Annotated in this window: 103 protein-coding genes (1 of these 103 only partly in view); 55 read left to right on the top strand and 48 right to left on the bottom strand. The window is 61.0% G+C overall.

Annotated features, from left to right (window positions below):
- Positions 1-461 precede the first annotated feature (461 nt).
- Together AC1MEK_RS26295 and nhaA are read left to right on the top strand one after the other, a co-directional pair.
- Positions 462-725 (top strand): DUF1652 domain-containing protein, encoded by a 264-nt coding sequence (locus AC1MEK_RS26295; protein ID WP_480399173.1) that lies wholly within the window; start codon positions 462-464, stop codon positions 723-725.
- Between the two features lie 670 nt (positions 726-1,395).
- Positions 1,396-2,751, top strand: coding sequence for a Na+/H+ antiporter NhaA (gene nhaA / locus AC1MEK_RS26300; RefSeq protein ID WP_480399174.1), 1,356 nt, complete (start codon positions 1,396-1,398; stop codon positions 2,749-2,751).
- Between the two features lie 959 nt (positions 2,752-3,710).
- Here the strand turns inward: nhaA and AC1MEK_RS26305 are convergent.
- Positions 3,711-4,217: a hypothetical protein gene (locus AC1MEK_RS26305; RefSeq protein ID WP_480399175.1), complete on the bottom strand. Its 507-nt coding sequence runs from the start codon at positions 4,215-4,217 to the stop codon at positions 3,711-3,713.
- Between the two features lie 2,111 nt (positions 4,218-6,328).
- On the opposite strand from AC1MEK_RS26305, the gene AC1MEK_RS26310 reads away from it, so the two are divergent.
- The 5 genes from AC1MEK_RS26310 to AC1MEK_RS26330 all read left to right on the top strand — a co-directional run bounded on the left by AC1MEK_RS26310 (position 6,329) and on the right by AC1MEK_RS26330 (position 13,755).
- Positions 6,329-8,557, top strand: coding sequence for a GumC family protein (locus AC1MEK_RS26310; RefSeq protein WP_480399176.1), 2,229 nt, complete (start codon positions 6,329-6,331; stop codon positions 8,555-8,557).
- A gap of 89 nt (positions 8,558-8,646) precedes the next feature.
- Positions 8,647-10,041 carry an undecaprenyl-phosphate glucose phosphotransferase gene (locus AC1MEK_RS26315; RefSeq protein WP_480399177.1) on the top strand — a complete coding sequence of 465 codons (1,395 nt, stop codon included), beginning with the start codon at positions 8,647-8,649 and terminating at the stop codon, positions 10,039-10,041.
- Positions 10,042-10,065: 24 nt separating this feature from the next.
- Positions 10,066-11,445: a lipopolysaccharide biosynthesis protein gene (locus tag AC1MEK_RS26320; protein WP_480399178.1), complete on the top strand. Its 1,380-nt coding sequence runs from the start codon at positions 10,066-10,068 to the stop codon at positions 11,443-11,445.
- Between the two features lie 47 nt (positions 11,446-11,492).
- Positions 11,493-12,434, top strand: a complete 942-nt coding sequence (locus AC1MEK_RS26325; RefSeq protein ID WP_480399179.1) for a glycosyltransferase family 2 protein — start codon at positions 11,493-11,495, stop codon at positions 12,432-12,434.
- A 40-nt stretch (positions 12,435-12,474) separates the two neighbouring features.
- Entirely contained in the window at positions 12,475-13,755 is a 1,281-nt protein-coding gene (locus AC1MEK_RS26330; RefSeq protein ID WP_480399180.1) for a hypothetical protein, read from the top strand.
- 1 nt (position 13,756) lies between these two features.
- Here AC1MEK_RS26330 and AC1MEK_RS26335 read toward each other — a convergent pair whose 3' ends face one another.
- Complete coding sequence (locus AC1MEK_RS26335) at positions 13,757-14,815, bottom strand: glycoside hydrolase family 5 protein (protein WP_480399181.1); 1,059 nt, start codon at positions 14,813-14,815, stop codon at positions 13,757-13,759.
- Positions 14,816-15,024: 209 nt separating this feature from the next.
- On the opposite strand from AC1MEK_RS26335, the gene AC1MEK_RS26340 reads away from it, so the two are divergent.
- Complete coding sequence (locus tag AC1MEK_RS26340) at positions 15,025-15,747, top strand: WecB/TagA/CpsF family glycosyltransferase (RefSeq protein WP_480399182.1); 723 nt, start codon at positions 15,025-15,027, stop codon at positions 15,745-15,747.
- 55 nt (positions 15,748-15,802) lie between these two features.
- On the opposite strand, the gene AC1MEK_RS26345 is transcribed toward AC1MEK_RS26340, so the two are convergent.
- Complete coding sequence (locus AC1MEK_RS26345; protein WP_480399183.1) at positions 15,803-16,930, bottom strand: acyltransferase family protein; 1,128 nt, start codon at positions 16,928-16,930, stop codon at positions 15,803-15,805.
- A gap of 247 nt (positions 16,931-17,177) precedes the next feature.
- Between AC1MEK_RS26345 and AC1MEK_RS26350 the strand changes: the two genes are divergently transcribed.
- On the top strand, positions 17,178-19,826 hold the full coding sequence (locus tag AC1MEK_RS26350; protein ID WP_480399184.1) for an MGH1-like glycoside hydrolase domain-containing protein: 2,649 nt from the start codon (positions 17,178-17,180) through the stop codon (positions 19,824-19,826).
- 62 nt (positions 19,827-19,888) lie between these two features.
- Positions 19,889-21,076 (top strand): MFS transporter, encoded by a 1,188-nt coding sequence (locus AC1MEK_RS26355; RefSeq protein ID WP_480399185.1) that lies wholly within the window; start codon positions 19,889-19,891, stop codon positions 21,074-21,076.
- A gap of 185 nt (positions 21,077-21,261) precedes the next feature.
- Here the strand turns inward: AC1MEK_RS26355 and AC1MEK_RS26360 are convergent, their stop codons facing one another.
- Genes AC1MEK_RS26360 through glyQ form a run of 4 tightly spaced genes read right to left on the bottom strand, consistent with a single transcriptional unit; the run spans position 21,262 to position 25,665 of the window.
- The gene (locus AC1MEK_RS26360; protein ID WP_480399186.1) at positions 21,262-22,032 is read right to left on the bottom strand and encodes a lysophospholipid acyltransferase family protein; all 771 of its coding nucleotides are present in this window, start codon (positions 22,030-22,032) and stop codon (positions 21,262-21,264) included.
- A 56-nt stretch (positions 22,033-22,088) separates the two neighbouring features.
- Positions 22,089-22,640, bottom strand: coding sequence for a D-glycero-beta-D-manno-heptose 1,7-bisphosphate 7-phosphatase (gene gmhB, locus AC1MEK_RS26365; protein ID WP_480399187.1), 552 nt, complete (start codon positions 22,638-22,640; stop codon positions 22,089-22,091).
- A 26-nt stretch (positions 22,641-22,666) separates the two neighbouring features.
- On the bottom strand, positions 22,667-24,721 hold the full coding sequence (gene glyS / locus AC1MEK_RS26370; RefSeq protein WP_480399188.1) for a glycine--tRNA ligase subunit beta: 2,055 nt from the start codon (positions 24,719-24,721) through the stop codon (positions 22,667-22,669).
- Complete coding sequence (glyQ, locus tag AC1MEK_RS26375; protein WP_166593916.1) at positions 24,718-25,665, bottom strand: glycine--tRNA ligase subunit alpha; 948 nt, start codon at positions 25,663-25,665, stop codon at positions 24,718-24,720. Before glyQ ends, glyS begins: the two co-directional genes overlap by 4 nt.
- A gap of 82 nt (positions 25,666-25,747) precedes the next feature.
- Between glyQ and AC1MEK_RS26380 the strand changes: the two genes are divergently transcribed.
- Both AC1MEK_RS26380 and AC1MEK_RS26385 read left to right on the top strand, forming a co-directional pair.
- A complete protein-coding gene (locus AC1MEK_RS26380) occupies positions 25,748-26,299 on the top strand; it encodes a DNA-3-methyladenine glycosylase I (protein ID WP_480399189.1) in 552 nt (183 codons plus the stop codon).
- A gap of 161 nt (positions 26,300-26,460) precedes the next feature.
- Positions 26,461-27,348: a lysophospholipid acyltransferase gene (locus AC1MEK_RS26385; protein WP_480399190.1), complete on the top strand. Its 888-nt coding sequence runs from the start codon at positions 26,461-26,463 to the stop codon at positions 27,346-27,348.
- 146 nt (positions 27,349-27,494) lie between these two features.
- On the opposite strand, the gene AC1MEK_RS26390 is transcribed toward AC1MEK_RS26385, so the two are convergent.
- From AC1MEK_RS26390 to def, 5 genes are all read right to left on the bottom strand, one after another.
- Positions 27,495-27,806, bottom strand: a complete 312-nt coding sequence (locus tag AC1MEK_RS26390) for a tetratricopeptide repeat protein (protein ID WP_480399191.1) — start codon at positions 27,804-27,806, stop codon at positions 27,495-27,497.
- A gap of 12 nt (positions 27,807-27,818) precedes the next feature.
- The gene (trkA, locus tag AC1MEK_RS26395) at positions 27,819-29,192 is read right to left on the bottom strand and encodes a Trk system potassium transporter TrkA (protein ID WP_480399192.1); all 1,374 of its coding nucleotides are present in this window, start codon (positions 29,190-29,192) and stop codon (positions 27,819-27,821) included.
- A 164-nt stretch (positions 29,193-29,356) separates the two neighbouring features.
- Positions 29,357-30,679: a 16S rRNA (cytosine(967)-C(5))-methyltransferase RsmB gene (gene rsmB / locus AC1MEK_RS26400; RefSeq protein ID WP_480399193.1), complete on the bottom strand. Its 1,323-nt coding sequence runs from the start codon at positions 30,677-30,679 to the stop codon at positions 29,357-29,359.
- Positions 30,676-31,650, bottom strand: coding sequence for a methionyl-tRNA formyltransferase (fmt, locus tag AC1MEK_RS26405; RefSeq protein ID WP_480399194.1), 975 nt, complete (start codon positions 31,648-31,650; stop codon positions 30,676-30,678). The genes rsmB and fmt overlap by 4 nt, the downstream gene beginning before the upstream one ends.
- 58 nt (positions 31,651-31,708) lie before the next feature.
- Positions 31,709-32,215, bottom strand: coding sequence for a peptide deformylase (gene def / locus AC1MEK_RS26410; RefSeq protein WP_480399195.1), 507 nt, complete (start codon positions 32,213-32,215; stop codon positions 31,709-31,711).
- A gap of 134 nt (positions 32,216-32,349) precedes the next feature.
- Here def and AC1MEK_RS26415 point away from each other — a divergent pair, with 134 nt between their 5' ends.
- From AC1MEK_RS26415 to tsaC, 3 genes are all read left to right on the top strand, one after another.
- The gene (locus tag AC1MEK_RS26415) at positions 32,350-33,375 is read left to right on the top strand and encodes a LysM peptidoglycan-binding domain-containing protein (RefSeq protein ID WP_480399196.1); all 1,026 of its coding nucleotides are present in this window, start codon (positions 32,350-32,352) and stop codon (positions 33,373-33,375) included.
- A gap of 124 nt (positions 33,376-33,499) precedes the next feature.
- The gene (dprA, locus tag AC1MEK_RS26420) at positions 33,500-34,615 is read left to right on the top strand and encodes a DNA-processing protein DprA (protein ID WP_480399197.1); all 1,116 of its coding nucleotides are present in this window, start codon (positions 33,500-33,502) and stop codon (positions 34,613-34,615) included.
- A gap of 39 nt (positions 34,616-34,654) precedes the next feature.
- Positions 34,655-35,212, top strand: a complete 558-nt coding sequence (tsaC, locus tag AC1MEK_RS26425; RefSeq protein ID WP_480399198.1) for an L-threonylcarbamoyladenylate synthase type 1 TsaC — start codon at positions 34,655-34,657, stop codon at positions 35,210-35,212.
- 108 nt (positions 35,213-35,320) lie between these two features.
- Here tsaC and AC1MEK_RS26430 read toward each other — a convergent pair whose 3' ends face one another.
- Positions 35,321-36,298, bottom strand: a complete 978-nt coding sequence (locus tag AC1MEK_RS26430; RefSeq protein WP_480399199.1) for an NADPH:quinone reductase — start codon at positions 36,296-36,298, stop codon at positions 35,321-35,323.
- Positions 36,299-36,509: 211 nt separating this feature from the next.
- Between AC1MEK_RS26430 and hemF the strand changes: the two genes are divergently transcribed.
- The gene (hemF, locus tag AC1MEK_RS26435; protein WP_480399200.1) at positions 36,510-37,430 is read left to right on the top strand and encodes an oxygen-dependent coproporphyrinogen oxidase; all 921 of its coding nucleotides are present in this window, start codon (positions 36,510-36,512) and stop codon (positions 37,428-37,430) included.
- Positions 37,430-38,257 (top strand): shikimate dehydrogenase, encoded by an 828-nt coding sequence (aroE, locus tag AC1MEK_RS26440; protein ID WP_480399201.1) that lies wholly within the window; start codon positions 37,430-37,432, stop codon positions 38,255-38,257. Before hemF ends, aroE begins: the two co-directional genes overlap by 1 nt.
- A gap of 195 nt (positions 38,258-38,452) precedes the next feature.
- Here aroE and choX read toward each other — a convergent pair whose 3' ends face one another.
- Positions 38,453-39,379: a choline ABC transporter substrate-binding protein gene (choX, locus tag AC1MEK_RS26445; protein ID WP_480399202.1), complete on the bottom strand. Its 927-nt coding sequence runs from the start codon at positions 39,377-39,379 to the stop codon at positions 38,453-38,455.
- A gap of 38 nt (positions 39,380-39,417) precedes the next feature.
- Positions 39,418-40,923, bottom strand: coding sequence for a choline-sulfatase (gene betC, locus AC1MEK_RS26450; RefSeq protein ID WP_480399203.1), 1,506 nt, complete (start codon positions 40,921-40,923; stop codon positions 39,418-39,420).
- A 114-nt stretch (positions 40,924-41,037) separates the two neighbouring features.
- Between betC and AC1MEK_RS26455 the strand changes: the two genes are divergently transcribed.
- Both AC1MEK_RS26455 and AC1MEK_RS26460 read left to right on the top strand, forming a co-directional pair.
- The gene (locus tag AC1MEK_RS26455; RefSeq protein ID WP_480399204.1) at positions 41,038-41,988 is read left to right on the top strand and encodes a choline sulfate utilization transcriptional regulator; all 951 of its coding nucleotides are present in this window, start codon (positions 41,038-41,040) and stop codon (positions 41,986-41,988) included.
- A 154-nt stretch (positions 41,989-42,142) separates the two neighbouring features.
- Complete coding sequence (locus AC1MEK_RS26460) at positions 42,143-42,475, top strand: DOPA 4,5-dioxygenase family protein (protein ID WP_480399205.1); 333 nt, start codon at positions 42,143-42,145, stop codon at positions 42,473-42,475.
- 132 nt (positions 42,476-42,607) lie between these two features.
- On the opposite strand, the gene AC1MEK_RS26465 is transcribed toward AC1MEK_RS26460, so the two are convergent.
- The 3 genes from AC1MEK_RS26465 to trpB all read right to left on the bottom strand — a co-directional run bounded on the left by AC1MEK_RS26465 (position 42,608) and on the right by trpB (position 45,239).
- Positions 42,608-43,075, bottom strand: a complete 468-nt coding sequence (locus AC1MEK_RS26465) for an anti-virulence regulator CigR family protein (protein WP_480399206.1) — start codon at positions 43,073-43,075, stop codon at positions 42,608-42,610.
- Between the two features lie 125 nt (positions 43,076-43,200).
- A complete protein-coding gene (gene trpA / locus AC1MEK_RS26470) occupies positions 43,201-44,013 on the bottom strand; it encodes a tryptophan synthase subunit alpha (RefSeq protein WP_480399207.1) in 813 nt (270 codons plus the stop codon).
- Positions 44,013-45,239, bottom strand: coding sequence for a tryptophan synthase subunit beta (gene trpB / locus AC1MEK_RS26475; RefSeq protein WP_480399208.1), 1,227 nt, complete (start codon positions 45,237-45,239; stop codon positions 44,013-44,015). Before trpB ends, trpA begins: the two co-directional genes overlap by 1 nt.
- Positions 45,240-45,371: 132 nt before the next feature.
- Between trpB and AC1MEK_RS26480 the strand changes: the two genes are divergently transcribed.
- Positions 45,372-46,271 carry a LysR family transcriptional regulator gene (locus tag AC1MEK_RS26480; RefSeq protein ID WP_480399209.1) on the top strand — a complete coding sequence of 300 codons (900 nt, stop codon included), beginning with the start codon at positions 45,372-45,374 and terminating at the stop codon, positions 46,269-46,271.
- Positions 46,272-46,284: 13 nt separating this feature from the next.
- Here AC1MEK_RS26480 and AC1MEK_RS26485 read toward each other — a convergent pair whose 3' ends face one another.
- Positions 46,285-46,611 carry an ElaB/YgaM/YqjD family protein gene (locus tag AC1MEK_RS26485; RefSeq protein WP_120128247.1) on the bottom strand — a complete coding sequence of 109 codons (327 nt, stop codon included), beginning with the start codon at positions 46,609-46,611 and terminating at the stop codon, positions 46,285-46,287.
- 190 nt (positions 46,612-46,801) lie between these two features.
- Between AC1MEK_RS26485 and AC1MEK_RS26490 the strand changes: the two genes are divergently transcribed.
- A complete protein-coding gene (locus AC1MEK_RS26490) occupies positions 46,802-47,017 on the top strand; it encodes a dodecin (RefSeq protein ID WP_480399210.1) in 216 nt (71 codons plus the stop codon).
- Between the two features lie 144 nt (positions 47,018-47,161).
- Entirely contained in the window at positions 47,162-47,386 is a 225-nt protein-coding gene (locus AC1MEK_RS26495) for a DUF1161 domain-containing protein (RefSeq protein WP_480399211.1), read from the top strand.
- 202 nt (positions 47,387-47,588) lie between these two features.
- On the opposite strand, the gene AC1MEK_RS26500 is transcribed toward AC1MEK_RS26495, so the two are convergent.
- Positions 47,589-48,590 (bottom strand): LLM class flavin-dependent oxidoreductase, encoded by a 1,002-nt coding sequence (locus AC1MEK_RS26500; protein ID WP_480399212.1) that lies wholly within the window; start codon positions 48,588-48,590, stop codon positions 47,589-47,591.
- Positions 48,591-48,865: 275 nt separating this feature from the next.
- Between AC1MEK_RS26500 and AC1MEK_RS26505 the strand changes: the two genes are divergently transcribed.
- Entirely contained in the window at positions 48,866-49,297 is a 432-nt protein-coding gene (locus AC1MEK_RS26505) for an OsmC family protein (protein WP_480399213.1), read from the top strand.
- A gap of 129 nt (positions 49,298-49,426) precedes the next feature.
- Positions 49,427-49,660: a DUF1161 domain-containing protein gene (locus AC1MEK_RS26510; RefSeq protein WP_480399214.1), complete on the top strand. Its 234-nt coding sequence runs from the start codon at positions 49,427-49,429 to the stop codon at positions 49,658-49,660.
- A 214-nt stretch (positions 49,661-49,874) separates the two neighbouring features.
- Here the strand turns inward: AC1MEK_RS26510 and AC1MEK_RS26515 are convergent, their stop codons facing one another.
- The gene (locus AC1MEK_RS26515; RefSeq protein WP_480399215.1) at positions 49,875-50,291 is read right to left on the bottom strand and encodes a PA0061/PA0062 family lipoprotein; all 417 of its coding nucleotides are present in this window, start codon (positions 50,289-50,291) and stop codon (positions 49,875-49,877) included.
- A gap of 110 nt (positions 50,292-50,401) precedes the next feature.
- On the opposite strand from AC1MEK_RS26515, the gene AC1MEK_RS26520 reads away from it, so the two are divergent.
- A complete protein-coding gene (locus AC1MEK_RS26520) occupies positions 50,402-51,466 on the top strand; it encodes an aminopeptidase (RefSeq protein ID WP_480399216.1) in 1,065 nt (354 codons plus the stop codon).
- Between the two features lie 99 nt (positions 51,467-51,565).
- Here AC1MEK_RS26520 and AC1MEK_RS26525 read toward each other — a convergent pair whose 3' ends face one another.
- Positions 51,566-52,216, bottom strand: coding sequence for an HAD family hydrolase (locus AC1MEK_RS26525; RefSeq protein WP_480399217.1), 651 nt, complete (start codon positions 52,214-52,216; stop codon positions 51,566-51,568).
- A gap of 12 nt (positions 52,217-52,228) precedes the next feature.
- Positions 52,229-52,783, bottom strand: coding sequence for a gamma carbonic anhydrase family protein (locus AC1MEK_RS26530; RefSeq protein WP_480399218.1), 555 nt, complete (start codon positions 52,781-52,783; stop codon positions 52,229-52,231).
- A gap of 54 nt (positions 52,784-52,837) precedes the next feature.
- Here AC1MEK_RS26530 and prlC point away from each other — a divergent pair, with 54 nt between their 5' ends.
- Complete coding sequence (gene prlC, locus AC1MEK_RS26535; protein WP_480399219.1) at positions 52,838-54,925, top strand: oligopeptidase A; 2,088 nt, start codon at positions 52,838-52,840, stop codon at positions 54,923-54,925.
- Positions 54,922-55,209 (top strand): YheV family putative zinc ribbon protein, encoded by a 288-nt coding sequence (locus AC1MEK_RS26540; protein WP_480399220.1) that lies wholly within the window; start codon positions 54,922-54,924, stop codon positions 55,207-55,209. The genes prlC and AC1MEK_RS26540 overlap by 4 nt, the downstream gene beginning before the upstream one ends.
- A gap of 154 nt (positions 55,210-55,363) precedes the next feature.
- Here AC1MEK_RS26540 and AC1MEK_RS26545 read toward each other — a convergent pair whose 3' ends face one another.
- Both AC1MEK_RS26545 and AC1MEK_RS26550 read right to left on the bottom strand, forming a co-directional pair.
- The gene (locus AC1MEK_RS26545; RefSeq protein WP_480399221.1) at positions 55,364-55,963 is read right to left on the bottom strand and encodes a dual specificity protein phosphatase family protein; all 600 of its coding nucleotides are present in this window, start codon (positions 55,961-55,963) and stop codon (positions 55,364-55,366) included.
- Positions 55,964-56,171: 208 nt separating this feature from the next.
- Positions 56,172-57,806, bottom strand: coding sequence for a phosphoinositide-specific phospholipase C-related protein (locus tag AC1MEK_RS26550; RefSeq protein ID WP_480399222.1), 1,635 nt, complete (start codon positions 57,804-57,806; stop codon positions 56,172-56,174).
- Between the two features lie 288 nt (positions 57,807-58,094).
- Between AC1MEK_RS26550 and AC1MEK_RS26555 the strand changes: the two genes are divergently transcribed.
- Positions 58,095-59,153, top strand: a complete 1,059-nt coding sequence (locus AC1MEK_RS26555) for a PA0069 family radical SAM protein (RefSeq protein WP_480399223.1) — start codon at positions 58,095-58,097, stop codon at positions 59,151-59,153.
- Between the two features lie 11 nt (positions 59,154-59,164).
- Here AC1MEK_RS26555 and AC1MEK_RS26560 read toward each other — a convergent pair whose 3' ends face one another.
- Positions 59,165-59,455, bottom strand: a complete 291-nt coding sequence (locus AC1MEK_RS26560) for a hypothetical protein (protein ID WP_480399224.1) — start codon at positions 59,453-59,455, stop codon at positions 59,165-59,167.
- Positions 59,456-59,758: 303 nt separating this feature from the next.
- Here AC1MEK_RS26560 and AC1MEK_RS26565 point away from each other — a divergent pair, with 303 nt between their 5' ends.
- Positions 59,759-60,487, top strand: a complete 729-nt coding sequence (locus AC1MEK_RS26565; RefSeq protein WP_480399225.1) for a carbonic anhydrase — start codon at positions 59,759-59,761, stop codon at positions 60,485-60,487.
- A 139-nt stretch (positions 60,488-60,626) separates the two neighbouring features.
- A complete protein-coding gene (locus AC1MEK_RS26570) occupies positions 60,627-62,156 on the top strand; it encodes a SulP family inorganic anion transporter (RefSeq protein ID WP_480399226.1) in 1,530 nt (509 codons plus the stop codon).
- Between the two features lie 144 nt (positions 62,157-62,300).
- On the opposite strand, the gene AC1MEK_RS26575 is transcribed toward AC1MEK_RS26570, so the two are convergent.
- Complete coding sequence (locus AC1MEK_RS26575) at positions 62,301-62,951, bottom strand: hypothetical protein (RefSeq protein WP_480399227.1); 651 nt, start codon at positions 62,949-62,951, stop codon at positions 62,301-62,303.
- A 368-nt stretch (positions 62,952-63,319) separates the two neighbouring features.
- On the opposite strand from AC1MEK_RS26575, the gene coxB reads away from it, so the two are divergent.
- The 4 genes from coxB to AC1MEK_RS26595 all read left to right on the top strand — a co-directional run bounded on the left by coxB (position 63,320) and on the right by AC1MEK_RS26595 (position 67,710).
- Positions 63,320-64,447 carry a cytochrome c oxidase subunit II gene (gene coxB / locus AC1MEK_RS26580; protein WP_480399228.1) on the top strand — a complete coding sequence of 376 codons (1,128 nt, stop codon included), beginning with the start codon at positions 63,320-63,322 and terminating at the stop codon, positions 64,445-64,447.
- A 187-nt stretch (positions 64,448-64,634) separates the two neighbouring features.
- Positions 64,635-66,233: a cytochrome c oxidase subunit I gene (ctaD, locus tag AC1MEK_RS26585; RefSeq protein WP_480399229.1), complete on the top strand. Its 1,599-nt coding sequence runs from the start codon at positions 64,635-64,637 to the stop codon at positions 66,231-66,233.
- Position 66,234: 1 nt separating this feature from the next.
- Positions 66,235-66,798: a cytochrome c oxidase assembly protein gene (locus AC1MEK_RS26590; protein ID WP_480399230.1), complete on the top strand. Its 564-nt coding sequence runs from the start codon at positions 66,235-66,237 to the stop codon at positions 66,796-66,798.
- Positions 66,799-66,825: 27 nt separating this feature from the next.
- Positions 66,826-67,710, top strand: a complete 885-nt coding sequence (locus AC1MEK_RS26595) for a cytochrome c oxidase subunit 3 (protein ID WP_480399231.1) — start codon at positions 66,826-66,828, stop codon at positions 67,708-67,710.
- 122 nt (positions 67,711-67,832) lie between these two features.
- Here AC1MEK_RS26595 and AC1MEK_RS26600 read toward each other — a convergent pair whose 3' ends face one another.
- Entirely contained in the window at positions 67,833-68,036 is a 204-nt protein-coding gene (locus AC1MEK_RS26600; protein ID WP_480399232.1) for a twin transmembrane helix small protein, read from the bottom strand.
- Between the two features lie 71 nt (positions 68,037-68,107).
- Here AC1MEK_RS26600 and AC1MEK_RS26605 point away from each other — a divergent pair, with 71 nt between their 5' ends.
- The 5 genes from AC1MEK_RS26605 (at position 68,108) to AC1MEK_RS26625 (ending at position 72,230) form a co-directional block, all read left to right on the top strand.
- Positions 68,108-68,884 (top strand): SURF1 family protein, encoded by a 777-nt coding sequence (locus tag AC1MEK_RS26605; protein ID WP_480399233.1) that lies wholly within the window; start codon positions 68,108-68,110, stop codon positions 68,882-68,884.
- On the top strand, positions 68,850-69,443 hold the full coding sequence (locus tag AC1MEK_RS26610) for a hypothetical protein (RefSeq protein ID WP_480399234.1): 594 nt from the start codon (positions 68,850-68,852) through the stop codon (positions 69,441-69,443). The genes AC1MEK_RS26605 and AC1MEK_RS26610 overlap by 35 nt, the downstream gene beginning before the upstream one ends.
- Before the next feature lie 10 nt (positions 69,444-69,453).
- Positions 69,454-70,509 (top strand): COX15/CtaA family protein, encoded by a 1,056-nt coding sequence (locus tag AC1MEK_RS26615; RefSeq protein ID WP_480399235.1) that lies wholly within the window; start codon positions 69,454-69,456, stop codon positions 70,507-70,509.
- A 195-nt stretch (positions 70,510-70,704) separates the two neighbouring features.
- Positions 70,705-71,601 (top strand): heme o synthase, encoded by an 897-nt coding sequence (gene cyoE, locus AC1MEK_RS26620; protein WP_480399236.1) that lies wholly within the window; start codon positions 70,705-70,707, stop codon positions 71,599-71,601.
- Positions 71,598-72,230, top strand: coding sequence for an SCO family protein (locus tag AC1MEK_RS26625; RefSeq protein WP_480399237.1), 633 nt, complete (start codon positions 71,598-71,600; stop codon positions 72,228-72,230). The genes cyoE and AC1MEK_RS26625 overlap by 4 nt, the downstream gene beginning before the upstream one ends.
- A 181-nt stretch (positions 72,231-72,411) precedes the next feature.
- On the opposite strand, the gene AC1MEK_RS26630 is transcribed toward AC1MEK_RS26625, so the two are convergent.
- The 3 genes from AC1MEK_RS26630 to AC1MEK_RS26640 form a co-directional block, all read right to left on the bottom strand.
- Positions 72,412-73,185: a MetQ/NlpA family ABC transporter substrate-binding protein gene (locus AC1MEK_RS26630; RefSeq protein WP_480399238.1), complete on the bottom strand. Its 774-nt coding sequence runs from the start codon at positions 73,183-73,185 to the stop codon at positions 72,412-72,414.
- A 77-nt stretch (positions 73,186-73,262) separates the two neighbouring features.
- Positions 73,263-73,937 (bottom strand): methionine ABC transporter permease, encoded by a 675-nt coding sequence (locus AC1MEK_RS26635; protein WP_480399239.1) that lies wholly within the window; start codon positions 73,935-73,937, stop codon positions 73,263-73,265.
- Positions 73,937-74,944 carry a methionine ABC transporter ATP-binding protein gene (locus AC1MEK_RS26640; RefSeq protein WP_480399240.1) on the bottom strand — a complete coding sequence of 336 codons (1,008 nt, stop codon included), beginning with the start codon at positions 74,942-74,944 and terminating at the stop codon, positions 73,937-73,939. Before AC1MEK_RS26640 ends, AC1MEK_RS26635 begins: the two co-directional genes overlap by 1 nt.
- A gap of 388 nt (positions 74,945-75,332) precedes the next feature.
- Between AC1MEK_RS26640 and katE the strand changes: the two genes are divergently transcribed.
- Positions 75,333-77,513 (top strand): catalase HPII, encoded by a 2,181-nt coding sequence (gene katE / locus AC1MEK_RS26645; RefSeq protein ID WP_480399282.1) that lies wholly within the window; start codon positions 75,333-75,335, stop codon positions 77,511-77,513.
- 113 nt (positions 77,514-77,626) lie between these two features.
- On the opposite strand, the gene AC1MEK_RS26650 is transcribed toward katE, so the two are convergent.
- From AC1MEK_RS26650 to zur, 4 genes are all read right to left on the bottom strand, one after another.
- A complete protein-coding gene (locus tag AC1MEK_RS26650) occupies positions 77,627-78,340 on the bottom strand; it encodes a PA5502 family lipoprotein (protein ID WP_480399241.1) in 714 nt (237 codons plus the stop codon).
- A gap of 182 nt (positions 78,341-78,522) precedes the next feature.
- Positions 78,523-79,305 (bottom strand): zinc ABC transporter permease subunit ZnuB, encoded by a 783-nt coding sequence (gene znuB, locus AC1MEK_RS26655; RefSeq protein ID WP_480399242.1) that lies wholly within the window; start codon positions 79,303-79,305, stop codon positions 78,523-78,525.
- On the bottom strand, positions 79,298-80,116 hold the full coding sequence (gene znuC, locus AC1MEK_RS26660; RefSeq protein WP_480399243.1) for a zinc ABC transporter ATP-binding protein ZnuC: 819 nt from the start codon (positions 80,114-80,116) through the stop codon (positions 79,298-79,300). The genes znuB and znuC overlap by 8 nt, the downstream gene beginning before the upstream one ends.
- Positions 80,116-80,598: a zinc uptake transcriptional repressor Zur gene (zur, locus tag AC1MEK_RS26665; RefSeq protein ID WP_480399244.1), complete on the bottom strand. Its 483-nt coding sequence runs from the start codon at positions 80,596-80,598 to the stop codon at positions 80,116-80,118. The genes znuC and zur overlap by 1 nt, the downstream gene beginning before the upstream one ends.
- Positions 80,599-80,664: 66 nt before the next feature.
- Here zur and znuA point away from each other — a divergent pair, with 66 nt between their 5' ends.
- Positions 80,665-81,591: a zinc ABC transporter substrate-binding protein ZnuA gene (znuA, locus tag AC1MEK_RS26670; protein WP_480399245.1), complete on the top strand. Its 927-nt coding sequence runs from the start codon at positions 80,665-80,667 to the stop codon at positions 81,589-81,591.
- A gap of 173 nt (positions 81,592-81,764) precedes the next feature.
- On the opposite strand, the gene AC1MEK_RS26675 is transcribed toward znuA, so the two are convergent.
- Positions 81,765-82,715 (bottom strand): homoserine kinase, encoded by a 951-nt coding sequence (locus tag AC1MEK_RS26675; protein ID WP_480399246.1) that lies wholly within the window; start codon positions 82,713-82,715, stop codon positions 81,765-81,767.
- Positions 82,716-82,748: 33 nt separating this feature from the next.
- Positions 82,749-83,039, bottom strand: coding sequence for a DUF2782 domain-containing protein (locus AC1MEK_RS26680; RefSeq protein WP_480399247.1), 291 nt, complete (start codon positions 83,037-83,039; stop codon positions 82,749-82,751).
- A 72-nt stretch (positions 83,040-83,111) separates the two neighbouring features.
- Here AC1MEK_RS26680 and polA point away from each other — a divergent pair, with 72 nt between their 5' ends.
- On the top strand, positions 83,112-85,883 hold the full coding sequence (polA, locus tag AC1MEK_RS26685) for a DNA polymerase I (RefSeq protein WP_480399248.1): 2,772 nt from the start codon (positions 83,112-83,114) through the stop codon (positions 85,881-85,883).
- Positions 85,884-86,237: 354 nt separating this feature from the next.
- Here polA and yihA read toward each other — a convergent pair whose 3' ends face one another.
- On the bottom strand, positions 86,238-86,873 hold the full coding sequence (gene yihA / locus AC1MEK_RS26690) for a ribosome biogenesis GTP-binding protein YihA/YsxC (RefSeq protein ID WP_480399249.1): 636 nt from the start codon (positions 86,871-86,873) through the stop codon (positions 86,238-86,240).
- A 208-nt stretch (positions 86,874-87,081) separates the two neighbouring features.
- Between yihA and AC1MEK_RS26695 the strand changes: the two genes are divergently transcribed.
- The 7 genes from AC1MEK_RS26695 to AC1MEK_RS26725 all read left to right on the top strand — a co-directional run bounded on the left by AC1MEK_RS26695 (position 87,082) and on the right by AC1MEK_RS26725 (position 94,776).
- A complete protein-coding gene (locus tag AC1MEK_RS26695; protein ID WP_480399250.1) occupies positions 87,082-87,699 on the top strand; it encodes a c-type cytochrome in 618 nt (205 codons plus the stop codon).
- A gap of 190 nt (positions 87,700-87,889) precedes the next feature.
- Positions 87,890-88,531, top strand: a complete 642-nt coding sequence (locus AC1MEK_RS26700; protein WP_480399251.1) for a thiol:disulfide interchange protein DsbA/DsbL — start codon at positions 87,890-87,892, stop codon at positions 88,529-88,531.
- A 9-nt stretch (positions 88,532-88,540) separates the two neighbouring features.
- The gene (locus tag AC1MEK_RS26705; RefSeq protein WP_480399252.1) at positions 88,541-89,419 is read left to right on the top strand and encodes an endonuclease/exonuclease/phosphatase family protein; all 879 of its coding nucleotides are present in this window, start codon (positions 88,541-88,543) and stop codon (positions 89,417-89,419) included.
- Positions 89,416-91,539 (top strand): GGDEF domain-containing protein, encoded by a 2,124-nt coding sequence (locus tag AC1MEK_RS26710; protein ID WP_480399253.1) that lies wholly within the window; start codon positions 89,416-89,418, stop codon positions 91,537-91,539. The genes AC1MEK_RS26705 and AC1MEK_RS26710 overlap by 4 nt, the downstream gene beginning before the upstream one ends.
- A 260-nt stretch (positions 91,540-91,799) precedes the next feature.
- Positions 91,800-92,195, top strand: coding sequence for a hypothetical protein (locus AC1MEK_RS26715; RefSeq protein WP_480399254.1), 396 nt, complete (start codon positions 91,800-91,802; stop codon positions 92,193-92,195).
- Between the two features lie 103 nt (positions 92,196-92,298).
- Entirely contained in the window at positions 92,299-93,075 is a 777-nt protein-coding gene (locus AC1MEK_RS26720) for an N-acetylmuramoyl-L-alanine amidase (RefSeq protein ID WP_480399255.1), read from the top strand.
- 81 nt (positions 93,076-93,156) lie between these two features.
- Positions 93,157-94,776 carry an EAL domain-containing protein gene (locus AC1MEK_RS26725; protein WP_480399256.1) on the top strand — a complete coding sequence of 540 codons (1,620 nt, stop codon included), beginning with the start codon at positions 93,157-93,159 and terminating at the stop codon, positions 94,774-94,776.
- Here AC1MEK_RS26725 and AC1MEK_RS26730 read toward each other — a convergent pair whose 3' ends face one another.
- Both AC1MEK_RS26730 and algB read right to left on the bottom strand, forming a co-directional pair.
- Entirely contained in the window at positions 94,777-96,564 is a 1,788-nt protein-coding gene (locus AC1MEK_RS26730; protein WP_480399257.1) for a KinB sensor domain-containing domain, read from the bottom strand.
- A 10-nt stretch (positions 96,565-96,574) separates the two neighbouring features.
- Positions 96,575-97,921 (bottom strand): sigma-54-dependent response regulator transcription factor AlgB, encoded by a 1,347-nt coding sequence (algB, locus tag AC1MEK_RS26735; protein ID WP_480399258.1) that lies wholly within the window; start codon positions 97,919-97,921, stop codon positions 96,575-96,577.
- Between the two features lie 263 nt (positions 97,922-98,184).
- Here algB and AC1MEK_RS26740 point away from each other — a divergent pair, with 263 nt between their 5' ends.
- The 6 genes from AC1MEK_RS26740 to AC1MEK_RS26765 all read left to right on the top strand — a co-directional run bounded on the left by AC1MEK_RS26740 (position 98,185) and on the right by AC1MEK_RS26765 (position 103,864).
- Entirely contained in the window at positions 98,185-99,039 is an 855-nt protein-coding gene (locus tag AC1MEK_RS26740; protein WP_480399259.1) for a BON domain-containing protein, read from the top strand.
- Between the two features lie 314 nt (positions 99,040-99,353).
- Positions 99,354-99,638: a hypothetical protein gene (locus tag AC1MEK_RS26745; RefSeq protein WP_480399260.1), complete on the top strand. Its 285-nt coding sequence runs from the start codon at positions 99,354-99,356 to the stop codon at positions 99,636-99,638.
- Between the two features lie 94 nt (positions 99,639-99,732).
- Positions 99,733-99,897, top strand: a complete 165-nt coding sequence (locus AC1MEK_RS26750) for a DUF1328 domain-containing protein (protein ID WP_025257796.1) — start codon at positions 99,733-99,735, stop codon at positions 99,895-99,897.
- A 2-nt stretch (positions 99,898-99,899) separates the two neighbouring features.
- Positions 99,900-100,367, top strand: coding sequence for an inhibitor of vertebrate lysozyme family protein (locus AC1MEK_RS26755; protein WP_480399261.1), 468 nt, complete (start codon positions 99,900-99,902; stop codon positions 100,365-100,367).
- A 674-nt stretch (positions 100,368-101,041) separates the two neighbouring features.
- A complete protein-coding gene (gltP, locus tag AC1MEK_RS26760) occupies positions 101,042-102,373 on the top strand; it encodes a glutamate/aspartate:proton symporter GltP (RefSeq protein WP_480399262.1) in 1,332 nt (443 codons plus the stop codon).
- A 252-nt stretch (positions 102,374-102,625) separates the two neighbouring features.
- Positions 102,626-103,864 (top strand): nucleoside recognition domain-containing protein, encoded by a 1,239-nt coding sequence (locus tag AC1MEK_RS26765; protein ID WP_480399263.1) that lies wholly within the window; start codon positions 102,626-102,628, stop codon positions 103,862-103,864.
- On the opposite strand, the gene AC1MEK_RS26770 is transcribed toward AC1MEK_RS26765, so the two are convergent.
- From AC1MEK_RS26770 to AC1MEK_RS26805, 8 genes are all read right to left on the bottom strand, one after another.
- Entirely contained in the window at positions 103,837-104,487 is a 651-nt protein-coding gene (locus tag AC1MEK_RS26770; protein ID WP_480399264.1) for an ABC-type transport auxiliary lipoprotein family protein, read from the bottom strand. The two genes, AC1MEK_RS26765 and AC1MEK_RS26770, sit on opposite strands and share 28 nt — an antisense overlap.
- Positions 104,484-105,422 carry an MlaD family protein gene (locus tag AC1MEK_RS26775; protein WP_480399283.1) on the bottom strand — a complete coding sequence of 313 codons (939 nt, stop codon included), beginning with the start codon at positions 105,420-105,422 and terminating at the stop codon, positions 104,484-104,486. The genes AC1MEK_RS26770 and AC1MEK_RS26775 overlap by 4 nt, the downstream gene beginning before the upstream one ends.
- Positions 105,422-106,213 (bottom strand): ABC transporter ATP-binding protein, encoded by a 792-nt coding sequence (locus AC1MEK_RS26780; protein WP_480399284.1) that lies wholly within the window; start codon positions 106,211-106,213, stop codon positions 105,422-105,424. The genes AC1MEK_RS26775 and AC1MEK_RS26780 overlap by 1 nt, the downstream gene beginning before the upstream one ends.
- 11 nt (positions 106,214-106,224) lie before the next feature.
- Positions 106,225-107,394: an ABC transporter permease gene (locus tag AC1MEK_RS26785; RefSeq protein ID WP_480399265.1), complete on the bottom strand. Its 1,170-nt coding sequence runs from the start codon at positions 107,392-107,394 to the stop codon at positions 106,225-106,227.
- A 10-nt stretch (positions 107,395-107,404) separates the two neighbouring features.
- Positions 107,405-108,580 carry a DUF5924 family protein gene (locus AC1MEK_RS26790; RefSeq protein WP_480399266.1) on the bottom strand — a complete coding sequence of 392 codons (1,176 nt, stop codon included), beginning with the start codon at positions 108,578-108,580 and terminating at the stop codon, positions 107,405-107,407.
- Positions 108,581-108,761: 181 nt separating this feature from the next.
- A complete protein-coding gene (locus tag AC1MEK_RS26795) occupies positions 108,762-110,144 on the bottom strand; it encodes a M16 family metallopeptidase (protein ID WP_480399267.1) in 1,383 nt (460 codons plus the stop codon).
- Between the two features lie 58 nt (positions 110,145-110,202).
- Positions 110,203-111,855, bottom strand: coding sequence for a Na/Pi cotransporter family protein (locus AC1MEK_RS26800; protein WP_480399268.1), 1,653 nt, complete (start codon positions 111,853-111,855; stop codon positions 110,203-110,205).
- Between the two features lie 379 nt (positions 111,856-112,234).
- A protein-coding gene (locus AC1MEK_RS26805) for a TerC family protein (RefSeq protein ID WP_480399269.1) crosses the window boundary here: on the bottom strand, positions 112,235-112,650 show its 3' portion. 352 nt of this gene lie beyond the right edge of the window; the window shows 416 of its 768 coding nt (coding positions 353-768); its start codon lies off the right edge, out of view — the gene reads right to left on this strand; it ends in the stop codon at positions 112,235-112,237.

The following is a 112,650-nucleotide window of genomic DNA, read 5'->3' on the forward strand; positions in this document are numbered from 1 at the left end:
GGCCAGATGTCGGGACTTTCCAAATTCTGCTGTTCCGCTCGTGCTTCAGGTATCTGTCGACTCTGGCTGCAATTGACCACATCGCAGAAGGTGGGCTTGAACATGCTTCTCATCGAGTGTGAGAAACTCCAGATGCTCTGACAGCGAACAGGCCCGAAGCGGATCACTTAAGATTTGATATCTCTGCGACTCAGCATGCGAAAGGCCAACAAATACCTCCTTTCCATCCTGATCTATGTCTAGGGCGTTCGCCCTGCTGAGAGATGCCCTGTCGCCCCCGGTTAGATTGAGCATCTGTCAGTACTCATAACGTCGAAGTGCCATCAATACCGTTTGAAGGGTACAAATTCAAGCGGCCGCCCCCATTATCACCTGACCCTCCTCGCGACTGATGCGACGTGGGAGCCTAAGAAAATTTCGGTCTACAATTTCATTGCTCTGACCACCTGGAGAGGAAACCCATGCTCTCGGACCTAGAAATCAAACACTTACTGGAAACCGCATTTTTGCCGCAGAGATGTGTGTGCAGCCTGGTTCCTTACGGCTCAATCAGCATCCAGATCTTTGATCATGGTTCGAGTGAGCCTCTGCTTACAATTGCAGGGATATCTCGGGTGGAGGTAACGTCGAGCCGTTCCCTAGCCAATCTTGTTGGCCAGATACGAGAGGAAATTCGCCTGAGGGAGCTTGTTGACGGGCGCAAGGTCGCCACCAGACAGAGATAGAACGGTTTGCATAATCAGCAGGTTTTTGAACAGGGGACAACATCTGGATTGCGCTGCAAGACACGCACACAGCACCTTACTGAACCTTTGAAGCTTCGGTATTGTCCATCCCTAATTGCGAGGTTTCGGCCTCTGGGGACCTGCTGTGACGACTGTAGAAGAATTAATCCAATGGAATTTCCATTGGCGCGTCAACGGTAGGGTTATAACGTGTCGGCACTGTCTCGCGAAGCAGGCTGAGGAAAATAGGGCTTTTTACTTCACTCATGCCCCCGGTTGCTTAAACGCATCCATGACGGCTATGCCATGGGGGGAACTGGATGTGATGTGTGCAAGATCTCGTTCGGGGTTGTGATGGCATCGCTTCGGCAGAGTCTTTTTACGTGATTTGTCCATCTGGACACGAGAAGATTGCCTCGAAAGCCTCCGTATTCCATGCCTACCAATTCTGGCGTTACCCCGCCGCGTCAGCTTCTTGGTCGATAGCAGACAGTGGCATGCAACCATATTTGGCTCCTGTCGATCCCACCTCGATGCTATTTGGATCAAGCACCCCTAGGCTTTGCGGTACGCATTACGTCATGAGTACAATTAAATCGGGTGCGTACGGCATTTCGCCAATCCGCAGGTTAAATTCCAGCACAGGTCGGGCCGCCAGTGAGGAGTCTGCATGCCTGCGCCAAATACGCCCGCATCAAACGTAATCCCTCGTCCGCAAATTTTGACCGCCAAAGCGCTAGCGGCCGTCGAGCGATTTAGCCATATCGAAGCGGTGAGCGGCATCGTCCTGGTACTCGCCGCTATCGCCGCGCTGCTGTGGGCCAACAGCTCGGCAAGCCTGTCTTACGAAGCGTTTTGGCATACTCGCGTTGTTCTGAGTTTTGGCTCATTCAGCATCGGAGAGTCGCTGCATTTTCTAGTCAATGACGGGTTGATGACTATCTTCTTTCTCGTGGTAGGAATGGAGATCCGGCAAGAGATTCAAGACGGCGCCTTATCAAACGCCAAGATGGCAATCTTGCCTCTGGGGGCTGCCTTGGGTGGCGTGCTGGTTCCGGCAGGGATCTACCTGGCCTACAACTTTGGAGCCGACTCTACGCATGGTTGGGCGGTGCCCACAGCCACTGACATCGCTTTCGCTGTTGGTGTACTTGCCCTGCTTGGCAAATCCATACCCGGCAACCTCCGGGTTTTCTTGTTGGCGCTCGCCATCATCGACGATATCGCGGCGATACTGATCATTGCGCTGTTCTATACAACTAGCCTGGATTTTGCTGGTTTGGGCATCGCGGTCGTTGGTTTAGCGCTTGTCCTGACAATGCAACGGATGGGGATAGGTTCGGCTTGGCTCTATGTTTTACCAGGCGCGATCATGTGGGGCGGCTTGCTCAAGCTGGGCGTACATCCAACGCTGGCGGGTGTCGTCCTCGGGCTTATCACACCCGTAAAATCGGCTCCTTCTTCGGAACGGCCACTGGACATCATGACGCAAGCGTTTCGCGATCTTACGCATCGAGTCCATGAGGGAAAGAAAAAAGTATCGGCGCCACTTAAGCAAATCAGATTCGCTGAGCGAGAGGTGCTTCCTCCTGTTCAGAGAGTCCAGGAGCGCCTTCACCCATGGGTAGCGTTCGTCATCATGCCGCTGTTTGCACTGGCGAACGCAGGGGTTAGCCTCGGCGGCGCTCACTTCGGTGACGCCGCTACGGCTTCCGTTGTGTATGGTGTGGTGATGGCCTTGGTGTTCGGCAAGCCCGTTGGTGTAGTCCTGGCCACATTCCTGTTAGTTCGCACAGGCCTATGCAGATTACCTAATCAGCTGGATTGGGCGGGGGTAATGCTCGTGGGCCTACTCGCGGGCATCGGTTTTACCATGTCGATTTTCATCGCCGGGCTGGCTTTCGATGACGAGCAGTTGCTGGCAGCAGCAAAACTGAGCGTGCTCGGCGCTTCAACCGTGTCCGCAGTGGTTGGGCTGCTGTGGGGAATCGTGCATTTCAGAAGCAGACCCGTTACTTCGCGTTAGCCGATTGCGAAAGGCGTCCCGTAGCCGATCTGCTCCCGACGAAGGAGATGAGGGGGCAATCGGGACGCCTGAAAAGCATTCAGATTTATGCTTCGGCTTTCGACCCAAAGCGGACATTGGGAGGGCTCAGTTGATCAAGTTGACACCAGGTGAGGCGGATCTTTTAGGGGCTCAATTCTGATCTTGGTACCGCTGAATCAAAAGCGCAGCCAGATCATTCGTTCAAATATTGAAGCTCTCCATAATCGACCGTAATCGGTTGAGATCTGCATGGGACAGGCCACGCTGAGCGGCTTCGCCAATAATGGATCGAAGGGTTGAGTCAAGCTCGATCTGATCCAGATGTTCAACAGCTTCTGCTCAATTTCCGAGCAGAAGATCACAAGGTGATCTGCATGGACATGATGGGAAAACTTCGGCGGACTTTCCCGGAGCCGGAGCCTGTTCAATGAATAGTCGTTTAGCCAGCATAAAGGTCCGCTCCTGGTCGGTTACGGTACTTTGTCGATAGCAGCGATGGAGTGAGGGCGGGTTGGGCGCTCGGGCTTCTGCCCTAGGGATAGTTCGGCTCGCACAGCTTTGGATTTAAGCAAATCGCCAGCCTGTGTCCCATACCCGCCTCGTAGAGGTACGTCAAAGCTCACTTGCACGAGCACCATCCTGATTTCCGGATGTATTTGTATGCTTCGGAACGTGCGCACCAACAGCAATTCCGTCGCAGAATCAAACGGATTAATGCTCGCTCCTAAGAGCACCAGGGTATGGCTAAAAGATCTCTGATCTTCGGCAGCAGGACCTCCAGCGCTACGCATGCCGACGCATCAATCGTGCCCTCTCACTTATCTTTCTTTGGAGGTTGCACCTTAGGCATCGGGAGGGTGTTCTGGACTGGCGGAAGCCCACGGTCATTGGTGTGAACTGGTCGAGAGGGATTGTGCCGTGGGGGTTGGGATTTATCGTTACTCATTGCTCAACTCCGGGTAGTGACTAAGAAAATATCGTCTCATCTGTGATTCAGCCTTGCCCATCAGCCGGTCATTTTCGGGTATGACCATGCCGCCGAATGCGGACTTCATCACCGCCGACTTCTTTTTGCGAATTGCGAAACGCTTGTCGTTGATCTCTCGCTCTGAAAGCTCACCCTGGGCGACGTCAAACCACCCTTTTTCAGCCTCGTCACACAAGATCGAGAGTTCAATGCCCGCGGTGCTAAGGGGTTTAATTCGCGCCTTGAAAGGAAGGAAACGGTAGACGACCGAAACGACCTGACTGAGCATGATGAACACGCCCCAAACAAATGCGTATTCTTTCCAGATAGCCCATCCACCAATGCTGCCTGCAGAAGCCACAGCTAAGACGATACTGATCCAGCGCTCGATATTTTCGGATCGAACCTGGTAGAGCTCAAGGTAGTAAACGTGCGCTTTCAGATTTTGTAGCTCTACCCAGTACTGCGCCTGATACATGCCTTTTTTCCACCGCTTCTTTAGATGAACACTGGGCTTGTGAGTGCGGTTGACGTTCCCAACCAGCATAGACGATTGCAAACCCAGAACGCATCCGCCATGAGGTAGCTTGATCGTTGTATGACATTTTTTGAACGGATTGACAAAGGGGAATACAGGCTGCCTACGGTGCGGCTTTGCACCACCTCAAACCAAGCAGAAGTCCTAGGAGTTTCAATAAGATACGAGCAAATGCTCAGACAGATACTGTATCAATCCTGAAACAAATCCATCAAAACGCAGATTAAAATAGTCAAAATCTATCTAGTGTAGGATAAGGCTTACACATTGGCACTTCATCGTTCCAGTACTAGATTTTTTTAATCGGCAACGAACGTCTGCACTAAATCTGAGATGATCAATAAATGACCAGTTGTGAATTGCGGCTATGCGCAAATCGGGATTATCCCTAAGCGGCTGGGCGTTATGGATGATTTATCCCAGAAAAAACAATACTTATCCACAGGGTTATCAACATTCTTCAGTGTTTATAAAAATATCTGAGACTCAGAAATAATGCTTGCACCCGCAAAAAAGCGTCACTAGACTGGCGGCAGAGATTGAAAAGTCGATAGCCTGTATCGATTGTTCAAATTGTTGACGATTGGTGTAAAGAATTGGCGAAAGCCAAAAAGAAAAGACCCGCGAAAGCGGGTCTCTAGTGCTGACAAGGGATGTTTTCGACGACGCCCCCTTGTCGGCTTCACAAGCGCTGAGCCTGAGGAACAGTATTCTAGATGTGTGAAAGCCCTTTGTACACTACGGGGTAGTGTCAGCTGTCGCACACGAAACCTCGGGGACTCCAGCGCATTAAACTGCCTAAGGAGAACTCCATGGCAAACGGTAAAAAACCCGGTGATACCACCGGAAGAAACGGCGGTATCTATCAGGAACAGGGACCTCGCGGCGGATTGCGCGATAACTACGCGACTGTTCCTGATAATACTCGCCTCCCGCCTACTACTCGTCCGGACTCTACCTGGGTTCCTACCCACCGGACGCCAGATAGCAAGCGGTAACACAAAAGCCTGCCTAGCCCTCTAGGCAGGCTTTTTATCTGCTGCCATGTTGGCCAATTAGCGCCAGTTTCGCCATGGACTCAGTCGAAGCGCGCATTGATATAAATGCTCGCGACTCCCGGGTACCTGTCACTTTCCCAAAGGTAGCGATACCTATTGTCTCGGCCGAAAAAATCGTAGCCCCGCTCATAGCGATCATAGGGCGGTTAGACACCCCACGAACCTTACGGAGTACTAAGCCATTCCGGGAAATCATCTTTTTTGTGAGTCCGGTAGGCTTTTCTCATCTTTTCTGTGACTTCCCTGCTCCGCACTCACAAAAAAGATGACTTTTTCGCAGTGTTTGCTGGGCCTCCTGAATCATCTATTTTGTGAACCTACATCCAAACGGCTTGTGATGGACAGCAAAACCGGCCGACTAACATCGGCCGGTTTTTTTATGCCGCGCGAAAACTGATCTCGTTTCGTTACATATCGTCCATGACAGGAGACATAAAATCGGCAACTGATTCACCTTCTTATCACTCAAGCCATCTATCTGTTCTGTTGCCTTTGCAACACCCAAGACCGTTTGTCGCAGGAGGCAAAAGCGTCAAGAACTTCACCCATAATTGCCCAGTCCTAAGTCGGTGCCTGTGACAGAACGCTGTCTGCGGCCAGAGACAAGGTGTCAGTGTTGTACCTCGCACGGGGCGTTGATCGCGGTGAGTATCGAAGTCATCGTTGTTCCATGCGCCCCCGCATTACGCATGGTTGATGTGAAAAATCCTATCCTGGTGTACCGCGTCCCGAGCCCACTCGGGCGGTAGCTATCCCGGGATTTGAGTGTCCTGCCTGTGAGATCGCCGACAGCTTTGCTGCTCGTGCGGATGCCCCGTGCCCTCTTATGTGTTTTCGAGGACATGCCCGGCGACCATTCCCCTTCGCTTCATTGCGTTCCCCTTCGGACGGCCGACGGCTTCGTCTCTGCTTCGTCGTGCCGAAAATTTGGCTGGGCGTGTATCCGCTTGCCTGTGGATAACGCCCTGCGTATCGATCAGAGGTTCTTTTGACATGGGCCAGATCAGCGTCAGCAGACACAACGAATTCGCCAGCCGCCCCACCGGACAACCGGAAGAAGACCGGGATTTCATCGACTCACGAAAGATTGGCCAGACCCTCTGGGCCAAGCGGCGGAGCATTGCCCTCACCACCCTTGGGGCGGTGGTGGCGGCGGCCTGTCTGATGCAGATCATTACGCCGGTCTATCGGGCGGCAGCTTCGTTGGTCATCGAACCCAAGGGCGCGTCGCTGATCAACTTTCAGCCCACGGTCGATCCGAACAACCCTTCCAACGACTACCTGCAAACCCAGATCAGCCTGATCCAGAGCCGTGGGGTGGCGGAGCGTGCGGTGCGGCAGTTGAAGCTCATCGACCATCCGGAGTTCGACCCCCGGCAGAACCCGACGCTGATGCAGCGCCTCAAGGGCCTGATATCGGCCATCAGCCCGTCGCTGTTTCCTGACACCTGGAGCAAGGGGGAAGCGTGGACCCCCGCCGAGATTTTCAACGGCGCGGTGGTGGAGCTGATGGATCACACCTCGGTGGCTTCGCTGGGCAAGAGCCAGGTGGTCACCGTGGCCGTCACGCTCAAGGACAAACAGACCGCCACCCAGGCTGCCAACGCGCTGGCTCAGGGTTATCTGGACAGCCGCCTGGATGCCCAAGTGGCGGACTCGGTGACGGCCGGCCGCTGGATGGACACCCGCGTGGTGGAGCTGCGTACTCGGTTGCAGGAGTCAGAAACCAAGCTGCAAGCCTACCGAGATGCCGAAGGGCTTGTAGATGTTAAAGGCGTGACCACGCTCAGCGCCCACGAGCTGGCGAAAACCAGTGATCGCATGGTCGATGCCCGTCGTGATCGGGCCAAGGCTCAGAGTCAGTACCAGCAGGTGCAGTCGCTGGCCGGCAAGAGCATTGAAGAACAGTTGACCATCCCGGCCGTGATCGACGACCCGGTGGTGCAGAAATTCCAGGCCGACGTCGCGCGCACGCAGGCCAAGGTGGACGAACTGTCGACGCAATACGGTGATCGCCATCCCAAGATGATCATCGCGCGCTCCGATCTGGCTGCGGCCAAGGCGAGCCTGGCCAAGCAGGTCAAACAGGTCGTGGCGGGGCTGGAGAACAGTTACCAGCTGGCCAAGGAAAACGAGAATGCCTTGCGCGCGTCCGTCAGTTCGACCCGTGAGCAGATTCAGGACATCACCCGCAAAGAGTTCAAGCTGCGCGAGCTGCAGCGGGATGTCGACAGCAACCGCGCGCTGTATGAAACCTTCGTCAATCGTCTGCGTGAGACGATGGCGACCGCTGACCTGAGCGCCAGCAACGCCCGGATTGTCGATGAAGCCATCGTGCCGTTGCTGCCGAACATGCCGCGCAAGTCGCTGATCTTCTCGATCGTGGCAGTGCTGGCATTCGCTGGTGCCTGTGCGATGGCGCTGGTGCGTGATGCCGTAAAGAACACCATCAAGTCCAGCAACGATGTGGAGATGAAACTGCGTCTGCCAGTACTGGGCGTGGTGCCGTTGCTGCGCAAGAAGGGCCGGGTTCGCATCGCCAGGACCTTCGATTTCAACGACGACATCTCCTTCAGCGAAGCGATCCGAACCACGCGCACCAGCGTCATGCTCAGCGACATCGGCGCGCGGCGCAATCTGCTGGTCATCACCTCCTCCGTGCCCGGTGAAGGCAAAAGTGCGGTCGCGGCGAACCTTGCCTGCGCCTTGGGACGGCTGGAGCGCGTGCTGCTGATCGAAGCCGACATGCGTCGCCCTACCCTGGCCAACAACATGGGGCTGAGCAACGGCCACATCGGCCTGGCCAACTTCATCAATGGCAGCGCGCGCAGCTCGGAATGCATTCAGCGGGTCGGCAAGATCGATGTGATGCCGGCGGGCGCGATTCCGCCCAACCCACTGGAGCTGCTCGCTTCTTCGCGCTTCGCCAGCTTTCTGGATTGGGCCCGGCAGCATTACGACCGGGTCATCATCGACTCGCCTGCCAGCCACTCGGTCAGTGACGCGGCGTTGCTCTGTGCGTTGGCCGATGCGGTGCTGTATGTCGTCAAATCCGACAGCACCTCCACGCCGGTTGTACAGCGAGGCGTTGGCCAACTGATGCGCAATGGCGCGCCGGTGATCGGCGTCATCCTCAATCAGGTGTCGGCCATCAACGCGCGCTACGACCATCAGGGTTACTACGGCTACCTGCCGGGAGAAGCTTCGAAGACCGAGGTATAGAAACGACGACGTCTGTCGACCCCTGACATTTACAGCTCGGCCTGGGCGAGGCATTACAGGTCATGCGGCGAACACTTGGGAGTATCACCATGATTGCTCGACGCTTGCATCCTTCGGTCAACCGCAGAGGTTTGACGTTCTGGGCACAGTGGATCTGTGGCGCATTTCTGTCGAGCCTGACCCTGTGCGTGCTGGTGTATGACCAGTTCGGGAATGTTCCTACGGAATATCGGGTACTGATCCTGCTCGGTCTGCTGGCCTCCGTCCCGATCTACAGCACCCTGCACGTGTACCACAAACGCTTTGGATATGGCTTGGGACTGCTGCGCCTGCTGGCGGGTTGGCTGGTGCTGATGATGGCGTTGTCCGCTGCGGTTCTGCTGTGCCTGGACTACGTCGATCTCGACGACGAACTGCTGGGCAGGATGGCGCTGTTCGGTCTGCTCGCCCAAGGGATCAGCTACCTGCCCTTGCGCTACCTGACCAAACTGCACGCGCGCTGGCTGCGCTACGAGCGCACCGCGATCATCATCGGCACCTGCCCGCTTGCGTATGCCCTGGCCAGCCAGTTACGCGGACGCGTTCCGGTTCTGGGCATGGTCGCAACCGGCGACCAGGAAAACGAGCCTGCGCCAACGGATAGCGACCTTCCGGTATTGTGTCAGCTGCCGGAGCTGGCCGACTGCGTCACCCGCGATCGCATCCGGCGCGTTTATATTGCGTTGCCGCTGAGCAAGGCGGCGCAGATCGAGGCGATCTACCTCGCTCTGCTGGACTTGAATGTCGACGTCGTCTGGGTGCCCGACTTCAGCAGCATGATGCTGCTCAATCAGTCGATTTCGCAGATCGAACAGTTTCCGGCGATCTACCTCAACGAAACGCCGATCAGCTCTCACCCGGCTGCGGCGCTGGGCAAGGAGCTGTTCGACCGTGGGTTGGCGTTGATCGCGTTGATCGTCCTGTTCCCGGTCATGCTCAGCGTCGCGATTGCGGTCAAGCTGTCGTCGCCCGGTCCGGTGTTTTTCCGCCAACCGCGCCACGGCTGCAACGGCCTGGTGATTCTGGTGTGGAAGTTTCGCTCCATGCGCGTCCACGATGATGCGGCCGTGGCCCAGGCAACCCGCGACGATCCGCGGATTACCCGGGTGGGGGCGTTCCTGCGCCGGACCTCCATCGACGAGTTGCCGCAATTGATCAATGTGCTGCGCGGGGAAATGGCCATGGTCGGCCCCCGCCCCCACGCCGTCGCCCATAATCACTACTACGGCGACAAGATCATCGCCTACATGGCGCGCCACCGGATCAAGCCGGGGATCACCGGCCTTGCCCAGATCAGCGGCTGTCGTGGCGAGACGGAGACGCTGGAGAAGATGCAGCTGCGGATCGAAAAGGATCTGGACTACATCAATCACTGGTCGCTCTGGCTGGATATCAAGATTCTTCTGAAGACGCCTTTTACCCTGTTCTCACGCAACATTTATTGAGCAGTAGCAGGAGGGACGATCGGCATGGCAGATCCTGAATTGACCGCTCCCGGTCTGCAGCTCACAGGGTGGCGCGGCGCGGTGCAGCAGCTGTACCGCGCACGCCTGGTCAGAAACATCCTGACGACGATTTCCGGCAGTGCCGGTGCCCAGGCGATCAACCTGGCGCTGATCCCGCTGATCATGCGCATCTACGGCCCGGAGGCGTTTGGCGTCGTCGGCACGTTCCAGAGCCTGACCATCATTCTGATTCCCTGGTGCGCGCTGACCTATTCCATGGCCATCGTGCTGCCGCGCAGTGCTCAGGATGCCAAGGGGCTGATCCGGCTGTCGCTGTGGGTTGCTGCGTTGATTTGCGGGGTGACAGCGTTGTTGCTCTACGGCTATGGCGCTCAGGCCGCCAGCGCATTGGGCATCGAGTTGTTGATCCCCTACCTGATGCTGCTGCCGGTAGTGATGTTCAGCTCGGCCGTGTTGGAGATCACCCAGCAGTGGCTGTACCGCAATCAGCAATACAGTCTGACGGCGCGCGGCGCGACCTTGCACGCCTTGCTGTACAACGCGACCCGTAGCGTGGCGGGGCTGATCCAGTCGTCGGCGCCGGTGTTGGTGATCACCAGCTCGCTCTATTACGTTATCCACAGCGCGTTGCTGCTGATCGGGATTCGGCTGCGCCGCGAGCCGGGCGCCTCCCCTGAAATATCCGAAGAAGATCGACAGCCCGCAAAAAGCCTTCGCCAACTGGCCGTCGAGTACCGCGACTTCCCGCTGTTCCGCGCCCCGCAAGTGTTGATCAACGCGCTGTCGGTTCACATGCCGACACTGGTGCTGGCATCGGCGTTCGGCGCCGTGCCGGCCGGTTTTTTTGCGCTGTGCCTGCAAGTGCTGGCCATGCCGAGCAACTTCATCGGCAAGGCGGTGGGCAGCGTGTATTACCCGCGAATCACCCATGCCATTCACTCCCGGGAGCCGGTCACGCGCCTGTTGGTTCGTGGCGTCATGGGCATGTCGCTGGCCGGGTTGGTGCCTTTTGCGGCGCTGGTCATTATCGGGCCGTGGCTGTTCGTCCTGGCATTCGGCGGGCAGTGGCAAACCGCTGGGGAGTACGCGCGCTGGCTGGCGATTTCCGAGTTCGCCGGGTTTATCGGCGGCCCTTGCCTAGTGGCGATTCCGGCACTCGGGCTGCAAAAAATGTTTCTGCTGTTCGAAGTCGTCAGCACCTGCCTGCGCATTGCCGCGGTGATGATCGGAGCGTTTGTGTTCAACAGCGCGCTGGCGGTGGTCATCGCCTTTGCGCTGGCGAGCGTGCTGATCAACCTGGCGATGATCGTGATTGTGCTGATTGAGGGCCAACGCTGGGCCCGCTGCCTTCCCACGGAAGAACCCGGCGAAGCGGCCAGTTGAACGCTTGCGCTTGCCCTACCCCGCAATGGCCTGGAGGAACCGACGATATGGATACGCCGAAGGTGTGCGCGATCATTCTCAACTGGAACGGCGCCGAGCAGACGATCCATTGCATTCGCGCGCTGGAAGCCTATTGCACCATTCCCATCGTCATCATCGACAACGACTCTGAGCCTCAGGACTATCAAAGGCTGCTGGCTTACATGGCCAGCCAGGATGCCAGCCGCAGCCTGGTCACCACCCAGGAAGAAAGCCGAACCGACACCCGACTCTGGGACCGCTGCCTGATCAGGAACAACGGCAATCATGGCTACGCGGGCGGCAACAACGTCGGCCTGGATTACGCCTACCGCGCTGGCTACGACTGCTTCTGGTTGCTCAACAACGACATCACCATTGAAAGCGGCGCGCTGCCCGCATTGCTCAGGCCCATGCAGGCGGACCCATCCTGCGGGTTCTGCTCCTCGGTGCTGGTGTACGCCGACGACCCCGATCGGGTGCAGTGCGTCGGCGGCGGCACGAATTACCCATGGCTGGGCAAGACCAGACTGATCGGCAAGAACGCCCGACGCGCCTGCCTGCAAACCGTGGAATTTCCCAAACCGGATTACCTTATGGGCGCATCGATGCTGGTCGCCCGCGAAGTCATCGAGCGCGTCGGCCTGATGGACGAGCGCTACTTCATGTACTCCGAAGAAGTGGACTGGCAACGCCGCGCCGCCGCCGAGGGCATTACCTGCCAAGTGGCGCTGGACAGCTTTGCGCGGCATGGCGACAGCGGCAGCACGCGCGGCAGAAGCCACATGTTTCACTTCTACCGAAATCGCGCCGCCATCATGTACAACCGCAAGTTTCACTCCATGGCCTGCTGTCTGTTTTCGGCCCTGGCGCTGGCTTCGATCACTGTGCTGCAGAACAGTCGAAGCCTGAAAAACATCCGCTATGGGCTCAAAGGTATCGGGGAAGGTTTGCGCTTTTCCTGGCGCTGAACGTTGGTGCGCTGGATTGCTCTTATTGAAGGTAATGGCCATGATCAGGACGTTTGTGTCTTATCGGTCCCTGCTCTTTCTGCTGATTTTCTTGAACTCGGCCTGCCTGTTTCTGACCGATAACAAGCGTGCGGGCATACCCTTTTCCCGCGAGCTGTTCATTGCGCTCGTGGTGGCCTGTGCACTGATGCTGTTGCTGGTGTGGCGACGCGCATGGCAGTCCAGGGCGGCGCTTTGGGTGATGTTTTTCGGCTTGGCGATACCACTGTTGTCAGCGCTGCTGTCCTATATCAAGTTCGGTCAGCCGCTGTTCTTCGGGCTGCTCGAAGAACGCCGGAATTTTCTCTACCTGCTGTTCTTTCCCGCGCTGTACCTGATGCTCAAGGCGCAACCGACGCAGGAAGAGCTCGAACGCTTCTTTCTGTATTCCGGGCTCGCCTGTGTGTTGATCGGGTACCTGTATTACGTCGGCCTGATCCCCGAAAACAGGAATGTCGCGTTCACCGTCGATGAGAAAGACTACGGGCTGCAGCCGCTACGCCCCAATCGCTTCAGCATCGGTGCGTCTTACGTCAGCGTTTGTGCCTATATGTTGATGTACCGGCTCAAGCGTGATTTCAGCGTGTGGGCGGTATTGGTGTTGCTGCTGTTCGCCTCTTATTTATGGCTGGTGCTGCAGACCCGTAACACGATGCTGTTGTGGGTGCTGGGTGGCATCTGGATTTTTCGCAGCCAGTGGGGCGTGTTGCTCAAGCTGGGTTTTGCGGTGACAGCCATCCTGTTGTTTGCTTACTTCCTCTGGCCGGGTTTCTTCGAGGGCCAGTTCAAGCAGTTCGATGCGCTGTTGTTCGAAGCCACCAGCGAAGGCGGTGTGCGCAGTACCACGTCGGACATTATCCTGGCCGAGGTGCAACGTAACTTCTACATCGGCATGGGTGCGTTGTCGCTGCAATGGCAGAACGGTTTCGGGCAGATCTACAGTTCGTACTTCTATTTGTCCGACGTCGGCTTGCTCGGCGTGTATTACCGCTTCGGTTTCTTCACGCCGGTCATCGCGCTGATCTATTACCTGGGCTATTGGCGAATCATGCGCCAATGCCGGCGCAAGGGTGATCTGCTCAGCGGCTTTCAGCTGGACTTCACGCTCAACGCGATCAACTTCTTTCTCTCGACGTCGATCATGTATGGCGGCGATTTGTCGGGCCTGGCGATTGCGGCATTCGTCTACTTCGCCCGGGCTTCGGTCGCAACGGAGCACAGCGTCATCCGCTCGCCCTCACCCAGGCGTGCCTATGGTCGGCCCATGCATCCCGGGCAGTGACTCAGGGTGTGCGCTTGTCGGCGGCCGGGCCGTAGTCGGTGCAGTGCGGCGCTTCCAGATATTTGGACAGCACCTGCCATTGCGGGCGGTCGCGGCCATCGATGGGTTCGATATTCATCGCCTCTTTGCCCCAGCTTTCCCCCGAGGTCCAGTAGGCCAATGGCACGCAGTGTTGGCGCAGATACGTCAGCAGCCGATCGGCCGCGCGGGCCCAGCGTGGGTCGTCGTCGGGGTAGCCCATTTCGCCGATCTGGCCTCTGCGACCGTTCTTCTGCAGCCATTCGATAAAGGGCCTGGCTCGCTGGACGCCGATGTCCGGATCGACAGCGCCGCGATTCTGTTCTTTCCGGTAGCCACCGCCGCCGTTCGAGTCCAGATACAGGTGGGCGGAAAACACCAGGTTGTTGGCCGGGTCCTTCAGCGCCAGCAAGGCGTCGTTGTGCTGTGGCCAGCGTTCGGCACTGGACCACGAACGCCCCTCGACGATGATCAGACGCCGGGCGTCCACCGAGCGAATGGCGTCGATGCCGGCCTGCGCGGCCTCTGGCCAGATGGCATCGGAATCATCGTGGGGCTCGTTCATCAGATCGTACGCGTACAGGGCCGGTGCACTGTGCCAGCGTTCGGCGATCTGGCGCATCAGCTGGGCATAATCGGCGACCGTGACCTTGCGGCTGCCGATGACCTGCTCGCGATAGCGCGCGTAGTTATGCACATCGATGATCACCTTGATCCCTTGCGTTTGGGCCTGGGCAAGCATTTTGTCGATCAGCCCGGCATAGGTGGGGTCCAGCCCCTTGCCCAGTGAGGGCTGCAGCCGCTCCCATTTCACCGGGAAGCGCACGCTGCGTATGCCCTTGGCTTGCCAGCGGGCGAAGTAGCCCTCGCTTGGGAAGAAATAATCGGTATTCACTTTTCCAGGAAACACGCCTTCCGAAGACTCGGCCCCCGACACGTTGATCAGCACCATGGGAAAGGTCGAGGCGTGGGCGGGCGTGCAGTACGCATGGACGATCGTCAGTGACAAACCGGCCACCACCGATTTGCACAACCCCCTCATTGCGCGACATATCCTGGCCGCAGTTGCACCACGCAAAGCTTGTGAACGGTGTTCGTGTTGTTCAGGCGAGAGGCTATCCCCTGCCCGTCTGTTGCGTCGCTCCCCGAGCTGCCCGCTGGTACCCGCGAGGGTCGCACCCGCCGCTGCTCCCCCAAGATCAAGGGAGGCACGGCCTTGCACGCGATTATTCATCAGCAGGAGCCCGCCCCATGAAAGTGTTTGGCATCGAGTTCTATCGAGGACCTCAACGTGAGCTTGTTCAGGAGCTTGTCCAACTCTGCGACACCTCTTTCAAGTACCTGGTAACGGCCAATGTGAACCACATCGTGTTGCTTGAAGATGACGAGCCGTTTCGCGAGGCCTACCGCAACGCGAGCCACCGGCTGTGCGACAGCCGTGTGTTGTATCCGGTGCTGCGGCGTTTGAACGCGGGCGTGGCCGAGCCCATTCCGGGCAGTACGCTGACCCGGTCGATGATGAACATCGCGCAGGTCCGCCGCTGGCGAGTGACGGTGCTGGGCAGCGACAAGGACGTCATCGCCACGTTGAAGAACATCTATCCCTCGGTGATTTTCCATCACTACAACCCGCCCATGGGTTTCATCGACGACCCGCAGGAAGTCGAGCGTTGCATCGAATTCATCGAGCGGCACCCGTCGCCCATGACCGTGTTCTCAGTGGGCTCGCCGCGCCAGGAAATCCTCGCCTGCAAGATCTTCAAGCGTGGTACCGCGAAGGGCATCGGCTTGTGCGTCGGTGCGTCATTGCTGTTTCTCTCGGGCAAGGTCAAACGCGCTCCGGTTTGGGTCCAGCGCCTGTCGCTGGAGTGGTTGCATCGTTTATGCACAGAGCCCAGACGCCTCGCAGGCCGTTACGCGGGTGACGCGTATCGCATCGTCCCGATCATTGCCCGAGAATTCAGAGGGCGATGAGTCAACATCTTCAACCGAACCCCGGCCGACACCCGTCGCCCGGGGTTTTTTCGTTTCAGGCCGCGCCTTTTCTCGACCCCGGCCAGAAGGTTTTCAGCCCGCCAAAACGCCCGCTCAGCCAGGCCGCGAAGCCGTGCCGCCTGGCCATGGCCGGCTTCTCGATGAAATGCCAGGAGAACATCGCCAGCACCAGCACGATGGGAAACGCCAGCAGCATCATGCCGATCGGGCTGATGCCCCTGAATTGATGCTCGAGGATTTCCTGAACCGGAAAGGCGTAGATGTACACGCCATAGGAGTAATCCCCGAGTTGGTTGTAGCGATCGATCAGCGGATGGCTGGCGAAACCCAGATAAAAAATCAGCCAGCTCCACGCCAGCACGAAGCACTCGTAGAACCAAGGGGTGTGGTAGGTCCACGCCGCCAGCGCGGCCAGTGGCAGCAGCCAGATCAGGCGGTGCTGCACGTGCGCCCGGTAGCGGTAGAGCGCCATGCCGATCACGAACGGCACGCTCCAGGTGAAGAAAAACTGGGCGCGATGCAGATCGTTCAGCAGCGTGGTGTGGCCGAGCAGAAACTTGAACGCGATGTAGACAGCGGCGTAAACGATCAGAAAGCCCGCGAAGCGACGGCCCGGCGAGTAGAACGCGAAGGCGCCCAAGGCCCCGACCAGCACGTAGAGCGTCACCTCATAGAACAACGTCCACAATGAACCGTTGATCCCCGGCCACGGGTTGTCTTCGAACACCCCCGGCAAATTGAACTTCATGCTGAACAGCATCAGGTTGTTGCTCAGGTAGCTATAAATAGTGCTCGAGCGGAAATATTCCACAGTGCCCAGTGTCGTAAAGATCGGGCCGATCACGAACACGCACAGTACAAGGACCAGGCCGAGCCCGGGGTAAATGCGCAGAAAACGCGCCGAGAAGAAATCCAGCCCCGTCGGTGCCCGGTCACGGCTCAGCGAGATGAAGAACCCGGAGACGCAGAAAAAGGTGATAACGGCCAGTTCACCCAGGGAGATCCCCAGCCAGGCGGACAGCGGTTCGACCGCCGAGCTGCCCAGCGCCAGTGGATAACTGTGGGAGATGAGCACTGCGGTGGCCGCAAGCATGCGGATCAGATTGAAGTTGTTGTTTCGCCGGCAAGCCAGATCACCCAATGTATTCCCTGATGTACTCATAGTGCCTCCGCCCATTTTCCGGGCCACAACAGACGCTCCACCGGCCAGACAACGCGTACACCTTGAGACGTTCACAAATGTGTTTCGACGTTGAAACGATACACCCGGGGTGTCACCCGTCTAATTGCCATCGGCAATCGGGCTGTGAATAACCTGATTGCCAATAAATTGACCAGAGCCGCTGCCCTATAGATTTTTCGCAACAGCGGCACCCGGTCGATCAATAAGAACTGTTTTGGATGGACACATGCCTGCCGACGCTCACGACGCAAGACTCAAACACACTGTTGAAGGCCAGCGAATGGAGAGCGAGGCCGCTGACCAATGGCGAGAATGGGGCCCCTATCTGAGCGACCGGCAGTGGGGCACGGTGCGCGAGGATTACAGCGCCAGCGGTGACGCCTGGGATTACTTCCCCCACGACCATGCGCGCAGCCGGGTGTATCGCTGGGGTGAAGACGGCCTGGGCGGGTTCTCCGACAAGTCGCAGCACTGGTGCCTGGGGCTGGCGCTGTGGAACGAGCGCGATCCGATCATCAAGGAGCGCCTGTTTGGCCTGAACAACGCCGAGGGCAATCACGGCGAGGATGTGAAGGAGCTGTACTTTCACGTCGATGGCGTACCCAGCCACGCCTACATGCGCATGCTCTACAAGTACCCGCACGCGGCGTTTCCCTACAGCGATCTGGTCGAGGAAAACGCCCGCCGCGGTCTGGACGACCCTGAATACGAAGTGCTCGACACCGGCGTGTTCAACGACAACCACTATTTCGACGTCAGCATCGAATACGCCAAGCACACCCCGGATGACCTGTTCATGCGGGTCTCGGTGGTCAACCGCTCGGACCAGTCGGCGCGCCTGCATGTGCTGCCGCAACTCTGGGCGCGGGACATCTGGAGCCACTCTGCCGAGCACCCGCGCCCTGCCCTGCTGCTGCAGGACGATCAGGTCATCGCACGACATCCGATCGAAGCCGAGAAGCACGCCAGCGCCTGGGGGCAGCATCAGCAAGCCTGCCAGTGGCTGTTCTGCGACAACCGCAGCAACACACCGAAGCTGTTCAATCAGCCGGCCGAGGGGCCGTTCAAGGATGGCATCAACGAGTGGTTGATCGCGGGCAACGAAGCGGCGATCCGGCGGGACGCGGGCACCAAGGTCGCTGCGCATTTCGTTCTGGAGCTCGAACCTGGCGCCTCGCAGTGTGTCTACTTGCGCTTCGCCCCGGCGGATTCCGCACAGGTAAATGCGAGGGCGTTGTTCGAGCAGCGACGCACCGAGGCCGACGAGTTCTATGCCGCCCTGCAGCGCGACCTGCCGGACGCCGATGCGCGCAATGTCCAGCGCCAGGCGCTGGCCGGCTTGCTGTGGTCCAAGCAGCTCTATTATTTCGATGTGAAAGCCTGGCTCGATGGCGATCCGGGCCAGCCGCCATTGCCCGAAGGCCGCGCGCACATTCGCAACAGCCAGTGGCGGCACCTGTGCAATTTCGACATCGTTTCGATGCCGGACAAGTGGGAATACCCTTGGTACGCCTCATGGGACCTGGCGTTTCAGGCCGTGGCGTTCGCGCTGATCGACACCGGCTTCGCCAAGGATCAGTTGCTGCTGTTGGTCAAAGACCGCTTCATGCACCCCAACGGCCAACTGCCTGCGTACGAATGGCGGTTCGACGACGCCAACCCGCCGGTGCATGCCTGGGCGTCGTGGCGCGTGTACCAGATGGAAAAAGCCCAGACAGGCGTAGGTGATGTCGATTTCCTCGAGCGAGTTTTCCACAAGCTGCTGCTGAATTTTTCCTGGTGGGTCAACCGCAAGGACGCCGAGGGCCACAACATCTTTCAGGGCGGTTTCCTGGGGCTGGACAACATCGGCCTGTTCGATCGCTCGGCTGCGCTGGCCCCCGGTTATCAACTCGATCAGGCTGACGGCACCGCCTGGGTGGCCGCTTATGCGCTGGACCTGATGCGCATGGCACTGGAGCTGGCGCAGCACAACGCGGTGTACGTCGACATCGCGGTGAAGTTCTTCGAGCACTTTCTGTACATCGCCGGGGCGATCAACGAAGTCGACAAGGCTGACGTGGAAGGCCTGTGGAACGATGAAGACGGCTTCTTCTACGATGTGCTGCGCCGGCCCGACGGGTTGCGCGAGTCGGTGCGATTGCGCTCCTTCGTCGGGCTCATTCCGCTGTTCGCCGTGCGCGTGCTCGAACAGCGCGAGCACGAAGGCCTCAAGGGGTTGCGCGAACGCTTGCTGGGTTTCCTGCATCACCGGCCTGATCTGGCGGCGCTGATCTCGCGCTGGACCGAGCCCGGCAAAGGCAATCGCCTGCTGCTGGCGCTGTTGCGCGGGCAACGCACCAAGGACCTGATCAAGCGCATGCTCGATGAGAACGAATTCCTCTCGCCCTATGGCGTGCGCTCGTTGTCGCGGGTCTACGGCGAGGAGCCGCTGCGCATGCAGGTCGACGGCAGCACCTTGTGCGCCGACTACGAGCCTGCGGAGTCGAATTCCCGGCTGTTCGGCGGCAACTCCAACTGGCGCGGCCCGGTGTGGATGCCGCTGAACTACATGCTGATCGAGTCGTTGCGTGAGTTTCATCGCTATTACGACGAGAACTTTTCCGAGGAATACCCCAGCGGTTCGGGGTATCTGGCATCGCTCGACGAAGTGGCTGACGGACTGGGACTGCGCATCAGCAGGCTTTTTCTGCGCGACGACGAAGGCAACCGGCCTTCCATGGCCGGTTATCCACAGCTAAAGATAGACCCCGAGAGCCGCGACCTGGTGCTGTTCCACGAGTACTTCCATGGCGAGAACGGCCGGGGCCTGGGCGCTTCCCATCAAACCGGCTGGAGTGCATTGGTCGCCCTGCTCCTGCAACCGAAGGGATAAACTGCGCGGCTGATGTGGCGAGCGTGATGCTCGATTGAGAACGGGCAAGGAGCTGTACCCGGATGTCGTTTCGCAAATACAAGAAAGTGCTGTCGATCCCGCGCGTGCTGCCGGCCACGTTGTTCATGTTCGTGGCGGGCATTCCGCTGACGGTCATGACCCTGACACTGAGCCTGCACGTGCTCAACGAGATGGGCCGCAGCTACTTCGATGCCGGATTGGTCGGCACGGCCACGGCGCTGGGCTTCGCCGTCGGCTCGCCGATGCTGGGGCGCATGATCGACCGTCACGGCCTGCGCCCGGTGGTTGCTGTCAGTGGGGTGTTATCCACAATCGCCTGGTGCGTGTTGCCGGTGGTGAGTTTTCCGCTGTTTGCGGCGTTCGCCTTTCTGGCGGGCGTTTTCACCGTGCCTACCGGTTCGCTGGCCCGGCAGTTCGTCGCGAGCCTGGTGCCGCTGGATCAGCGCCGCCCCGCCTACACGCTGAACATGATGCTGACCGAGCTGTCCTTCGTCATCAGCCCGGCCGTGGCGATCCTGTTGATCACCACCTTTTCGGCCTCGGTGATTCTGATCGGCATCGGTGTGTGGCGGGCGCTGGCTTACATCGCGCTGTACATACTGAACTGGCCCACCCGCAGCCCTGACGAGATCGACAAATACTCCGACACGCCGCGCCCGGGCATCCGCACCTGGATGACGGCCCAATTGCTGGCCTCCCTTTTCGTCACCGCAGGCGCGCTGTTCATGATATTCGGCACTGAGCTGGCACTCATCGCTGTACTGCGCGCCAGTGGTCAAGTCGCGTTCGCAGGATACGTGATCGGGGCAATGGCGCTGGCGTCGATCTGCGGTGGGTTCGTCCATGGCGCAGTGCACCGATCCTGGTCGCAACTGCGCCTGGCGCTGACCATGAGCCTGGTGCTGCTGCCGGTGGTGTTCTTCGACGGGGTCTGGTGGTGGCTGATGCTGGCGCTGTTGCCCAACAACCTGTTGTGCACACCGACGCTGGCGGCAGGCTCCGAGGCTGTTGCCAAGCTGGCGCCGGCCAATGTGCGTGGCGAAGTGATGGGTTTGCATGACTCGGTCGGCCGGCTCGGCCAGACGCTGTCCACGCCGCTGGTGGGCCTGGCGATCGACCACCTTTCCCCGGCCATGGGCTTTGTGGCGGCGGCGTCTGGCGGGTTGGTGCTGGTGGGGATGGCGGCGCTTTGCAATCTGTGGATATCCAGGACTGCAGCGGCGAGCTAGCGAGGCCATCGGTCTTGGCCCGGGAAGGCTCAAGACCGATGTTTTTAGATAGGAAAAACGGCGCTCAGAAAAAACTTATGCACGTTTTGGGTTGGATAATCGCGCGCAGAAATAAGTAATTAAATGAATGACTTAGCTGCAATTACGGAAATTTTCCAACAATTGGTGCACAGGTTATCCACAATTCAAACGGATGATTTTTCAGGCGTTGGCGCAGGCACGGCCGGGGAACCCAACGCCTTCTGGGTTTCTTCATTCCACGCCGCCACCCGATCATTCAGCGCCGCAATGGCACGCGGGCCGCTGCCCTCGGCGTACATGGGCTGGCCGATCACCACTTCGATGGTGCCTGCGGTCTTGCCCCAGCCTTCTTTAGCCCAGTATTTGCCGGCGTTGTGCGCCACAGGCAGCACCGGCATTTCGGCATTCACCGCCATGGCCGCGCCACTGCGAGAGAATTTTCCGATCTGGCCGTAGGGCACGCGAGTCCCTTCAGGGAAGATCAGCACCCAGACGCCGTCCTTGAGCAGTTCATCGCCCTTCTTGGCGACGATCTTCAGCGCCGCTTTCGGGTTGCTGCGGTCGATGGCGATCGGCCGCAGCATCGCCATCGCCCAGCCGAAGAACGGCACGTACAGCAGCTCACGCTTGAGCACCTGGCTCAACGGCGAAAAATGCGCCGACAGAAAGAAGGTCTCCCAGGTGCTCTGATGGTTGGAAACGATCACGCACGGCGTCTGCGGGACGTTTTCCTGGCCTGTGACATTGACCTTGATGTTCAGGAATACCCGCGTCAGCCACAGCGCGCAGCGGCACCAGTACACGTTGATGAACCGGTAACGAATGCGGAACGGCATGAACGGCGCAACGAAGAAACTCAGCGAACACCACAGCAGAGCGCTGGTGCCCAGCAGCAGGTAAAAGAAGAAGATCCTGATGGCCTGCACTATCGACATAGTTGCTTTTACCATTACGGGCAGTGCCCGGATTGAGCGTACCGCTGAACGACCGGTCAGCCGTTTGGCGATGCGCTGTTGTGAATAAGTTCTGCGGCAACCGCCGCCAGATCGTCAAAAACCAGCGTGCCCGCAGGCAGTGGCGTGCTCCGTGTCTTTTGACCTTTGCCCGTCATGACCAGGACAGGTTGAGAGTCGACGGCCACCGCCGCCTCCAGGTCACCCTTGCTGTCGCCCACGAACCAGATACCGCGCAGATCGGCTGCGTAGTGGCTGGCGATGGTGCGCAGCATGCCCGGTTTAGGCTTGCGGCAATCGCATCCGGCGTCGGGGCCATGAGGACAATAGACGATCAGACCGACCTCGCCGCCCTGCTCGGCCACCAGCGCACGCAGGCGTGCGTGCATGGCGTCCAGCGTGGCCAGGTCGTAATAACCGCGAGCAATGCCCGACTGGTTGGTGGCCACTGCCACCGTCCAGCCGGCCTTGCTCAGTTGCGCGATCGCCTCGATCGAGCCGGGGATCGGAATCCACTCGGCCACCGACTTGATGTAAGCGTCGGAGTCTTCGTTGATCACGCCGTCCCGATCGAGAATCACTAGTTTCAAAGCGTGTACTCCGGCATCAGCCCTGCTCAACCTAGCAGGGAAATGTCGGCAACGCCGAGGAACAGGTTGCGCAGACGTGTCAGCAACGCATAACGGTTGGCGCGCACGCTGGCATCTTCGGCGTTGACCATCACCGCCTCGAAGAACGCATCGACCGGCTCGCGCAGTGCCGCCAGACGCGCCAGCGCCTCGGTGTACTGACGATTGGCGGACATCGGCGCCACGGCCTGGTCTGCCTGCTGGATGGCCGAGTACAGCGAGAACTCGTTGGCGTTGTCGAAGTACTTGGGCTCGACGGTCTGGGCAATGTTGCCCTCGGCCTTGCTCAGCAGGTTCGACACACGCTTGTTCACCGCCGCCAGTGCAGCCGCTTCCGGCAGCTTGCGGAAGGCCTGCACGGCCTGCACGCGCTGGTCGAAGTCCAGCGCCGAACCCGGCTGCAGGGCACGCACGGACAGGTACACCGACACGTCCACGCCTTCGTCTTCGTAACGCGCACGCAGGCGGTCGAAGATGAATTCCAGCACCTGCTCGGCCAGGCCGGCAGCCTTGACCTTGGCACCGAACTGGGTGACGGCGAATTGCACGGTCTTGATCAGGTCCAGATCCAGCTTCTTCTCGATCAGGATGCGCAGGATGCCCAGCGCTGCGCGACGCAGTGCGTAGGGGTCCTTGCTACCGGTCGGCAGCATGCCGATACCGAAGATACCGACCAGCGTGTCGAGTTTGTCGGCGATGGCCACGGCGGAACCGGTGACCGTGCTCGGCAGCTCGGCGCCCGCGCCACGCGGCATGTACTGCTCGTTCAGTGCCAGGGCGACGTCTTCCGGCTCGCCATCGGCCAGCGCGTAGTAGTAACCGGCAACGCCCTGCATTTCAGGGAATTCGCCGACCATCTCGGTGGCCAGGTCGCACTTGGACAGGATGCCCGCACGGCCTGCGCGCTGGGCGTCGCCGCCGATGCGCGGGGCGATGAACGCAGCCAGCTTGGAAACGCGCTCGGCCTTGTCGAACACGGTGCCCAGCTGAGCCTGGAACACGACGTTCTGCAGGCGCTGGTTGAAGGTCTCCAGGCTCTGCTTCTTGTCCTGCTTGAAGAAGAACTCGGCGTCGGTCAGGCGCGGGCGAACGACTTTCTCGTTGCCCAGGATGATCTGCGACGGGTCCTTGCTCTCGACGTTGGCGACCGTGATGAAGCGCGGCAGCAGCTTGCCGTCGGCGTCCAGCAGGCAGAAATACTTCTGGTTGTCCTGCATGGTGGTGATCAGGGCTTCCTGGGGCACTTCCAGGAAACGCTCTTCGAACGAGCAGACCAGCGGCACCGGCCATTCGACCAGCGCGGTCACTTCATCGAGCAGCGCAGGTGGCACGATGGCAGTGCCTTCCTGGCGGGTGGCCAGTTCTTCGACGCGCTTGCTGATCAGCTGGCGACGCTCGTTGAAGTCGGCCAGTACGCTGGCAGCGCGCAGGTCGCTGGCGTAGTTGGCAGGCGAGGTGATGCGCACGTTTTCCGGGTGATGGAAACGATGGCCACGGGACTCACGGCCGGCACGTTGGGCGAGGATGGTGCAGTCGATCACTTGATCGCCGAACAGCATCACCAGCCACTGGGTCGGACGCACGAACTCTTCCTTGCGCGCGCCCCAGCGCATGCGCTTCGGAATCGGCAGGTCGTTGAGCGAATCTTCGACGATGGTCGGCAGCAGGCTCGCAGTCGGCTTGCCGGCGATGCTCTGGCTGTAGCGCAGTTTCGGGCCGCTCTGATCGATTTCCGAGAGGTCTACACCGCACTTCTTGGCAAAGCCCAGGGCTGCCTGGGTCGGGTTGCCGTCGGCGTCGAACGCGGCCTGGCGTGGCGGGCCGTCCAGATTGACGCTGCGGTCAGGCTGCTGGGTGGCAAGCTCGGTAACCAACACGGCCAGACGACGCGGCGCTGCATAGACCTGCTTGGCACTGTAGGTCAGGCCAGCGGCCTGCAGGCCTTTTTCGATACCGGCCAGGAACGACTCGGCCAGGGTAGTCAGGGCTTTGGGTGGCAGTTCTTCGGTGCCCAATTCAACCAGGAAATCTTGAGCACTCATTGTGCAGCCTCCAGCTTAGCCAACACTTCGTCGCGAATATCAGGTGCAGCCATCGGGAAGCCAAGCTTGGCCCGGGCCATCAGGTACGCCTGGGCCACGGAGCGGGCCAGGGTGCGTACGCGCAGGATGTACTGCTGGCGCGCGGTCACGGAAATCGCGCGGCGGGCGTCGAGCAGGTTGAAGGTGTGCGAGGCCTTGAGGACCATTTCGTAGCTCGGCAGCGGCAGCTCGGCTTCGATCAGGCGCATGGCTTCGCTTTCGTAGAAATCGAACAGCTCGAACAGCTTGTCGACGTTGGCGTGCTCGAAGTTGTAGGTCGATTGCTCCACTTCGTTCTGGTGGAACACATCGCCGTAGGTCACTTTGCCGAACGGGCCGTCAGTCCAGACCAGGTCGTAGACCGAGTCCACGCCCTGCAGGTACATCGCCAGACGTTCCAGGCCGTAGGTGATTTCGCCGGTCACCGGGTAGCACTCGATGCCGCCCACTTGCTGGAAGTAGGTGAACTGCGAGACTTCCATGCCGTTGAGCCAGATTTCCCAGCCCAGGCCCCAGGCGCCCAGGGTCGGCGATTCCCAGTTGTCTTCGACGAAGCGCACGTCATGGACCAGCGGGTCCAGGCCGACGTGCTTGAGCGAGCCCAGGTACAGTTCCTGGAAGTTGTCCGGGTTCGGCTTCAATACCACCTGGAACTGATAGTAGTGCTGCAGGCGGTTGGGGTTTTCGCCATAACGGCCATCGGTAGGACGACGGCTCGGCTGTACGTAGGCGGCGTTCCAGGTCTCCGGGCCGACGGCGCGCAGAAACGTGGCGGTGTGGAAAGTGCCGGCGCCCACTTCCATATCGTAGGGCTGAAGTACCACACAACCTTGCTCGGCCCAGTATTGCTGGAGGGCGAGGATCAAGTCTTGGAAGGTACGCACGGCTGGCGTAGGCTGGCTCACGAAATTCACCTGTACTGGGGGGCTGCGATTTAAAGAGCGGGAGTATACCCGATTCGGCGCCGCCTCCACCCTTGGGGGCCCTATGCCACGCTGCTTTTGGTGCAACGATGACCCACTTTATATGGACTACCACGATCAAGAGTGGGGTGTGCCGCTGCGCGATGCGCAGATGCTGTTCGAGTTTCTGTTGCTCGAAGGGTTCCAGGCGGGCCTGTCGTGGATCACGATTCTGAAGAAACGCGCGCGCTATCGTGAAGTGATGTTCAACTTCGACGTACAGCGCGTGGCCGCCATGACCGACGCTGAAATTGAGGAATTGATGCTCGAACCCGGCATCGTGCGTAACCGCCTCAAGCTCAACGCCGCGCGCAAGAACGCCCAGGCCTGGCTCAGGCTGGAAGATCCGGTGACGTTCCTCTGGTCCTTCGTCGGCGGCAAGCCCAAGGTCAACCACTTCAAGGACCGCAGCGAAGTCCCGGCCATCACCCCCGAAGCCGAAGCGATGAGCAAGGCTTTGAAAAAAGCCGGTTTCACCTTTGTCGGGCCGACCATCTGCTACGCCTACATGCAGGCGACGGGGATGGTGATGGATCACACCACCGATTGTGATCGGTACCTGCAGTTGGCCGGTTGATGTTGTAGGCCATTGTGGGAGCCGGCTTGCTGGCGAATGCGGTTTGTCATCCAACGTTGTAGCGCCTGACCTGACGCATTCGCCAGCAAGCCGGTTCCCACAGGTCCGCGAGGCCGTTGGTAACGGTTACAATGCCCGCCTCATCGATTCAGGAGTGATCTGTGGATAAGTTCAAAGGCGCCTTGATGGTCGGGGCTTTGCGGCTGTTTGCCCTGTTGCCGTGGCGCGCCGTGCAATGGGTTGGCACCGGCATCGGCTGGCTGATGTGGAAGCTGCCCAACCGTTCCCGCGAAGTAGCGCGCATCAACCTTTCCAAGTGTTTCCCCGAGTTGAGCCCGACCGAACTGGAAGCGCTGGTGGGTCGCAGCCTGATGGACATCGGCAAGACCTTGACCGAAAGCGCCTGCGCCTGGATCTGGCCTGCGCAAAAATCGATCAACCTGGTGCGCGAAGTCGAAGGCCTGCACATCCTCAAAGAGGCGCTGGCCTCGGGCAAGGGCGTGGTGGGCATCACCAGCCACTTGGGCAACTGGGAAGTGCTCAACCACTTCTATTGCAGCCAGTGCAAACCGATCATTTTCTATCGCCCGCCCAAGCTCAAGGCGGTGGACGAATTGCTGCGCAAACAGCGCGTGCAGTTGGGCAACCGCGTTGCTGCATCTACTAAAGAAGGCATTCTGAGTGTCGTCAAGGAAGTGCGTAAAGGCGGTTCGGTGGGCATTCCGGCCGACCCTGAACCCGCCGAGTCGGCCGGCATCTTCGTACCGTTCTGCGGCACCGTGGCGCTGACCAGCAAGTTCGTGCCGAACATGCTCGCGGGCGGCAAGGCGGTCGGGGTGTTCCTGCATGCGATGCGCCTGGAGGATGGCTCAGGCTACAAGGTGGTCCTGGAAGCGGCGCCGGACGACATGTACAGCACCGACACCGAAACCTCGGCGGCGGCGATGAGCAAGGTGGTGGAAAAGTATGTGCGGGCCTATCCGAGTCAGTACATGTGGACCATGAAGCGCTTCAAGAAACGCCCGGAGGGCGAGAAGCGCTGGTATTGAGCGCTTGAGCAGTACATCACCGAGCCGTCGAGTGATGTACCCCTTGTGGGAGTGAGCTTGCTCAGGAAGTGGCCGGTACATCCGATACATTTAGGGTGGCTGTACGCCAGTCTTCGTGAGCAAGCTCACTCCCACAGGGATCGCATTCAGGGTCTGCGATCCAGCTTCTTCAAAAACACAGTCATTTCTTTCTCGGCCTGTTTGTCGCCATGCGCGACAGCCGCGAGAATCCCCTGCTCCCAGGCCTTGCGCGCCTGTTCGGTATCCCCTGAGGCGAGCCAGGCCTTGCCCAGCAGTTTCCACGCCGCCGAATACCTGGGGTCGAACTCCACGCAGCGCTGCAAATGCTCGATCGCCTTGCCCGCTTCGCCGCCGTCCAAGTAACCCTTGCCCAGCCCAAAACGCAGCAAGGCGTTGTCCATGCCCTTGGCGAGCATCTTTTCCAGTGATTCGAGCATGCCTGCCCTCCTTTAAAAGAAGCTCAACCCCACTTGGAACAGCCGCTCCACGTCGCGGATATGCTTTTTATCCACAAGGAACATGATCACGTGGTCGCCCGACTCGATCACCGTGCTGTCGTGGGCGATGAGCACTTGTTCATCCCGGGTGATCGCGCCGATGGTGGTGCCCGGCGGCAGGTTGATGTGCATGATCGCCTTGCCGACGACCTTGCTGGATTTGGCATCGCCATGGGCAACCACCTCGATGGCCTCCGCCGCGCCACGTCGCAGCGAGTGCACGCTGACGATATCGCCACGTCGCACGTGGGCCAGCAAGGTGCCGATGGTCGCCAGTTGCGGGCTGACCGCGATGTCGATCTCGCCGCCCTGCACCAGGTCCACATAGGCCGGGTTGTTGATGATGGTCATGACCTTCTTCGCGCCCAGCCGCTTGGCCAACAGCGAGGACATGATGTTGGCTTCGTCGTCGTTGGTCAGCGCGAGGAACAGGTCGGCGTTGTCGATGTTCTCTTCCATCAGCAGATCGCGGTCTGAAGAGCTGCCTTGCAGGATCACCGTGTTGTCCAGGGTGTCCGACAGATAGCGGCAGCGCGCCGGGTTCATCTCGATGATCTTCACCTGGTAGCGATTTTCGATGGCCTCGGCCAGACGCTCGCCGATCTGCCCGCCGCCGGCGATGACGATGCGCTTGTAGCTTTCGTCGAGGCGGCGCATTTCTCCCATCACGGCACGAATATCGGCTTTGGCGGCAATGAAGAACACTTCGTCGTCCGCTTCGATCACGGTGTCGCCGTGCGGGCTGATCGGGCGATCGCGGCGGAAAATGGCGGCCACGCGGGTGTCGACGTTGGGCATGTGCGCGCGCAGCTGGCGCAGTTGCTGGCCCACCAGCGGCCCGCCGTAGTAGGCGCGCACCGCCACCAGCTGGACCTTGCCGTCGGCGAAGTCGATCACCTGCAAGGCGCTCGGGTATTCGATCAGGCGCTTGATGTAATTGGTGACCACCTGCTCGGGGCTGATCAGCACGTCGACCGGAATCGCCTCGTTATCGAACAGGCCGGCGCGGGTGAGGTACGCCGACTCGCGCACGCGGGCGATCTTGGTTGGGGTGTGGAACAGCGTGTAGGCGACCTGGCAGGCGACCATGTTGGTTTCGTCGCTGCTGGTCACGGCCACCAGCATGTCGGCGTCGTCCGCGCCGGCCTGACGCAGCACCGTAGGGAACGAGCCGCGGCCCTGGATCGTGCGGATGTCCAGGCGATCACCGAGGGCGCGCAGGCGGTCCGCGTCGGTGTCCACCACAGTGATGTCATTGGCTTCGCTGGCCAGATGCTCTGCCAGCGTACCGCCGACCTGTCCTGCGCCGAGAATGATGATCTTCAATCAATGGCTCCTTGGAATTCGTACCCCGTATAGGGGCGCCGCCTATCTGCTTCTGGCCGAAGGCCGTGGGAGCCGGCTTGCTGGCGAATGCGATGTGTCATTCAACGCCTTGGTGCCTGGCCTGACGCATTCGCCAGCAAGCCGGCTCCCACAGGAGTATGCATTCAGGCGCTGGCAGAAATCTTGATCAACTTGGCGTAATAGAACCCGTCATGCCCGCCTTGCTGCGCCAGTAACTGCCGCCCGTGGGGCTGTTTGAGGCCCGGTGGCGGGTTGCCGTTCTGCCCGGCGATATCGAGTTCCCGCGCGCCCGGGGTGCGGGCAAGGAAGGCCTCGATCACTTCGGTGTTCTCGGTCGGCAGCGTCGAGCAGGTGGCGTACAGCAACATGCCGCCCACTTGCAGCGTCGGCCAGAGCGCGTCGAGCAATTCGCCTTGAAGCGTCGCCAGCGCAGGAATGTCGTCGGCCTGCCGAGTCAGCTTGATGTCCGGATGGCGGCGGATCACGCCGGTGGCCGAGCACGGCGCGTCGAGCAGAATCCGCTGGAACGGCTTGCCGTCCCACCACTGATCGGTGGCGCGGGCGTCGGCGGCGATCAATTCGGCGGACAGGCCCAGACGGTCGAGGTTCTCCTTCACGCGGACCATGCGCTTGGCTTCCAGATCCACCGCGACTACACCCGCCAGACCCGGCTGCACTTCCAGCAGGTGGCAGGTCTTGCCGCCTGGCGCGCAACAGGCATCGAGCACGCGTTGGCCCGGCGCCAGTTCCAGCAGGTCGGCGGCCAGTTGCGCGGCTTCGTCCTGCACGCTGATCCAGCCTTCGGTAAAGCCTGGCAAGCCACGCACATCGCCGGGTTCAGTCAGGACAATGCCGTCCTGGCTGAACGTGCTGGCAACTGCCGCAATGCCTGCGTCGGCGAGCAACTGCAGGTACTGATCGCGCGTCTTGTGACGGCGATTGACCCGCAGAATCATCGGCGGGTGCGCATTGTTGGCGGCGCAGACGGCTTCCCACTGCTCCGGCCACGCGGCCTTGAGCGCCTTTTGCAGCCAGCGCGGGTGAGCGGTTCGCACCACCGGGTCGTGTTCCAGTTCGGTCAGCAGGGCCTCGCCTTCACGCTGGGCACGGCGCAACACCGCGTTGAGCAGCGCCTTGGCCCAGGGCTTTTTCAGTTTGTCCGCGCAGCCGACCGTCTCGCCGATGGCCGCGTGAGCCGGAATGCGGGAATAGAACAGCTGATACAGGCCCACCAGCAGCAATGCCTGGACATCGGTATCGGCGGCCTTGAAAGGCTTTTGCAACAACTTCGCCGCCAGCGCAGACAGCCGGGGCTCCCAGCGTGCGGTGCCGAATGCCAGATCCTGGGTCAGGCCGCGATCACGGTCCTCGACCTTTTCCAGCTGGGCTGGCAAGGAACTGTTCAGCGAGGCCTTGCCGCTGAGTACGGCAGCCAGCGCCCTGGCTGCGGCCAGACGAGGATTCATTGGCTCTGCTCGGGTTGATCGGTAGGGATTTGACCGAGCACCGTGCCCACCGCGAATTTCTCGCGGCGACTGTTGAACAGGTCAGTGAAATTCAGCGGTTTGCCGCCAGGCAATTGCAGGCGGGTCAGACGCAGCGCGTTCTCACCGCAGGCGACGGTCAGGCCGTCCTTGCTGGCGTCGAGAATCGTGCCCGGCTCGCCCTTGCCTTGCGCGAGCTGCGCGGCCAGCACTTTCAGGGCTTCGCCGTTGAGCGTGCTGTGGCAGATCGGCCATGGGTTGAAGGCGCGCACCAGACGCTCCAGCTCGTCGGCCGGGCGGGTCCAGTCGATGCGCGCTTCGTCTTTATTGAGCTTATGTGCGTAGTTGGCCAGGGCGTCGTCCTGCACTTCGCCCACCAGCGAGCCATCAGCGAGCCCTGCGATGGCCTGCACCACAGCGACCGGGCCCAATTGCGCGAGGCGATCGTGCAAGGTGCCGCCAGTGTCTTCAGGGCTGATCGGAGTCACGGTTTTCAGCAGCATCGGGCCGGTGTCCAAGCCAGCTTCCATGCGCATCACGGTCACGCCGCTTTCGGCATCGCCCGCCTGCACCGCGCGCTGGATCGGCGCCGCTCCGCGCCAGCGTGGCAGCAGCGAGGCGTGGCTGTTGATGCAGCCCAGACGCGGAATGTCCAGCACCGCTTGGGGCAGGATCAGGCCATAGGCGACCACCACCATCAGATCCGGCTTGAGCGCGGCCAGTTCGGCCTGGGCTTCGGCTGCGCGCAGGGTCGGCGGCTGGAGCACGGGAATATCGTGCTGCAAGGCAAGCTGCTTGACCGGGCTTGGCATCAGCTTTTGCCCGCGGCCGGCCGGGCGATCGGGCTGGGTGTAGACCGCGATCACTTCATACGGGCTGTCGAGCAGGGCTTTGAGGTGTTCGGCGGCGAATTCCGGGGTGCCGGCGAAGACGATGCGCAGTGGCTCAGTCATGGGCTTCTCGTATTTGAAAAAAGAAAAGGCCTCCAAGAGGCCTTTTGGGGTGAGCGGATCAAGCGTTCTGCTTGTGCTGTTTTTCCAGCTTTTTCTTGATCCGGTCACGCTTGAGCGTAGACAGGTAGTCGACGAACAGCTTGCCGTTCAGGTGATCGCATTCGTGCTGGATGCACACGGCGAGCAGGCCTTCGGCGATGAGTTCGTAAGGCTGGCCGTCGCGGTCCAGTGCCTTGACCTTGACCCGCTGCGGGCGGTCGACGTTCTCGTAGAAACCGGGCACCGACAGGCAGCCTTCCTGGTACTGGTCCATCTCGTCGGTCAAAGGTTCGAGCTCGGGGTTGATGAAAACCCGTGGCTCGCTGCGATCTTCCGAGAGATCCATTACAACGACGCGCTTGTGTACGTTAACCTGCGTCGCGGCAAGGCCGATGCCAGGGGCTTCGTACATGGTTTCAAACATGTCGTCGACCAACTGGCGAATAGCGTCGTCCACGGCAACCACCGGCTTGGCGATGGTGCGCAGGCGCGAATCGGGAAATTCGAGAATGTTTAAAATGGCCATATACGTAAGCGCTGCACTTGTAGGGTAAAGTCAAAATCGGCTGCTAGGCTTGGGAACGTCACAAGCGGGCAGTCCTGAGAAGTCTCGCAAAACGATGTTTCACGCGAAGCCAACATGATAAAGGGATTCACCGCATGAGGAAATCACTACTCGCCCTGCTGCTGTTGGCCGCGACAGGCCTTGTCCAGGCGCAAGTACAACTCAGGGAAGGTCATCCACAGAGTTACACCGTTGTCGCCGGTGACACACTTTGGGACATTTCCGGGAAGTTTCTGAGCCAGCCATGGAAGTGGCCACAGATCTGGCGGGCCAACCCGCAGGTCCACGACCCGGACCTGATCTACCCCGGTGACACCCTCAACCTGATTTTCGTCGATGGCCAGCCACGCATCGTGGTCAACCGTGGCGAGTCGCGCGGCACCATCAAATTGTCACCGCGTGTGCGCAGCACGCCGATCGCCGAAGCCATCCCGACCATTCCGCTGGGCGCGATCAACGCGTTTCTGCTGAGCAACCGGATCATGGACACCGTGGAGCAGTTCGAGGCCGCGCCTTATATCGTCGCCGGCAATGGCGAGCGCGTGCTCAGCGGCGCCGGGGACCGGGTCTATGCGCGCGGGTTCTTCGACCCGGAGCATGTGTCCTACGGCATTTTCCGCAAGGGCAAGATCTACACCGACCCGGATACCGACGAACCGCTGGGCATCAACGCCGACGACATCGGCACCGGCAATCTGGTGGCCACCGAGGGTGACGTGGCGACGCTGCTGATGCAGCGCTCGACCCAGGAAGTGCGTCTGGGCGACCGTCTGTTCGTCAGCGAAGAGCGCGCGATCAATTCCAACTTCGTGCCCAGCGAGCCGCAGCGCGAGATTCGCGGTGAAATCATCGACGTGCCTCGCGGCGTGACCCAGATTGGCGTGTTCGACGTGGTCACGCTCGATCGCGGCCGTGCCGACGGCCTGGTCGAGGGCAACGTGCTGGCGATCTATAAAAAGGGCGAGACCGTTCGCGACCGGATCACCGGCGATCAGGTGAAAATTCCCGACGAGCGCTCCGGCGAGCTGATGGTTTTCCGCACCTACAACCGCCTGAGCTATGCGATGGTCCTGCACGCCACCCGTTCTTTGGCGGTCAACGACCGGGTGCGTAATCCGTAATCCTATGTATCAGGTCTGAATCACTTTTTTCCACCGGCATGCTTCACTTATCTAAGTGTTGTCAACAGACTTATCCACAGGTTTGCCCACTCTCTGGAGTGGGCCCTGGATCAAGGAAGAGTACATGCCGATGTTCGAAAAAAGCGGGCAGTCACCCGCCGAACTGGAGGCGCGCCTGCGCCTTCATCGACTGCCCGAGATTGGCCCAAAGCGTTTCAAAACCCTGATCGATGCCTTCGGCAGCGCTTCTGCTGCCCTGAGTGCTCCCGCCTCTGCCTGGCGTTCGTTAAGGCTCCCTGCGGCCAGCGCCGAGGCTCGTCGAAGCCCCGAAGTGCGGGACGGCGCCAGCGCTGCATTGCGCTGGCTAGAGGGCTCGGGCCAGCATTTGCTGATGTGGGACGACCCCGACTACCCTGCGTTGTTGGCGGAAATCCCGGACCCTCCACCGCTGATTTTCATCGCTGGGAATCGCTCTTTGCTCGAGCGGCCACAGTTGGGAATGGTCGGCAGCCGACGCGCTTCCAGGCCTGGCCTGGACACGGCCGCGGCATTCTCGCGCAGCCTGGCGGGTGCCGGATTTGTCATTACCAGTGGTCTGGCGCTGGGCATCGATGGCGCCGCTCATCAGGGTGCACTGGACGTAAAAGGCGCCACCGTTGGTGTGCTGGGGACCGGGATCGAAAATTTTTATCCACAGCGCCATCGCCAGCTTGCAGCGCGGATGATTGCCGAAGGTGGCGCAGTGATTTCCGAGCTGCCGCTGGATGCTGCGCCCAATGCGAGCAACTTTCCCAAGCGCAACCGGATCATCAGCGGTTTGTCCCTCGGCGTGCTGGTGGTCGAGGCCAGCGTAGCCAGTGGCTCGCTGATCACCGCGCGGCTGGCGGCCGAGCAGGGACGCGAGGTCTACGCGATTCCGGGCTCGATTCATCACCCCGGCGCGCGGGGTTGTCATCAGTTGATCCGCGACGGTGCGGTGCTGGTGGAAACCGTCGAGCATATTCTCGAAGCGCTACAAGGCTGGAAAAATCTGCCTGTGGATAACGATTGCGCTGCAGCCAGTACCGATGCCCGCAGTCATCCCCTCCTCGCCTTATTGCACGCTGCACCGCAGACCAGCGAAGCCCTCGCCGCCGCCTGCGGCTGGCCACTGCCCAAAGTCCTGGCGGCGCTGACCGAGCTTGAACTGGACAGCAGCGTGGCTTGTGAAGCCGGGCGATGGTTTGCCCGCGCGCCCTGAGGTTAAACTGCTGGCCAGCGTAAATTCGGAGAGCGAACGATGGTCAGCAGTTGGCGTGTGCAACAAGCCGCACGAGAGATCCGGGCCGGAGCGGTGATTGCCTATCCAACCGAGGCGGTGTGGGGGCTGGGGTGCGATCCCTGGGATGTCGAGGCGGTCTACCGTCTGCTGGCGCTCAAGGCGCGGCCTGTGGAAAAGGGCCTGATCCTGGTGGCCGACAACATCCGGCAGTTCGACTTCCTGTTCGAGGATTTCCCGGAGCTGTGGATCGACCGCATGGCCAGCACCTGGCCCGGGCCGAACACCTGGCTGGTGCCGCATCAGGGGCTGTTGCCCGACTGGATCACCGGCGGGCGCGATACCGTGGCGCTGCGTGTCAGCGATCATCCGCTGGTGCGTGAGCTGTGCGCGTTGACCGGCCCGCTGGTGTCCACTTCGGCCAACCCGACCGGCCGCCCGGCTGCGCGTTCGCGGCTGCGGGTCGAGCAGTATTTCCACGATCAGGTGGACATGGTGCTGGGCGGATCGCTGGGCGGGCGGCGCAATCCGAGCGTGATTCGCGATCTGGTGACCGCGGAAGTCGTACGCGCGGGATAACGTTCATACGGTCCGTAGCAGCACGGCTTGCTGGCGGGAGCGATCTTGAGGACGCCCCCGCCGGCAAGCCGTGCTGCTACGGGATCGATGTTGCCGATGCTGACGTGTTCAAGGCACCAGAATCATCGACCCGATGGTGCGCCGCGCCGACAGGTCGGTGTGCGCTTTGGCGGCATCCTTCAAGGCGTATTTCTGGATATCGTCCACTTTGACCTTGCCGCTGCTGACCATCGCGAACACCTCATCGGCCATCGCCTGCAGGGCTTCCGGGCTGTTGGCGTAGGAGCCCAGGGTCGGGCGGGTCACGTACAGCGAGCCTTTCTGCGCAAGAATGCCCAGATTCACGCCCGACACCGCGCCCGAAGCATTGCCGAAGCTGACCAACAGCCCGCGCAGCTCCAGACAGTCCAGCGACGTTTCCCAGGTGTCCTTGCCCACGCCGTCATACACCACTGGCACTTTCTTGCCGTCGGTCAATTCCAGCACGCGCTTGACCACGTCTTCCTTGCTGTAGTCGATCACCGCCCAGGCGCCGTTGGCCTTGGCGTGAGCGGCTTTCTCCGGCGAGCTGACCGTGCCGATCAGGTTCACACCCACGGCCTTGGCCCATTGGCAGGCAATCGAGCCCACGCCACCGGCGGCGGCATGGAACAGAATGGTTTCTTCCGGACGGATTTCGTACGTCTGACGGAACAGGTACTGCACGGTCAGGCCCTTGAGCATGACGGCCGCGGCCTGTTCGAAGGTGATGTTGTCGGGCAGCTTGACCACGTTGGCGGCTGGCGTGCGATGCAGTTCCGCGTAGCTGCCCAGGGGGCCGGTGCCATAGCCGACACGATCACCCACCTTCACATGGGTGACCTCTGCGCCGACCGCTTCGACCACGCCCGCGCCCTCGTTGCCCAGCCCCGAAGGCATGGCGGCAACCGGGTACAGGCCGGTGCGGAAATAGGTTTCGATGAAGTTGACGCCAATCGCTTTGTTGCGCACGAGTACTTCATTGGGCCCCGGGGTGCCTGGTTCGAAGTCGACATACTCGAGGACTTCAGGGCCGCCGTGAGCACGGAACTGGATACGCTTTGCCATTTGCTTTCTCCGTCATGGATCGAAACTGCGTGGATCAACTATATGCCGAAAGAGCTCTATGGGACTGCTTCGTTTGGCCTTCGTCAACTGCGGCGTGGGTCTGGCGGGTGTATGCTACGCGCCAATTTCGAGCCGCCTGTTTTGGGTAGCGCTGCTTGCGCTATCGAAGGCGACACTCAAACCTTCGTTTCAGGTAATTCAAGGTACTGCCATGTCCGTTCGCACCGATGCCGTCAAAGCCTACCTGCTCGATCTGCAAGACCGGATCTGCGCCGCGCTCGAGCACGAAGACGGCGAGGCCCGTTTCGTCGAGGACGCCTGGGAGCGCCCGGCGGGCGGTGGCGGGCGGACCCGGGTGATCGAGAACGGTGACGTCATCGAAAAAGGCGGCGTGAATTTCTCCCATGTTTTCGGCGCAGGTCTTCCACCGTCGGCCAGCGCACATCGCCCGGAGCTGGCCGGTCGTGGCTTCGAGGCGCTGGGCGTCTCGCTGGTCATGCACCCGCACAACCCACATGTTCCGACCTCCCACGCCAACGTGCGTTTCTTCATCGCGGAAAAAGAAGGCGAAGAGTCGGTCTGGTGGTTCGGCGGCGGCTTCGACCTGACGCCCTATTACGGCGTCGAAGAAGACTGCATCCACTGGCACCGCGTGGCCGAGCAGGCCTGTGCGCCGTTCGGCGCCGACGTCTACCCGCGCTACAAGGCCTGGTGCGACCGCTATTTCCACATCAAGCATCGCAACGAACCGCGTGGCGTGGGCGGCCTGTTCTTCGACGATCTGAACGAATGGGATTTCGACACCAGCTTCGCGTTCCTGCGCGCCATTGGCGACGCGTTCGTCGACGCATACCTGCCTATCGTCCAGCGCCGCAAGGCTACGCCCTACACCGCCCAGCAGCGCGAATTCCAGGAATTCCGCCGTGGGCGTTACGTGGAATTCAACCTGGTCTACGACCGTGGCACGCTGTTCGGCCTGCAATCGGGCGGGCGCACCGAGTCGATTCTGATGTCGCTGCCGCCCCATGTGCGCTGGGGCTATGACTGGAAGGCCGCGCCGGGCAGTGAGGAAGCGCGCCTGACCGAATATTTCCTGCAAGATCGCGACTGGCTGGCCGAGGAAGCCAATTGATGACTGACCAATACGTCGTTTTCGGCAATCCGATTGCCCACAGCAAATCCCCGTTGATCCACCGCCTGTTCGCCGAGCAGACCGGTCAGACGCTGGACTACCAGACCTCCCTGGCGCCGCTGGACGGCTTCACGGCGTTTGCGAAGCAGTTCTTCGAAAGCGGACGCGGCGCCAACGTCACCGTGCCGTTCAAGGAAGAGGCCTGGCGCATGGTCGACCAACTGACCGAACGCGGTCGTCGCGCCGGCGCAGTGAACACCCTCGCCCGCCAGGCCGACGGCACGCTGCTGGGCGACAACACCGATGGCGCGGGCCTGGTGCGAGATCTGAAGGTCAATCACGGCGTGACGCTCAAGGACAAACGCATCCTGCTGCTGGGCGCAGGTGGCGCCGTGCGTGGCGCGCTGGAGCCGCTGCTGGCGGAAGAGCCCTACGTGCTGGTGGTGGCCAATCGCACAGTGGAAAAGGCGGAAAACCTGGCGCAGGAATTCGCCGAGCTGGGGCCGATCCTGCCCGCAGGCTATGACTGGCTGGAAGAGTCGGTGGACATCATCATCAACGCCACGTCGGCGAGCCTGTCCGGCGAGGTGCCGCCGATTGCGCCGAGCCTTATCCAGCCCGGCGAAACCTTCTGCTACGACATGATGTACGCCAAGGAGCCGACCGCATTCTGCCGCTGGGCCTCGGAGCACCAGGCCGGGCAAGCGGTGGATGGCTTGGGGATGCTGGTGGAACAGGCGGCCGAGGCGTTCTTCCTGTGGCGCGGCGTGCGCCCGGATTCAGCGCCAGTGCTGGTCGAGTTGCGGCGGTTGATGGCGCAGGCCTGATTCGGTGACCGAACTCGCGGGCTGACAGCCATCTAACCGATGTCTGAGGCCCTCTGTGGGAGTGAGCTTGCTCACGAAAGGGCAGGAACATACACAACATTTTAAGCGCCTGTCAGTCGGTATTCGTGAGCAAGCTCACTCCCACAGAATCTGTGTAGATTTATGGGGTGAACTTGTTCACGCGACTTTGACGCCTTACAACTTCGCTTTAACGGCCGGCAACGCATCCTTGTCATCAACGGTTTTCACGCCGTTGAGCCACTTCTCCAGCACCGCCGGGTTTTCCTTGATCCAGGCTTTGACCGCATCGGTGTTGCTGATCTTGTTGTCCACCACGTTCTTCATGATGGTGTTTTCCATGTCCTGGGTGAACGTCAGGTTGGAGAACAGCTTGGCCACGTTCGGGCAGGCGTCGGCGTAGCCTTTGCGGGTCACGGTGTAGACGCTGCCGGTGTCACCGAAGTACTTCTCGCCGCCCTTGAGGTACTTCATGCCCTTGATCTGCACGTTCATCGGGTGCGGCGTCCAGCCGAGGAAGACCACGAAGTCCTTCTTCTTCACGTTGCGCTGCACTTCGGCCAGCATGGCCTGCTCGCTCGATTCGACCAGTTTCCAGTCCCCCAGGTCGAACTCGTTCTTCTTGATGATTTCCTGAATCGACGCGTTGGCCGGAGCCCCCGAGCCGATGCCGTAGATCTTCTTGTGGAACTTGTCGGCGAATTTGTTCAGGTCGGCGAAGTTATGCACACCCGCGTCATAGACGTAATCCGGAACGGCGAGGGTGAACTCGGTGCCTTCCAGGTTTTTCGCGTATTGCGTCACATCGCCGGTGGCGATGAACTTGTCATAGAAGCCCTGCTGCGCAGGCATCCAGTTGCCCAGAAAAACGTCCATTTGACCGTCTTTGAGACCACCATAGGCAATCGGCACTGCCAGCGTATCGACCTTGGTCTTGTAACCCATGCCGTCGAGCAGAAAGCTCGCCGTGGCATTGGTCGCAGCGATGTCGCTCCAACCCGGGTCAGCCATCTTGACCGTACTGCAGCTTGCGTCAGCGGCGTTGGCAACGACGCTGCTCAAGCTCATCACCGCAACCGCCAGCGTTGTGAACAGACTCTTCATGGTGTGCCCCTTTTTGGTTTTCTAAGTGGTGGCAGGGTTCAAGGTTGTGGATAACGGGCCTTGCGCTCCAGATCGTCGAGGTCGATATGGTTGCGCATGTATTGCTGACTGGCGTCTACCAGCGGCTGGTGATCCCAACTCTTCAGCTTGCCGAGTGTCAGCGATTGCGCCACGAAACGGCGCCGGCGCTGGCTGGCGAGCACCTGATGGTGTATCGCCTGGATGTCCCATTTGGCCCTTGCTTCGGCCAGGAACGCATCGAACAGGTCGCGATGGGCGCAAGATCCGCTCAGCTCTTCCTGCTCTTTCGGATCGTTGTACACGTCATACAGCAGACATGGGTCCTGTTCCGAATAAATGAATTTGTAGGCGCCGCGACGAATCATCATCAGCGGGCTGTTGGTGCCTTCGGCCATGTACTCGCCGAATACCTCGTCGTGGCCGCCAGCGCCTTGCAGATGCGGCAACAGCGAGCGGCCGTCCAGCGGCAGGCCGTTTTCCAGTTCGCCCTCGGCCAGCGCGACAAAGGTCGGCAGCAGGTCGGCGGTGGACACCGCGGCCTTCACCCGGCCAGCCTTGAACTGCCCCGGCGCGTAGACCAGCAGCGGCACGCGGGCGGACATTTCGAACCAGTGCATCTTGTACCAGAGGCCGCGCTCGCCAAGCATGTCGCCGTGGTCACCCGAGAACACGATGATGGTGTCTTCGGCCAGGCCTGTGTCTTCGAGGGTCTTCAGCAGTTTGCCGATGTTGTCGTCGATGTAGCTGCAGGCGCCGAAATACGCGCGGCGGGCGTCGCGGATCTTGTGCTCCGGCAGCGGCTTGTCCCACAGGTCGTAGACCTTGAGCAGGCGCTGAGAGTGCGGGTCCTGATCGGCCTGGGCCGGCGGCGCAGGCGGCATCGGAATCTCGTCGTCGTTGTAGAGGTTCCAGAATTCCTTGGGAATCGTGTACGGATCGTGCGGGTGAGTCATCGACACGGTCAGGCAGAACGGCTGGTCGCCGTCTTCGCGCACATGGTCGAACAGGTACTGCTGGGCCTTGAACACCACCTCTTCGTCGAAATCCAGCTGGTTGGTGCGCACGCACGGGCCGGCCTGCAGCACCGAGGACATGTTGTGGTACCAGGTCGGGCGCACATCCGGTTCGTCCCAGTTCACTGCCCAGCCGTAGTCGGCGGGGTAGATGTCGCTGGTCAGGCGCTCTTCGTAGCCGTGCAACTGATCCGGGCCGCAGAAATGCATCTTGCCCGACAGCGCGGTGCGGTAGCCCAGGCGGCGCAGGTAGTGGGCGTAGGTCGGCACATCGGCGGGGAAATCGGCCGCGTTGTCGTAGGCGCCGATCTTGCTGGGCAACTGGCCGCTGACCAGGGTGAAGCGCGACGGCGCGCACAACGGGCTGTTGCAATACGCGGCGTCGAACACCACGCCGTCGGCGGCGAGGCGGCTCAAATTCGGCATCTTGATTGGTGATGAGGCGTAAATCGGCAACATCGGCGCGGCCATTTGATCGGCCATGATGAAAAGAATGTTCTTGCGCTTCATGTCTTCGCGGCATTCCATAGTGAATATTTATGCGAAATTGCTGGTCCAGAGAATGAGACCCATGGGATCAGCGGTAAAGCCCATAAACTGCAATGCCTAGGATAAGCCACGCTTATGTTTGACTCGCTCGGTGACATGTCATTGGATCTGCTGCGCGGCTTCGAGGCCGCTGCCCGGCTGCGCAGTTTCACCGCCGCCGCGATCGAGCTGGGCACGACCCAGCCGGCCATCAGCCAGCAAATCAAAAGGTTAGAAGAACAACTGGCAACGCGCCTGTTCGATCGCATCTACCGCGGCATCGAACTGACCGACGCCGGAGAGATTCTGTTCAACCACGTCCAGACCGGTTTGCAGTCGATGGATGCCGGGTTGGCGCTGATCACTCAACAGCGTCAGCATGAGGTGTTGCAGGTGGCGACCGACTTCGCGTTCGCCGCGTACTGGCTGATGCCCCGCCTGCACCGCTTTCACAAGCAGAACCCGGACGTCGATGTCAGCCTGGTCACCAGCGAGCGCAGCCACAGCATGCTGCGCGCCGACATCGACGTGGCGGTGCTGTTCGGCGACGGGCGCTTCAAGCAGGGTGAGAGCCACTGGCTGTTCAGCGAAGAAGTGTTTCCGGTGTGCAGCCCGCAACTGCTGGCCGGCCGCACGCTGCCCATGGCCAACGAGGCGCTGCGCGACTACCCGCTGCTGCATCTGCGCGGCGAAGGCGGCAACAACTGGTTCGACTGGGCGGGCGTGTTTCGCGCCCTGAATATTGCCCAGGCCCCGGCGCCGGGGCAGTTGCGCTTCGATAATTACACCCTGCTGATCCAGGCTGCCATCGCCGGGCAAGGCGTCGCGATTGGCTGGCGCCACCTGGTGGACGACCTGCTGGAACAAGGGCTGCTGTGTCGCCCGGTGGAAGGGGCGGCGATCTCGGCCTATGGCTATTACATCGTCCTGCCGCAGCGTAAAAGACGGGTGCAGATCGTGCAGCGTTTCGTCGATTGGTTAAGAAATGAACAGGCGCTGAGCGGGGATCTGCTGACGGGCAAGCCGATGCCGTCGATTGCGGTTTAGCCCTGTTTTGTAGGAGCGCGCTTGCCCGCGACGGCGGCGTGTCTGTGACAAAATTCATATCTGACACAACGCCATCGCGGGCAAGCGCGCTCCTACAGGTTTGCCGTCGCTGGTGAGCGTGATGAATGAATTCAGGAAAATTGAGGGATTGAACATGTCACCGATTGAGGGCTACCACGCCCACGTTTACTTCGATGCCCAGACCATCGAGCAGGCCCGCGCGCTGTGCGAAAGCGCCGCCGCGAAGTTCGGCATCCGCATGGGCCGTGTGCACGAACGCCCGGTCGGGCCGCATCCGGACTGGAGCTGCCAACTGGCGTTTTCCCACGGGCAATTTGCCGATGTGATGTTGTATCTGGCGATGAACCGGGACGGCCTAGTGATTTTCATCCACCCGGATACCGGCGATGACTTGGCCGATCACACGAAGCATGCGATCTGGATGGGCGGGATGCGGGAGTTGAAGGTGGAGATGTTCAAGCGTTAGTCATCAAGCTCAGGACCTGTAGGAGCGAATTCATTCGCGAATGGCCCGATCAGGCAACGCATGTGTTTCGCCTGATCAATTTTCGCGAATGAATTCGCTCCTACAGTTTCGTTCCCGGCGTGACTGGGCGGGTCAGTTCAACACGCCATCCAGAATCTCATAAACGATCCCGCTGCCCACCGCGATCAGCACGATGTCCGGCCCCAGGCGGCGCCATTCGTAGCCTTCATAGCGCGGCAGGTATTGCAGCGAGCGGTCATCCAAGCGGCGGCCGTAGCCACGCGGCAGTGGATGGCCCTTCACAATGTGCACGCCCGGCGGCAGCGGCTGGCCGCGGCCGATGACTTCGCGATGTTCCTGAATCGTGCGGCGAACGTCGCCGAAGTCGGCCGGAGGACGGCCACCACGATGGTCATCGCCACGGTTGTCCGGGCGGTGGTCATCGCGATGTTCATTGCCCTGCGGGCCCCGGTCCTGATGCTGGCCGGGACCATGGTCGTCATAGCCGCCACGTTGATCTGGCGGCGCTGCGTGGACCAGCGCGCTGGCGCTGACCATCAACACACCCAACCCTGCGATCAAACGATTCGAGACTTTCATGTAGCGTGCTCCTGAGCCAATTCGGTTCAGCAAAAAGGGGTTCAGAACCAGGTCCTGAACCCCTTTGCTGTACTACTTAGTCTGCTAACGAAGGCCGAGATTCCTCTGTATCAGGAACTTTACCTTCAGGATACACGGGCCTTACGCACGCCTTCGGACAAGTCCGCGCAGAGTTTGAGCACACCGCTGACCGCCTGCTCAGGCGACTGGGCATTGGCGATGTGATCGATCAACGCCGAGCCCACCACCACGCCATCGGCGATGCGGGCAATGGCTGCGGCCTGCTCGGGCGTGCGGATACCGAAGCCGACGCTGATCGGCAGGTCCGAATGACGACGCAGGCGCGCGACCGCTTCCTTGACGTGGTCGATGGTCGCCGAGCCGGCGCCGGTCACGCCAGCCACCGACACGTAATAGACGAAGCCCGAGCTGCCGTTGAGCACTGTCGGAAGGCGCTTGTCGTCGGTGGTCGGGGTGGTCAGGCGAATGAAGTCCAGGCCCGCATCCTGCGCCGGGTCGCACAGTTCGTTGTTGTGCTCGGGCGGCAGGTCGACCACGATCAGGCCATCGACGCCGGATTCACGGGCTTCGGCGATGAAGCGCTCGACGCCATAGTTGTGGATCGGGTTGTAGTAACCCATCAGCACCAGCGGCGTATGGCTGTCTTCAACGCGGAATTCGCGAACCATCTGCAGGGTTTTCGCCAGGTTCTGCTTGGCACCGAGCGCGCGAATGTTGGCCAGCTGAATGGCCGGGCCGTCGGCCATCGGATCGGTGAACGGCATGCCCAGTTCGATCACGTCGGCACCGGCTTTGGGCAGGCCCTTGAGGATCGACAGCGACGTGTCATAGGCCGGGTCGCCCGCGGTGATGAAGGTCACCAGCGCTGCGCGGTTTTGTTCTTTCAGCTCGGCAAAGCGGGTTTGCAGGCGGCTCATCAGTGTTTCTCCTGCTGGGACAGATCCAGATGGTGCATGACGGTTTGCATGTCCTTGTCGCCGCGGCCGGACAGGTTGACCACCATCAGGTGATCTTTTGGCAGGGTCGGTGCGCGCTTGAACACTTCGGCCAGGGCGTGGGCACTTTCCAGCGCCGGGATGATGCCTTCCAGGCGGCAGCACTGGTGGAACGCCGCCAGTGCTTCGTCGTCGGTGATCGAGGTGTATTCGACGCGGCCGATGTCGTGCAACCAAGCGTGTTCAGGGCCGATGCCGGGGTAGTCCAGGCCTGCGGAAATCGAGTGGGCGTCGATGATCTGGCCATCGTCGTCCTGCAGCAGGAAGGTGCGATTGCCGTGCAGCACGCCCGGTACGCCGCCGTTCAGGCTGGCGGCGTGTTTGCCGGTTTCGATGCCGTGGCCGGCCGCTTCCACGCCGATGATGCGCACGCTGGTGTCATCCAGGAACGGGTGGAACAGGCCCATGGCGTTGGAGCCGCCGCCGATGCAGGCGACCAGGCTGTCAGGCAGACGGCCTTCCTGCTCTTGCAACTGCTCGCGGGTTTCCTTGCCGATCACCGCCTGGAAGTCGCGGACCATGGCTGGGTAAGGGTGCGGACCGGCCACGGTGCCGATCAGGTAGAAGGTGCTGTCGACGTTGGTGACCCAGTCACGCAGCGCCTCGTTCATGGCGTCTTTCAGGGTGCCGGTGCCGGCCACGACCGGGATCACGGTCGCGCCCAACAGCTTCATGCGGAACACGTTGGCCTGCTGGCGCTCGATGTCGGTGGTGCCCATGTAGATCACGCATTCCAGGCCGAAACGCGCGGCGACGGTAGCGGTTGCCACGCCGTGCATGCCTGCACCGGTTTCGGCGATGATGCGCTTCTTGCCCATGCGCCGCGCCAGCAGGATCTGGCCGATGCAGTTGTTGATCTTGTGCGCGCCGGTGTGGTTCAGCTCTTCGCGCTTGAGGTAAATCTTCGCGCCGCCGCAGTGTTCGGTCAGGCGCTCGGCGAAATACAGCGGGCTTGGACGGCCCACGTAGTCACGCTGGAAGTAGGCCAGTTCCTTGATGAACGCAGGATCGTTCTTCGCCGCTTCGTATTCGCGGTTCAGGTCGAGGATCAGGGGCATCAGGGTTTCAGCGACGTAACGTCCGCCAAACGCGCCGAACATGCCGCGATCGTCCGGGCCGTTGCGGTATTGGGTCTGAGTCTGGGACATGATGAGCTCCAGTAACGTATGCCGGGTGACAAAGAGTTGAGCCGTTGAGGCAGTGAACACACTTTAACCAGCGCCATGGACGAAGAAAACCGATAAGATCGCCGTAACCTGTCAGAAAAACTCACAGATACCATGAGCCGCGATCTCCCACCGCTGAACGCCTTGCGCGCCTTTGAAGCCACTGCTCGCCTGAACAGCGTCAGCCAGGCCGCGGAGCAACTGCATGTCACCCATGGCGCGGTGAGTCGGCAGTTGAAGGTGCTGGAGGAACACTTGGGCATCAGCCTGTTCAGCAAGGACGGGCGCGGCCTTAAACTCACAGATGCAGGCGTTCGTCTGCGCGATGCCAGTGGCGAGGCTTTCGACCGGCTGCGCAGCGTTTGCGCCGAGTTGAGTCAGGGCAGCGTCGATGCGCCGTTCGTGCTGGGCTGCTCGGGAAGCCTGCTGGCGCGCTGGTTCATTCCGCGGCTGGGGCGTTTGAATGCCGATTTGCCGGATTTGCGGCTGCATCTGTCTGCTGGTGAAGGCGATCTTGATCCGCGTCGCCCCGGGCTGGACGCCTTGCTGGTGTTCGCCGAACCGCCATGGCCCGCCGACATGCAGGTGTTCGAACTGGCTGGCGAGCGCATCGGCCCGGTCATGAGCCCCCGCTTCGAGCGTTTTGAAGAGCTGCGCGATGCCCCTGCGCAAGCCTTGCTCAGCGAGCCGTTATTGCAGACCCGATCGCGTTTGCAGGCTTGGCCCACCTGGGCGCAGCACAACGGCATCGAGCCTGACGCGCTTCGCTACGGTCAGGGCTTCGAGCATCTGTATTACTTGCTGGAGGCAGCGGTGGCCGGGCTCGGCGTGGCGATCGCGCCCGAGCCGCTGGTGGCCGATGACCTGAAGGCTGGCCGACTGGCTGCGCCTTGGGGTTTCAGCGAAACCCCGGCGCAGCTCGCGTTGTGGGTGCCCAAACGCGTGGCGGACGGGCGCGCGCAGCAATTGGCGCAATGGCTCAGACAGGAACTGGCGCGACCCGGTCAGGCTTGATCGACAAGGCGGGTCAGTTACCGCGCTTGCACAGCAGATAGGCCGCCAGCAGGCCGATTGCACCAACCGCCACACCGGCTGTAGTCCATGGATGTTCCTGGGCGTAGTCCCGGGTCGCGACGCCGGTTTCGCGGGTCTTCACCTTGACGTCTTCATAGACATCGCTCAGCAGGCTGCGCGAATGGCTCAGCGCGCTTTCGGCATTGGCCTTCAGCGTCTTCAGGGTTTTGCGCGACTCGTCCGAAGCGTCCGACTTCAGGCTCTCCAGTGACTTGAGCAGACTTTCGATCTCGGCTTCCATGCTTTGCAGCGACGCTTTACGGGATGAGGTGAATGCCATGATGTGACTCTCCTGCAGTGATGAGTGGCGTGTGAAGATTCCGACTACAGGGTTTTCAGAAAGTGCAGTGAAGGTTTTCCGGTTGTGTCGCCAGGGCGCAATTTTTGTGAACTTTCAGGCACGTTTTCGCGCCAGACCTAGGGCGTGAATTCACTGCTACGCTCGAACAGACCCCATCAGGAGAACTGCCATGTCTGATCATCACACGTACAAAATCCTCGAACTGGTCGGCTCGTCGACCAAGGGCACCGACGATGCGATCCAGAACGCGATCACCCAGGCGGCCAAGACCGTGAAGTTCATCGAGTGGTTCGAGGTGCTGGAAACCCGCGGCCACATTCGTGATGGCAAGGTGGCGCATTTCCAGGTGACGATCAAAGTGGGTTTCCGCATCGACAACAGTTGATGAACTTTCCAACTGGCCGAGTGCCACAACCTTCGCTATACATAACGCGCCGTTCGTGAATTCGGACGCGTGTTTCTGGTATCGGGCCGCCTCTTTCGGGCGGCCTCTTTCGCTTGAAAAGCGCCTGACGATGGAGTGTGACCGATGAAGAAGATTCTTTTGGCGGTAGGGTTGTTGAGTATTGCGGGCACCACCATGGCAGCCGGGAAGTCCTGCGATGACGTGAAGGCCGAGATCGACGCGAAGATCAAGGCCAAGGGCGTTTCGTCCTACACGTTGGAGGCAGTGGACAAAGGCAGTGCCGCAGGCGGCAAGGTGGTGGGTACGTGCGAAGGCGGCAGCAAGGAGATCGTCTACAAGCGCGGCTGATGGCTCTGGCCCTGAATTGAAAAACCGACGCGCCTGGCGTCGGTTTTTTATTGGCCAGTCCCCAATTTTCCCTGATAACGCGGCCCCCCTGTAGGAGCGAATTCATTCGCGAATGGCCATCTCGTTCGACACCTATCTGTCGCCTGACCTACCGCATCGCGAATAAATTCGCTCCTACAGGATTTGCGTCAACCTTTCAAAATTAGCCCCTCGCAACCTGCGCCAGAATCTCATACGAACGCAACCGGTCGGCGTGCTCATACATATCGCAAGTAAAGATCAGCTCATCGGCATCTGTCTGTTCCAGCAGCACGTCCAGTTTGGCGCGGATTTTCTCGGGGCCGCCGACCATCGCCAGGCCCAGGAAGTCCATCACCGCTTCGCGCTCGTGGGGCAGCCACAGGCCGTTCATGCTGTCGACCGGCGGTTTCTGCATCAGGCTCTGGCCGCGCATCAGGTTGAGGATGCGCTGATAGACCGATGTCACCAGGTAGTCGGCCTGCGCGTCGGTGTCGGCAGCCGCCAGCGGCACGCCCAGCATCACGTAGGGTTTGTCGAGCACCTCGGACGGCTGGAAGTGGTTGCGATAGACGCGAATCGCCTCGTGCATGTAACGCGGCGCGAAGTGCGAGGCGAAGGCGTAAGGCAAGCCGCGTTGGCCGGCCAGCTGGGCGCTGAACAGGCTCGAACCCAGGAGCCAGATCGGCACATTGGTGTCGTTGCCCGGCACTGCAATGACGCGTTGATGCGGCTGGCGCGGACCGAGGTAGGCTGTCAGTTCCGCCACGTCATCCGGAAAGTCATCCGCGCTGCCCGAGCGTTCACGGCGCAGGGCGCGGGCGGTCATCTGGTCGGAACCGGGCGCGCGGCCCAGGCCCAGGTCGATGCGGCCGGGGTACAGGCTCGCCAGGGTGCCGAACTGCTCGGCAATCACCAGCGGCGCGTGGTTGGGCAGCATCACGCCGCCCGAGCCTACGCGAATGGTCGAGGTGCCGCCAGCCAGATAGGCCAGCAGAACGGAGGTCGCGGAGCTGGCGATGCCGTCCATGTTGTGGTGCTCGGCCACCCAGAAACGGTTGTAACCCCATTTCTCGGCGTGTTGCGCCAGGTCCAGCGAGTTGCGCAGCGACACGGCCGGGCCTTTGTCCTCGCGCACCGGCACCAGGTCCAGCATGGAAATCTTCACATCAGTCAGGCGTTTCATAGGCTGTGGTCGATCCTCTTGGGGCGTGTCAGGTGCCTTGGAAAAGAGCGGCACGAGAGCGATGCCCGCATTAAGACTAAATATTTGCGTTAAGCCACAGGATAAGGCCGGATTTTCAGGTTGCAATGGCTGAGATGAAAATTCCTACTGATTTGGTCGGAAATGTCAGCGCCAAAAAAGCACAGGTGTCACAGCGGTTGAACCAAGTCGCGCCTACACTCCTCTGACTTTTTGTCCGTGTGCGAGCCCATCGCACCCAATCACGAGGAGACACCATGAGCATCGTCAAGAAAGCATCCGCCCACTGGGAAGGTGACCTGAAATCCGGCGTCGGCCACATCTCCACCGAAACCGGCGTGCTGCGCGAAGCGCCTTACGGCTTCAAGGCCCGTTTCGAAGGCGGCAAGGGCACCAATCCTGAAGAACTGATCGGCGCGGCCCACGCGGGCTGCTTCTCGATGGCCCTGTCAATGATTCTGGGTGGCGAGAACCTCAAGGCCGACAGCATCGACACCACCGCCGACGTCACCCTGGACCAGGTCGATGGTGGCTTCTCGATCACTGCCGTGCACCTGACCCTGAAAGCCAAGGTGCCGGGCGCCACCCAAGAGCAGTTCGACCGCCTGACCAAGGCCGCCAAAGAAGGCTGCCCGGTGTCCAAGGTGCTGAACGCCAAGATCACCCTGGATGCCACGCTGGTTGGCTGATCGCCTGTTACGCAGCACCTCGATGGCCCGCAATTGCGGGCCATTGTCGTTGTGGGGCTGGCGAACCGGGCAGTTGCAGCAAGGTCTGATGAGATGCCGCAGCGCACTGCGCGGCTTTAGGAGCCCCACATGAAACGTATCGCGTTAACCCTGATGGCCTGCGCCCTGACCACCGGCGCCCTCGCCGCGCCCAAACCCTGCGAAGAGCTCAAGGCCGAGATCGAAGCGAAGATCCAGGCGCAGAACGTCAGTTCCTACACCCTGGAAATCGTCAGCAATGAAGAAGTCCACGATCAGAACATGGTGGTGGGCTCGTGCGAAAACGGCACGAAGAAGATCATCTATCAGAAGAATGATCGGTAGGGCGGCACTGCCCTTGCCTCTGCCGAAGGCGTAGGAGCTCGGCTTGCCGGCGATCTGGCGCGAAGCGGCAGCAAATCCTGTGCATGCGACATGTCTGACACGACCAGGGTGTGTGGTCTTACTGCCGCTTCGCGTCAGATCGCCGGCAAGCCGGGCTCCTACGGCCTTCGGCCAGAATCAAAAGCAGATCGCGTCAGCGATTCCAGCAACCGAATCACGGAATACAGAAAATATTCCCTTCCTCGGCCAGCACCTTGCGCTGCTCGTCGCGCAACTGCGCATCGATGCTGTTGGCGATGTGGCGCACGTCGAGGCGATAGCGATGCCCGGCCTCGAAATGGTCGTAGTCGATGGTGACGTAGCAGGTCAGCTCGTTGTAGATGTCCATCGACAGCCCCAGGCCGCCTGGTGCGTATTCATAGTCGTAGCGCACTTCGAGCTTGTGTTTGCCGGGCGTCACCTGAAAGTAGCGGCCGTCTTCGGTGCGCTTGCCGTCGAGCTTGTCGGCCATCAGCGTCTTGCCGGTGTAGGTGTGCAGATCGACCCAGGCTTGTTGCGGGTCAACGGCGGGCAACGGGCCTGCACATCCGGCCAGCAGGCTCAGGGCAATGATCGACAGGGGCAGGCGCATGACAGACTCCGCATTCAGGCAGATGACGAGGACGGTTGCGTCAGAGGCCGGGTGTGCGGCATAACGCTGGGGTTTATACCCTTCATGACTTTCGACGGTAAGGCCGCTGCATGATTCGATACAAAAGAAGCGGATTGCAGCGCGGCTTGCCGATGCTGGCCATTTTACTCCTCAGCGGCTGTTCCAGTCTTTCCTATTACGCGCAATTGGCCGGCGGCCAGCTTGCCCTGCTGCGCGCCCGCGAGCCGGTGGCGGATGTGATCGCCGACCCGGCGCGCGACCCCAAGCTGCGCGAGCATCTGCGCCAGGCACAGCAAGCCCGCGAGTTCGCCAGCGACACATTGCACCTGCCCGATAACCGCAGTTATCGGCTGTACGCAGACATCCATCGCCCCTACGTGGTCTGGAACGTCTTCGCCACCGGCGAGTTCTCACTGGACCCGGTGACCCACTGCTTCCCCATCGCCGGGTGCGTGGCCTATCGCGGTTACTACAGCCAGGGCGCGGCGCGGGGCGAAGCGGCGCTGCAGAAGCTCGACGGCAAGGATGTCTACGTCAGCGGCGTGGAGGCCTACTCGACGCTGGGCTGGTTCGACGATCCGATCATCAGTTCGATGATGACCTGGGGCGACGAGCGCCTGGCCACGCTGATTTTCCACGAGCTGGCGCATCAGCGGTTCTATGTGAAGGACGACAGCGAGTTCAACGAATCCTACGCCACCTTCGTCGAGCAGGAAGGCACGCGACAATGGCGTGCGGCCCGGGGTTTGCCGGTGGAAGGTGTGTCATCCGAGACTCAGCGTCGCGATCAACTGACGCAATTGGTGCTGCAAACCCGCGATCGCTTGAAAGCGCTGTATGCCCAGCCGCTGACCCCCGAAGTGATGCGCCAGCGCAAGGCAGCTGAATTCGAGCGGCTGCGTGCTGACTATCGAAAAATGCGCGATGGGCAGTGGAACGGCGACAAGCGCTTCGACGCCTGGGTCTACGCCCCGATGAACAACGCGCGGCTGCTGCCCATCGGCCTGTATGACCAGTGGACGCCTGCGTTTGGGGCGTTGTTCAAGCAGGTGGGCGGCGACTGGCCGGCGTTCTTTGCTGCTGTGGAGAAAATGGGCGAGTTGCCTCAAGAGCAGCGCAAGGCGTCACTTGAGCGGCTGATGCAAACCCCGTAGCAGCACGGCTTGCCAGCGGGCGCGGTGTGTCAGGCGATATTTGCGTCACAGGCATATCGCCCCGCCGGCAAGCCGTGCTGCTACAGGGCGATGGCCCGCTCAGGGTTTCAGAAACGCCTGATGCAGCTCCTTGAGCGACTCGAAATGGTAGGTCGGTGCCTCGGCCGTAAGTTCTTCCCGGCTGCCAAACCCGTACCCCACCGCCGCCACGTCCAGCCCGTTGCGCTTGCCGCCGATCAGGTCATGTTTACGATCGCCGATCATCAGCGTCTGTTTGGGATCGAGCTTCTCCTCGTCCAGCAGATGACGAATCAGCTCGACCTTGTCGGTGCGGGTGCCGTCCAGTTCGCTGCCGTAGATCAGCTTGAAGTGCCGCGCAAAGTCGAAGTGCCGGGCAATTTCGTGGGCGAATACCCAGGGCTTTGATGTCGCGATGAACAGCGTGCGGCCTTGGTCGGAGAGCATGTCCAGCAGCTCAAACACGCCGTCGAACACCAGGTTTTCATACAGCCCGGTGACCTTGAACCGCTCGCGATAAAAGCCCACGGCTTCCCAGGCCTTGGCCTCATCGAAGTCATAAGCGCGCATGAACTGCTGCAACAGCGGCGGGCCAATGAAATGCTCGAGCTGCGTGATATCGGGTTCATCGATGCCCAGCTTGCTCAAGGCGAACTGGATCGAACGGGTGATGCCCTCTCGTGGATCGGTCAGGGTGCCGTCCAGATCGAACAGAATGTTCTGATAATGCATGTGTGCTCTCTCTTACAGGCCTTGAGGTTTATCGAACCCTTCGGCCAGGTGCTGATCTTTCAGCTTCACGTAATTGGTCGCGCTGTAGGGAAAGAAGGCGATTTCCTTCTCGGTGAGCGGGCGCACCTGTTTCACCGGGCGGCCCACGTACAGAAAGCCGCGCTCCAGACGCTTGCCCGGCGGCACCAGGCTGCCTGCGCCGATGATCACTTCATCCTCGACCACCGCGCCGTCCATGATGGTGCTGCCCATGCCGATCAGAATGCGGCTGCCGATGGTGCAGCCGTGCAGCATGACCTTGTGGCCAATGGTCACTTCGTCGCCGATCAGCAACGGGAAGCCATCCGGGTTGAACGGGCCGGCGTGGGTGATGTGCAGCACGCTGCCATCCTGCACGCTGGTGCGCGCGCCGATGCGGATGCGGTGCATGTCGCCGCGAATCACCGTCAGCGGCCAGACGGAGCTGTCGGCGCCGATCTCGACATCGCCGATTACAATTGCCGAATGATCGACAAACGCCCGTTCGTCAAGGGCCGGGGTGTGATTCTGAAAGGTTCGGATCGCCACAATAGGCTCCTTCTCTGATGCTGATAGCTGCGGTCAGCGCCGATTGTAATTAAGATGCTCGGGTGTTTCTTCCAGCCAAGGTGCCAAACCGTGAGCGCGAACAACCCTCTTTTGCAATCGTACGACCTGCCACCTTTCTCGGCGATTCGCGCCGAGCACGTAAAACCTGCCATTGACCAGATTCTCGCCGACAACCGCGCCGCGATTGCCGACATCCTCGCCAAGCAAGGCACGCAGCCTACCTGGGCTGGCCTGGTGCTGGCGATGGACGAGCTGAACGACCGCCTAGGCGCTGCCTGGAGCCCGGTCAGCCACCTTAATGCCGTGTGCAACAGCGCCGAATTGCGCGAAGCCTACGAGTCCTGCCTGCCGGCATTGAGCGCCTATTCCACCGAGATGGGCCAGAACCGCGAGCTGTTCCAGGCTTATGAAGCCCTGGCCAACAGCCCCGAAGCCGCCGGTTTCGACGTGGCGCAGAAAACCATTCTGGAACACTCGCTGCGGGATTTCCGCCTGTCGGGCATCGACCTGCCGCCCGAGCAGCAAAAGCGTTACGCCGAGGTGCAGAGCAAGCTGTCCGAGCTGGGCAGCCAGTTCTCCAACCAGTTGCTCGACGCCACTCAAGCCTGGACCAAGCACGTCACCGACGAAGCCGCCCTCGCCGGCCTGACCGATTCGGCCAAGGCGCAAATGGCCGCTGCCGCCCAGGCCAAAGACCTCGACGGCTACCTGATCACCCTGGAATTCCCCAGCTACTACGCGGTGATGACCTACGCCCAGGACCGCGCGCTGCGTGAAGAAGTCTACGCCGCCTACTGCACCCGCGCGTCGGACCAGGGCCCGAATGCGGGCAAGAACGACAACGGCCCGGTCATGGAGCAGATCCTCGACCTGCGACAGGAACTGGCCAAACTGCTGGGTTTCTCGAGCTTCTCCGAGCTGAGCCTGGCGACCAAGATGGCCGAATCCAGCGATCAGGTGCTCAGCTTCCTGCGCGATCTGGCCAAGCGCAGCAAGCCGTTCGCCGCGCAGGACCTGCAGCAGCTCAAGGCCTACGCCGCCGAACAGGGCTGCCCGGATCTGCAAAGCTGGGACAGCGGTTTCTACGGCGAAAAACTGCGCGAACAGCGCTACAGCGTTTCCCAGGAAGCCCTGCGCGCCTACTTCCCGATCGACAAGGTGTTGGGCGGCCTGTTTGCCATCGTGCAAAAACTGTACGGCATCGAAATCGCCGAACAGAAAGGCTTCGACACCTGGCATCCGGACGTTCGCCTGTTCGAAATCAAGGAAAACGGCCAGCACGTCGGCCGCTTCTTCTTCGACCTCTATGCCCGCGCCAACAAGCGTGGCGGCGCGTGGATGGACGGCGCTCGCGACCGTCGCCGCACCTCGGCAGGCTCCCTGCAGAGCCCGGTGGCCAACCTGGTGTGCAACTTCACCCCAGCGGTCGCTGGCAAGCCTGCGCTGCTGACTCACGATGAAGTCACCACCCTGTTCCACGAATTCGGCCATGGCCTGCATCACCTGCTGACCCGCGTCGAACACGCCGGTGCCTCGGGCATCAACGGCGTGGCGTGGGACGCGGTCGAGCTGCCGAGCCAGTTCATGGAAAACTGGTGCTGGGAACCGGAAGGCCTGGCGCTGATTTCCGGCCATTACGAGACCGGCGAGCCACTGCCGCAGGATCTGCTGGAAAAAATGCTGGCGGCGAAGAACTTCCAGTCCGGCCTGATGATGGTGCGCCAGCTCGAATTCTCGCTGTTCGACTTCGAACTGCACGCCACCCACGGCGATGGCCGCACCACGCTGCAAGTGCTCGAAAGCGTGCGTGACGAGGTCTCGGTGATGCGCCCGCCGGCGTACAACCGCTTCCCCAACAGTTTTGCGCACATCTTCGCTGGCGGTTATGCGGCGGGTTACTACAGCTACAAGTGGGCGGAAGTGCTGTCGGCCGATGCCTTCTCCAAGTTCGAAGAAGACGGCGTGCTCAATGCCCAAACCGGCCGGGCATTCCGTGAGGCGATTCTGGCCCGTGGCGGCTCCCAGGCGCCGATGGTGCTGTTCGTCGACTTCCGCGGACGCGAACCTTCGATTGACGCACTCTTGCGCCATTCGGGTTTGAGCGAGGAAGCGGCAGCATGACCGATACACCGCGTGTGGTAACGAAAAAACGCTTTATCGCCGGGGCGGTCTGCCCGGCGTGCAGCGAGCCGGACAAGCTGATGATGTGGAACGACGACGATGTCCCGCACCGCGAATGCGTGGCCTGCGGGTATTCGGACACCCTCAACGCCCAGGGCCAGTCGGTGCCCAAGGAGTTGGGGACACGGGTCAATCAGGAAAAGGCCAAGGCGGCCAATCCGAAGGTGCAGGGCGTGCAGTTTTTCCCGAATCCGAAGTTGAAGAAGCCGGTGGATCCCAGCTAAAGCGTTGATCCCACCCGATGGACCTGGGTGGGTGATCGCTTGGCGCAACCCCGCCAATCCTGTAGGAGCCGGCTTGCTGGCGATTGCGGTGTGTCAGCCAACATTAACTTATCTGACACACCGCATTCGCCAGCAAGCCGGCTCCCACAGACAATCAGCTGCGCGTGGTGGTTTTCTGAAACCACCCCTTGACCGCACAACTGGCAAACGCACGGGTGCTGCACGCACCGCTCGCATAGGCCGTCTTCAACGCCGCGACATCGACCTTGTCGATATAGGCGATCCCGCGCTTGAGATTGTCCGCGTCGCCAAACCCGCCCTGGGTCATCTCGGCGATCGCCGCTTCTTTTGTCCAGTCCTGCACCACGATCCGGTACATCGCCGCAATCAGCCCGGTGCGGTCCTGCCCGTGCTTGCAGTGCATCAACACCGGCCCCTTCTTTTGCGCGTCTTCGATGGCGTGCAGGCTTTGAATCACATCGGCGTCGTCGATGTGCACGGTTTGCAGCGGAATCTGCACCTGAGTCACCGCAGGATCGGACAGCCATTGGCTGTCGCTCTCCTTGATGAAGTTCACCACGGTGACGATGCCCAGCGTGTTGAGCAGCGGTAGCGCCTGGGCGTCGGGCTGGCGGCTGCGGTAGAGCGTCGGGGTGATCCGATAGAGGTTGTATTCAGGAGCTACGGATTGTGCCCACTCGCCGGGGCGTCCGGTCTGAACCGGTACGTCATCGGCCTGAGCCGTAGTGTACATGGAGACAGTCAGTAGAGTGGCCATGATTGAAGCGAGCAATGGAGTACGCATCGAATGTTTCGCGCCTGAGGTACTGGTCAAAGTGGCGAGTTTCGGGCGTGAGGAATCAAGGCGACGTGAGTTAAATGTCAAAAACTCGTTTTCATGGCGCGGCGCGGAAGGTGGCGAGGGTTCGTGTGCACAAGAGCCCTCGCCAGGTAAACTGGATTTACTTGGCGCCGCCGATGTAACCGAAGGAAATCTTGCCATCGATGCCTTGGCTGTAGTGGGTGACGTGCACATCGGCATTCTGATAAGAACTGTTAAAGCTTCCGATCACGACGGGTGATGTGATATCGCGCAGAATTTTCACCTCTGTTCTTCCTTGACTGAAATTCCCGTCCGGATGGCCGGTCAATGTGAACGAGGTGCCTTTTTTAGCTTTCAGGATTCGTGCTGAACGAATTTCATCGTTGGAACAGCCATAGCTATTACTCTTCATTTTTATGTTGTAAGTGCGATCAAACGGGATGACACAGTCGAGGTTTTGACTGGCATTGTTGCCTTCATACAGAGCGATATTGGCGTCCGAAAAGTCGACAGGCGTAAGCCCCACCTCAATGCGCGAGACCTTTCCTTCCAGCCCATTGTTCCGAACGAAGATGGCGTTGTAGGCATCCGTCGTGCGGCTTTGCTCAAACGAGCCAAGTACGACTTTTTCATGAATGCCGATGTCGCGGGTGACATCGATGATCATGTGGTCATCTTCGCGGTTGCCACTGCGGTCATCAAAAAGGGAAATGCGGGTCCCTTTGGCGATTCCGGACAGGGACAGGGATCTGGCCTCATCGTTCTCGCAACCAGCGGAAGGCAAGGTGAGTGTTCTCTGCCCGCGTGGGATGACGCAGACGGCATCCTGTTTTGGGTCAGCGTTATTGCCTTCCCACAAATAAATGCCGCCTTGGCTCAGCGCTTGAGTGTAGGCGAGCGTGTCTCCGTTGCGGTAGTTATCAATGGCAATGAAGTTAGGCGTTTTTCCACAATGGTTCACGCGGCGCACCAGATACGTCAGGTTGTTATCGTATGCGCCAGAATCCAGGGTCGTTTTGGTCACTGTGTGGAACTGGTTCATCAGGAACAGACGACTCCAGGACTTGCCTGTGCCTGAACTGACACGAGGTTCGGCGACGGGGACGTCGCCGTAGCGACTCGGGCAGGACCAGTTGTGTGCTGCCTCGATGTTTGAGGCCACTGGACCGAGCGTATCCCAGTGGTTCTGCGCTACCCAATCCTTATCGAACAGGACCGTCACTGTCTTGCCATTGACCGTGTAGTTGCCAGCCAGCGCGCGTTTGTCTGTGAACAGCATGAGTCGGTTGTTTCGCGCCACCAGCTGACTCATGAGCGGCCAGTCGGCGGTGTTGAAGTTGGCAGGGTCAAAGGTAAGGTCCGCGACTTCAGGTACCGAATTGAACAGTGTCTGCAAATGCGAGCGTTCAACATAGGATTCCAGAAAAATGGAGATGACCTCGTTGCGGTTCTGTTTCAAAAAGGGAATGAATTCATTCGCCAGCTGATTTTTGAAGGCGCCGTAACAGAAGTTCTCCGTGTGACAGACTCGGATCTGCTCTGCAGGTCGGTAATTGGATTTGTGATACAGATCGAGCATGAAGCCGCGTACACCATCACGCATCTGTTGTGGAAGCTCCTGCAGGTTTTGATTGATTTTTTCGTACGCGTTGTGGGTGGTCATCCAGGAGTATTGGTGAAACGGCTTGTCCTGAGGCGCGAGCGGATTGCTTGCGACGACGCCGCCACTGACCGCGACTGCGGCAATAGCTGTAACGATTTTTGAGTAATGCATTGCGAATTCCCTTTCAATTTCAAGCGCATCCTGCGCTGTGGATAATGTCCTGATTCAGCCGCCTTTACTCTTAATCCAGCACAGTGAGCTTTGAAATCGATAAGGCTTTGCAAATTGTTATATGGGGCGGTAGCCGAGAAATTCAGAACTGTCTTGCTTCTGATCGGCCTGACGGCTATGGGGGAGAGCGATCTTTCCTACTCCGACTGTCGCTTCGCCAGCAGCCACAGTTGGCAGCGGTCTGAATGACGGATACTGTATGTAAATACAGTACTCGGAAACCTGTTCATGTCTGCCTCCATCCCTCAACGCGGCCGCGGCACCGCGACCAACCCGCACAACCGCTTCGCGCCCAACCGGTCGGTGGCCGAGGACGACGGCTGGTATCAGGAAGTGCCGTTGACCCAAGGCACCACGGTGACGCTGGAAACCGCCAAGAGCATCATCGCGCGCAATTCATCGCCGGACATTCCCTTCGACCGCTCGATCAACCCTTACCGGGGCTGCGAGCACGGTTGCATCTACTGCTACGCCCGGCCCAGCCACGCCTATTGGGACATGTCGCCGGGGCTGGATTTCGAGACGAAGCTGATCGCCAAGACCAACGCCGCTGCCCTGCTCGAACAGCAACTGTCCAAACCCGGCTACAGCGTGGCGCCGATCACGCTGGGGGCCAATACCGATCCGTATCAGCCCATCGAGCGTGAACACAAACTCACCCGCGCCACCCTGGAGGTGCTGTTGCGCTACCGCCATCCGGTGACAATCATCACCAAGGGTTCGCTGATCCTGCGCGATCTCGACTTGCTGGCAGAACTTGCGAAGCAGCGGCTGGTCTCGGTGTTCATCAGCCTGACTTCGCTGGATGATGAACTCAAACGTATCCTCGAACCGCGCGCCGCTGCGCCGAAGGCCCGGCTGCGGGCGATCAGGGTGTTGCGCGATGCAGGCGTGCCGGTGGGTGTGCTGCTGGCGCCGATCATTCCCATGATCAACGACATGGAACTTGAGAGAATGATGAGCGAGGCCAAGGCTGCTGGCGCACTGAGCGCGAGCTACGTGATGCTGCGCCTGCCGCTGGAAGTGGCGCCGCTGTTCGAGGAGTGGCTGCAGGCGCATTACCCGCAACGGGCCGAGCATGTGATGAGCCTGGTGCGTCAAAGCCGTGGCGGGCAGGTGTACGACAGCCGCTTCGGTTCGCGCATGCGCGGCGAAGGCGTGTTCGCCGAGCTGCTTGCGCAACGCTACAGTATTGCGATGCGCAAACTGGGACTGAACCGACGCGACAGTTTCAAGCTCGATTGTGAAGCGTTCTGCCCGCCGGGTGGGCAGATGTCGCTGTTGTGAGGCTCATTGCTCTAATGGCTAAAGGATCGTGGATCGATCTTTGCGAAGGCGTTTGCCAGATCCACCAATATCTTGGTGTCACCGTCATTGTGGCCGCCGCTGCCATCCAGATCAGACTTGTCTGATACGGTGTCGTACAAGCCGTTGCCTCCAGATGAGTAGATCACTGCTGCGGACTTCAACTCAGGCTCCGGAACTGCATCTGCAGCGACTTGCTCCTGATAGTAGAATTCAACAAAGACCTCAGGATTCTGGTCCTCGTCCACATCTCCTTTGGAAATACGAATCTCGAAATAAGACATTTTTTCACCTCGTCCTTGGTATGTGCCGCTCAAGATGTGACTCAACGCTAGTCTCATTAGGTCGTAGCGTCTATTGTCACAAATGACAGGTGGCTATCCATACAGACGTTAAGATTTTCTTAAGCCAAACCCTCGGGCTAGAGCGATGCATTCAGTTTCAATTAAGTTTTGGCCGGTAGGGTGTTTCACAAGTGACCGGCGGGTCGCGTACAAATGGAATTGTCCGTCATGCCTGAAAAAAGTGGGTCGCCCACGGGAATCACCGGAAAATCCACTTCAATCCGTTTTTAGTGAGGATGAGACATGAGCAACAGGGATAACACACCCAAGGCCGCGCCAGCTGCCGCAGGCCAGTCCGAATCCGCCGATGTGGCGCTGCAGCACATCGTCGACGGCTTCAAGCATTTCCGTCATGACGTCTTCCCGCAGCAGGAAGAACTGTTCAAGAAGCTCGCCACCGCCCAGCATCCACGGGCCATGTTCATCACCTGCGCCGACTCGCGCATCGTTCCCGAACTCATCACCCAAAGCTCCCCGGGCGACCTGTTCGTCACCCGAAACGTCGGCAACGTGGTTCCGCCTTACGGCCCCATGAACGGCGGCGTGTCGACCGCCATCGAATACGCGGTCATGGCGCTGGGCGTGCAACACATCATCATCTGCGGCCATTCGGACTGCGGCGCGATGCGCGCGGTGCTCAATCCCGACAGCCTGGAAAAGATGCCGACGGTCAAAGCCTGGCTGCGTCACGCCGAGGTGGCGCGTACCGTGGTCGAGCACAACTGCAGCTGCACCAACGAGCATGAAACCATGCCCGTGCTGACCGAAGAGAACGTCATCGCCCAGCTTCAGCATCTGCGTACCCACCCGTCGGTGGCGTCGAAGCTGGCCAGCGGTGAGCTGTTCATCCATGGCTGGGTCTACAACATCGAGACCAGCGAAATCCGCGCCTACGATTCCAAGCAGGGCGCCTTCCTGCCGCTCGATGGCGACCACGCCATCCCGACAGCGACGCCGCGCTCGCGTTACTGATCGCCCGCCATTGGCAGGCTCGCGTTGAGTGAGCCTGCCAGGGCCTCGACGGTTCCACCCCTCATTCAAGCTCTTGGCGGCTGTGCATTGCACAGGCTGCGGGGCGTTGTCACGTCTGAAGATTATGCGGAGAGTCGTCATGGCTACTACGGATCTGAAAGCTTTACTGCCACGCGAGCTCCTGGCTTCCGTGGTGGTTTTTCTGGTGGCCCTGCCGCTGTGCATGGGTATCGCGATCGCCTCGGGCATGCCGCCGGCCAAGGGCCTGGTCACCGGCATCATTGGCGGCATCGTGGTCGGCTGGCTGGCCGGCTCGCCCTTGCAGGTCAGCGGCCCCGCGGCCGGGCTGGCCGTATTGGTCTTCGAACTGGTGCGCGAGCATGGCATGGCGATGCTCGGGCCGATCCTGCTGCTGGCCGGTGCGCTGCAATTGCTGGCCGGGCGACTCAAGCTCGGCTGCTGGTTCCGGGTCACGGCGCCTGCGGTTGTCTACGGCATGCTGGCGGGGATCGGCGTGTTGATCGTGTTGTCCCAGGCCCATGTGATGTTCGACAGCGGCCCCAAACCGTCGGGGCTGGATAACCTGATCGCCTTTCCCGAAACGCTGTTCGGCGCCATCGGCCCGGGCAGCGGCATGCAGGCTGGCCTGCTCGGGCTGGGTACGATTGCGGTGATGTGGCTGTGGGAAAAACGCCGTCCTCAGGCGCTGCGCTTCGTGCCGGGCGCGTTGCTGGGTGTGGGGATCGCGACTGTGATCAGCCTGGCGATGAGCCTGGACGTCAATCGCGTCGAGGTGCCTGCCAACCTCAGCGAAGCCATCGACTGGCTGCGCCCCGCCGATCTGCTGAACCTGGCCAACCCTGCCATCCTGATCGCCGCCATCGCCGTAGCGTTCATCGCCAGCGCCGAGACCCTGCTGTCTGCCGCTGCGGTGGATCGCATGCATAGCGGCGTGCGTTCGGATTTCGACAAGGAACTCAGCGCCCAGGGCGTCGGCAACATGCTCTGCGGCCTGGTCGGTGCCCTGCCGATGACCGGGGTGATCGTGCGCAGCTCGGCCAACGTGCAGGCGGGCGCCAAGACGCGCCTGTCGACGATCTTCCATGGCCTGTGGCTGCTGGCGTTCGTGCTGTTGTTGTCCAGCGTGCTGCAGAGCATTCCGGTGGCGAGCCTGGCCGGGGTGCTGGTCTACACCGGCGTGAAGCTGGTGGATTTCAAGGCGCTGCGCGGGCTGGGGCGTTATGGGCGGATGCCGATCTTCATCTACGCCGCGACGGCGGGCACCATCGTCTTCACTGACTTGCTGACCGGCGTGCTGATCGGCTTTGGCCTGACGCTGGTGCAGCTGGCGCTGAACGCGTCGCGCTTGAAGATCAATCTGCTGGATCTGGAGGCCGAGGGCGAGATGGAGTTGCGTCTGACCGGCGCTGCGACCTTTCTCAAAGTGCCTGCGCTGACTCAGGCATTGAACACGGTACCGGCGGGCACCACGCTGCATGTGCCGCTGAGTAACCTGAGTTACATCGACCACGCCTGCCTTGAGCTGCTGGAAGACTGGGGCCGCGCCAATGCGGCGCAGGGCTCGCGGCTGGTGCTGGAGCAGCGCCTGCTCAAGCGCCGGGTCGAGGGGCGGATGCGTACCTCGATTGGCGGGGCGGCGATGCATTGATGATTGATTGAAGCCCTGTAGGAGCGAATTCATTCGCGAACATCGAATGAGCGAAACAGATGTATCGCCCGATTGATCCATTCGCGAATGAATTCGCTCCTACAGGTTACGCGTTTCAATGTTCGAGCGAAGAACGCCGCTCAATCAATCCCGCGCGCATTCCATTTCGAGCCCCACGCCCAGCTGGCGCGACAGGCTCGGCCAGCGCTTCCAAGCGGCTTCCGTATCGGGGCTGGCGAGTTTGTCGCGGTAGGCCTCGACCGATTCCAGCGAGAAGCTCTCCTCGTCCAGCATCTGATCGATGGCGTGGTGCACCACTTCATCGAGCCGGTTGGCGAATGCTTCGCCGATCAACTGGTGGGCAATCACGCTGGCCACGGTGGTGTTCACCGGGATCAGCGGCTGGCGCAGGTGGGTGATGTACAGATCGTTCACTTCTTCCACCAGACGGTGGGCCAGATAGGCCTCGTCCAGCAGGCCGTCCAGGCCCTCGTGGCCTTCCATGATCGCCGGCGGGGCGATGAAGAACTGCTCGGCGATTTTCAGCACCGGCTTGATCTGGCTTTCGATACCGGCCTGACGCGCCACTTCATTGGCGGCGTCCAGCAGGTCGGGGACTTGTTCAATGTAGGCGATGACAAAGCGCGTCAACACACCTCTGGCATCGACATCGGGCAGATGGATGGCAGGGTGCAGGTGGGGAAGTTGTAACTCGAGCTGGCGAAGCAGGTCGCCGGTCTTTGTTTCGTGTTCCTGTGCTTGGGTGATCTGCTCGCGCAATGCGGCGGTGTTCATGAATGCTCCATGGGGCGAAAAACCTGACTGTCATTATAGGGAAGTCATACGTTAGCTTGCTTGGCAACGTGGCTAAGACGTAATTGTCATAACAATTTCATGGTTATGTGGATCGGCTATTAAAAGGCCACTTTCTCCCCGTTTTTGCCGATTTTTCTCAGTAAATGCGCGTGCGTATAGCTCGAATTTGCAGATTCTCCACTGCGTGCGCGTGATGGCGGCGTGTCTATACTCGGGTCTGTGAGTAGTAGCTGATGATGTCTGAACTGGAAGTGCAGGCCAGGCCCCGGTCCCCTTTGCGACTTAATTGACCGCTCCCTCGCCCGCAAGTGACTGCTGGCTATAAGAAGAACAAGAGGGGAAGCGCAATGATGCGACATCCACACGTCTGGATGGGCCTCCTGTTGTGGTCGATATTCAGTCCGGTGCACGCCGCCTGGACCACGAATATGGCGCCGGGAGCGACTGAGGTCAGTCACAAAGTCTTCGACCTGCACATGACCATCTTCTGGATCTGTGTGGTGATCGGGATCATCGTCTTTGGCGCGATGTTCTGGTCGATGATCGTGCACAGACGGTCGACCGGGCAGGTGGCCGCCAAATTTCACGAAAGCACCACGGTGGAGATTCTCTGGACCGTCGTGCCGCTGGTGATTCTGGTGGTCATGGCGATCCCTGCCACCCGTACCCTCATCCAAATGTACGACAGCACGGAATCGGGGCTGGACATCCAGGTCACCGGTTACCAGTGGAAGTGGAACTACAAGTACCTGGGCCAGGACGTCGAGTTCTTCAGCAACCTGGCCACGCCTCAGGACCAGATCCACAACAAGGAAGCCAAGGGCGAGCACTACCTGCTCGAAGTGGATCAGCCGCTGGTGGTGCCGGTGGGCGTGAAGATCCGCTTTCTGGTGACATCCGCCGACGTGATCCATTCCTGGTGGGTGCCGGCGTTTGCCGTCAAGCGCGACGCCATCCCCGGTTTCGTCAACGAGGCCTGGACCCGCATCGAGAAGCCCGGCATCTACCGCGGCCAGTGCGCCGAGCTGTGTGGCAAGGACCACGGCTTCATGCCGATCGTGGTCGAGGCCAAGACCCAGGCCGACTACGACACCTGGCTGGCCGGGCGCAAACAGGAAGCGGCCAAGCTCAAGGAGCTGACCAGCAAGGACTGGACGCTCGAAGAGCTGGTGGCCCAGGGCGACAAGGTCTACCACACCACCTGCGCGGCCTGTCACCAGGCCGAAGGCCAGGGCCTGCCGCCGATGTTCCCTGCCCTCAAAGGCTCGAAAACCGTCATGGGGCCGAAGGAAGAACACCTGGCAACCGTGTTCAACGGGCGGCCGGGCACGGCGATGGCGGCGTTCGGCAAGCAATTGTCGGAAGTCGATATCGCCGCCGTCGTCACCTACGAGCGCAACGCCTGGGGCAACAACAAGGGCGACATGGTCACGCCAAAAGACGTGCTGGCGCTCAAGCAGGCGGCTGCCAAATGAACAGATTCCAGGCGGCGGGCAGGACCGGTTCGTCAGCTCAGCATCCACGGTTTCCTGTGGGAGTGAGCTTGCTCACGAAAGCTTTCTTTCGAACCTCACCTTCTCGACGGATGTACCGGCCCCTTCGTGAGCAAGCTCACTCCCACAGAATGATTTTCTCTCGTCAGGGTTTCGCAGGAGACAGGACATGAGTGCAGTGATCGACGACCATGGCCACGAAGGCCATGCCCATGGTCCGGCCAAGGGCCTGATGCGCTGGGTGCTGACCACCAACCACAAGGACATCGGCACGCTGTACCTGTGGTTCAGCTTCAGCATGTTCCTGCTCGGCGGCTCGTTCGCCATGGTCATTCGCGCCGAGCTGTTCCAGCCTGGCCTGCAGATCGTGGAACCGGCGTTCTTCAACCAGATGACCACCATGCACGGGCTGGTGATGGTGTTTGGCGCGGTGATGCCGGCGTTCGTCGGCCTGGCCAACTGGATGATCCCGCTGATGATCGGCGCGCCCGACATGGCCCTGCCGAGGATGAATAACTTCAGTTTCTGGCTGCTGCCCGCTGCCTTCCTGCTGCTGGTATCGACCCTGTTCACACCCGGTGGCGGGCCGAATTTCGGCTGGACCTTCTACGCGCCACTCTCCACGACCTACGCGCCGGAAAGCGTCACCTACTTCATCTTCGCCATTCACCTGATGGGCATCAGCTCGATCATGGGCGCGATCAACGTCGTCGCCACCATCCTCAACCTGCGCGCCCCCGGCATGACCCTGATGAAAATGCCGCTGTTCGTCTGGACCTGGCTGATCACTGCCTTCCTGCTGATTGCGGTGATGCCGGTGCTGGCCGGGTGCGTGACCATGATGCTGATGGACATTCATTTCCATACCAGCTTCTTCAGTGCCGCCGGCGGTGGTGATCCGGTGCTGTTCCAGCATGTGTTCTGGTTCTTCGGCCACCCCGAGGTGTACATCATGATCCTGCCCGCGTTCGGCGCGGTCAGCTCGATCATTCCGGCGTTTTCGCGCAAGCCGCTGTTCGGCTACACCTCGATGGTCTACGCCACGGCGAGCATCGCCTTCCTGTCGTTCATCGTCTGGGCCCACCACATGTTCGTGGTCGGCATTCCGTTGGTGGGCGAGTTGTTCTTCATGTACGCGACCATGCTGATCGCCGTGCCCACCGGCGTGAAAGTGTTCAACTGGGTCAGCACTATGTGGCAGGGCGAGCTGACCTTCGAGACGCCGATGCTGTTCGCCGTGGCGTTCGTGATCCTGTTCACCATCGGCGGTTTCTCCGGGCTGATGCTGGCGATCGCGCCGGCCGACTTCCAGTACCAGGACACCTATTTCGTGGTCGCGCATTTCCACTACGTGCTGGTGCCGGGGGCGATCTTCGGCATCTTCGCCTCGGCCTACTACTGGCTGCCGAAATGGACCGGCCACATGTACGACGAAACCCTGGGCAAGCTGCATTTCTGGCTGTCCTTCATCGGCATGAACATGGCGTTCTTCCCGATGCACTTCGTGGGGCTGGCCGGCATGCCGCGTCGGGTGCCGGACTACAACCTGCAGTTCGCCGACTTCAACATGGTCTCGTCCATCGGTGCATTCACCTTCGGCGCCACGCAGATCTTCTTCCTGTTCATCGTGATCAAGACCATTCGCGGCGGCCCGCCTGCACCGGCCAAGCCGTGGGATGGTGCCGAGGGCCTGGAGTGGACCGTGCCCTCGCCTGCGCCGTATCACACCTTCGTCACGCCGCCGGACGTCAGCGACAAGGGCCATTGAGATGACGGACACCGAGCGCCCGACCAAACGACTGGTTACCCGCCTGCTGGTGCTGGTGGTGGCGATGTTCGCCTTCGGTTTTGCGCTGGTGCCGCTGTACGACGTGATGTGCAAGGCGCTGGGCATCAACGGCAAGACCGGCGATCAGTACACCCAGACCCAGCAGGTTGATGACAGCCGTCAGGTACGCGTGCAGTTCCTGGCCACCAACAATGCCGACATGACCTGGGGCTTCTATCCCGAGGCCCAGGAAATCGTCGTGCACCCGGGTGCGGTGAACGAAATGCTGTTTGTGGCGCAGAACCCGACCGACAAGGCGATGACCGCCCAGGCCATCCCGAGCATCTCGCCGGGTGACGCGGCGGTGTATTTCCACAAGACCGAATGCTTCTGCTTCACCCAGCAAATGCTGCAACCGGGCGAGCGCATCGAGATGCCGGTGCGCTTCATCGTCGACCGCGACCTGCCCAAGGACGTGAAACACCTGACGCTCGCTTACACGCTGTTCGACATCACCGCTCGCATGCCGCCGGTCGTTCGCCCCGTGGCGGCCAATGGCGGCTAGGGCCTGTGGGCCCAAGGAGATTCACAGATGGCAACCCATGAGCATTATTACGTTCCGGCCCAGAGCAAATGGCCGATCATCGCCACGCTCGGCATGTTCGTCACCATGTACGGCCTGGGCACCTGGCTGATCGACCTCAAGGCGGGCCGCGAAACACACGGCGCGTGGATCTTCTGCGTCGGCGCGCTGATGGTGGCTTACATGATGTTCGGCTGGTTCGGCACGGTCATCAAGGAAGGCCGCGCGGGCCTGTACAGCGCGCAGATGGACCGCTCGTTCCGCTGGGGCATGAGCTGGTTCATCTTCTCGGAAGTGATGTTCTTCGTGGCGTTTTTCGGCGCGCTGTTCTACGTGCGGCACATCACCCTGCCCGCGCTGGGCGGCGAAGGCAGCAAGGCGATCGCACACATGCTCTGGCCCAACTTCGAGAACGTCTGGCCGCTGCTGCACACGCCGGACCCGAAACTCTTTCCGCCGCCCAAGGAAGTCATCGATCCGTGGCACCTGCCGTTGATCAACACCATCCTGCTGGTCAGCTCCAGCGTCACCGTGACCATCGCCCACCACGCGCTGAAAAAGGGCCACCGCGGTGCGCTGAAGCTGTGGCTGGCTGCGACCATCCTGCTCGGCATCGGCTTTTTGATCCTTCAGGCAATCGAATACCACGAGGCCTACACCGAGCTGGGGCTGACCCTGGGTTCTGGCATCTACGGCGCGACGTTCTTCATGCTTACGGGCTTTCACGGCGCTCACGTGACCATCGGCACGATCATCTTGTTCGTGATGCTGATGCGCATCCTGCGCGGGCATTTCAATGCCGAGCACCAGTTCGGCTTCGAGGCGGCCAGTTGGTATTGGCACTTTGTGGATGTGGTGTGGGTGGGGTTGTTTGTTTTTGTGTACGTCCTGTAACCACGCCACGGATTCTTTGTAGGAGTGAGCTTGCTCACGAAAGCATACGTTCTGTCGATGGATGGGGTGACTGACCCAGCGCATTCGTGAGCAAGCTCACTCCCACAGGGGGAGCGGCGTGTTTACCAAGGCGTGTGATAGACCAGCTGCCCACTGAAATAGCCATAGGCAATCAGCGCCAGAGTGATGGCGGCGCAGGTCACGCGCAGGGTCAGGGCTTTTAGCAGGCGAGTCGATGACGCGTCGTCCTTGACCAGAAAGAACAGGCCGCTGAACAGGCTGACGATGGTGGCGATGAGCATCACGACAATGGCCACTTTGAGCATCGAATCACTCCGGGAGCGAAGGGTATGCAAGGGAGTATAGGTGTGGCGCGCAAGCGGGCGAGGAAGGCGTGATGCGACGCTTTCGGCCTGGGATTGCGCCCACGCTGGTGGTCCTGCTGATCCTGCCGGTGCTGATTTCGCTGGGTTTCTGGCAGCTGGGCCGTGGCGAAGAGAAGCGCGCCCTGCTCGACACCTACGCGGAGCGCTGGGCTGCGCCGCCGATGTCGGCCGAGCTGCTGCCCAGCACCGCCGACCCGGCTTACCGCCGAGTGCAATTGCGCGGCAGCTTCGATGCCGAACACAGCCTGCTGCTGGACAACAGCACCCGCGAGGGCAAGGCCGGGGTCGAGCTGGTTCAGCCGTTTCATGACCAGGCCAGCGGCCTGTGGCTGTTGATCAATCGTGGCTGGCTGCCTTGGCCGGATCGGCGTACGCCGCCGGTTTTCGACACGCCGACTCAAGCCATGAATCTGGACGCGTGGGTTTATGTGTCGCCGGGCGCCACATTCCAGCTGCACCCCGATGCGCAAAACGCCAGCTGGCCGAAGCTGGTCACCGCCATCGATCCGGCCAAGGTCTGGCCGCAAATGAATCGCGAAGGCTTCGCCCATGAGCTGCGGCTGGAGCCCGGCCCCGCAGCCTATCGCGCCGATTGGCCGGTGGTCGCCATGGGCCCGGAGAAACATCTGGGGTACGCCGTGCAGTGGTTTGCGATGGCGACGGCGTTGGTCGGCTTGTACCTGTTTCTGGGGTTCAGCCCGCCCCGTGCCGCCAACAACAATAAGAAGAACAATAAAAACAAGGAGAACGCCCATGGGAACAGCGATGAGTCCAGCCAGCACGTCTGATCAACGTGCACCCAAGAACCGGCGGCGCGGGCGCCTGCAGTTGATTCTGGTGCTCTTGGTGGCGATCGGGCCGATGATCCTGGCCACCAGCATGTACAAGTTCAAGTTCTGGGTGCCGGATGGCCGCAGCTTTCATGGCGACCTGATCGCCACCGGCGAAACCCGCACCGAGCTGGGCGTGCAGTCCGACGAGAGCCGTTGGCAATTGCTGGTGACCGCGCCTGATCAATGCGAAGCCGATTGTCAGCAACTGGTGTATCTGGCGCGGCAGATCCAGATCGGCCTAGGGCGCGATGCCACCCGTGCCAGCCACGCGCTGACCACCACTCAGCCGCTGGATCCGGCCTATGACGCAAAGCTCACCCGCGAATACCCGCAATTGCAGCGCTACCCGCTGGACCTCAAGCGCTATCAGCGCACCGCGCCCGGGGTCGATCTGCCGCAGCTGTGGATCGTCGACCCGCACGGCAATCTCGTGCTGCGCTATGGCGCCGAGGTCAACGGTAAGGATCTGCTCAACGACCTGCGCCAACTGCTGAAACTGTCGAACATCGGCTAAGGGGGTCACCATGACCAGGCCCGGATTTCGTCTCGCTCTCTTTGCAACCCTGCTGGCGCTGGTGGTCGTGCTGCTGGGCGCCTACACCCGGTTGACCCACGCGGGCCTGGGCTGTCCGGACTGGCCCGGCTGCTACAGCTTCATCAGCGTGCCCAAGACCGAAGCGCAGCTGGCCCACGCCGAGCTGCACTTCCCGGACTCGCCTGTCGAGGAGCACAAGGGTCGCAACGAGATGGTCCACCGCTATTTCGCCGGCACGCTGGCGTTGGTCATCATGATGCTCGGTGTGCAGGCCTGGCATCGCCGACACATCGCCGGCCAGCCGGTCGGGCTGCCTCTGGCGCTGGTGGGCGTGGTGTTCGGGCAGGCCGCGTTTGGCATGTGGACGGTCACGCTCAAACTCTGGCCGCAGGTGGTCACAGCGCATCTGTTGGGCGGGATCACCACGCTGAGCCTGTTGTTTCTGCTGAGCCTGCGATTGAGCGGCGCCTTTGCCCCGATGCCGCAGATCGCCCCGCGTTTGCGGCGCTTGGCGGCCTTCGGGCTGGTGCTGGTGGCGCTGCAGATCGCGCTGGGCGGTTGGGTCAGCTCCAATTACGCAGCCATGGCCTGCACCGATCTGCCCACCTGTCAGGGCCAGTGGTGGCCGGACGCCGATTTCGCCAATGGCTTTCACCTGACCCAACACATCGGCCCCAACTACCTGGGCGGTAAGCTCGACAGCACGGCGCGCACGGCCATTCACCTGACCCACCGCATCGGCGCCTTGTTGGTGACGGTCTCGTTGCTGGCGCTGGCCTGGCAGCTGCATCGCGCAGGGCTCAGGGGCCTGGCCGGGTTGTTGGTGCTGGCGTTGGTCGTGCAGATTTCATTGGGGTTGAGCAACGTGCTGTTTCATCTGCCGCTGGGCGTGGCCGTGGCCCACAACGCCGGCGGCGCGGCGTTGATGCTGACCATGACCTTGATCAACTACCGCGTGAGGCCCGTGTACGTCGTCGCCAGACGCCACGCGCCGAGCTTCTGGCAACACGCCCATGTGCTGCTCCATCTGGGGCCGCATCGGTGACGTGCTTTTGATTCTGCCCGGAGGGCGTAGGAGCGTAGCTTGCTCGCGATCTGCCGGGAACCGGCAGTAAAATCAGACGCCTCGGCCATCGAGACGCACCGCATGTTCAGGTTTTACTGCTGCTGCGCAGCAGATCGCGAGCAAGCTACGCTCCTACGCCCTCCGGGCAGAGGCAGATTGCAAAGGGAGGGAATCATGACCACCACCACCCGTCACCACCGCCAGGCGCTGTGGCGGGACTATCTGGAACTGACCAAACCCAGGGTTCTGGTCCTGATGCTGATCACCTCGCTGGTGGGCATGTTTCTCGCCACCCGCGCCGGTGTGCCGTGGGCGGTGCTGCTGTTCGGCAACCTGGGCATCATGCTGTGCGCGGCAGGCGCGGCGGTGGTCAATCATGTGGTGGACCGGCGCATCGACGCCGTGATGGCCCGCACCCACAAGCGGCCAGTGGCCGAAGGCCGGGTTTCGCCGGTGGCCGCCCTCACCTTCGCCGCGCTCCTGGCGATGGCCGGGCAGGCGCTGCTGCTGACCTTCACCAACGCCCTCGCCGCCTGGCTGACGCTCGCCTCGTTGCTCGGCTATGCGGTGATCTACACCGGCTTTCTCAAGCGCGCGACGCCGCAGAACATCGTCATCGGCGGCCTGGCCGGTGCCGCGCCGCCGATGCTCGGCTGGGTCGCGGTCACCGGGCACCTGGGCGCCGAGCCGCTGCTGTTGACCCTGATCATCTTTGCCTGGACCCCGCCACATTTCTGGGCGCTGGCTATTCATCGCAAGGAGGAGTACGCCCGGGCCGACATTCCGATGCTGCCGGTGACCCACGGCGAGCGCTACACCAAGCTGCACATCGTGCTCTACACCTGCGTGATGCTGGCGGTGAGCCTGATGCCGTACGTGATCAAGATGAGCGGGCTGCTGTACCTGGTCTGCGCCAGCGCGCTGGGGATTCGCTTTCTGCATTGGGCTCTGGTGTTGTACCGTGGCAGCCAGCCGCACGCCGCGATCAACACCTTCAAGTACTCGATCTGGTACTTGCTGTGGCTGTTCATCGCGCTGCTCGTAGATCACTACTTACTGTTGAATTTATGACCCGAACCCAAAAGACCGTCTTCATTCTCGTGGCCATCGTTGCGTTGGTGCTGGGCCTGACCGTCAACCGCGTGCTGTCCGGCAAAGGCCAGGGCGACCAGGTGGCACTGATCGATGCCGGTGTGATCCTGCTGCCGCAACCGCGCAGCGTGCCGGACCTGAAATTCACCGATCAGGACGGCCAGCCGGTGGCGCTGGACAGCCTGAAGGACAAGTGGACGCTGCTGTTCTTCGGCTACACCTTCTGCCCGGACATCTGCCCGACCACCCTCGCCCAGCTGCGTCAGATCAAGAGCGAAATGCCCAAGGAGGCGGTGGATAAATTGCGTGTCGTGCTGGTCAGCGTCGACCCGAACCGCGACACGCCCGCGCAGCTGAAGACCTACCTGGGCTATTTCGACAAGCAGTTCGTGGGCCTGACGGCGCCGGTGGACAGCATTCAGAAACTGGCCAACGCCATGAGCATTCCGTTCATTCCGGCCGATACCAGCAAGCCGAATTACACGGTGGACCACAGCGGCAACCTGGCGCTGCTGGGGCCGGACGGCACGCAGCGGGGATTCATTCGTGCGCCGTTGAACAACCAGAAACTGGTGGCGCAGTTGCCGGGGTTGGTTGAGCGCAGATAAGAAGATTGGAGGTTCGCCAACCTACATGCGCGAACATCGCAATTCCTGTAGGAGCGAATTCATTCGCGAAAAATGGATCAGGCGACAGAGATGTGTCGCCTGATCCATCGCATCGCGAATGAATTCGCTCCTACAGAGGAACAGCGTGCAGCCGCATACCGAGCGGCTGCACGCAGATTGATCAGAACGCCGGAACCACAGCGCCCTTGTACTTGGTCTCGATGAACTGCTTGGTCTCAGGGCTGTGCAGCGCGGCGACCAGTTTCTGGATGGCTGGCGCGTCCTTGTTGTCTTCGCGGGTCACCAGGATGTTGGCGTATGGCGATTCTTGGCCTTCGATGATCAGCGCATCCTTGGTCGGATCGAGTTTGGCGGTCAGCGCGTAGTTGGTGTTGATCAGCGCCAGATCGACTTGAGTCAGCACGCGCGGCAGGGTGGCCGCTTCCAGCTCGCGGAATTTCAGGTTTTTCGGGTTCTGCTGCACATCGCTCGGCTTGGCGGTGATGCTGCTCGGATCCTTCAGGGTGATCAGGCCAGCCTTGACCAGCAGCAGGAACGCGCGGCCTTCGTTGGTCGCATCGTTAGGCAGCGCAACGGTGGCGCCATCCGGCAGGTCGGCCAGGTTCTTGATCTTGTCCGAGTAGGCGCCGAACGGTTCGACGTGAACCTTGGCCACGCTCACCAGGTGAGTGCCCTTGCCCTTGTTGAACTCATCCAGGTATGGCTGGTGCTGGAAGAAGTTGGCGTCCATGCGCTTCTGGTCGACCTGGATGTTCGGCTGCACGTAGTCGTTGAAGACCTTCACGTTCAGCGTCACGCCTTCTTTGGCCAGCGCAGGTTTGACGAACTCCAGAATCTCCGCGTGCGGCACGGCGGTGGCCGCGACGGTCAGGGTTTCATCGGCGTGGGCCGACAGTGCAGCCACTGCAGCGAATACAGCCAACAGCTTTTTCATATCTCTCTGCTCCTTGAAATGCGCGCCCTGTGGCACGCATCAGCCAGCCCGGTTTGATGAGGGCCGGCGAATTCGATTTAGCGGTGTGAAAAGTGCGCGACCAGCTTGTCGCCCACGGTTTGCAGGATCTGCACCAGCACCAGCAGCAATACGACCGTCACGAACATCACATCGTTCTGGAAGCGCTGGTAACCGTAGCGGATCGCCAGGTCGCCCAGGCCGCCCGCGCCCACGGCACCGGCCATGGCGGTGAACGACACCAGGGCAATGGCCGTGACGGTGATCGCCGCCAGAATGCCCGGCCGCGCCTCAGGCAACAGCGCCTTGACGATGATCTGCCGGGTGGTGGCGCCCATCGCCTGAATGGCCTCGATGATGCCGCGATCCACTTCACGCAGGGCGGTTTCCACCAGCCGCGCGAAGAACGGCGTGGCGCCGGCGATCAGCGGTGGCAGGGTGCCGAGGATGCCCAGCGAGGTGCCGGTGATGAGTTCGGTCAACGGCATCATCACGATCAGCAGGATGATGAACGGCAAGGCCCGCAGCATGTTCACGATCAGCCCGACCGTGGCGTAGACCGGCTTGTTCTCAAGCAGTTGGCGCGGCGAGGTGAGGAACATCAGCACGCCCAGCGGCAGGCCCAGTAGCACGGTGAACGCCAGCGAAACGCCGAGCATGATCAGGGTGTCGCCGGTGGCGACCCAGATTTCGTACCAGTCGACGTTGGAAAACAGAGTGAGCAGGGTGTCCATCAGCGCAGGATCTCCATGTGAACGTCAGCCGCGGTGAAGCGGGCGAACGCGGCTTCCATGTCGCCGCCGGTGATGGCCAGCGTCAGTTGCCCGTAGGGAGTGTCCTTGATGCGGTCGATCCGGCCGGCCAGGATGCTGTAGTCCACGCCGGTTTCCCGGGCGACGGTGCCCAGCAGCGGCGCGTAGGTCGCTTCGCCCTGGAACGTCAGACGCACGATGCGGCCCTGAACGTGAGCGAAGTCCGAGTTCTGTTCGTTCTCGTCGATCTGCTCGTCTTCCTGGACGAAACGGCGGGTGGTCGCATGCTTGGGATGCAGGAACACATCGGCCACCGCGCCCTGCTCGACGATCACGCCGGCGTCCATCACCGCCACCTGATCACAGACGCGACGGATCACGTCCATCTCGTGGGTGATCAGGACAATGGTCAGTTTCAGCTCGCGGTTGATCTCGGCCAGCAGTTGCAGCACCGAAGCGGTGGTCTGCGGGTCCAGCGCGCTGGTGGCCTCGTCGCACAGCAGAATCTTCGGCTTGGTGGCCAGGGCGCGGGCAATGCCGACGCGCTGCTTCTGGCCGCCCGACAGCTGCGCCGGATACTTTTTCGCGTGGTCAGACAGCCCGACCCGCGCCAGCAGTTCGGTCACGCGCTGATCGATCTGCGCCCGGGACATGTCCCCGGCCAGGGTCAGCGGCATGGCGACGTTGTCTGCCACAGTCTTGGACGACAGCAGGTTGAAGTGCTGGAAGATCATCCCGACCTGCTGGCGGAAGGCGCGCAGGCCATCGGCGTCGAGGGCGGTGACATCCACGCCGTCGACCACGATCTTGCCGCCGCTCGGGGCTTCCAGACGGTTGATCAGACGCAGCATGGTGCTCTTGCCGGCGCCGGAGTGGCCGATCAGGCCGAACACCTGGCCGTCTTCGACCCGCAGGCTGGTGGGGTGCAGCGCGGGAATTTCCCTGTCGGCAACCCGATAGGTTTTATGGACGTTATGAAACTCGATCACTTAGCGAACCTTGTGGGGGCGCGATAGAAGTTCAGCGTGAGAAAAGTCTCGAACGCTGCTGGGGCGATTGACGAAATTCAACCGTTCATCGCCTCGGCTGGATAAACCGGGCGCGCATTTTAGCCTGTCGGGCCGGGGTTGGGCCCAGCATTCTTAGTATTTATTTGGCAGATGACCTGCCGAACGGTCATAAAAAACGGCGCCGACGGCCCAAGGCAACGTTAGACCAAAGGTTGGAAAAAACACGGAACGGCCATTTTTCTCCTCAGTCACTAAGTAAGCGCCGCGATTTCTCCCTGTGATTTGTCAGGGAAATCTCTGCTTACCGAGCTCGAACCGACTTTTCCTGCATGCCTTTTTGCCAGCAGAAGGTCTGGAAGAGAGCCGCCTGAACCTGAGGAGTTTGTGTCTGATGGCTACCAAGAAAACCACACCCGCTGGCAAGTCCCCGAAAAGCGAACTGGCGGGCACCGATACCCTGGATCGCGGTAACACCAATGAGAAGCTGCAAAGCCTGGAGCCGTTTCGCTCCGACGCTACTGGCCAGGCGCTGCGCACCAACCACGGGGTGAAAATCGCCGATAACCAGAACTCGCTGAAAGCGGGTAATCGTGGCCCTTCGCTGCTCGAAGACTTCATCATGCGCGAGAAGATCACGCATTTTGACCATGAGCGGATTCCGGAGCGTATCGTCCACGCCCGGGGCACGGCGGCCCATGGTTATTTTCAGAGCTACGAGAACCATTCCTCGCTGACCAAGGCTGAATTCCTGCGCGATCCGGGGAAAAAGACGCCGGTGTTCGTGCGTTTTTCCACGGTTCAGGGGCCGCGCGGCTCCGGCGATACCGTGCGCGACGTGCGCGGTTTTGCGGTGAAGTTCTACACCGGCGAAGGCAATTACGATCTGGTCGGCAACAACATGCCGATCTTTTTCATCCAGGACGCGATCAAGTTTCCTGACTTCGTCCACGCCGTAAAACCCGAGCCGCATAACGAGATTCCTACAGGCGGCTCGGCCCACGATACTTTCTGGGACTTTGTCTCGCTGGTGCCGGAATCCGCGCACATGGTGCTGTGGGCCATGTCCGACCGGGCCATTCCGAAAAATCTGCGCAGCATGCAGGGCTTTGGCATTCACACCTTCCGCATGATCAACGCCGAGGGCCAGGCCTCGTTCGTGAAATTCCACTGGAAGCCCAAGTACGGCACCTGTTCGCTGCTGTGGGATGAAGCGCAGAAGCTCGCGGGCAAAGACACCGACTACCATCGCCGGGATCTGTGGGAGTCCATTGAATCGGGCGATTACCCGGAATGGGAACTGGGCGTGCAGATCGTGGCAGAGGAGGACGAACACAAATTCGACTTCGACCTGCTGGACCCGACCAAGATCATCCCCGAGGAGATGGTGCCGGTGACTCCGCTGGGCAAGATGGTGCTCAACCGCAACCCCGACAACTACTTCGCCGAAACCGAGCAGGTGGCGTTCTGTCCTGGGCATATCGTGCCGGGCATCGACTTCTCCAACGACCCGCTGCTGCAAGGCCGGCTGTTTTCCTACACCGATACGCAAATCAGCCGACTGGGCGGGCCGAATTTTCACGAGATCCCGATCAACCGCCCGGTCGCGCCCAACCACAGCGGCCAGCGCGACGCCCAGCATCGCATGACCATCGACAAGGGCCGCGCGTCCTACGAGCCCAACTCCATCGATGGCGGCTGGCCGAAGGAAACCCCGGCTGGCCCGCAGGACGGCGGCTTCGAGAGTTATCAGGAGCGTATCGAGGCGCACAAGGTGCGTGAGCGCAGCCCTTCGTTCGGCGATCACTTCTCGCAGGCCACGCTGTTCTTCAACAGCATGAGCGAGCATGAGCAGGAACACATCATCGCCGCCTACAGCTTCGAGCTGGGCAAGGTCGAGCGCGAGCACATCCGCGCGCGGCAGGTGAACGAGATCCTGGCCAACATCGACATGACCCTGGCCAAGCGCGTGGCGGAAAATCTGGGTTTGCCAGCGCCCAAGGGCCCAACCGTGAAAGCGCAGAAGACCGGCAAGCCAACGGTCGACAAATCGCCGCTGCTCAGCCAGGCCAACCTGCTGGTGCCCGATATCGCTTCACGCAAAGTAGCGATTCTGGTGGCCGATGGGGTCGACGACAAAGCCGTGGCTGCGATGAAGGCAGCGCTGGAAGCCGAGGCCGCTCACGCCAAGGTGCTGGGGCCGACCTCGGCGCCGGTCAAGACGGCGGGCGGGAAAACCCTGGCGGTGGATGCGTCGATGGAGGGCATGCCGTCGGTCATCTTCGATGCGGTGTTCATCCCGGGCGGCGCGTCGATCAAGGTCCTGAGCGGCGACGGCGTGGCGCTGCATTACGTGCTTGAAGCCTATAAGCATTTGAAGGCGATTGCTTATGCCGGGGATGCCAAGGGTTTGATCGATTCGTTGCACCTGGAGGCGGACGCGGGGCTGCTGGCGGTGTCGGACAGCACGTCGTTCAAGGGGTTTTTTGCTTCGATCCAGCAGCATCGTGTCTGGGCGCGAGAGCCCAAGGCAAAAGCGATTCCGGCTTGAGACAGGATTCAGACCTGTGGGAGCCGGCTTGCTGGCGAAAGCGGTGTGTCATTCAACGCTGTGTTGGCTGACATGTCGCATTCGCCAGCAAGCCGGCTCCCACAAAAAGCAATCTACAGCTTTGCGGGCTTGAGAATGATCTGCGCAGGCTCGGTCTTCTCGATCTCGCGCTGGATCTGCAACTCGAAATCCGGGTTGATCTTGCTCACGCGCTTGGTCAGCAAGGTGGCCAGCCAGGGGTAGTCGTCGGTACGCGGAACCTGCACTATCACTTCGCAGTTGAAAGCCGTGACATCGGCAGCAATGTCGTTGAGTTGGCGACGCATTTGTCGCGAATCGTCGATCTTCAGTTTGATCGTGGTGCTTTCCACGGTCGGGTCGATGATTTTCGCGTTGCGTTTCGCTTCGGCGGCGCGCAGCTCGGCTTCGGCCTTGTCCAGCTCGGCCTTGCGCGCGTGGGCGATGGCGCCGTTGACGCCACTGGTCAGCGCCGGTGCCTTGGGCATCAGCGCGCGGGCGCGGCTCAGAGCGGTGGCAGCTGCGTTCACATCACCCTTCTGCAGCACGATCTGGCTGCGGCTCAGGTACGCCTCGGCCAGTTCGCGCTGAAGCTGTTCCAGGCGCGGGTCGTCCGGATCCTTGGCTTGCAGCGCGGCCAGCTGATCTTCAGCGGTGGCCAGTTCGCTGCTGGCGATGTTCTGTTCCAGCTGCTGGTACGCATCGGGCGCCGCTACGGCGGCAGGCTCCTCGACGGGCTTGCTCTGGCAGGCGGTCAACACGATGGAAAATGCAGCAAGCAGCAGATAACGGGATGGGAACGGCTTCATTCCTGCGATTCTCTATTTGCGCAAAAAACGAGCAAGTCTACACAAAAGTGCCTTGCACCGAAAATAACTGATCGACATCGGCGGCCTTGCAACAGGTCAGTGCCTGCATCATTGGCCCGTATCATCGCAAAATGCCGCCATTCAATTATTGCCGAGTATGACCCTGTTTCCAGTACAAGGTTCTACCGCTTGGGCAAAAGGAAACTCAGCAGGAACAGCGCGGCTGCGGACACCACGATAGAGGGCCCGGCGGGGGTGTCCTTGAACCAGGAAAGCGCCAGCCCTCCGCACACGGCGAGGATGCCGATGACGCTTGCGCCCAGGGCCATCTGCTCGGGCGAACGGGCGTGACGTTGTGCCGCAGCGGCGGGGATGATCAGCAGCGAAGTAATCAGCAACACACCGACGATTTTCATCGCCACGGCGATCACCACGGCAATCAGCAGCATCAGCGTCATGCGCAGCGTGGCCACCGGTAGGCCTTCGACGGTGGCCAGTTCTTCGTGCACGGTAATCGCCAGCAGCGGCCGCCAGAGCGCGCAGATCAGCACCAGCACCGCCGCGCTGCCGCCGAGAATCCAGGCAAGATCGGTCGGGCTGATCGCCAGCAGGTCGCCGAACAGGTAGCCCATCAGGTCGATGCGCACGTCGCGCATGAAGCTCAGCACCACAAGGCCGAGCGACAGCGTGCTCGGCGCGAGAATCCCCAGCAGGGTGTCCGAGGCCAGCGGCTGGCGTTGTTGCAGGGTCACCAGCAGGATGGCCAGCAACAGGCAGCCGACGGTCACGGCGATGGTCGGGCTGATGTCCAGCAGAAAGCCCAGCGCGACGCCGAGCAGCGCGGCATGGGACAGGGTGTCGCCAAAATAGGCCATGCGCCGCCACACCACGAACGAGCCCAGAGGGCCGGCCACCACGGCCAGCGCGAGGCCTGCGAGCAAGGCATAGAGTAAAAAGTCAGCCATGCTTGCAGCTGTCCCCGTGGTCGTGAGTGTGGTTGTGCGGATGCGCGTGATCGTGGGCGTGATCGGCGGCCGGTGCGGGCTGGCAGACCTCGCCGTGCAGGTCGTGGGCGTGATCGTGGTGGTGGTGATAAATCGCCAGGCTCGGCGCGTTCTGGCCGAACAGCTCGACGAACGCCGGATCGTTGCTGACCTGCTCGGGGTGGCCGGAACAGCAGACGTGGCGGTTCAGGCAGACCACCTGATCGGTGGTGCTCATCACCAGATGCAGGTCGTGGGAGACCATCAGCACGCCGCACTGATGGCGATTGCGCAGTTGGGTGATCAGCGCATACAGCTCGGCCTGGCCGGCCACGTCGACGCCTTGCACGGGTTCGTCGAGCACCAGCAATTCAGGCTCGCGCAGCAGCGCCCGGGCCAGCAGGACCCGCTGCATCTCGCCGCCGGAAATACCCTGCAACGGGCTGTCGATGACTTTCTCGGCGCCGACTTCCACCAGCGCCGCCAAGGCGGTGTCGCGGTCGACGCCCGGCACCAGCCGCAGGAAGCGCAGCACCGAGAGCGGCAGCGTCGCGTCCACATGCAGCTTTTGCGGCATGTAACCCACGCGCAGCTTCGGCTTGCGCCACACTTCGCCCGAATCGGGCTTGAGCAAGCCCAGCACGGCGCGCACCAGGGTGGTCTTGCCCGCGCCGTTGGGGCCGATCAGCGTGACGATTTCGCCGGGGCTGACGCTCAGCGCAATGTTGTCCAGCACGCTTTGGCCTGAGCGGGTGACGCTGACGTTGTTCAGGCGGATCAGTGCGTCGCTCATCACGCAGCCTTGCAGCCAGCGCACACCCCGACGACTTCGACGGTCTGGGATTCCACGGCAAAGCCGACCTCGTTGGCGGCACTGACGATCGCCGAACTGATTGCGCCATGTTGCAGCTCGATGGCGGCGTGGCATTCGCGGCAGATCAGGAACTGGCCCTGATGCGCGTGGGTCGGGTGGTTGCAGCCGGCAAAGGCGTTGAGCGAGGCGATGCGGTGCACCAGGCCGTGCTCCAGCAGGAAGTCCAGTGCGCGGTACACCGTCGGCGGCGCCGCGCGGCGGCCATCTTCCTCGCTCAGCACCGCGAGAATGTCGTAGGCGCCCAGCGGCTTGTGGCTCTGCCAGACCAGCTCCAGCACGCGACGACGCAGCGCGGTCAGGCGCAGGCCTTTGCCGGCGCACAAGGCATCGGCCTCGGCGAGGGCGCTGTGCACGCAATGAGAGTGATCGTGGGGGCGGCTGGCCAGCGGTGTTTTGGACATGGGCGGCGACGACTATTGATAGAGACGTTATTATGTTACCCGTTCCTGCCCCCATGAGTGGTCATCGTGTTCCGACTTTTTTCATTTTTTGTCGTTTTCATCACCGGTTTTTCCGCTATTTCCACCGCCCAGGCCGACGTTCGCGTGCTGACCAGCATCAAGCCGCTGCAGCTGATCGCTGCGGCCGTGCAGGATGGCGTGGCGGTGCCCGAAGTGCTGCTGCCACCGGGCGCTTCGCCGCATAACTACGCCCTGCGCCCTTCCGACGTACGGCGCGTGCAGGATGTCGACCTGCTGTACTGGATCGGCCCGGACATGGAAACCTTCCTGCCCCGCGTATTGAGCGGTCGCAACAAGGCCTCGGTGGCGGTGCAGGGCTTGCCGGGCATGCATTTGCGTCATTTCGTTGCCAGCAACGACCATCACGACGATGACGGAGATGACGATGAGCACGATCACGACCATCGCCCCGGCAGCATCGACGCGCATCTGTGGCTATCGACCGTCAACGCCCGGGTCATCGCCGCGAAAATGGCCGCCGACCTGAGCCAGGCCGACCCGGCCAACGCCGCGCGCTATGACAGCAACGTCAAGGCCTTCGATGCGCGGATGGACGCGCTGGACGCGAAAATCAAACAGCGTGTGGCAGACATCGCCGACAAGAAATACTTCGTGTTTCACGAAGCTTTCGACTACTTCGAAGAGGCCTATGGCATCCAGCATGCGGGTGTGTTCGCGGTCAGCCATGAAGTGCAGCCGGGTGCGCAACACGTCGCAGCCATGCGCGCGCGTCTGGCGGAGTACGGCAAGACCTGCGTGTTCAGCGAGCCACCACTGCGTCCGAAGCTGGCCGACACCTTGAGCGCCGGGTTGCCGGTGAAATTGGCGGAACTGGATGGGCTGGGCGGCTACACGCCGGCGACGGCGCAAGGGTATGAGCAGCTGCTGAGCAAGCTGGCGGATGATCTGGCGGGGTGCCTGGAAAGCCTGTAACACCAGGACATTGCGCGGATGAACATCTGTAGGAGCGAATTCATTCGCGAACAATGGCTCAGGCTACAAGGATGTGTTGCCTGAACCACCGCATCGCGAATGAATTCGCTCCTACAGTGGTTTTGCGTCATGCCCGGGATGCCGAGGCGCAGCAGGTATCCGTTGTCTGATCGTTACAACGCAAACGGCAGCGGAAGGTGCACGTCCTGACGCTGTTGCAGGCGCTTGCCGAACTCCGATGGGTCGTGAATCAAGACGTCCTGCCCGGCAAAACTCTCGGCGGCGATCAGCCGCGACAGCCAGAAACGCACGCAACCCACGCGCAGCATGGTCGCCCACAGTTCGGCTTCTGCGGCGGTGAACGGGCGCAAGGCCGCGTAGGCGCCCAGCAGTGCGCGCGCCCGTGGCGCATCGATGGCGCCGTCTTCGAACGAACACCAGTCATTCACCGCAATGGCCACGTCGTACAGCATCGGCGCGGAGCAGGCGTTGTAGAAGTCGATCACGCCGGTCAGGTGCGTGCCTTCGAACAGCGTGTTGTCGCGGAACAGATCGGCGTGCACGTTGGCCCGTGGCAAGGCCATGATCTTCGCCTGCTCGCGGGCAATTTCATCCACCGACTTCTTCAACAGCGCGCCATCGGCTTCGCCCAGGTGTGAGATAAAATTGCGGCCCTCTTCCAGCATCCAGTCCAGGCCGCGATCGGTCTTGCGCTCGATGGGCTTGTCGCGGGTGGCCAGGTGCATGTGCGCCAGCAATTCGCCGATCTGCACGCAATGCTGGGTGTTGGGTTCGGTCGGGTGCTTGCCCGACAGGCGTGGCTGCAACAGTGCCGGCTTGCCCTTGAGCTCGCGCAGGGCCTGGCCGTCGGTGGTGCGCAGGGCGTACGGCACGGGCAGGTCGGCGTCGTGCAGGACGTCCAGCAGTTCGATGAAGAACGGCATTTCCTGCACGGGGCCGCGTTCGACCAGCGTCAGGACGTACTCGCCCTGCTCCATGCTGATGAAGAAGTTGGTGTTTTCACTTCCGGCGGCAATGCCCTGAAAATCACGCAGTTGACCCAGCCCGTAGGGGGCGAGAAAAACTTCCAGCTCGGGCCGAGCCAGAGGAGTAAAAACGGACATATGAACACTGCCAGCAAAAGGTGAATGTAAGGCCTACCAGCTGAATAATACCCATTGGGGGATCAGCATGTCCGGCTGATCGGCCCGAATGAATTGACCGCTGGTGCCGTCAGCGCGTACCAGATAGTACGGCTTGCCGTATTTTGGCGTTATTTTGACTGCATAAACGAAGCCGTTCGCCTTGTATTCCTGCACGAAGTTGTCACCGTCCTTGCGGATCGTGACGTCAGGTTCGGCGGACGGCGCCTCGTCTTCTGCGGCCAACGCCAACGGCGGGCAAGTAACCATCAGACTGACCAGTAACAGGCGATTTAGCGTGCGCATGATAACCTTGCTCCTTTGTCGTCAACGGTCCTCGCATTCTAGCGCCGACCCCGCCGAAAAGGTTGATCCTGCATGAGTCTTGCGCCCCTCGTCCTGGTGGACGGTTCTTCTTACCTGTACCGCGCTTTCCACGCGCTGCCGCCGCTCACCACCTCCAAGGGCCTGCCCACCGGCGCGGTCAAGGGCGTGCTGAACATGCTCAAAAGCCTGCGCAAGCAATATCCGGACAGCCCGTTTGCCGTCGTGTTCGACGCCAAAGGCGGCACGTTCCGCGATGAGATGTTTGCCGAATACAAGGCCAACCGCCCCAGCATGCCCGATGACATGCGCGTGCAGATCGACTACCTGCACAACTGCGTGAAGGGGCTGGGTTATCCGCTGTTGTGCGTCGAAGGCGTCGAGGCCGACGACGTGATCGGCACCTTGGCGCGCAGCAGTGCCGCAGCCGACCGCCCGGTGATCATCTCCACCGGCGACAAGGACATGGCGCAGCTGGTCGACGCGCACATTACGCTGGTCAACACCATGACCGGTAGCGTGATGGACGTGGCTGGCGTGAAAGAGAAATTCGGCGTCGGTCCCGAGCACATCATCGATTATCTCGCGCTGATGGGCGACAAAGTCGACAATATCCCCGGCGTTCCCGGCGTTGGTGAAAAAACCGCCACTGGCCTGTTGGTCGGGATCGGCGGCGGCCTGAAAGAGCTGTACGAAAACCTCGACAAGGTCCCGACCCTGGCGATCCGTGGCGCCAAGACGCTGCCGGCCAAGCTCGAAGAGCACAAGGAAATGGCTTTCCTTTCCTACCAACTGGCGACCATCAAGGTCGACGTGCCGCTGGACATCGAACTGGACGCCCTGCACTGCGGCGAGCCGGATCGCGAAGCGCTGCTGGCGCTGTACACCGAGCTTGAGTTCAAGAGCTGGATCAACGACCTGCAGCGCGAGGCCAAGCAGGAAGGCACTGTGATCGCCGCCGTTCAAACGCAAGAGCCTGCTCCGACGGTCGAGGCCAGGTATGAATTGATCCTGGAGCAGGCCCAGTTCGACGCGTGGCTGAAGAAACTGCAAGGCGCAGAATTGTTGGCCTTCGTGGTGCGAAGCAATGGCACCGACGCCCAGCGCGCCCAGGTCGTCGGCTTGTCGTTTGCGATCAAGACCCACGAGGCTTGCTACATCCCGCTGACCCACTCCTACATGGGCGTCCCGCAGCAACTGGATCGCGATGCCGTGCTCAAGGCCGTCAAGCCGATCCTGGAAGACGCGGGCAAGATCAAGGTCGGACAGCACGCCAAGTTCGCGATCAACCTGCTGGCCAATTGCGCCATCGACGGCGATCAAAGCCAGGGCATCCAGGTGCAGGGCGTGAAATTCGACACGACGCTGGAGTCCTATGTGCTCGATTCAACGGCCACGCTGCATGACCGTGACAGCCTGGTCGCGAAATACCTGGATCACACACCGATCAATTTCCAGGACATCGCGGGCAAGGGCGCCAAGCAACTGAGCTTCGATCAGATTGCCCTGGAGCAGGCAGGCACCTACGCCGCCGAAGAAGTGGACCTGACCTTGCGTCTGCACGAAATACTGCAGGACAAACTCGGCAAGATTCCGACGCTGGCCCCCGTATTGAACGACATCGAGATGCCGTTGATGCCTGTGCTGGCGCGCATCGAGCGTCAAGGTGCACTGGTCGATGCCAACCTGCTGGGCATTCAGAGCGTCGAGTTGGGCAGCACCATGACGGCCCTTGAGCGTGAGGCGTTCAGCATTGCCGGCGAGGAGTTCAACCTCGGTTCGCCCAAGCAACTGGGCGTGATTCTTTATGAAAAGCTCGGCATGCCGATCATCAGCAAGACCGCCACCGGCCAGCCGTCCACCGCTGAAGCTGTGCTCGACGAGCTGGCCGAGCAAGGATTCCCGCTGCCCACGGTGCTGATGCAATACCGCACGGTGAGCAAGCTGAAAAGCACCTACACCGATCGCCTGCCGGAGCAGATCAACCCACGTACCGGGCGGATTCACACCACCTATCACCAGGCGGTCGCTGATACCGGGCGCCTGTCTTCCAAAGACCCGAACCTGCAGAACATTCCGGTGCGTACTGCAGAGGGGCGCCGAGTCCGCCAGGCATTCATCGCGCCCAAAGGCTACAAACTCCTGGCGGCGGACTATTCACAGATCGAGCTGCGGATCATGGCTCACCTGGCAAAAGATCAGGGCTTGCTGGACGCTTTCCGCAACAATCTGGACGTACACCGGGCAACGGCAGCAGAAGTATTCGGCGTCGACCTGGCTGACGTGACCACCGACATGCGCCGCAGCGCCAAGGCCATCAACTTCGGCCTGATCTACGGCATGGGCGCCGTCGGCCTGGCCAAGCAGGTCGGTGTCGATCGCAAGCAGTCGCAAGCGTATGTGGACCGCTACTTCGCCCGCTACCCCGGCGTGCGGGAATACATGGAACGTACCCGCGCCCAGGCCGCCGAACACGGTTTCGTGGAGACCATTTTTGGCCGGCGCCTGTACCTGCCGAACATCAATGCCAAGAACTCGAACCTGCGCAACGCCGATGAGCGAAAGGCCATCAACGCGCCAATGCAGGGCACCGCTGCCGACATCATCAAGCGTGCCATGATCGCGGTGAACAGCTGGCTCGACGCCTCAGGCCTGGACGCCCGCGTGATCCTGCAAGTGCACGACGAACTGGTGCTTGAAGTGCGTGAGGACCTGGTCGAGCAGGTCAGCCAGGAAATCCGCGTGCACATGAGCGGCGCGGCGAGCCTGGACGTGCCGCTGCTGGTCGAGGTGGGCGTGGGGGATAATTGGGACGAGGCGCATTGATGGCGCAACGGTATTGAGGCCAGTTGCGCCTTCTGTGGGAGCCGGCTTGCTGGCGAATACGGTTGTTCATTCACCATCACGGTGCCTGATCTGACGCATTCGCCAGCAAGCCGGCTCCCACGCCCTTCGGGCAGAATCAAAAGCCCTGACCTGCGTGGCCAACATTAAATTTCCGCGGATTTTGAACTTCCGCGGACATTGCCCGGTCAGAGTTTGCGAGTGGCTGACGTAGCCGCTCATGCTCCTATGTTGTGTTAAGTGTTGGCAGATATCCGGACCTCTCCCTAGTGGTCTGGACTTGGACCCCGAACTTCCCCTCCCCATATGAAGTCCGGGGTTTTTTTTGCCTGCGATTCAGGCCGCCGGCGCCTTGTCTTCCAGTTCCATCCAGTCGGCCAGCACGGTGTAGGCCTCTTCCAGGCCCATGCGCTTGGGCGCGGAGAACAGCTGGATGGTGACGGCATCGCCCCAGCCCTTGCGAATCTCGGACTGCACCTTGAGCAGGGTGTTCTTGGCGGCGCCGTAGGTCAGTTTGTCGGCCTTGGTCAGCAGGATGTGCATCGGCATGCCGCTGGCAATGGCCCAGTCGAGCATCAGGGTGTCGAAGTCGGTCATCGGGTGACGGATGTCCATCATCAGAATCAGGCCTTTGAGGCTCTCGCGACTGCCCAGATAGGCTTCCAGGTGGCGCTGCCAGTGCTGTTTGAGCGGAATCGGCACCTTGGCATAACCGTAGCCCGGCAAATCGACCAGGCGGCGATCGTCGTCCAGACTGAAGAAGTTCAGCAACTGCGTGCGCCCCGGGGTTTTCGAGGTGCGGGCCAGGCTTGCGTGGGTCAGGGTGTTCAGCGCGCTGGATTTACCGGCGTTGGAGCGCCCGGCGAAGGCGACTTCGAAGCCTTCGTCGTCGGGGCACTGGTCGACTTTGGCGGCGCTGAGCATGAACTTGGCTTGTTGGCACAGGCCGAGGATCGGGTTTTTCAGTTGCATGGGATATCCGGTGAGGGCGCGGGCGCACGGGGGCGGCAGCGAGGGTGTCGGTCCGATTGATGGGCGCAAGTATATAATGCCGCAGATTTTGTGTGTGCTTTGTCGCGTTCGGGGATGAAGTTCGGCGAAGTGGAACTACCATTAGACCCATAAGAAAACGTTCAGAAAACGTAGTTTACATTTCACCTTAGCCGTATTGGATTAGCCGATGAACAAACTACTGGTGAGTCTGCTGTTGATTTCGGGCATTTCTGGTACTTCTCAAGCGGCCGATGTGCCGGTCGGCGACCCCGCTGCGGGTCAGGCCAAGACCGCCGTCTGTGGCGCCTGCCACGGGCCGGACGGCAACAGTATGGCGCCCAATTTCCCGAAACTGGCTGGCCAGGGCCAGCGTTACCTGCTCAAGCAACTGCACGAGATCAAGGACGGCAAGCGCGTGGTGCTGGAAATGACCGGCCTGCTCAACAACCTCAACGAGCAGGACCTGGCCGACATCGCTGCCTACTTTTCCAGCCAGCGCGGCAGCGTCGGTGCGGCTGATCCGAACCTGGTCGCCCGAGGCGAGGCGCTGTTCCGCGGTGGCAAGCTCGATCAGGGCATGCCCGCCTGTACCGGCTGCCATTCGCCCAATGGCGCGGGTAACGCCGCCGCAGGCTTTCCGCATCTGGGTGGGCAACATGCCGATTACGTGAAGAAACAGCTCACGGCATTCCGCGAAGGCGAGCGCACCAATGACGGCGACACCATGGTCATGCGCACGATCGCGTCCAAACTCAGCAACAAGGACATCGACGCGCTGTCGGCGTACATACAGGGTCTGCATTAACGCCAGATTAACGCGCAGGCCCCGAGCCAGAAGGATTTGCGCGTGTTTATCTTTCCCGCCCGGACGGGCCAAAAAGGGTAGCGAACGGCTGCCCTTTTTTATGCGCGCAAGCGTTACACTTGCGAACTCACATCATCTCGCCCGGTCCAAAAACGCCATCGAGGTGACCTTTCATGCCCAGGAGTTAAGCATGCGTAATCTGATTCTCAGCGCCGCTCTGGTGTTCACCAGCCTGTTCGGTCTGACCGCCCAGGCTGCCGAACCTATCGAGGCTGGCAAGCAATATGTCCAGCTGAGCAGCGCCGTCCCGGTTTCCGAGCCAGGCAAGATCGAAGTCGTCGAGATGTTCTGGTACGGCTGCCCACACTGCTACGCCTTCGAGCCGACCATCAATCCGTGGATTGAAAAACTGCCGGCCGACGTTCACTTCATCCGCATTCCTGCGATGTTCGGCGGCCCATGGGATGCCCACGGCCAGCTGTTCATCACCCTGGACACCATGGGTGTCGAGAAGAAAGTCCACACCGCCGTGTTCGATGCCATCCAGAAAGGCGGCAAGCGTCTGACCGACCCGAACGACATGGCCGAATTCGTCGCCACTCAGGGCGTGGACAAGACCAAGTTCCTGGAAACCTTCAACTCGTTCGCGGTGAAGGGCAAGATCGCCCAGTACAAGGAACTGGCCAAGAAGTATGAGATTTCCGGCGTTCCGACCATGATCGTCAACGGCAAGTACCGTTTTGACCTGGCCTCGGCCGGCGGTCCTGAGCAGACCCTGGAAGTGGCCGATCAGCTGATCGCCAAAGAACGCGCCACGCTGACCAAGCAGTAAGCACTGGCCATGACGCGCTGGGGTAGTGAACGCACCGTTGCCCGGCATACACCGAAGGTCAACGAGCGCCACCTCGAGCAGACCGGGCTGCCGGCCGATGGTCGCCTACGCCTGCTCAGCTTCAACATTCAGGTGGGCATCAGTACCCAGCGCTACCGGCATTACCTGACCCGTGGCTGGCAGCACCTGCTGCCGCACACGGGGCGGGCCGGCAATCTGCAGAAGATCGGCAACCTGCTCAGCGACTACGATCTGGTTGCGCTGCAGGAAGCCGATGGCGGCAGCCTGAGGTCAGGCTACGTCAATCAGGTCGAGCACCTGGCCCAGCTCGGGGCTTTCCCCTACTGGCATCAACAGCTCAATCGCAATCTTGGACGCTTCGCCCAGCACAGCAATGGCGTGCTGAGCCGTTTGCGCCCTCAGGACATCGAAGACCACCCCTTGCCAGGCCCTGCAGGGCGCGGCGCGATTCTCGTGCGCTTTGGCGAAGGCGAAGACGCGCTGGCCGTGGTGGTCATGCACCTGGCCCTTGGCGCCCGTACCCGCACCCGCCAACTGGCTTACATTCGTGAACTCATCAGCGGCTATCGGCACCATGTGCTGATGGGCGACATGAATACCCACGCTGCCGACTTGCTGGAAACCTCGCCCCTGCGTGATCTGGGCCTGCTTGCGCCGCAGATCGAGGCGACCTTTCCCAGCTGGCGCCCCCAGCGTTGCCTGGACCACATCCTCTTGAGCCCGACGCTGACACTTGAGAAAGTGCAGGTTCTGGCTCAGCCCATCTCCGATCATCTGCCTGTCGCGGTGGAGATTCGCTTGCCGGCCTCATTAATTGGGGACTCCCTGCCGATAACAAGCCCATCTCCTCGCGGATCCTCGGAATGAGCGACGAAGCCGAACGCTGGAAAGAAAAGTACCTCAAGAGCATCGAGCAACAAGACAAGCTCGAAAAGCGCTGGAACGCCCGCCTCGACTTGCTGCGGCGCGGTCTTGTGCGCAGCAGTCTGGCGGCCGAGGGCGCCGACAAGGCGGTCGACCAGTGCATGAAGGAAATGCGCGAAGTCGTGCGCAAGGACGACATGGACGCCGGCTTGGCCGCGCTGATCCCCCGCTTGGAAAAGGCTGTGCTCGATTCCGAGCAGCGTCGCGAACAGCGCGTCGAGCAAATGGGCACGGCGCTGACCGCGCTGGTCACGCAACTGCAAACCCTGCCGCTGCCCCGGGAAGTCGCCAAGCCCCTCAAGCGTTTCGCCAAGAACCTCGAAGACCGGGTCACCCAGGCTCGCGAACTGCCGCTGCTGCTGAGTGAGCTCAGTGGCTTGCAGGGCCAGGCCCTCTCTCAATTGGAACATCCTGAGGAGGTCGCGCGGCCGGGATTCTTGCAGCGCCTGTTTGGCGGTCGTGAAGGTACGCAGGGCAATGAGCCCGATGCTGCAGAGCAACCCGTTGCAGCAGCGCCTGCAGCTTCATCGGCGATTGCAGAACCCGCCGCTGCGAGCCCTTTGGCAGCGCCGGAGCCGCCATCTGCTGTCGTCGAGCGCGAGGATCATCAGGTTACCCCTGCGCCTGCCGTCGTCGTGTCTGCCGAGCCGACAATTCCCGAGCCTGTGACTCCACTGGCCCTAGCGCCTGAAATCGAAGCACCTTTACCCGCTGAACCCGTTGAGCAGCCTGAATCCGTTGAAGCGATTTCTGCGGACTCCAGCGCGCCTGTAGTCGAGCCCGTTGAGGCCGTGATTGAGGCCACGCCTGCCAGCGAAGAGCAGGCCATCGAACAGGCCGAAGCGGCAATCGACGAGCAGGAAGTCGAGGCGCCGGAAGCGACTGAAGACGCTGAACCCGTCATTGAAGACAGCCCGGACGCTGAAGCTGTCGTCGAAGAGCAAGGTCTGGTCGACGAGGCCGAGTCCGAAGAAGAGGAAGACGGCCCCTATGCGCTGCCCTCCTCGCCCGAACCCAGCTACAGCTCGGTCGCCGCACACATCGAAGAGACGCTGCTGGGCCTGCTCGATGACCTGACCCTGCCCGAACATCACCGCCCGCAGGCCGAGGCCATGCGCGTGCGCTTGCAACACGGGCTGAACTGGTACGAACTGCTGCCGATCCTCGACGATCTTGCAGTGCTGATGCTGGCAATCACCAACAGCGAGCAACACGAGTTTGAGCGCTACCTCAAGCAGTTGAACGAGCGTCTGGCTTCGTTCCAGAGCAACCTGCTGGCGGCCACTGAAGATCATGCGGGCCAGCAGTCCGCTTCCCGGGAAATGACCGACCAGTTACGTGAGCATGTAGGCGATCTGCAGAGCAGCGTGCAGGAAGCGTCGGACCTCACCAGCCTCAAGAGCGTGCTGGAAAGCCGCCTCGAAGGCCTGCTCAGCACCATGGACGAGCACCAGAAGCAGCGCGACGAGCGCGAGCAGGAAGTCGCCTCGCGGCTCCAGTCGCTGGCCGGCCGCGTAGCAACCATGGAGCAGGAAGCCTTGGGCTTCCGTGCCAACCTCGAAGAACAGCGGCAGAAGGCGTTGGTCGACACCCTGACCGGCCTGCCCAACCGAGCGGCGTGGAACGAGCGGCTGGATCACGAGATCGAGCAGCTAGACAAACACAAATCCAGCCTGCTGCTGGGTATCCTCGATCTGGACCATTTCAAGCGCATCAATGATGGCTATGGACATCTGGCCGGCGACAAGGTCTTGAAGATCGTCGCCAACCAGTGGGCGAAGCGGCTGCGTACGTCGGATTTCATCGCCCGTTTCGGCGGCGAGGAATTCGTCGTCCTGCTGCCGCACACCCAGATGGCCGAAGGGTTGGTGTTGCTCGAGCGTCTGCGCGAAGCGGTCGAGCAATCCCCGTTTCACTTCAAGGGTGAGCCGGTCACCATTACCGTTTCGATGGGCGTCACCACCTTCCGGCCCGGCGAGCGCAGCGACGTGGTTCTCAAGCGCGCGGACCAGGCGCTGTACCGGGCCAAAAACGAAGGGCGCAATCGCATTGAAAAAGGCTGACGACTCTATATCGGTATATTAAGTCAGTCATGAGTTTGAAGTTTGTAGGGGTGCGCTATTTCAAGTGTAGGGCAATTCCTATTGTCCAAGATCAGCAATTTTATTCTTGATTCCCTTTCCGACTTACGTTTAGCTGATTTTGTTGTGAGTACCTTCAATGTTCGAAATTGGAGGGTCGTTAGTCAAAAAATCAGTGATTATCAACCTGAGTGTTATCCATATAAGTTGTGGGCATTCGGTTTGAAAAAAAGGGAATTTTTATGAATTTTGCAGTGAAATCCATTCTGGTCGCGGGGGCGCTGGCTCTGGGCGGTCAGGCGATGGCGGCTTCGAAAATCCTGACGGCGAGCATTGATCGCGATGGCAAGGTGGAACGTCAGGACGGTGCGTGGATCAAGAGCGTCAAGTTGATCAATCAGAAAGACTACTTTGCCACTTATGAAGTCTATTTTGCGGACGGTTATTTCAACAAGGCGCCGAGTTTCTGCTCTGCATCTACAACGGATACCGGTGATACAGATCGTCTGTACTACGCGAATGTGAAATTGGGCAACGCCGCAACAGCACAAAAAATTAATGTACTGGGTATGATGCCGGGCAAAAGCGGCCCGTCAGGTGACACTTCTCAGAGCTTTCAGTTGATGTGCATTCGCTAATCACAAGGCCCCGTACTGGTTGCGGGGCCTTGCCATTCTGGCGCTTTTTTACGACCGTACATTATTACGTTATGATGCTGCCAAACCTGCCCGGCACGACACGATGAAATTCCTTGCTGCACTCTTGCTGATGACGCTGCTGACGGCCTGCTCCACCGGCCCGAAGCTGGACACCAGCCACCCTTCCGCCAATTTCGACAGCCGCGTGCAGTTCGTGGTGGTGCATTACACCTCTGCCTCGCTGGAACGCTCGCTGGAGCTGCTGACCCATGGTGAGGTCAGCGCGCATTACCTGATCGGCGATGGCCCGGCCACAACCTACAAGCTGGTGGACGAAACCCGGCGCGCCTGGCATGCCGGTGAAAGCGAGTGGGACGGACGCACCTGGCTGAACTCCAGCAGCATCGGCATTGAGATCGTCAATCCGGGTTATCGCGACACGCCCACCGGGCGCCTCTGGTATCCCTACAGCGAAGCGCAGATCCAGGCGCTGATCGTACTGCTCAAGGACATCGTCAAGCGCAACAATATCGAACCTAAACATGTGATCGGCCACAGCGACATCGCGCCGCTGCGCAAGCTCGATCCGGGGCCGCTGTTCCCCTGGAAGCGCCTGGCGCAGGAAGGCCTGGGCATCTGGCCGGACGAGGCTCAGGTTGCTCAGCGTCAGTCAGAGATGATGGGTGTGGTGCCGAGCGCGACCTGGTTCCAGCAGCAACTGGCATTGCTCGGTTATCCGACGCCGCAGACCGGCGAGTGGGACATCGCCACGCGTCACGTGCTGGCCGCGTTCCAGATGCATTACCGACCGCAGAAATTCGACGGCGAACCGGATCTGCAAAGTGCAGCTATTCTTCAGGTGCTGAACCTCAGGCACTAAATTACCCGTAATGTCGGTTTTTGGCGGGCTATTTGCGCGCTTGTTGCTATACCTCACTGGTATTCATCTGGATATCAACCGATGTTCACGGCGTCATCGCAGTTGCGCTCAGCTCTTTATCGCCCTTCGCTCCTGGCACTGCTGGCCGCGTTGTTGAGTGCTGTCGTCCTGCTGGCGTGCAGTTTCGGCCTGGCGATGCATCAGGCGCGGCAGGAAGAAAGCGCGCAGATGAACGCTCAGGGCGAGCGGTTTCTGGTACGGCTGGATCAACTGTTCGGGCAGCTGCGCGCCGGGCTCGACCAGCTTGAAGCGCAACCCCTGCGCGGCTGCGGCCCGGCAATGATCGAGCAGTTGCGTCAGGTCAACTCGCGCTATCGCTTCATCTATGAAGTCGCCTACGTCGACGACACGCAGTTCTGTTCCAGCTGGACGCGCCAGAGCATGATCGGCAAGCCAAGGGCGCCGGACATTCGCGGGCCGACCTACGACTACTGGCTCAATACCTCCACTCAACCGGATGACAACCTGGCTTCGCTGATGCTGGGGCGCGGCGAGTTTCGCGTATCGACCTCCCGCGGGCACCTGACCGATGTGGTGGACCTGCCCCCCGGCGGCAGCCTGGTGGTGGTGCTGGATCAAGGCACCAAGGCTGTTCCGGTGTTGGGGCCTGCCCAGGCCTGGCCGCCGACGCCTGACTGGTCGCCCACCTCTACCGAGACGCTGAGCACCACCCAGGACAAGCTCGTCTACCGCATGCCCACGCAGAACCCCGACTATCAACTGGTGCTGATCACGCCGCGCAGCGGTTTGCAGGAAAAGGTCACCGGCGCCTGGTGGCTGCTGGTCCCGGCCAGTGTGCTGGTGTCGCTGTGCATCGGCATTCTGGTGCTGCAACTGGTTCGCCAGCGGCAGTCGCTGGGCGGCGAGTTGCACGGTGCTTTGCGCCGGGGCGAGCTGAAGGTGTTGTATCAACCCATTTTCGACCTCAACACCCGCCAGTGCGTGGGCGCTGAGGCCTTGGTGCGCTGGCGACGACCCGACGGCACACTGACCAGTCCGGACCTGTTCATCCCGCTCGCCGAGAACACAGGGCAGATCCGGCAGATCACCGATTTCGTCCTGCAGCAATTGCTGGAGCAACTCGGTCAGTTGCTCAGGGCGAATCCGCATCTTTATGTTTCAGTGAACCTGGCCGCGTGCGATGTGATGGCGCCGCGCATCGGCCGGGTGACGGCGAAGCTTCTGGCGCTACACCGTGTGGCGCCTCGGCAGATTGCGTTCGAGGTCACCGAGCGCGGTTTGGTGGATGTGGTGATCGCCCGCAATCACCTGCAGGCGTTGCGCGATCGTGGGCATCAGGTGCTGATCGACGATTTTGGTACCGGGTATTGCAGCCTCGCCTATTTGCAGACACTGCCGGTGGACTGCCTGAAGATCGACAAGGCGTTCATCGACGCGTTGGGGCACGATGCCGCTAGCAGCGGTGTGGCGCCACACATCATTCGCATGGCCCATGCGCTGGAGCTGCGGGTGATCGCCGAAGGCATCGAGTTCGAATCCCAGGCGCTGTTGCTCAAGAGCGAAGGCGTGATCTACGGCCAGGGCTGGTTGTTCGCACGGCCCTTGAGTGCGGCGAAGTTTACCGAGTTGGTTACCGGCGGGCGGCGCAACGCCGGACGGCGGGCCGATGATGTCGCCTGATTAAAGCGGCAGCGCCATATAAAACTGCGTTCCCTGCCCCGGCCGCGAATACACACCCATGCGCCCGCCATGCAATTGCACGATTTCCTTGCACAGCGCCAGGCCAAGGCCCGCGCCGCCTTTCTTGCGCCCCACCTGTACGAACGGCTCGAAGATCCGCGCCTGCTGGCCGTAGGGAATGCCTTCGCCGTTGTCGTCGACGCTGATGATCAAACGCTCGCCATGTCGCCGTGCCTGCAGGCGGATCAGGCCTGACTGCGGGGTGTGGCGCAGGGCGTTGTCCAGCAGGTTGTCCAGCACGCGATCGAGTTGGGCCTTGTCCGCCTGCAGGCGCGGCAAGGGCTCCTGCATTTCCAGCAGCACCATCACGTCCTGCTCCTGCGCCGATTCGGCGAACCGCTGGCGCGCGGCATTGAGCAACTCGCTGACGTCGCACGGCTCGGGGTTGAGCTTCTGCAGGCCGTTCTGATAGCGCGAGAAGTTCAGCAGGTCGTTGATCAGCTGCATCAAACGCTGCATTTCTTCGTTGACGGTCTTGAGCAGGTCGGTCTCGCGCGAGTCCGGGGCGAACTGCACGCGCTCCTGCAACAGCCCGAAGGCCATGTGCATGCCAGTGACCGGCGTGCGCAGCTCGTGAGACGCGCGCAGGACGAACTCGCTGCGCACGCGCTCGAATGCCCGTTGTTCGGTGACATCGTGCAACACCATCACGGCGCCGAGAATATGCCCCTTGGTGTGGCTCACCGGCGTCATGCTGTAGGTCAGCAACCGGGTCTCGCCGTCGATCTCGATGGACAGGTCTTCCGGCGCGCGCTCCAGCGAGCCACCACGCAGTACCAGCGACAACTGCTGTTGCATCTCCGGCCGATCAAGCGCTTCGCCCAGTGTCTGCCCCAGCTTGCTCTCTTCCCATCCCAGTTGGCGCTGGGCCACCGGGTTCAAATGCTCCAGCCGGCCCTGGCGATCGATCATCAACAAGCCATCGTCGATGCTGTCGAGCACGGCCTGCAAGCGTTGCTGGCCGGCCAGCAGTTCATCGACGTTGGTCACCTGATGCTCGCGCAGGGCCTCGGCCATGATGCCGAAGCGGCGTGTCAGCTGGTTCATCTCCGAGGCCGAGGAAATGGGCAGGGTCACGTCGAAATTGCCCTGGCCGATGTTGTCCGCCGCCTTGGCCAGCGCCTCGATCGGCCCGCCGAAACGCCGGGCGATGCCGTGGGCCGTGATGAACCCGATCACCAGCACCGCAAGGCCGACCAGGCCCAATAGCCCGGCGACCCACAAGGCTTTGGTCTGCGAGGCGCTCTGGGCGTGGGTGATGTTCTCCAGCGCCTGGCGATGCGCCTCGACCAAGTCATTGCGCACGGCGTTGAAGGCGTTGATCACGGCCATGTCGTTGCTGATCGCGTTGGCCGGATCGCTGGATTTGCCGAGTGCATCGAGAAATTGCGCGAAGTCCTGCCTGACCGGCTCGAATCCGCTGTGGCCGCTGGTTTGCAGGTCGTGATCGATGCCTTGGGCGAGCAGCGCCTGGAAGGCTTTCTGATCCTGCAGCAGGGCCGCCTGATCGCTGTTGTCCTTGAGCAGGATGACCAGCTGATCGCCCAGGTTCTGCCGCAACTTCAGGCCGACATCCAACGTGGCGAAATTGTGCTGAATCAGCGATTCCTGGGACGTGGCCATCTGCATGACGCTGATCAGGCCCAGCAGCAATCCCAGCAAGGCGACGGTGATGAGCGCCGAGATGCTGAGGAAAAGCCGGGTACGCAGTTTCATTGCCAACTTCATGGGTGACCGGTCACAGATTGTATTGTTTACGTTTGCGGTACAGCGTCGATGCATCGATGCCCAGTGTGCGCGCGGCCTGGTCCAGGGTGTCGCTGGTGGCCAGCACCGCGCCGATGTGGGCTTTCTCCAGCTCGTCCAGGCTCATCGCCGCACCGACCCGCGGCGAGTTGTTGGTCGGCTGGTCGCCCATGCCCAAATGGCTGACTTCGACTTTCTCTTGCGGGCAGATGATGCTCGCCCGTTCGATCACGTTGCGCAGTTCGCGAATGTTGCCCGGCCAGCGGTAGTTGAGCAGCGCGCTGCGTGCATCTTCGCTGAAACCGCGCGCCGGGCGCCCGTAGTCCTTGACGAAGCGCGCCAGGAAACGGTCGGCCAGGGTCAGGATGTCTTCGCTGCGCTCGCGCAGGGGCGGCAGGTGCAGGGTGATCACGTTCAGGCGATAGAGCAGGTCTTCACGGAAGCGCCCTTCGCGGACCATGTCCTCAAGGTTGAGGTTGGTGGCGGCCAGAATGCGCACGTCGGCGCGGCGGGTGACCGGGTCGCCCACGCGCTCGTACTCCTTGTCCTGGATGAAGCGCAGCAGTTTGGGCTGCAGCGTCAGTGGGAAATCGCCGATTTCATCGAGGAACAATGTACCGCCATCGGCCTGATTGACCCGGCCCAGCGTGCTCTCGCTGGCGCCGGTGAATGCGCCGCGGCTGTGGCCGAACAGCTCGCTTTCCATCAGCTCGGCGGTCAGCGACGGGCAGTTGATGGTGACGCAGGCTTTTTTCGCGCGCTTGCTCCAGCCATGAATCGCGCGAGCCAGCTCGCCCTTACCGGTGCCCGACTCGCCGAGAATCAGGATGTTGGCATCGGTGCTCGCCACTTGGCGCGCGGTTTCCAGGATCGCCATCATCGACGGACTGTGGGAATCCAGGCCGTCCTTGGGTTTGCGCACTTCGCCTTCGAGGGCTTCCAGACGCGCCGAGAGCTGGCGCACTTCCAGTTGCTTGGCGGTCGCCAGACGCAGCTGATCCGGGCTGCACGGCTTGACCAGGTAATCCGCCGCGCCCGCCTGAATGGCGTCCACCGCAGTGTCCACAGCCGAGTGCGCGGTGACGATCACCACGCGCATCCACGGCGCTTGAATGCGCATCTGCGCCAACACGTCCAGACCATTGTCTTCCCCAAGACGCAGATCCAGAAAACAGACATCGAACACCTGACGCTGCAGCAGGGCTTCGGCCTGTGCTGCGCTGTTGGCGGTGGCGACGCTGTAGCCCTCATCTTCCAGGCAATAACGGAAGGTGCGAAGGATGGCGGATTCATCATCCACAAGCAGAATACGGCCCTGATTCTCAGTGGCTGCTTCCATTTTTCCTACGCTCCTAAGTGAATTGTCTTGGTTAGTCCCGGAAAGATCGGGCAAGTTGCATGGTTCATTCTGATTGATTCCGCGCGCGGCATGGTAGCGATCTACCGAAAAAACCGATAACCCCTTGATTTGCAGCGCCTGAAACCTGCGCCGCTCCAGGCTTGAGCGTTGGGCTACAGCGGCGCAGGGAACACCCGACAGAACATCCGGGCCAATGCAAAGTCTTTCCATGAGTACCTTTTGCAAATGTCTGGAGAATCGCTATGCGCCCGCTGAATACACTCGCCCTCGCTCTCACCGCCGCCAGCCTCCTGGGAGCGGCGCCTGTCACGGTTCAGGCGGCACAGGGCGATCTGCAGACGCAATTGCAGCAGGCGCGTCAGGAAGGCTCGATCTGGACTGCCTTCGCCCTCAATCGCCACTTGAGCCCGTTCAACATCAGCGTGCAGGTCGAACAGGGCACGGCCACGCTCAAGGGCAAGGTGGAAAATCAGGTCGACAAAGACCTGGCCACGCAGATCGCCAGCGATGCCCAAGGCATCAACAAGGTGGACAACCAGCTGGAGATCGACCCGCAAGTCGCGTCCGAACCGGGCACCAAGGCCAACATGGCCCAGCGTTTCGACGATGCGACGCTGACGGCGACGATCAAATCCAAGCTGTTGTGGAACAGCGTGACCGAGGGCCTGAACATCGATGTGAGCGCCAATCAGGGCGTGGTGACTTTGAAAGGCCAGGCCAAGGACGCTGATGCCAAGCAACTGGCCGGTAGCCTGGCGAGTAACACCGACGGCGTGACCGAGGTGAACAACCTGATCAGCGTCAGCGCGCGCGATACCCAGGCGATCAAGGAGCAGAACGAAGCCACCGCCAACAGCGTGAAGGAGGAGCTGAGCGATGCGTGGATCACCAGCAAGGTCAAATCCAGCCTTATTTATAGCCGCACGCTCGATGGCCTGAACATCAAGGTCCAGACCAAGGACGGCGTGGTGAGCCTGGACGGTGTGGTGGCCAATTACGCCGAGAAGGAGCTGGCGGTGGAGATTGCGCGCAACATCCGCGGGGTCAAGGGGGTGGATGCCGATACGTTGCGGGTGGTGGCGCGTAGTGCGGGTTGAGCATGACCACGCCCCTCTGTAGGAGTGAGCTTGCTCACGAAAGCGTTGGTTCAGGCACATCAATGGTGAATGACACACCGCATTCGTGAGCAAGCTCACTCCCACAAGTAATTTACCCGCCGTCGATGTCGTGCAATACGCACGATGGCAAATGTTCAATCGTGCAGCCTGCTTGTAAGATCTATCTTTCCTGTCTATTTAACTTGTTGATTTATAACGATTTTGTCTTCTGAAAAAAGCTGGCACAGCAGCTGCACTCTCTCCAGGTAGCAAGCCTGCATCATCAGGCAACAAGATCACCTGGAGCCCACCGAATGAACATCCAACGCCTCGCCCAACTGCGCATCTCCCCTCTGCACATGCAGCAGGGTCTGTTCGCCAGCCTGGCGTTGATGGTCACGCTGATCATCTTTCAGCAGTTCAATCACTGGACCCAGACCCAGGACGCCGCTCAAGTCCAGCCGATCTACACCCACAGCGCGCCATTCGCCAAGGCGAGTGCGCTGAAGGCCAGTGATGTGGCGCTGAGCATGCAGCCGGTCGAAGACGCCGCAGCTGCCATTGATGAGGCGCCGCGTCAGCAGAGTTGGGTCTTCTGAGCACTGTGCTCGAAGACGTGACCTTCACCCCGGGTCGTTCCCGACACCTGGGTGCAGTTAGAACGAGAAATCAAAAACGGTAAGGAGAATCACCATGTTGAGCTGGGCAATCACATTTCTGATCATCGCCATCGTCGCAGCGGTTCTGGGCTTCGGTGGTATCGCAGGCACCGCAACGGGTATCGCCAAGATTCTCTTTATTGTGTTCCTGGTGATGTTCGTCGTGTCGTTCTTCTTCGGTCGTCGCGGACGGGGCTGACCATGGCTGGCAAGCATTTCCATGCACTGACGCTGGCGCTTCTCGCAAGCGCCAGTGCGGGGGCCATGGCGGCCAACGACGGTCAGGCGCGGGTCAACGAGCTGTTGAGTTCTGACCCTGAATATCGCCAGACCTGGTCGAGTGTAGTGAAGAAAGAGGAACGTTTGCCCGATTGGGTGATCAATCTGTCCGGCACGTCCGAGCAGATGAATGCGGTGACCGAGGACGGTGACAAGTATCTGGTGGGGCCGCTGTGCGAAACCCAGGACACTTGCATCAACAAACGCCTGATCGTTGCGTTCAGCCTGGACAAGTCCCACGCCTACGCGATGCTTGTGGAGGTTCCGGCAGGTCTGTCAGCGGACAAGTCGCCAACCCGGCACGCCGATTACCGGTTTCTCGGCAAACCCGATGAGGGTATGCAGGGCCTGCTGAAGGAACAGCTCAAGAAAGATCCGAACTGGTACTGATTTGAATGAATGAAGGAAGGCGAACCAGCATTGGTCTTCCCGACAGCCGCGCAGCCCGAGGAGGGTTTGCGCGTGACCAAGGGGCCGGAGCGTTCTGACCAAGGGAGTGGTCGCAGCGTTCCAGGTGCACAGGGAGTGCTCCCATTCGTGGGCCGGGTCAGGCAAGCCGCCAAGCAAGTCCATCGTCAGAGCCACGCTCACAAGGCGATCCGATCATGGACTTGCGACGCGCAATCGTTTTTCCCCCTCGTTTGACCTCCTTTCTGACCGTATATCGAGAAAAGCCCTTCGCGACCCATTGAGCCGGTCGAACATGGCCAATTTGTCACTTGCCATGCCATTGAGGCCCTTGACCCGGCTACAGGCGACGTTTTAGCCACTTCTCAGCACTTTTGTACTGGTCCCAAATGCTCTATTTTGGGGCGTATTTTGCTAAGTATTTGATTTTTCTCATACCGATTCGGCATGAGGTAGGCATTTACGGCATTAGACGGTGGCCCCTTGCATCGGAATAGTTGCGCCTTTTTTCCGCCTGCCGAGAGCTCGGACGCTCACTTGCGGTGACCTTCTCTGAACAGTTTCAAGGGCATTCGCGCCAACCGGCCGCTTCACAAGAGCGTCTGCGAAGGTGTCGATGGAAGCTGTTCTCGCCAACTACAACAAAGGTTATTGAAATGAAGAAGGCAAAACTGAGCCTGGCCTGGCAGATCCTCATCGGTCTGGTCCTGGGCATCTCGCTGGGAGCACTGCTCAACCACTTCAGCGCTGAAAAAGCGTGGTGGATCAGCAATATCCTTCAGCCTGCCGGCGACATCTTCATCCGTCTGATCAAGATGATCGTGATCCCGATCGTGATTTCGTCCCTGGTGGTCGGTATCGCAGGTGTCGGTGACGCGAAGAAACTGGGCCGCATCGGCCTGAAGACGATCATCTACTTCGAAGTCGTCACCACCATCGCCATCATCGTCGGCCTGTTGCTGGCCAACGTGTTCCATCCGGGCACCGGCATCGACATGAGCACGCTGGGCACCGTGGACATCTCTTCCTACGAGAAGACCACTTCCGAGGTGCAGCATGACCACGCGCTGATCGCGACCATCCTGAACCTGATCCCGTCGAACATCTTCGCCGCCGTCGCCCGTGGCGAAATGCTGCCGATCATCTTCTTCTCGGTGTTCTTCGGCCTGGGTCTGTCCAGCCTCAACGCCGAAGTGCGCGAGCCGCTGGTCAAGGTGTTCCAGGGCGTTTCGGAAACCATGTTCAAAGTCACTCACATGATCATGAACTACGCGCCGATCGGCGTATTCGCCCTGATCGCCGTGACCGTCGCCAACTTCGGTTTCGCCTCCCTGCTGCCGCTGGCCAAACTGGTGATCCTGGTTTACGTGGCCATCGCCTTCTTCGCCTTCGTGGTGCTGGGCCTGGTCGCTCGCCTGTTCGGCTTCTCGGTGATCAAGCTGATGCGCATCTTCAAGGATGAGCTGGTGCTGGCCTACTCCACCGCCAGTTCCGAAACCGTGCTGCCGCGCGTGATCGAGAAGATGGAAGCCTACGGCGCGCCGAAGGCCATCAGCAGCTTCGTGGTGCCGACCGGCTACTCGTTCAACCTCGACGGTTCGACCCTGTACCAGAGCATCGCGGCACTGTTCATTGCCCAGCTGTACGGCATCGACCTGTCGGTGGGCACGCAGATCATGCTGGTACTGACCCTGATGGTCACCTCCAAAGGCATCGCCGGTGTACCGGGCGTGTCCTTCGTGGTGCTGCTGGCGACCCTGGGCAGCGTCGGTATTCCGCTGGAAGGCCTGGCGTTCATCGCCGGTGTCGACCGCATCATGGACATGGCGCGCACCGCGCTGAACGTGATCGGCAACGCCTTGGCGGTACTGGTCATCGCCCGTTGGGAAGGCATGTACGACGACGCCAAGGGCGAGCGTTACTACAACTCCCTGCCGCACATGAGCGGCAAGCAAGCGATGCCTGCGGGCCAGTCGACCACCGACTGATCGCCAAGGCGTCATCCACAAACCCCGGCCTGTCCGGGGTTTGTTGTTCTCGAACCGTTGATTTTTCACCCGTTCATGATCCACGCCGTACACCCTGTAGGAGCGAATTCATTCGCGAACGGCCGTTTCAGGCGACACATCCATGTCGCCTGATCCATTTGTCGCGAATGAATTCGCTCCTACAGGTAGGGGTGTTTGTGCGAGCTTCGTGTGCGCCGCTATCATCCCCGCATCTAGCGAGGGGATTGACTGATGCTCAACGGCCTATGGCTTGGTTTTTTCGTGGTCGCAGCAGTGTCTGCGCTGGCTCAATGGCTGGTGGGCGGTAACGCCGGCATCTTTGCCGCAATGGTCGAGAGCATCTTTGCCATGGCCAAGCTGTCGGTCGAGGTCATGGTCCTGTTGTTCGGCACCCTGACCCTGTGGCTGGGCTTTCTCAACATCGCCGAAAAGGCCGGGATCGTCGATTGGCTGGGCAAGGTCCTGGCGCCGCTGTTCCATCGCCTGATGCCCGAAGTGCCCCGCGGCCACCCTGCCCTGGGCCTGATTACCCTGAACTTCGCCGCCAACGCCCTGGGCCTGGACAACGCTGCCACGCCCATTGGCCTCAAGGCCATGCGCTCGCTGCAGGAACTCAACCCCAGCCAGACCGTGGCGAGCAACGCGCAGATTCTGTTTCTGGTGCTCAACGCCTCGTCGCTGACCCTGCTGCCGGTGACCATCTTCATGTACCGCGCCCAGCAAGGCGCCGTCGACCCGACCATGGTGTTTCTGCCGATTCTGCTGGCGACCAGCGCCTCCACGCTGGTGGGCCTGCTTTCGGTGGCGTTCATGCAGCGCCTGCGGCTGTGGGACCCGGTAGTGCTGGCCTATCTGGTACCGGGCGCCTTATTGCTCGGCGGCTTCATGGCGATTCTCGCCGGGCTGTCGGCCACAGCGCTGGCCAGCCTGTCATCGGTGCTGGGCAACGTGACGCTGTTCGGCATCATCATGATCTTTCTGGTGGTCGGCGCGCTGCGCAAGGTCAAGGTATACGAAACCTTTGTTGAAGGCGCCAAGGAAGGCTTCGACGTGGCCAAGAACCTGCTGCCTTATCTGGTGGCGATGCTCTGCGCCGTGGGGGTGCTGCGGGCCTCGGGCGCGCTGGATCTTCTGCTCGAAGGCATTCGCCATGCCGTGCAGTGGGTGGGCCTGGACACCCGCTTCGTCGACGCGCTGCCCACCGCTCTGGTCAAGCCGTTCTCCGGCAGCGCCGCCCGCGCCATGCTGATCGAGACCATGAAAACCCAAGGCGTGGACAGCTTCCCGGCCCTGGTGGCCGCGACGATTCAGGGCAGCACCGAAACCACTTTCTACGTGCTGGCGGTGTACTTCGGCGCGGTCGGCATCCAGCGCGCGCGCCATGCCGTGGGTTGTGCGCTGCTGGCCGAGTTTGCGGGCGTGGTGGCCGCGATCTGCGTCTGCTACTGGTTCTTCGCCTCGGCGGTGTAACGCTGCTGGCCCTGTTCGAGGGTCCACTGCAGCACCTGGGCGGCCAGCGTATCGCTGGCCTGGCCGAAGCCCGCCACCACTGCGGGAACCTGCTTGTCGGCCACCGGCTGATGCACCTCGAAGCGGCGGCTGGCGACGATGCGCTGGCGATCGTCAGCCAGCCGCGCATCCAGACGAATCACCACCTCGATGGCCTGCCCGCGGTACTCGCTCTGGAACGCCTGCAATTCCCCACCCAGCTCGAAATCGGCCTGCAGGTTGCTGTCGTCGGTGCTGATCGACTGCACGCGGCCATCACGGTAGAAAGCGTCGGTCAGGCGGTTGCGCAGCAGCACCGGCGCCGGATCGCTCCAGCGCGCGCCCTTGTAGCTGCTGATCACATCACCCTGGGGGATGACGGCGATGCGCGGGCTGTCCAGGGTCTCGCTGGATTTGGGCTTGGCGATGCGCAGCGACCATGGCGCGGGCGCTGCGGCCTTGTTGCCGGTCATGGCGGTGGGCAGCCGATAGGTGTCGGAAGGCTCCTGTTTGGGCAGGATCGAACAGGCGCCCAGCGACAAGGCGGCCGCCACCAGCGCGCTCACCAGCAAGGGTCGATTGAAGGAAAAACCGGCAAGCCTCATGGCTCGAACTCCTTGGTCTTGTCGCTACCGAGCAGGTAGCCGCTGGGGTTGGCATTCAGGCTGCGGGAGATGGTTTTCAGCGAGGCCAGGGTTTCACGCAGCTCGCGGATCGCCGGGCCCAGTTCGCCCAGGCCTTGCAGGCCGCCGTCGACCGAGTCCTTGTTGACCTTGATCAGCTGATTGATGGTGTCGGTGCTTTGTTGCAGCGAAATCATGGCCGCCTGCCCGGTCGCGATCGCGTTTTTGCCGTCGACCGTGAACAGAATGTTGGCGTTGCGCATGGCGGTGGTGGTCTGGTCCAGCGTGGTGCTGGCCTGTTTGCTCAGCGCCAGCAGTTGCTTGAGGGTCTGGCGGATGTCGTCGCGCTGGTCAGCGATCACGGCGGTGGTCTGTTCCAGATGCTCCATGGTCTTGCTCAAGGCCTCGACGTTTTTCGACGACAGCAGCTCGTTGGCGTTGTGCAGGAACACGTTGACCCCGGTGATCAGGTCGTTGCTGTCGTTGAGCAGTCGCGAAATCGGCGATGGCGAGGCAATGATCACCGGCAGGTTGCCGTTCTCGCCCTTGAGCACTTCGCTCTGGGGCGTGCCGCCGCTGAGCTGGATGATCGAGGTGCCGGTGATGCCGTTCAGTGCCAGTTTGGCGAAGGTGTCGCGCTTGATCGGGGTTTCACCGCTCAGGCGGATCTGCGCCAGCACGCGGCGCGGGTCTTGTGGGTCCAGGCGCAGGTTGACCACATCGCCGACCTTGATGCCGCTGTACTGCACCGGGCTGCCCCGGGACAGGCCGGTCACGGCCTCGTTGAACACCACCTGATAATCCTTGAATGCCGTGTCGACGCTGGACTTGGCCAGCCACAGGCCGAACAGCAGCGCGGCGGCGACCACGATCACCGTGAACAGGCCTATCAGAATGTGATGGGCGCGGGTTTCCATCATGAGACCTCGTGTGGGTGGGTGGCCGCTGCATAGGCCGAACGGCCGCGCGGGCCATGGAAGTATTCGTGAATCCAGGCGTCGTTGGTCGCTGAAACCTTGTCGATGCTATCGGCCACCAGCACGCGTTTCTGAGCCAGCACCGCAACGCGGTCGGTGATGGTGTAGAGGGTGTCCAGATCGTGGGTGACCATGAACACGCTCAGGCCCAGCGCATCACGCAGGGTCAGGATCAGCTGGTCGAACGCCCCGGCGCCGATGGGATCGAGGCCCGCCGTGGGCTCGTCGAGAAACAGGATGTCCGGGTCCAGCGCCAGTGCGCGGGCCAGCGCGGCGCGCTTGATCATGCCGCCGGACAGCGACGCCGGGTATTTATGCGCGGCGGACAGCGGCAGGCCGGAAAGCGCCATCTTGATCCCGGCCAGGTGCTCGGCTTCCTCGCGGCTCAAGCCGGCATGCTCGATCAGCGGCAGCGCGACGTTTTCGGTGATGGTCAGCGACGAGAACAGCGCGCCTTTCTGAAACAGCACGCCGACCCGTCTTTCAACCTGCGAGCGGGCTTTGGCAGGCAGGTTCAGAAGGTCCTGCCCCAGCACTCGGACACTTCCTTCAGCCGGCTTCTGCAGGCCGACGATGCTGCGCAGCAACACCGACTTGCCGCTGCCCGAGCCGCCGACCACCGCGAGGATTTCCCCGCGATACAGGTCCAGGTCGAGGTTCTCATGCACCACCTGCGGGCCGAACCGGTTGCACAGGCCGCGCACTTCAATCACCGCTTCACTGGGTTGCACACAACGTCGAGTCACCAGCCGAGCTCCATGAAAAACATCGCGGCCAGTGCATCCAGCACGATGACCACGAAAATCGACTGCACCACGCTCGATGTCGTATGAGCGCCCACGGATTCGGCACTGCCCTCGACCTTGAAGCCTTCCAGGCAGCCGATGGCGGCGATGAAGAAGGCGAAGATCGGCGCTTTGACGATGCCCACCAGAAAATGCTGAACGCCGATGTCGGCCTGCATCAGCGAGAGAAACATGGCCGGGGAAATATCCAGCGACAGCGCGCAGACCACCCCGCCACCGACGATGCCGCAGATCATCGCCAGAAACGTCAGCATGGGCAGTGAGATCAGCAGCGCCAGCACGCGGGGCAGTACCAGCATTTCTGTAGGACTCAGCCCCAGCGTCTGTAGGGCGTCGAGTTCTTCGTTGGCTTTCATCGAGCCGATCTGCGCGGTGAAGGCACTGGCGGTGCGGCCTGCCAGCAGGATCGCGGTCAGCAGCACGGCGAATTCGCGTAGGAACGAGAAGCCGATCAGATCCACCGTGAAGATCGTCGCGCCGAAGGCCTTGAGCACGGTGGCGCCGAGAAACGCCACGACGGCGCCGACCATGAAGGTCAGCAACGCGACGATGGGCGCGGCGTCCAGGCCGATCTGCTCGATATGGGCGATCACCGAGGTGGTGCGCCAGCGCCTGGGGCGAAACAGCGTGGTGACGAAGGTTTGCAGGATCAGCCCGACGAAGCCAAGCAATTGCAGGGTGTCTCGCCAGATGACTTCCACCGCCGAGCCGATGCGCGCCAGCAGTTGAGTGCCGACCGCGACTTCCGGGTCCTTCTGCGGCTGGCAGTAATCGCACAGGGCGCTCTGGATCGTCTGCATCAGGGCGCGGCTGGATTCGGGCAGATTGGGCGCTTGAACTGCCAGCAGGCGCAGGCGCTGAACGCCCAGCAACTCGACCAGCAACGACGCTCCGGCGGTGTCCAGCGCCCCCAGCGCGCTCATGTCCACCTGGGTATCGGCGCCAAAGCCTGCGCTCAAGGCGTCGGTCTGGCGCTTGAGCAGGTGATAGTGGGCGAGCGTCCAGTCTCCGCTGATCCAGAGCCGCGCAGGCTGGGTCGAAGTGTCCAGGGAGACGGTTCCCTGGGCCTTCGGCGTGTCGACAGCAAGGTGGGTGATCGATGTCATAGCGACGAGCTTAGTTGGTTTTGGCCGGGGCGGATGAGTCGTCGGCTGGCCCATTGTCATCGGATTTTTCCGCGTCCGGATCATCCGGGCTCAAGGTGTCTGCGCCGGGCTTGATGCCCGCAGGCGTGATCTTTTTCCGGGTCACGGCAGGATCGGTGCTGTCGGTCACTTCGAAGCGCAACACGCCGATCATCTGGCCATCCTCGGTCAGCACCCTCACCTGCCATTTACCCAGCACATCCGGTGGAAAATTCTGTTTGTGCGTCCAGGCCCGATAGCCTTCCTTACGTCCACCGCGGATGTCTAGTGCGATTCGATCAACTTCTTCGCCATTGTGGCGCCAAACGTGATAAATCCGCTCATCCAGACCGCGCGGCGCGTTGATCGAGGTGTAGGCGTAGAGCCCGCCGTTGCGCAATTGATTGACGCCGATCGCCTGAATGCTCTCGCCGGGGGTGCGGTTCTGGTTGTCGAATTTCGTGCTGACCGCCACTTCCGTCAGCCACAACGTCGCCGGCGGCACCCAGGAACGCAGCAGCCAGCCGGCGCCGCCGATGGCCAGGGTCATCACCACCAGACCCAGGCCGCGTTTCCACGAGTTGATCGGGAAACTCGACGCCAGGCTGGGGAACGACAGCACGACGGCAGCGATCAGCGCGATCTTGTAACTCTCTGCGGTGGTCAGGTGCAGGATGATCGGCATCGCCGTGAGCAAAGCGGCGAACAGCGTCAGGGTGTGCAGGGCCAGAAACAGCCAGCGGCGCGGCGCCAGCCATTTGTAGTAGAGCGGGTCGATGATCGAGATCAGCGCGGCGATGGCCAGCAACCCGGTGAACGCCAGCTGGCCGCTGTTCCAGGTGGTGGTGATGGAGAAGAACGGCAGGACGAAAAACAGGCTTTCCTGGTGGATCATCTGCGTCGCGTAACGCAGCAGCGGCTGGGGAATTTCGCGTTTGAACAGCCTGGCGATCAGCCTGACCGCGCTGTTTTCCACCATCAGCCAGAGCCAGCTGATCAGCAGGATGGCCGCAATCCAGCTGCCCGGCCGGGACTGGCGGTCGACCATGATGAAACTGGCCACACCTGAGCAAAACCCGAACAGCGCGATCAGCCCCGGGTAACGTTTCATGAACTCCAATACGCGCTGTACCAGGGAGTTCTGTAAAAGGGCGTTGAAGTCGGGCATTGCGGTCATCACTTCGTTGTAGGAAAAATCCCGGGAAGGATACCAACACTCATGAGTTACAACCTCAACGCTTGCTTTGTGGGAGTGAGCTTGCTCACGAATGCTTCGGTGAAGCCATGAAAATGTTGGCTGCGCCCGCCGTTCGTGAGCAAGCTCACTCCCACAGGTTTGATGCAACCCTCTACAAAGGGCGTGTTTTGTGGGCGCGCCAGCGCCACACGATCAGCACCGCGATCAGGGCCAGCAACCCTAACCCGATCTCATACAACTCGTCATAACTGACCAGCGGCTTCTCGATGCGCAGATACCCCGGCTGGGCCAGCAACTGGCGCATGGCGCGGTTGGCCAGGTCCAGGCTGACCGCGCGTGTGCGTTTGGCCGGGTCTTCGAAGCGGCCGTCCTCGTAGTCGTTCAGCGCGCCCCAGTAATAGTCGGCCAGGGCGCTGTTGCCCTGCACCGCCCAGGCCTGTTTGGCGATTGCCGCCTGTTGCAGGCGAGCGAAAGTGGCCGGGTCCATGCCTTCCTTGCGCAGTCGCTCGAGCATTGCCCGTACGGCGGTCACGGCAGCATCGACATCGTCGCGATCCAGGTCGGCGTTCAGGGTCAGGAACCCAGTGTCGCCAAACGCCTCCCGGTCTGCCGACGGGCCGTAGGACAAGCCTTTGTCCAGACGCAAATCGCTGTACAGCGCCCAGTCCAGATAGGCCCTCACCAGGTCGAGGGTTTCATCGTGCTGCTCGCCCATGTCCGGTTCCGGGAACAGCAGGTGCAACTTGGCGCCGTCGCCCAGAAAGCCACGAATCAGCGTGCGCTCGGGGTCGGCCTTTTCGCTCACGGCCGCCAGTTGCGGATGCTCGCTGGGGTCCACCGCATTGAGCTGACCATAGGTGCGTTCCAGATACGCCGGCAGCAGTTTGTCCAGATCACCCACGATGATCAGGGTCATGTTGTTGGCGGCGTACCAGTTGTCGTGGATGTGTTCGATCTGCTCCAGCGTGAGGTGATCGACTTCCGGGCGCTCGGCGCATTTGAGGCCCAGCTCCACGGCCAGTTGATTACCGGCGCTGTTGCCCAGGTCGCGCTTGTCCAGCCAGCGCTGAAGGTGGGAATAGTGGCCGCCGTCTTCGCGCTCGACGATGCGCTTGGCGGTGTCCAGATTGCTCTGGTTGATCTGCGTGTGGGTCAGCACGTCGAGCAGCAGGTCCAGCACCTTGCGCTGGTTCTGCGCCGGGGCTTCGATCACGAAGGTGGTGTCGGTGTTGCTGGTGAACGCGTTCCACTCCCCGCCCAGCGCCTGCATCTGTTGTTCCAGGCCGCCTTCGCCGGAATCGTCGATGCCGCTGAACAGCAGGTGTTCGAGCAGGTGCGGCAGCTCCTTGTCCTGGCAGGGAAAGTCGTCGAAACCGACGCCTACCACCAGGCGAATGGACACATGGCCTTTTTCCGCCGGCTTGAGCAGCAGCTGCAAACCGTTGGGCAATACATAACCTTCCACGCGAAAGCGGTCGATGGCCATGGAGGATAGGGATGTCAGAAGCAGGCAAACGAACAGCAGGCAACGCATAAAAACGGGCTTCCTTGCGGGCCGGTATGTGTAACAGACTTCAGACCGGCCCTGGCGTTCACCTCGATTGTTCAGGCTCGCTTTCGCTGGACAAGGCCCCGGTATCGCTGGTTTCGAGAACGGCATAGGCGCTGCTGCAGAACATGGAGTTCAGACGTTTCATGTCGGCGATCAGCTCAAGATGCAACGAACTGGTCTCGATACTCTGCACGATTTTACGTTGCAGTCTGCTGACATGGGCATGGGCCAGACGCCGCTCCTGTGCCCGGAAACGACGTTTTTCCCGCAGCAACTGGCGCGCGCTTTCCGGGTCGCCGCTCAAGAACACCGAAAGCCCCAGGCGCAGGTTGGCCATCAGTTGTTCGTGCAACCCGGACAGTTCTTCAAGACCCACTTCCGAGAACGAGCGGCGTTGGGCGGTCTTCTGTTGCTGGACCTTACGCAGCATACGCTCGATCAGGCCGCTGGCCAGTTCCAGATTGATCGACAGCTCGAAGATTTCGGCCCAGCGGCGGTTGTCCTGATCGCTCAGGTCCTCGCGCGGCATCTGCGCCAGATACAGCTTGATGGCGTTGTAGAGCACTTCGATCTCGTCGTTGAGCCGACGCACTTCCTGAGTCACGGCGGTCTGATTGCCGCGCAGCACTTCTTGCATGGCGCCAAGCATGCTTTCGATCAGATCGCCGATGCGCAGGGTTTCGCGCACCGCATTGGCCAGCGCCAGGCTGGGTGTGGACAGCGCCGCGAGGTCCAGATGCCGGGGTTTGGCCTGCCCGTTGACCTCCGCCGGTTGCGGCAGGATCGACGCACACAGGCGGCCCATGGGGCCGACGGTGGGCAGCATGATCAGGCAGCGCAGCGAGTTGTAGATCACGTGGAAGCTGATGACCAGGCTCGACGGGCTCAAGTCCAGCGTGTCCATCCAGTGCACCAGCGGGGTCAGCACCGGGATGATCAGCAACAGGCCGACGAGCTTGTAGAGCAGGCTGCCCAGCGCCACCTGGCGCCCGGCGACGTTCTGCATGCTGGTGCTCATGAACGCCAGCAGGCCACTGCCGATGTTGGCGCCGATGACCAGGCCGATGGCCACTGGCAGGCTGATGATTTCCGCACCGGCCAGGGTCGCGGTCAGCAGTACCGCCGCCAGGCTCGAATAGGAGATGAGCGCAAACATGGCGCCAACCAGGGCGTCGAGCAGAATGTCGCCGGTCAGCGAGGCGAACAGCACCTTGACCCCGGCGGCCTGAGTGATCGGCGCCGCGGCAGTGACGATCAGTTGCAGCGCCAGAATGATCAGGCCCAGGCCGATCCCGACCCGGCCCAGCTGCCCTATGCGGGTCTGTTTGCGCGACAGAAAGAAAATCACCCCGAGAAAAATCAGCAGCGGCGAGAGCCACGACAGGTCGAAGGTGAGGATTCGAGACATGACCGCCGTACCGACGTCGGCACCGAGCATGATCGCCAGCGCAGGCGTCAGGGTCATCAGGCCCTGGCCGACGAACGAGGTCACCAGCATGGCGGTGGCGTTGCTGCTCTGCACCAGGGCGGTGACCAGAATCCCCGCGATGAAGGCCAGCGGGCGCTTGGACATGTTCTGGCCAATCACCAGACGCAGTTGCGAGCCATAGACGCGCAGAATGCCCGTACGAACGATGTGTGTGCCCCAGATCAACAGCGCGACGGCGGAAAGCAAATCGAGCAGGGTCAGCATACAAAAAGCCCCCTGTAGGTTGCCCAATGGGCAAGGATTGAAGGTACAGCGTGTAGCGAGCGACAGCGTTTGGGTCTTATGGTGATGAGCACGCTCAACTAAAGCTTTAGTCGGCCCGAGGCCTTATTGCCAGCATGGCACAGACGATTATTTCTTGAAACAAATCTGTAACAAACCAGTCATTTGGAATCTCAACGTCCGGGCCCGACACTTGTGGGAGTGAGCTTGCTCACGAAGACGGTGTATCTGACCCTATCTATGCGGCGGGCATGCGATCATTCGTGAGCAAGCTCCCTGCCACAGGTAGTCTGCGTAAACCAAACGAAAAACGGGGCATCTCTCAATGCCCCGTTCTCATTCATCTGCACAGCATCGGGTCTTATTGACCCGGAACATCCTTGCGAAGTTTCACCGGGTCCTTCAATGCCTTCTTCTTGGCACGGGTGGTGCGCATCTTGATGTTGATGGCTTCCACCGCCAGCGAGAACGCCATGGCAAAGTACACGTAGCCTTTGGGGACGTGGAAATCCAGGGATTCAGCGATCAGCACGGTACCGACCACGATCAGGAACGACAGCGCGAGCATCTTCAGCGAAGGGTGCTTGTCGATGAAGTCGCTGATCACGCCTGCGCACAGCATCATGATCAGCACGGCGACAATGATCGCCGCGACCATGACCGGTACGTGGGAAACCATGCCGACTGCGGTGATCACCGAGTCCAGCGAGAACACGATGTCGATGATGGCGATCTGCACGATGGTGTACAGGAACGCGCCGCCCTTGCCTTTCGGCT

Source organism: Pseudomonas sp. 2 (genome assembly GCF_056627435.1).

What these genes read in the sequence shown, in the direction of transcription:
- AC1MEK_RS26295 (WP_480399173.1), top strand. Translation starts at nt 462, where the DNA reads ATGCTCTCGGACCTAGAAATCAAACACTTACTGGAAACCGCATTTTTG.
- nhaA (WP_480399174.1), top strand. Translation starts at nt 1,396, where the DNA reads ATGCCTGCGCCAAATACGCCCGCATCAAACGTAATCCCTCGTCCGCAA.
- AC1MEK_RS26305 (WP_480399175.1), bottom strand. Translation starts at nt 4,217, where the DNA reads ATGTATCAGGCGCAGTACTGGGTAGAGCTACAAAATCTGAAAGCGCAC.
- AC1MEK_RS26310 (WP_480399176.1), top strand. Translation starts at nt 6,329, where the DNA reads ATGGGCCAGATCAGCGTCAGCAGACACAACGAATTCGCCAGCCGCCCC.
- AC1MEK_RS26315 (WP_480399177.1), top strand. Translation starts at nt 8,647, where the DNA reads ATGATTGCTCGACGCTTGCATCCTTCGGTCAACCGCAGAGGTTTGACG.
- AC1MEK_RS26320 (WP_480399178.1), top strand. Translation starts at nt 10,066, where the DNA reads ATGGCAGATCCTGAATTGACCGCTCCCGGTCTGCAGCTCACAGGGTGG.
- AC1MEK_RS26325 (WP_480399179.1), top strand. Translation starts at nt 11,493, where the DNA reads ATGGATACGCCGAAGGTGTGCGCGATCATTCTCAACTGGAACGGCGCC.
- AC1MEK_RS26330 (WP_480399180.1), top strand. Translation starts at nt 12,475, where the DNA reads ATGATCAGGACGTTTGTGTCTTATCGGTCCCTGCTCTTTCTGCTGATT.
- AC1MEK_RS26335 (WP_480399181.1), bottom strand. Translation starts at nt 14,815, where the DNA reads ATGAGGGGGTTGTGCAAATCGGTGGTGGCCGGTTTGTCACTGACGATC.
- AC1MEK_RS26340 (WP_480399182.1), top strand. Translation starts at nt 15,025, where the DNA reads ATGAAAGTGTTTGGCATCGAGTTCTATCGAGGACCTCAACGTGAGCTT.
- AC1MEK_RS26345 (WP_480399183.1), bottom strand. Translation starts at nt 16,930, where the DNA reads ATGAGTACATCAGGGAATACATTGGGTGATCTGGCTTGCCGGCGAAAC.
- AC1MEK_RS26350 (WP_480399184.1), top strand. Translation starts at nt 17,178, where the DNA reads ATGCCTGCCGACGCTCACGACGCAAGACTCAAACACACTGTTGAAGGC.
- AC1MEK_RS26355 (WP_480399185.1), top strand. Translation starts at nt 19,889, where the DNA reads ATGTCGTTTCGCAAATACAAGAAAGTGCTGTCGATCCCGCGCGTGCTG.
- AC1MEK_RS26360 (WP_480399186.1), bottom strand. Translation starts at nt 22,032, where the DNA reads ATGTCGATAGTGCAGGCCATCAGGATCTTCTTCTTTTACCTGCTGCTG.
- glyS (WP_480399188.1), bottom strand. Translation starts at nt 24,721, where the DNA reads ATGAGTGCTCAAGATTTCCTGGTTGAATTGGGCACCGAAGAACTGCCA.
- AC1MEK_RS26380 (WP_480399189.1), top strand. Translation starts at nt 25,748, where the DNA reads ATGCCACGCTGCTTTTGGTGCAACGATGACCCACTTTATATGGACTAC.
- AC1MEK_RS26390 (WP_480399191.1), bottom strand. Translation starts at nt 27,806, where the DNA reads ATGCTCGAATCACTGGAAAAGATGCTCGCCAAGGGCATGGACAACGCC.
- rsmB (WP_480399193.1), bottom strand. Translation starts at nt 30,679, where the DNA reads ATGAATCCTCGTCTGGCCGCAGCCAGGGCGCTGGCTGCCGTACTCAGC.
- fmt (WP_480399194.1), bottom strand. Translation starts at nt 31,650, where the DNA reads ATGACTGAGCCACTGCGCATCGTCTTCGCCGGCACCCCGGAATTCGCC.
- def (WP_480399195.1), bottom strand. Translation starts at nt 32,215, where the DNA reads ATGGCCATTTTAAACATTCTCGAATTTCCCGATTCGCGCCTGCGCACC.
- AC1MEK_RS26415 (WP_480399196.1), top strand. Translation starts at nt 32,350, where the DNA reads ATGAGGAAATCACTACTCGCCCTGCTGCTGTTGGCCGCGACAGGCCTT.
- dprA (WP_480399197.1), top strand. Translation starts at nt 33,500, where the DNA reads ATGCCGATGTTCGAAAAAAGCGGGCAGTCACCCGCCGAACTGGAGGCG.
- tsaC (WP_480399198.1), top strand. Translation starts at nt 34,655, where the DNA reads ATGGTCAGCAGTTGGCGTGTGCAACAAGCCGCACGAGAGATCCGGGCC.
- AC1MEK_RS26430 (WP_480399199.1), bottom strand. Translation starts at nt 36,298, where the DNA reads ATGGCAAAGCGTATCCAGTTCCGTGCTCACGGCGGCCCTGAAGTCCTC.
- hemF (WP_480399200.1), top strand. Translation starts at nt 36,510, where the DNA reads ATGTCCGTTCGCACCGATGCCGTCAAAGCCTACCTGCTCGATCTGCAA.
- aroE (WP_480399201.1), top strand. Translation starts at nt 37,430, where the DNA reads ATGACTGACCAATACGTCGTTTTCGGCAATCCGATTGCCCACAGCAAA.
- choX (WP_480399202.1), bottom strand. Translation starts at nt 39,379, where the DNA reads ATGAAGAGTCTGTTCACAACGCTGGCGGTTGCGGTGATGAGCTTGAGC.
- betC (WP_480399203.1), bottom strand. Translation starts at nt 40,923, where the DNA reads ATGAAGCGCAAGAACATTCTTTTCATCATGGCCGATCAAATGGCCGCG.
- AC1MEK_RS26455 (WP_480399204.1), top strand. Translation starts at nt 41,038, where the DNA reads ATGTTTGACTCGCTCGGTGACATGTCATTGGATCTGCTGCGCGGCTTC.
- AC1MEK_RS26460 (WP_480399205.1), top strand. Translation starts at nt 42,143, where the DNA reads ATGTCACCGATTGAGGGCTACCACGCCCACGTTTACTTCGATGCCCAG.
- AC1MEK_RS26465 (WP_480399206.1), bottom strand. Translation starts at nt 43,075, where the DNA reads ATGAAAGTCTCGAATCGTTTGATCGCAGGGTTGGGTGTGTTGATGGTC.
- trpA (WP_480399207.1), bottom strand. Translation starts at nt 44,013, where the DNA reads ATGAGCCGCCTGCAAACCCGCTTTGCCGAGCTGAAAGAACAAAACCGC.
- trpB (WP_480399208.1), bottom strand. Translation starts at nt 45,239, where the DNA reads ATGTCCCAGACTCAGACCCAATACCGCAACGGCCCGGACGATCGCGGC.
- AC1MEK_RS26480 (WP_480399209.1), top strand. Translation starts at nt 45,372, where the DNA reads ATGAGCCGCGATCTCCCACCGCTGAACGCCTTGCGCGCCTTTGAAGCC.
- AC1MEK_RS26485 (WP_120128247.1), bottom strand. Translation starts at nt 46,611, where the DNA reads ATGGCATTCACCTCATCCCGTAAAGCGTCGCTGCAAAGCATGGAAGCC.
- AC1MEK_RS26490 (WP_480399210.1), top strand. Translation starts at nt 46,802, where the DNA reads ATGTCTGATCATCACACGTACAAAATCCTCGAACTGGTCGGCTCGTCG.
- AC1MEK_RS26495 (WP_480399211.1), top strand. Translation starts at nt 47,162, where the DNA reads ATGAAGAAGATTCTTTTGGCGGTAGGGTTGTTGAGTATTGCGGGCACC.
- AC1MEK_RS26500 (WP_480399212.1), bottom strand. Translation starts at nt 48,590, where the DNA reads ATGAAACGCCTGACTGATGTGAAGATTTCCATGCTGGACCTGGTGCCG.
- AC1MEK_RS26505 (WP_480399213.1), top strand. Translation starts at nt 48,866, where the DNA reads ATGAGCATCGTCAAGAAAGCATCCGCCCACTGGGAAGGTGACCTGAAA.
- AC1MEK_RS26510 (WP_480399214.1), top strand. Translation starts at nt 49,427, where the DNA reads ATGAAACGTATCGCGTTAACCCTGATGGCCTGCGCCCTGACCACCGGC.
- AC1MEK_RS26515 (WP_480399215.1), bottom strand. Translation starts at nt 50,291, where the DNA reads ATGCGCCTGCCCCTGTCGATCATTGCCCTGAGCCTGCTGGCCGGATGT.
- AC1MEK_RS26520 (WP_480399216.1), top strand. Translation starts at nt 50,402, where the DNA reads ATGATTCGATACAAAAGAAGCGGATTGCAGCGCGGCTTGCCGATGCTG.
- AC1MEK_RS26525 (WP_480399217.1), bottom strand. Translation starts at nt 52,216, where the DNA reads ATGCATTATCAGAACATTCTGTTCGATCTGGACGGCACCCTGACCGAT.
- prlC (WP_480399219.1), top strand. Translation starts at nt 52,838, where the DNA reads ATGCTCGGGTGTTTCTTCCAGCCAAGGTGCCAAACCGTGAGCGCGAAC.
- AC1MEK_RS26540 (WP_480399220.1), top strand. Translation starts at nt 54,922, where the DNA reads ATGACCGATACACCGCGTGTGGTAACGAAAAAACGCTTTATCGCCGGG.
- AC1MEK_RS26545 (WP_480399221.1), bottom strand. Translation starts at nt 55,963, where the DNA reads ATGTACACTACGGCTCAGGCCGATGACGTACCGGTTCAGACCGGACGC.
- AC1MEK_RS26550 (WP_480399222.1), bottom strand. Translation starts at nt 57,806, where the DNA reads ATGCATTACTCAAAAATCGTTACAGCTATTGCCGCAGTCGCGGTCAGT.
- AC1MEK_RS26555 (WP_480399223.1), top strand. Translation starts at nt 58,095, where the DNA reads ATGTCTGCCTCCATCCCTCAACGCGGCCGCGGCACCGCGACCAACCCG.
- AC1MEK_RS26560 (WP_480399224.1), bottom strand. Translation starts at nt 59,455, where the DNA reads ATGTCTTATTTCGAGATTCGTATTTCCAAAGGAGATGTGGACGAGGAC.
- AC1MEK_RS26565 (WP_480399225.1), top strand. Translation starts at nt 59,759, where the DNA reads ATGAGCAACAGGGATAACACACCCAAGGCCGCGCCAGCTGCCGCAGGC.
- AC1MEK_RS26570 (WP_480399226.1), top strand. Translation starts at nt 60,627, where the DNA reads ATGGCTACTACGGATCTGAAAGCTTTACTGCCACGCGAGCTCCTGGCT.
- AC1MEK_RS26575 (WP_480399227.1), bottom strand. Translation starts at nt 62,951, where the DNA reads ATGAACACCGCCGCATTGCGCGAGCAGATCACCCAAGCACAGGAACAC.
- coxB (WP_480399228.1), top strand. Translation starts at nt 63,320, where the DNA reads ATGATGCGACATCCACACGTCTGGATGGGCCTCCTGTTGTGGTCGATA.
- ctaD (WP_480399229.1), top strand. Translation starts at nt 64,635, where the DNA reads ATGAGTGCAGTGATCGACGACCATGGCCACGAAGGCCATGCCCATGGT.
- AC1MEK_RS26590 (WP_480399230.1), top strand. Translation starts at nt 66,235, where the DNA reads ATGACGGACACCGAGCGCCCGACCAAACGACTGGTTACCCGCCTGCTG.
- AC1MEK_RS26595 (WP_480399231.1), top strand. Translation starts at nt 66,826, where the DNA reads ATGGCAACCCATGAGCATTATTACGTTCCGGCCCAGAGCAAATGGCCG.
- AC1MEK_RS26600 (WP_480399232.1), bottom strand. Translation starts at nt 68,036, where the DNA reads ATGCTCAAAGTGGCCATTGTCGTGATGCTCATCGCCACCATCGTCAGC.
- AC1MEK_RS26605 (WP_480399233.1), top strand. Translation starts at nt 68,108, where the DNA reads ATGCGACGCTTTCGGCCTGGGATTGCGCCCACGCTGGTGGTCCTGCTG.
- AC1MEK_RS26610 (WP_480399234.1), top strand. Translation starts at nt 68,850, where the DNA reads ATGGGAACAGCGATGAGTCCAGCCAGCACGTCTGATCAACGTGCACCC.
- AC1MEK_RS26615 (WP_480399235.1), top strand. Translation starts at nt 69,454, where the DNA reads ATGACCAGGCCCGGATTTCGTCTCGCTCTCTTTGCAACCCTGCTGGCG.
- cyoE (WP_480399236.1), top strand. Translation starts at nt 70,705, where the DNA reads ATGACCACCACCACCCGTCACCACCGCCAGGCGCTGTGGCGGGACTAT.
- AC1MEK_RS26625 (WP_480399237.1), top strand. Translation starts at nt 71,598, where the DNA reads ATGACCCGAACCCAAAAGACCGTCTTCATTCTCGTGGCCATCGTTGCG.
- AC1MEK_RS26630 (WP_480399238.1), bottom strand. Translation starts at nt 73,185, where the DNA reads ATGAAAAAGCTGTTGGCTGTATTCGCTGCAGTGGCTGCACTGTCGGCC.
- AC1MEK_RS26635 (WP_480399239.1), bottom strand. Translation starts at nt 73,937, where the DNA reads ATGGACACCCTGCTCACTCTGTTTTCCAACGTCGACTGGTACGAAATC.
- AC1MEK_RS26650 (WP_480399241.1), bottom strand. Translation starts at nt 78,340, where the DNA reads ATGAAGCCGTTCCCATCCCGTTATCTGCTGCTTGCTGCATTTTCCATC.
- znuB (WP_480399242.1), bottom strand. Translation starts at nt 79,305, where the DNA reads ATGGCTGACTTTTTACTCTATGCCTTGCTCGCAGGCCTCGCGCTGGCC.
- znuC (WP_480399243.1), bottom strand. Translation starts at nt 80,116, where the DNA reads ATGAGCGACGCACTGATCCGCCTGAACAACGTCAGCGTCACCCGCTCA.
- zur (WP_480399244.1), bottom strand. Translation starts at nt 80,598, where the DNA reads ATGTCCAAAACACCGCTGGCCAGCCGCCCCCACGATCACTCTCATTGC.
- AC1MEK_RS26675 (WP_480399246.1), bottom strand. Translation starts at nt 82,715, where the DNA reads ATGTCCGTTTTTACTCCTCTGGCTCGGCCCGAGCTGGAAGTTTTTCTC.
- AC1MEK_RS26680 (WP_480399247.1), bottom strand. Translation starts at nt 83,039, where the DNA reads ATGCGCACGCTAAATCGCCTGTTACTGGTCAGTCTGATGGTTACTTGC.
- polA (WP_480399248.1), top strand. Translation starts at nt 83,112, where the DNA reads ATGAGTCTTGCGCCCCTCGTCCTGGTGGACGGTTCTTCTTACCTGTAC.
- yihA (WP_480399249.1), bottom strand. Translation starts at nt 86,873, where the DNA reads ATGCAACTGAAAAACCCGATCCTCGGCCTGTGCCAACAAGCCAAGTTC.
- AC1MEK_RS26695 (WP_480399250.1), top strand. Translation starts at nt 87,082, where the DNA reads ATGAACAAACTACTGGTGAGTCTGCTGTTGATTTCGGGCATTTCTGGT.
- AC1MEK_RS26700 (WP_480399251.1), top strand. Translation starts at nt 87,890, where the DNA reads ATGCGTAATCTGATTCTCAGCGCCGCTCTGGTGTTCACCAGCCTGTTC.
- AC1MEK_RS26705 (WP_480399252.1), top strand. Translation starts at nt 88,541, where the DNA reads ATGACGCGCTGGGGTAGTGAACGCACCGTTGCCCGGCATACACCGAAG.
- AC1MEK_RS26710 (WP_480399253.1), top strand. Translation starts at nt 89,416, where the DNA reads ATGAGCGACGAAGCCGAACGCTGGAAAGAAAAGTACCTCAAGAGCATC.
- AC1MEK_RS26715 (WP_480399254.1), top strand. Translation starts at nt 91,800, where the DNA reads ATGAATTTTGCAGTGAAATCCATTCTGGTCGCGGGGGCGCTGGCTCTG.
- AC1MEK_RS26720 (WP_480399255.1), top strand. Translation starts at nt 92,299, where the DNA reads ATGAAATTCCTTGCTGCACTCTTGCTGATGACGCTGCTGACGGCCTGC.
- AC1MEK_RS26725 (WP_480399256.1), top strand. Translation starts at nt 93,157, where the DNA reads ATGTTCACGGCGTCATCGCAGTTGCGCTCAGCTCTTTATCGCCCTTCG.
- AC1MEK_RS26730 (WP_480399257.1), bottom strand. Translation starts at nt 96,564, where the DNA reads ATGAAGTTGGCAATGAAACTGCGTACCCGGCTTTTCCTCAGCATCTCG.
- algB (WP_480399258.1), bottom strand. Translation starts at nt 97,921, where the DNA reads ATGGAAGCAGCCACTGAGAATCAGGGCCGTATTCTGCTTGTGGATGAT.
- AC1MEK_RS26740 (WP_480399259.1), top strand. Translation starts at nt 98,185, where the DNA reads ATGCGCCCGCTGAATACACTCGCCCTCGCTCTCACCGCCGCCAGCCTC.
- AC1MEK_RS26745 (WP_480399260.1), top strand. Translation starts at nt 99,354, where the DNA reads ATGAACATCCAACGCCTCGCCCAACTGCGCATCTCCCCTCTGCACATG.
- AC1MEK_RS26750 (WP_025257796.1), top strand. Translation starts at nt 99,733, where the DNA reads ATGTTGAGCTGGGCAATCACATTTCTGATCATCGCCATCGTCGCAGCG.
- AC1MEK_RS26755 (WP_480399261.1), top strand. Translation starts at nt 99,900, where the DNA reads ATGGCTGGCAAGCATTTCCATGCACTGACGCTGGCGCTTCTCGCAAGC.
- gltP (WP_480399262.1), top strand. Translation starts at nt 101,042, where the DNA reads ATGAAGAAGGCAAAACTGAGCCTGGCCTGGCAGATCCTCATCGGTCTG.
- AC1MEK_RS26765 (WP_480399263.1), top strand. Translation starts at nt 102,626, where the DNA reads ATGCTCAACGGCCTATGGCTTGGTTTTTTCGTGGTCGCAGCAGTGTCT.
- AC1MEK_RS26770 (WP_480399264.1), bottom strand. Translation starts at nt 104,487, where the DNA reads ATGAGGCTTGCCGGTTTTTCCTTCAATCGACCCTTGCTGGTGAGCGCG.
- AC1MEK_RS26775 (WP_480399283.1), bottom strand. Translation starts at nt 105,422, where the DNA reads ATGGAAACCCGCGCCCATCACATTCTGATAGGCCTGTTCACGGTGATC.
- AC1MEK_RS26785 (WP_480399265.1), bottom strand. Translation starts at nt 107,394, where the DNA reads ATGACATCGATCACCCACCTTGCTGTCGACACGCCGAAGGCCCAGGGA.
- AC1MEK_RS26790 (WP_480399266.1), bottom strand. Translation starts at nt 108,580, where the DNA reads ATGCCCGACTTCAACGCCCTTTTACAGAACTCCCTGGTACAGCGCGTA.
- AC1MEK_RS26795 (WP_480399267.1), bottom strand. Translation starts at nt 110,144, where the DNA reads ATGCGTTGCCTGCTGTTCGTTTGCCTGCTTCTGACATCCCTATCCTCC.
- AC1MEK_RS26800 (WP_480399268.1), bottom strand. Translation starts at nt 111,855, where the DNA reads ATGCTGACCCTGCTCGATTTGCTTTCCGCCGTCGCGCTGTTGATCTGG.